Below are 115,343 nucleotides of genomic sequence, written 5' to 3'. Positions count from 1 at the left end.
TTTAAGACCGGCAACCCAGCCAGCCAGCCTGTTGGCTGATCCGAGCGATAAAATTGCAAACCGTCTATCTCTTCGAACGCTGCGGTGTTTCCCAGATGCTTGGCCGATGTGACGTGATAAGTGTCCCAGCCCAATTTACGTTGCTGCTCCAAAATGGCCCGGGTGCGGAAGGTATATCCGCTGTGCAATGGGATGGAATGGTCCAATATATGCAGAATTTTCATGTCAATTATTATTGTTTTGCAATTAGCTGCGACCCCCAGAGAGCATCACAAACTAATGTTTTTCTTTACCCATCAGCCTAAACCAAGCTTTTCTAGACAAATGCGGAAACAGCAAATACCAGGGCATTTTCAGCCAATGGGACCTTACATATAACAGCCATCGGGCTAACCCAGTCCATTGATCGCCGCAACTCGGGTGCGCCGGCATGAGCGCCCTGAGAAACAAGAAATCCATCATCTGTAATCCGAAGCGTCCCGGCGCCGCCTGTTGGCTTCGTTGCTGCACTTCCGCAGAAATGGGTGTTTGCAGAATGATATTCAGATACCGGAAAGCATAAAAAATACTCCGCTGCAGCCCCAACTCAAAAGCCCGCTCGACCACAAGCATAGCAATATCCTCAGAACTGTTTCTAAGCAAACTGTCCAGGTCGACCAAATCGCGCAATCCGTGATCCAATTCGCCATCGTAAAACAAATGTACCGCGCTGTGGACTACCATGTCCGGCATTTGCAACACACGAATTTGCGGATTGTCGCCTACATTGACTGCTGCTTCGATAAGCAAACTGGCATTAGGACAGGCTTTGGATGTAAGCGGCAGAATATTATGATGCAAATCGATAACGCTGCCGCGAAATACATGCCGCAACGGCGGTATTTCGTGCATCCATTTCCGGTAGTAATACTGATCGTACGTATTATGCAAACTACTGACCCAGCCATGGGCCATTAACTTTTTCTCGGCATCGGCGATGACCGGTCTCGGTACCAACAAGTCGATATCCGAAAAAAAACGGCCTCTAGCAGCCGGACAGGCAGAAGCGGCATAGGCGGCACCCTTAAGCAAGATTAAAGGCAAGCCCAACTCAGCAGCCACTTTCTTTAGATGATGAATTTCCCACAACAAATCGTTGACTTGCTTATCGGAATGAACCCGCGCCGATTGCAAATGACGTAACGCTCTAATCGGAATCGAGTCAGGATCGAACCGATAACATAAGACGCCCGCGAGCATTGACGCTTGAGCTTGGCGAATCAATAGTTCCCATTGTTTCAACGTCAGCTCTGGCGCCGACATCTCGCCGTTAAGAACTTTTACGATAAGAGGAAACTCGATCATTTTTTCGAGTGGGCCAAGTTCTCGAATGCCGCTATTGCATCGTCAAGCCGACTGTATCGAAAACGGTAACAATCGGCTTGGTCAACGATATCAGTAAGAACATTAAACCCGGTTGTGGCCAATATGCTGTAGTTGAACGAATTATCCGCCAGTTCCATAACGGTCTCGGCTTTACCAATGTTTAGAAGCTCGGCCTCAACTCCTTGCTGGTATTTAGGGAACACCACCCAACCAATAGGACTGGATTGGTGTTGCATTTCGACGCTGGCAGTAGGCGGTTGCACATGGCAAACGCTACCTTTGACCGTGTCAGAGCTTAATGGGCCGAATACCGCTTTGGGGTAGCGGCATCGGATTAGATCGATAGACTCATTCTTTAAACTAATGGGACGTGGGAAAGGAGTCGCGGAACCGGTCTGAAGATCCACCAAGGTTAATTCGTCGGACAGCAAGCGCCACCCTTCTTGTACCAAACTAGCCGTCAACGTACTTTTTCCCGAACCCGGCGGCGCCGGCATTACCACTGCGTAACCATGTTTCTCGACCACAGCGGCGTGAATAATCAAAAATGTATTGATTTGGCTGGAAACACACCAGTTCATACCCCACTCTATTAAAGCGGGGGCATGCTGATATGGCAGAGGGTCAAACGGTGCAAAGCCGTCCGATAGAAAAACAGCCTTCTTGCGAAAAAAAAGTCTGCTTACATCGTTTACGACATTTAAGTCGACATGAAAGTCAATGAAGGAGTCATCCGCTAATTCGTAATCTCCATAAAGAGAAGATATAGCTTCCGCCAGACACTTAATTCTTGACTTAATTGAAAATACGAAACAACCGATTTGAAGTATCAATCCGCTCCCGGATATCGCCTCGCGAACAGCAGGTAAACTTAACTCACGTACTCGCAACGAATTGTTTCGATAAGGTTAATTTTGGAAATTTCTGCGAGAGTCGATAGCATCAAATCGCGCGAATGACACACGTCGGTTTTATCGCCATTTGTTTGACCAGCCCACTCAAGCAAATCGTCTAGACTAAATATAGCCCCCGAACAGCAATATTCAAGGAAAGATTTTGAAACACCTGCCATAAGGTGGGTTTCGCCAGAGGGCTCATGGAAAACAAGCAATGCGTCATCATACTCATGGCATATCACATTTCCAACACTACGCCACAGCACGGTATCACCATTTAGCACGGCGGGATTACTTCCCCAAATACTAACAATTACCGATAAGGTGTTTGCAAAAACCGATAACCGTCGCCTCGTCATAATCTGTGTAACATCTTCTGACATCGGCCGGAGTAGTGCCTATAAAGTTTTTGCCATGGCAGGCATTTACAAACAACCAAGCGAAACAGTTGTCCAGAGTGTAACTTCCGGCACTCAAATCTCGAATGCAATCGTGCAACGATCTGTCGTCCGGCACTCCATTGCTTCGCGCGTATTCCAAGGTGATATAAGTTGAAGCATTTTCTAACGATTTGACATCAGCATGCTTGAACTGGCCCACAGTATTGTATTGGGATGCAGTACTTGTTCCAACAGTAGAGTCCCAAGTATCTCTGGCCCTCCACTTACCTTTATTCGTTGTAGAAGTCGATGGCGAACCGTCGCTTACCAATCTATCACGCAAACAATAGCCACCTTCCAAAGGCGCCCCACTTTCGTGAGTCTTGGTGAATGGTCTGCACTTGATTGTGGTGTTTGTCGGCCAATTTGTTGCCGTGCCTGCTCCACAGTAATGACTGGGCGGATTTGGAGTCGGCGGCACATAGGTTCCTGTGCCTGAGGGATCGACATTCCCAGCGCTGGCGTATGATTGAAAACCGGAAATCGTGCCACAACTCCGTTTCCCTCCGCCCCATGCCGAACGGTTGGCTAAAGTCATGACTATCGGAACAGCGACACCGGCCTTTGCGAACGTCCGCCGCGTTTTGTCTACGGCCGCACCGCCGGTTGATTGTTCGCCATGTTCGGGCAACGTATTATTTGCATCGCTCATTTCTGCTCACCCTGGATTTAACTTTGAATTACGTCACACTTTAGCAAAACACTTTTCCGGTGTCTATTGCACAGTTGTACAAGGGATATTTCTTAACTATCAGGTCAGATTATTCCGCGCAAAGGCCTCGAACATCAATAGAGACCAAATTGCGGCACTGTAGTCGCGCAAACCTGATTGGTGCTGACTAACGATATGCTGCAAATAACTATGATCGAACCAACCTGTGTTCGCCAGCGTACTACCCAACAAAGCGTCTTGCACCCGCTGTTTCAAAGGACCTCTAAACCAACTGCATAGCGGCACCGAAAAACCCATTTTAGGTCTATAGAGAACATCGTACGGCAAATATGGCTCCAAAGCTTTCTTGAAAACATATTTACCTTCCCGACCCTTTAACTTTAATTCAGGCGGCAAAGTCGCCATCCACTCCACCAGTTTATGATCTAGCAACGGCACACGCACTTCCAATGCGTGAGCCATACTGGCCCGATCGACTTTGGTCAAAATATCACCAGCCAAATAAGTCTTCAGATCTAAATACTGGACCATCGACAACGAATCCTGCGGAGCCCGATCCCGGTAACGATGGAACACCTCAACCGCCTGATAGCCTTGCAAATCACGCCGCAAACTTTCGCTGAACAATTCGGTACGCATAGCATTCGACAACACCGAAACGCTATGAAAATAACCGGCCATAGAATCTCGACCGATCGCCTCCAAAGTCGTTTTTGCGCGAAGTATTTTCGGCGCCCAATCCAACTTCGGATAGGCCCTACCGAGAGCGGAAAACAACGGCATGCGCAATGCGTCCGGTAATACGGATCGGACCCGTTCTTCATAGGTGTGCCAGCGGTAGCGGCGATATCCAGCCAGATTTTCGTCGCCGCCATCACCGGAAAGCGCCACGGTAACCTGCTTCTTGGCCAATTCGCACACCCGATACGTGGGCAACGCGGAACTGTCGGCGTAAGGTTCATCGTACAAGCCGGAAAGCTGATCGATCAAACTGAAATCATCAGGATCGACCTGCTCTACGCGGTGGGCGGTGTGGTAACGCTCGGCAACTCTAGCGGCAAATTCAGACTCGTTAAACTTAGGATCACCGAAAGAAATCGAACAGGTGTTCACCGGATCAGCGGACAAACCTGCCATCAGCGCCACCACGCCGCTGGAATCAACGCCGCCGGATAAAAATGCGCCTAAAGGCACATCGGCAACCATCCTAATTTTAACCGCTTCCCGCAAACGAGCAATTAGCTCCTCGCCGGCTTGGACGGGGTCAACCGAACCCACAGGCTGGAACGTTACATCCCAATATTGCTTCGGCCGAAAACCCGCATCGCCCCGCTTGATGGTCAAGCAATAACCGGGCTCCAACTTGTACACCCCCCGGTAGATGGTCTTCGGATCGGGAATGTAACCAAATCCGAAATAGTCCTCTATGGCCGTGACATCGACGTCCTTAGGCAACAACGGATGCTGCGTCAATGCCTTGAGTTCAGAACCAAAAATAAACTGTCCGTTTGACAGCTCCGCATAGAACAAGGGCTTAACCCCAAGACGGTCACGAGCCAGGAATAAGGTTTGCTTCAGTCTATCCCAAATCGCAAATGCAAACATGCCGCGCAAGCGTTCGACACAAGCCTCGCCCCACGCCTGCCAGGCGTACAAAATGACCTCGGTGTCACAGTGAGTTCTAAAGCCGTAGCCTAAAGCTTCGAGTTCCAAACGTAGTTCAGGAAAATTATAAACTTCGCCGTTGTACGTCAATACGACGTTTCCGTCCTGGCTGTGCATCGGTTGCTGCCCACTGGACAAATCAATAATCGATAAGCGGCGATGACCAAATCCCAATCCAGGTTCGGTGTGTAGCCCACCCTCATCCGGGCCGCGATGGAACTGGGACTGGTTCATGCGCGACAGCAGACTGCGGTCTATTTCGCTCAATCCCCGAATATCGAAAATACCCACTATCCCGCACATATAAAATCTCTCCGACGCAAATTATTGCCCGTCATACACTTGCTGGTAACGAGCCACCATACTATCGATTGAAAACTCAGCATGAATTCGCTTCAGGGAACCTTCTCCAAAGCGGCGGCGGCATTCGCCATCTAACGCCAATTCATTCAAAGCCATCGACAGACTTACGACATCCTGAGCCGGAACCAATCGACCTGTCTCCCCATCGGTCACGAGTTCCGGATTGCCGCCGACACGGGTTGCGATAACCGGCAAACCGCTAGCCATTGCTTCCAAAATCGTATTTGAGATCCCTTCTGCAATCGAGGGCAACACAAAAATGTCCATTGCACGCAATATCACCGGAATATCGGCTCTCTCTCCAGGCAACCAGACGCAATCCGCTAAATTCGCCGCGCTTAACAAATCGATAGCTTCTGCTTTCAACGGGCCATCACCAATTAAAAATAATCGGCAACGTTCGGCAAATTCGGCCGATTGCTGACAGCTTAGGATAAAAGCGCGGACTAGGGTAATTTGGTCCTTAACCCCATGCATACGGCCGACGGTACCAATCACAACTTTATCGCGCAATGCCAAACCGCAACCATCCGGAACGATAGCCTCATTCTCGCCAGGATAAAACACCGTTGTGTCGACTCCGTTACAAATACGAGTAATCTTGCTTCCCGATATTGCCACCCTATCCCGCAGGTAGCTTTCCAGATGGCGGGACAATGGAATAAATCGATGAATAATCGACCCCAGTATTCTGCGTAACAACTGATACTTGACGTTGCTCCCGTCGGGATCGAACACATCCCAGCCATGCTCGCCATGTATGCGGTAACCCACACCCGCCAACAAAGCGCAAACTTGGTATTCGATGGCCGCTAAATTGCGCGTGTGGACGATTGCCGGCCGCAATTGCTTCAATAACCGATAAACGCTACGAAAGGAGCTCCAATCCTGACCGGGCCGTTTGTGCAATTCAAAAATTTCGACGTCGGGCCGACAGATACGCTGACTGAAATCGGTGCTTTCAGTCAAACAAATGATGGCGTGACGATAACGAGTTGCCGGCAATTTATTGACAATATTAACCAGACCATTTTCGAGCCCACCAACTCCCAGTCGGTAAATGATATGTACAATCAACGGCGGCTTCGCTTCGGACACAGCCTCACTCCCCAGCCAGCATTTGGCGCAGCCGCCGGCCATTCTCAGCCCACCCGAAACGGTCTTGCACAAAACGGCGGTTTGAATCACCACACTCCGGCTGGTTCTCTAAAAACGCCAAAACCCGGTCGGCGTAATTTTCCGCGGTGTCGGCCACCGCCAACTGCAAATCCTGCGTGATCGGTATGCCTTCCATTCCGGCAGAAGAGACAACCACTGGCTTATTCATCGCCAAGGCTTCCAAAACCTTATTTTGAATACCGCGAGCAATCCGCAACGGCGCCACGATCAAATCGGCGTAGGCTATATATGGCCTGACATCGTCGACGCGACCGGTGACAATCACCGCAGCACTATTCTCGGCCAATTGCAGAACCTCTCGCGCCGGCTTGGAGCCGACGATGTAAAACCGCAATGCGGGACTTTTTGCCAAAATCAACGGCAACACTTGTTCCGCAAACCATTTAACCGCATCAACATTAGCCCAATAATCCATGGCTCCGGTAAAGACAATCGATTTCATATCGGCAGAGAACGGCCGTTGATAACTAAGCGCAGGATCAAAGCGCTCTATATCGACACCATTATTCACGTACGTAATTTTGTCCGCGGCCTCGGGCGCTAACGATCTGAATAGACGGGCTTCTTGTTCCGACACGAACAAAGTGGCGGCGGTGCGCGCCGCCATGACGCGCTCGAACTCCAACAACTTTTGGGCCTCGCGCCGATAAACCCAGCGAGCAGGCCACGCCTTGCTCTGGGCGTATTGCCGCCATTTGTCGGAATCGACATCAACAAAATCGGCAACGACCGTTAACGCAGCATGCTTACGCACGAACTGAGCCATTGGCGAAGAAAATATCAACGCCCGATCAATAGAATGCTCACGGATAGTCTGGTCTACCCAAGCTTGCAATTCGGCATTGCGATAATACGGTAGACTTAAGGCTTCATTCGTCAACAAACCGGACACGCTCTTGAGCTTTGCGAGCCGAGGATCGAGATCGACACAACAGACTTGTTTACACACATCAGCCAAGGCACCGACGTACTGGCGATCATCAGGGTCGTCTACAAACGTACCTAGAAAAATGTCGTAGTCTGCCAACAACGCCTGTAAAAAGTGAAAGGAGCGGATCTTATCGCCCTTGTTCGGCGGATAAGGTATCCGATGAACCAGATACAGCAAATTGGGCTTCATGCTCAACCCAAGTCTTTAGCTAACCAAGGACCGATCCACTGACTAACCGGGAGCGGCAGTTTTTTCCAAGCAGCTATAAACAGTTGGTATTTCGGATTCAGCGGATTGATTTCCGGAATTTGTTTTGCCGTTACTAAATCTATTTCATAAAACAAGGGCTCGGGCTCGAAACCCCAGTGTTTCTTGAAACGGAAGGATCCGGTACCGATTTTACTGCGGCCGTAATCGAAAATCTTGCACCCTCGCTCTACAGCACGGCGCATCACTTCCCAATACATGAAATCGTTACCTTTCAGATCCCTAGCTGCTTCAACACCGCCGCCGTAGTACGGTAAAACCTCATCCTTGAAATAGAAATTCATGACGCTGGCAATTAAGCGCCCTTCATGCTCTACAGTCAGCACTTCGCAACGGTTGCCGAAAACTTCCTTTAGGATGCGAAAATAGTTTTTCGAAAAAACAGGCGTGCCTAAATTTCTGACACTTTCCGAATAGGCGGCATAGAAGCGATCTACATTGTCGTCGATAATGCTAACCAAACCGCCCTTGATACCGGCACGTACCATCGCCCTTTGTTTTCTGGGTATCGCATTTAGATTTTTTTCGACGTCCGGATCCAGTTCTTTTCTGAAGGTCACGTAAAGTTCTTTATGAGGCCACTCTGGATGTGCCTGCACACGATTTCGCATTTCCAGACAATCGATCCTCAAATCCCTCGCTAATTGCTGCGCCTGAGTTTTTAAGGCCGTGAATGACTGATCGTCACTCGCCAGGATACCGCCGTATACGCAGAACGCATTCGAAACCAAAGTATTTCCGAACAACGGACTTTTAATGTGGGTTAAGGGCAATATCCCGGTGATTTGACCGTCTCGCTCGCAATAATAGTAATAAGTAGGATGCCCGAAAGCCTGTTTGATTACTTGCTGCCACCCCGCCAAATGAAAAAAACTGCCTCCGGAAGTTGCCAAAACAAACTTATCCCAACGCTCTGTTTGGGAGGGCTCAAGCAATTTAATCATGGTTGGTGGGGACGGTCTGATTGGGTTAGGAATACATTACGCATGGTGTCCCAGGCAAAATCGCTAAGCAGGTTATCCAGTCTATGGTGCATCTTGCCGAGATTTAGGTAATGCCTAAAGCGGGTTTTAAACGATAATCCCTCTCGCCGGGGCTGCTCCGGATCGATTTCCCACGGGTGAAAATAAAATATACCGGGCTGCTTTTCGTAATTATTAATATAGCGGTAAGCCCACTTAGAGAAAGAATAGGGATATAAGCGAAAAAATCCGCCGCCACCGCACGGAATATTACGCTGGAGCAGATTCAACGTGGTTATCGGAATCTCCAATAAGCCTGGGGCGTTGGCTGGCCGATAAGCGAAGCGCGGCGCATCTGGCATGCCGTATAAATCGTGCTTTACTGGATAAATGCTGGAACTATAAACAAACCCTTCTTCCTGCAAAATTTCCAAAGCCCAAAGGTTGTTTGCGCCTATCGAATAGCTAGCAGCTCGGTAGCCCATAACCGCCTGCCCCGAAGTATCTTCCAGAATATTTCTACTCAGGCGCAGGTCTTCTCGAAATTGGTCCGGCGTCTGTTCAGTAACGCGAGTATGCTGGTAGCCGTGGGACGCTAACTCGTGACCATCGGCAACGATTCTCCGTATCAGTTCAGGATAACGCTCGGCGACCCAACCCAACGTGAAAAACGTCGCTTTAACCTGCCTCTGCTCAAACAAATCAAGAATTCGGCTGGTATTTTGCTCTACCCGGTGCGGAATATTATCCCACTGGTCGCGCGCTATATGCCGCTCGAATGCCGACACCTGAAAGTAATCTTCGACATCCACTGTCATCGCGTTAACAGGCTTAATTGCTGCGTTCATCAGTTTGTTAGCCCGCTAATTGATAATGCTGCAAAATCTCCTCCACGATTCTAACTGCCGCCCGACCATCCCAATATTCAGGCACCCGACCTGATTTACCGCCGGTCGCCATAATATCGTCGACACACATCATGATTTTGCTAGGGTCACTACCCACAATGGTATTGGTACCTTCAGTTACGGTAATAGGCCGCTCGGTATTTTCGCGGAGAGTGACACAGGGCACACCCAATGCAGTGGTTTCTTCCTGTAGCCCGCCCGAATCAGTCAACACTAACTGAGCTGACTGCATCAATCCCAAAATCTCCAGATAGCCCACTGGTGGGAGCAATACGATATCTTGCTCTGCCAACTGCGATAACAAACCAGCCTCGCGCAGTTTTTGCTGGGTCCGAGGATGTACAGGGAACACCACAGGCAATTTTTTACTGATATCCACAATTACCGAAACCAAGCGCGATAGTGTTTCAACATCATCGACGTTAGACGGCCTGTGCATAGTTAACAATGCATACTTTTTTTCGGAGACAAGGCAATCGACGCCATATTTTTGCAAAATCTGAGACAAGGAATCGGCCTGTCTGCAATTCGCCAGCAGGGTATCTATCATGACATTGCCGCTGAATTTGATCCGCTCGAGCGCAATTCCCTCTTTAACCAGATTGGTTTCCGCGGCTCGTTCGGTCGTAAATAGCAAGTCCGAAATCTGATCGGTAAGAATACGGTTTATCTCTTCCGGCATCTCCCGATCAAAACTCCGCAATCCTGCTTCCACATGAATCAGCGGAATATTTTTTTTAACCGCTACCAATCCGCATGCAATCGTAGAATTAACGTCACCAACAACCAGAACGGCAATGGGTTTGACCTCGTCCAGAACCGGCTCGAAACGCAACATGACATTAGCGGTTTGGACCGCATGCGTCCCCGATCCAACCCCCAAATCGCAATCCGGCTCCGGAATACCCAATTGTTGGAAAAACGTATCCTTCATCGTTTGATCGTAATGTTGGCCCGTATGCACAAGATAAGGGACGATCCGATCTTTTACTTGTTGCATTTGCCGAATAATAGGCGCCATTTTCATAAAATTCGGCCGTGCGCCGACGACACAGACTATAGTTTTAGGCATTATTAACCCTATTCGGAATCCGTTGTTTCACCGTAAACGCTATCCATATCCAACTGTAGCAAGATCGCCTTTCTCAGCAGGGCTTTCTCCTTATTGGCGCTAACCCTTAAGCCGTCCACGATACTTTCCAAGCGATCCAATCTTTGCTCCAAGCTCGCATCGAGACCACCAACACGACTGGAAACCAGGGGCGGCATATGAAAGTCTTCATCTCCCGATTCGAGCAACATCTCCTCTTTGACTTCGACAATCACCTTTTGCACAGCTTCTTCGTTCAATAGTGCCAGTTCCTCCAGATAACCGAACAACAATAAACGATCGCACAACGAGTTAATACGCCGAGGTATACCGCCGGTAAATTCGTGAATCACATCGAAAACACCCGGAGCAAATTCCGGCGTTCCGCGCCAACCGGCAGTTTGCAGGCGAAACAAAATATATTCCTTTGTTTCTTCCAAATCCAAAGGATCGAGTTGGAATGTGGAAACTATGCGTTGTTTTAACTGTTCCATGTCAGCCGCATAAATAGTGCGCTTCAATTCCGTCTGTCCAACCAAAAACACCTGGAATACTGGGTTGCCGTTCACATCCAGATTCGTCAACATTCGCAACTCTTCCAGCGACTGTTTAGGCAAATTTTGCGCTTCGTCCACAATCAGCAATAACCGCCTTCCTTCTCTGGCTTTTTCGACGATGAATTTTTCAAAGCCCGATAGCAAACTAGCCTTGTCAGTCAAGGAAAATGTGAAACCGAACGTTGATGCAGCCATTCTCAGAGTATCTTCCGGCCCGACCTGAGACGTCATCATTACGCCGATCAACAATTTGTCTTTATTCAAATTTTTGATCAAACTTTTTACCAACATGGTCTTGCCGGTACCGGGCGAACCGATGACCAACACAAAGCCTTCACCCTGGGTCAGGCCATAATGCATATAAGCCAACGCCCGTTTATGGACTGAGCTTTGGAAAAAGAAATCAGGATCCGCGCTGAGCTGAAAAGGCTTTTGGGTGAGATTATAAAAACCGTCGTACATTCTTAAGATAATTCAGAAACGAACATTGAAGTTGGCTGTTGCACGGTTTTCAGTATAGTCGAAACGTGAAGTGTCAGAACTTTGGTTGATGTGGCGAAACTCTAATCTGGTATTCATCAGTAACGGTCTTCCGAGATTTATAGGTATTGCTCGCGTAAGGCCCAATGCGACATCGTACCGGGTGTTATCCGTAATTTGGCCCTCGTTATGCTGCCAAGATGGCCTTAGGTAAAAGTCCAACCTTGGCTCGATTTGCCACTGCCACCCGCCGGAAATGCCATAAGACATGTCCTCGCCAGCTCGAAGTTCGTACGAACGCCTCTCGTTATAAACCGAAGCGTTATAACTGCTTTTGCCGGATTGATAACTGACCGACAATGCTCCGCGTTTGCGAATAATGACATCATTGACCAAATCGAATGGATTTGCCACGAGCCGAGAGTTATTAAAATTGGGGCCGGGAATTAACCGAGTTCCGGTTGGGTCTGACGGATCCACCATCAAAAAACCCTGAGTAATTAAATCTTGAGTGTTAATCACTTGACTCAGATTCCCAGATGCATCCCTGAGGAAATAGCCCTGCTCGGTCAATAACTGCTGAGTTGTGGTAGTCTCTTGACTATAGTTGAAGCCGATATTAGCTCGCTGAAGCTGATACCTCAGACTCGCATCCCAAGAGTCTCCAGTGTTCAGCCCTACATCCTTGTTACGATAGGTAATGGTAGAACTAAAATTGTTCGACGGATTAAATTGTAGCGTGGCATGCTTGTTATTACCCAAACCTACTTCTAACCAATACCAGCGGCTGGGGCTCCAGCGTCCGCCAAGAGTATAGAAGAAGCCGTTTCGTATACTATTTTGCGTAGTCTGATAATCATTATTTTCGAACCCTGCCTGACCGAAAACGCTGAACTTTCGATTAAAAAAATAACGCATATCTCCTTGATACTGTTCAAAACGGACGTCCTGACCTGTTCCTCTAGTTTGTTCCGTCGACGAATAATTTAGAGCCCAATTCACGCTGCTAAAAAAAGATCCGCTCGATAAACGGGCTTGGCGCGTAAAAGTATCGGAATCAGTTACAAAATTATCCGGGACCACACCTGTTGTCCCTTCCGAAGTAGCGTTGTCAAAAGTAGACCGGCTATATCCAACCTTGACCAAACCACTCCCAAACGAACCGAACCGTGGCGTCCAATAAGGAGAGATACTAAAGTTCTTATTCTCGGTTCGCCCACCGGAACCAGAAATATTATCGGTGGTAACAAAGGCATTACTAATATTTTGTTGACTAATTGAACTTGTAGTCTGTATGTATAAAGTATTCCTGATCGCCTGATACAAAGACGACATATTCAGTTGGTGGTTAAAATCCAGATCATCACGCCCACCGGCATTGTGCAAACTCTGCAGCCGATAATTCAGATTAAAATTACTCCAAGGGGATGCACCGTTTAATGATAGCCCTGGGGTAACTTCGGTCACGAAGCCGCTTTTTTTATCAACGTTAGCGAGATTTATATTGTCAGTGAACGTTTCGGAAGCAGATAAACTAGGAGTCACGCGCCAATCAAATCCGTAACAGACTTCTGAAAAACCAAAATAAGCAAAAAGCCCTGCGGCAAGCAGACGCCGGCTGGCTTTATCAAACGAAACCCCACGACAATCAAAAATGGCCATATTTCCCGTAACTGTAGTTATGACCGTATATATCTATTTCTTTTCTCGTTTTATTTAGCAACGTCATTACCACGTCACAATTGCTCAGTTTCGAAACCGATTCATTTACAACACTCTGCGGAGTAACTTCAGCAGCAATAACAAGTACGACCTGCCCAACAAGCTCGGCAAGAATCTGAGCCTGGGTAGCAACCAAGAGCGGCGGGGAGTCAAAGATAACGATACGATCCTTATAGCGGCGACTAACTTCCTCGGCAAACAAATACATTCGCTGACTAGACAACAATTCGGTTGAATACTTATGCCGCTTACCCGCAGTAATAATGCTCAAATTCGGCAAATCGGTTTTTAATAAAATGTCTGAAAAAGTGACTCTGTCGTCCTCCAAGTATTCAATCAATCCGCGAGAGTTATCAATTCCAAGCTGTTTTGCTACGCCCGGTTTTTCTACATCGGCATCAATAAGCAGAACGCTTTTATCTCTTTCATTAGCGATGCTAAGTGCCAAATTAATCGAAACGAATGTTTTCCCTTCTCCAGGTAAACTGCTACATATTAAAATCAGGTTAGACCGGTTAATCCCGTTATTCTCAGCACCTTGGATATTGTTAACCAAAGGACGCTTTATCACCCGAAACTCTTCAGCAAGTTGAGACTTAGCATTGTTACTATCAATGAAACCATTTTCAGATAGTGCTTGCCAATCGATAACGACCTGCCTGTCCGCAACGACTTTGGTCCCAATACCTAAATTTGTGTTGTCGGACTCTACTAAATCGATATCCTGCAAACCCGGCTTTTTACCGACACCCAAACTGGCTGACTCGACAGCTTCGCTATTGGCAACCAAGCCTTGTTTAGCCGCTTTCTTTAGCGCATTTTCAATAATACTCATCATTAACGCCTTATTTAAGTATTTCTAGCGCCATAATTCCAAAATATCCAGCCACCAACAACAGCAACGTCGATACTAACACCCAGTCGACGTTACTAGATTTGGTTATGCCCTGGGAGGTTAAGGACACACTGCCCAAAGAAGGGAGCCCAGTTACGACGCGAACTTGGCGCGTAGACATAAAAACCGGACGAATAAAATAAATTAAAAAAGCGACGCAAAACCCTATTACAATACTTACGAGTAAAACCAACGAATAAAATAGCTTTCTGTTCGGAAAGCTCGGCTTATCAGGTTTACTCGGAGGATCAGCTATTTTAAACTTTAATCTTGAAGTTTGATCATCCACACGCTCGGTGATATGTGCCTGCTCTCTTCTTTCCAATAACTCAGAATATTTACGACTGATCGTTTCGTAATCGCGATTTAGATTTTTCATCTCCGTCTCGATAGTTAAACGCTCATTCAAACCCTCCTCCAGTTTGGCTATTCGTTTTCGAATCGAATCTACTAAAGCCTCATTGGAAGCCACCTCTGCTTGGGCATTATCAAAACCCATTTTCAGGGCTTGCACGTATGGGTTTGTCATTTTAGCGGGCGCGATCGAAGTCTGTTCATCGCTCTTAGCTTCTTTTTCCACTGAAACCTGTTTACCTGCCGCCTGCTGTTCTTCCTGAGTTTTCAGGGTATTTATCAACTTATCTATTTCGATTATAGACGGATGCTTTTCGGTGTATTTCAATAAAAGCTCAGTTCGCTTGTCTTTTAGCGACTCGATTCTGGCGTTATCGGCGGACGGCACATCTTGGGAGGTCGTAGGAATTCCCCAATCTTCATCTGAATCTCGGACTTCGGCTACCTGTTCCGCGAGAACGTCTCTTCTTGATATGGCTTGCTGAAGTGCAGTATTGGCGTCCTGGAACTGCTCCTTCATTTTCTGCAATGCTTGAAATTGATCGGTATCGTTCAATAAATCCAAATTGGTTCGTTTAAACTCTTCTTTGGCCTTCTCTGCATCCTGCAATCTAATTTCATAATCCCGTATCTGCTGCTCTATGAAACGCTGAGCATCACTGGCATCAGCCAGCGCTTTACCTTCGGTTTGTTCCGAAAACACTGTTAACACCGCTTGCACCACACTCCTTGCCACTTCGGGATCCTTAGAAGCAAAGGCGATGTCGAATATATCCCCCCTTCCGCCAGTGATGGTAATGTCTTTCTTGAGACGTTCGATTAAATCCGATTTGCCGCCGAAATCGTCCTGAACTCGGCTCAACTGAGACAATTCGATAATTTTTTCCAAATTAGGCCGGGTGAACATTAACTGCTGTATTATTCTTATCAAAGCAGATATATCTGGCTCAATAACCATCCCTCTCATGAGCGGTCTAATCACTGTGGCCGAATCTATATGCACCTTCGCCTTAGATTCAAACCTATCAGGCATTAAAAACACATAAGCCCAAGCACCAATACATACCACCAACGCGAATATAACGGCTACTCGTTTGTACTTAAGCGTACCTTTTAAATAAAAATACACTTCTGAAAGATCTTGCTGCATAATTAAAAGACCTTAAATTCATTCACCATTATTAAAAAAACACCCCGAAACAGTTTTAAAAATACGCATCAGGAATAATTAAAATATCCCCTGGCATCATTAAAACATTGGCCGTTAAATCCGCATTATCAATCAAATCATCGATTCGCACAGCATACGGCTTTAACTCTCCGTTAACGTTTCGTATAACGCTTGCCCTGTTTCCATCGGCAAATTGATCAAGCCCAATTTGGATAATAACATCCAGCAATGTCATGCCTCTCTCGTAAGGGATGGATTTCCCTTGATATCGACCGATCCCTCCGCCGCCGCCACCGCCACTGGCACCTCCGCCACCGCCGGCCCCACCGCCACCAATTCTTCCGATAATTCGAATTTGCTGATCTCGCACACCTTTAAAGCCTCCAACCATAACCACGACCTGAGGGCTTTTAACGTAAGTAGACAGCACCTTCTCGATATCTCTCGCCAACTCGAAGGGTGTCTTACCGCTTGCCAAAAGCTCTTCAACCAACGGCACAGTTATTTTTCCATCCGGCCTTACAGCTGCTGACGTCGACAATTCCGGATTACCCCATACGAATATGTTTACGCTATCTCCGGGGCCGATACGATAAGTGTAATCGGATGCCTGCTCTACGTCTTCAAGTAAAGGCTGAGCGCATCCAGAAAAAAATACGTAAGAAAATACCGCAAACCAAGCTGCGCAGAATATTTTATTGTTTATCAACATAGCCTACTAGGAAAGTCTCATTTATTTGGTTACAGAATGTTCGATCTCGAACAGCATCTTCTTCGCTATATCCACGCCAGCAAACCCCTTCTTCTGCTTATCAGAGAGAGCAATTGCCTGCTTTAATTCCGATACTGCAGTAGCTTTGTTGCCACTGCGGTAGTGCGCCACACCCAAATGGTACCTAAATTCAGGCAGTTTTGGCTCCTTGATGACGATTTCCTCCAATAATTTCATCCCATCGGGGATCTTACCGGATCTCACAAGCCCCCAAGCGTACGTATCTTGAAAATAAGGGTTTTCCGAATTTTTAAACTTCTCCGCCAACAGCACGCCTTTAGCCACATCATCGTCGCTATCAGATTCCACAAGCAAGGAAGATAAATTATTGATTGCCACGTCAACATCAGGATCTTTGGCAAGCAATTCCTGATAAATTTTTCTTGCCATTTGTTTTTCGTTAGCCTGTTCATACAGCCCTGCCAACGCCAGACTCAATTGTATGTCTCCAGGATTGGCCTGTAGACCCTTCGAATAGACTTGCTTTACGGTGTCGACATTTCCGCCAGATAACGCTTCCACTTTGGCCAAAGCCAAATAGGCAGAAGGGACTTTAGGAAACTGTTCGACCTGCACGGCAAGCAACTTTTTAGCTTTGCTGTAATCTTTACTGGTCAAATAAACGTCCGACAAAACCCCAACAATCACCTCATCGGCAGGATGTCGCTCATGGTGTTTTTCGAGATATGCCAGTGCCTTTTCTTTCTGGCCTAAAGCATCATAGCTACGAACCAGATTTATCATCGAATTGAGATGACCGGGAAACTCCTGAAGAATCTTTTCATACAACGCTACCGCGTCGGCGTACTTGCCTCTACCTTGCAACACGTTAGCCTGCAGATAAATAGGAACCGCTTTTTCTTTGGAAAACAAAGCTATTTTATGCACAACATCTTGAGCTTGATCCCAACGTTTTTCTAAGATATCAAGTTCCGCCTCGCCAATAAGAAAATTAATTTGATTTGGTTTTAATTTAAGCGCCTTTTCCACAATCTGTCTGGCCGCATCTCTCTGACCAGTCTGAAGATAAGCTCCAAAGCTATTTGTAAAGGCCACCATGTTAACCGGATTCACTTCCAAAGCCTGTTTAAAATATCTATCTGCTGTTTTGCGATCTTTCTTGACTTGATGGGCCTGCCCTAATAAAGAGTATACTTCGTCTAAATTCGACTTATCCCAGACTAGTTTATTAAGCAGAGCCACAGCTTCGTCAGGATTGCTATTTATCAGAAAAAGCCTAGCCTTTAATAACTTAGCCTGAACAAAATCCGAATTTGACGAAAGCACTTTATCAACGATTTGTGCTGCAGAATCGTATTTCTTGGCACCAACAGCGATATCCGCAATAAGTACTTGTGCAGTTAAGCCCAACTCGCTACTTCCTTCCGAGGCAACGACTTTCTTCAAACCAGTTTCAGCATTGCTTGTAAAGCCATTTGCCATCATCCATTTCGATAGTTCCACAATCGAAGCCGCCTGTTGCTGATGGCGATTCACCATAGCTTCATATTCCGTAGGCACTCGATCTTTGGATCTAGCATTGAAAAATTCGAGCAATGTAATTTCCGAATCGGGTTTATAACCTTCTTTTTCTACAACATCCCGAAGCAGGGATTCAGCCGAATCCAGCTTATTTGTCATGGAATAAATCGAAGCCAAACTCAATTTAAAATTGTTATTCTCCGGATATAGCTCGACAAGCTGCTTGTAGTCTTCTATTACCTTATCGACTGCATTATTCGCTGCGTTGATTTTTACCCTGAATAAACGCAATGCAATATTCTTACCATCAATACTCAAGCCCTTGTCAATTAGATTCAAAGACTCTGCCGTTTGGTTAGCTTTATAAGCCAGAGCGGCCGCCAATGAAAGCACATCGGCATTACTCTGGTTGTCTTTCAATAATTGTTGTACGATAGTATTAGCTTGATCGTTCTTTTCTTGCTTCACATAGACAGAGGCTTCGATAATCTGAGCTTCTAAGTTGGCCGGATCTACATTCAATACGGCTTTAGCCTGCTCCGATGCTTTATCTAACTCACCAAATAACACATGCAACTTACCCAACTTTAATCTAGCCTGAAGTAAATTAGCATCTAGCTCTAACGCCCTGATCAAGTTTTGTTTCATCGATTTATAATTATTGGATTTTTCATCCAACAACGCCAAATAGTAGTAAACCTCTCCTCTTTTATCATCACTCTGATTGGCGCTTTTTAGCTCAAGGAAAGCCTTATCAAACTCTCCTTTCTCGATAAAGTCTTTTCCTTTTTGCAGATGGCTATCGGCAGTTTCAACCGGAGAGTTACACCCAATCAACAGAAGAAAACAAAGTAATGCCAGGCCGTTATCGACATTATCTTTAATTATTTTTATAGCCACTTACTAGCACTCCCAAAAATACAGCTACAATTTAGCAAATGTTATTCAGCAATAGTTTGTTTGATCCAAGCGTATAGTTCCCGCAATTCGGAATGCATATTTTCCAATACAGACTGTGTAGTAATAAAGTAGGGCGCTCGAATACCGTGATAGTCAATGTCCCTACCGACACGCTGAAAATCTATACCTGACCGATGCATCATCCTCGGCAAAAACGGCTCCATCATCGCGAAGACATTAGTTCGATTATCGAGCTCGGTTAAAACAGTTGCCGCAAAAAAGCAGGCAACCGCAATGGATGAAAAAGTCCTTTGCTCCTGCTGCGAGAAATGCAAACCGTTTATCTCGCCGAACCGGGTCAAAGTTTCCCCAGTTCTTCTGCGAAAAGCGCCGTCGACCGCCAATCTTGATATCTCGCATACCGTATGCCGCTCAAGCTGAAGACTACCGATCACATCTCGATCCAGACTATTGCTGCAGTATTTCTCCAAAGGCAGTGGCGATTCGGATTCTGGACCCAACGCCGGAACCATCCTGACGCAACCAGCGGGCAAACCAGTTTGAATGTGGGTGATCAAGCAATGCCGAGAATGCGGATCGTACTCGTCGATCTCAAGTTGATCTATGAAATGCTCTTGCGATTCGTACTTAAACTCTTCGCAATACACTCGATATCTTATTCGAAATACTTGCTGTTTTTGCGCAACGGTCTCCGCCAAGGACACCCTAAAATAGCGACTAAAGCTTTCGACTAATGACAGCTTTTGTGCGACTTCCATTTTATGCGCTCTCTAAAATATTGGTTATCGACTATAAATACTTATCGATATCATGAGCTTTGATACCCCATGCCAGTAAATGCTCGATACGATCATTTGCCAACCCCAATCGCCTCGACATTGTTTGAAACAACTCTTTCAGAAACAAATACCCCTGAACCGGATGGTCATCCATGTAAACGCTTAACATGTCACTACGAATCTCCAGTAACTGGACATCTGTCAACGATATGACTGAGGCCGTGCGCTCCCTAGCCTCGTACAAACATACGTCGCCAAAAACGGCTCCGGCTTCGAGATCACATAGACCTGGACTGACCCGCTTATTGCCATCCAGTTCAGCCCCTCCTAAAACCCTGACCGAGCCTGCTTCCAAGTAAAACAAACTTTTTCCTTGATCACCCTTTTTGACGATAGTGGCACCTGCGTTCAGCTTATACCTCCGCCACGCACTACCCTCTTTGAACAACGGGTTTTTCAGAACGTCACTAAGTATCTCAATCATCAGGCGAAACCATATCAATAACACTGACTCGCTGGTTATAATGCCGCGGGAAGCATGCAGCCCCAACACCCATACATGGAAAACTATATTTACTACAGCTACTTCACTGCCAGCGTCGCGTACGGGCTTTTATTGATTTTCGTTGTAACCATTAAAACCCGATATTACCCTTTCATAATAGCAGTTCTCTGCTCCGTCGTATGGTCGACGAGCGTGACGCTCGCAACAAAAAATAGCCACTATTTCTTCGCCGACACCCTCGCCCACGAAACGATACGCAACGGAGCATGGTTTTTCCTACTGGGATCGTTACTTTCGAAACAGCGTTACAATAGCTACAAGCAATTGTTTAAAGGGCACACGAGCATCGTTATTTCAGCGTTTGCATTGCTAATTTTTTGCCTGGAGGCGTTTCCGCAAGCGTTGAGATGGACAACCAGCGTTCTCGACACCGATCCCAGATTTGCCGGTCATGTTGTATTTGCAGTTCTCGGTCTGATTCTGGTCGAGCAACTTTATCGCAGCACCCCCTTGAAACAGCGCTGGAATTTAAAATTCCTCTGTGTCAGCCTGGGCGCCATTTTTGCCGTAGATTTACTGGTTTACAGCAAATCTCTGTTGTTCAACCATCTGGACTTCGCACTCTGGCAATCGCGCGGCATCACCAATGCGATGGTAACCCCATTTTTGGCAATCACTTCTACCCGACTCAAGCTTAACAGTGAAAACCAGGAACTGACAACACCCCGCAAGACTATTTTTTACACCACAATCTTATTTGGCTGCGGTGCATATCTCATTTTAATGTCTTTCGCCGGGTTCTATATCAAACGCGCAAACACCGAGTGGGGTGAAACCGCTCAAACAGTATTCATATTTCTGGCACTACTGCTACTGATCATACCTTTCACGTCGGGCAAGATTAGAGCCCTAGCCAAGGTTTACTTTAGCAAACATTTTTTTCACTACAGTTACGACTACCGCGAGGAGTGGCTCAAAATCAGTAAGGCTCTAGCCAAACTTGAATCCTTGGAAGAACTGAAAGGCTTTATTATCAACACCCTGACCGATTTGGTGGAAAGCACTGGCGGCGGTTTATGGCTAAAAAATGACCAAGGCAAATTTTTTCTGGCCGCGGAGCAAAATTTGCGACTAACACCTCAGGAAATTGATTACCTACATAACGTAGGCGACCTGCCCCTTTATTTGGCAAACAAACAGTGGGTTATAGACTTCTTTGAATTATCCCATGCTCCCGAAGTATACGACGACATCGATTTGTCCCCCTGGTGCTACGAAGACAGTCAAGTCTGGTTGATAGTCCCGCTATTTCACTTAAACAAACTGGAAGCTTTCGTCGTCTTAACTCAGGCCAGAGTGCCGAGAAAACTCAACTGGGAAGACCATGACCTACTGAAAACGGTCGGCATGCAACTAGCGAACGCGTTAGCGCTGAATCGAGCCAGCGAAGAGTTGGCTAACAATCGCCAATTCGAAACCTACCATAGGCTCTCCGCTTTTTTAGTGCACGATTTAAAAAACTTAGTCGCACAAATCTCATTGATTGTCAGAAACGCCGAAAAACACAAACATAACCCCGATTTTTTCGACGACACTATCGACACGTTGAATAATGTTGTCAAAAAAATGCACCATATTGTCGAACAGCTAAAACAAGGAGAACCTCAAGCCACCGCAAACAGCATCGTCAATCTAGCGGCCATCGTCCGCTCAATAGCCCAACAACACCTCGGATCGCCGCCGATTGAGTTAACAACCAACCTAGACGAGTGCCCGGTTTCCGCAGACAAAATAAAACTAACCAATATCTTGACCAACTTGGTACAAAATGCCCAGGACGCCACGCGGGGCGACGGTGGCTGGGTTAAGCTTGAATTAACAAAAAACCAAGACTATGCTCAGGTCAAGATCGTGGATAACGGCACAGGCATGAATCAACAATTCATAGCCGAACGCTTATTCAAACCATTCGACACCACCAAAGGTAACGCCGGTATGGGAATAGGTGCTTACGAAGCCCGTGATTACATTACTAAGAACTCAGGCCAGATTCACGTCGACAGTGAACTTGGCTTCGGCACGACATTCACGATACAACTGCCGTTAGCAAAACGCCTTTCCGAAACCCCAAGAAATTAATGACCCAATCAAGACTACTGCTCGTTGTTGAAGACGACCCAGGTTTGCAAAAACAGTTGAAATGGAGCTTCGAACAATACGAAGTCGTTGTTGCCGGCAACCGGAGTGAAGCCATTGCCGCTTTTAGAAGACATACGCCCAGTGTTGTCACGTTGGATCTGGGCCTGCCTCCGGACCCGAGCAATGCCAGTGAAGGCTTAGCTACACTGCGAGAAATTCTGGCTCTTGCCCCCGCAACAAAAATCATCGTCGTCACCGGCAACGATGACCGTGCCAATGCAATTCACGCCGTAGCATTGGGAGCTTACGATTTTTACCAAAAGCCTGTCGACCCGGATATTCTCGGCCTGATTATCGAACGTGCCTTTCAGCTGGATACCTTAGAGCGCGACTATCAGAATCTGCAGCAGCAAAAGCCGCTGCACGGCGTAATAGCCACCAGTCCGCAGATGCAGTCGGTTATGCGCATGGTCGAGAAAATTGCGCCAACCCAGGCCACCGTTCTCTTACTCGGCGAAAGCGGCACCGGGAAAGAATTATTGGCAAAAGCCTTGCACAAGCTAAGTTCGCGCGCCGACCAGCCATTTGTCGCGGTGAACTGCGCAGCAATACCAGAAACACTGCTGGAAAGCGAACTGTTTGGCTACGAAAAAGGCGCATTTACCGGGGCGGTCGCCCAAACCAAAGGCAAGATCGAATATGCCCAAGGCGGTACTTTTTTCTTGGACGAGATCGGCGATTTGCCGTTCGCGTTACAGGCCAAATTACTCCGTTTTATTCAGGAACGCGTGATAGAGCGCTTGGGGGGCCGCAAGGAGATAGCTGTCGATGTCAGAATCATCTGCGCCACCCACCGCAAATTACCGGACCTGATCGAGCAAGGCGCTTTCCGCGGTGACCTGTATTATCGGTTGAGTGAAATCGTGGTCGATATTCCGCCATTGCGTGAACGGGAGGGCGACATAATTACTATCGCTAACGCCCTGCTACAGCGCTACTGCCGGGAAAACCATATGAAGGAAAAACATTTCTCCCACGACGCCGCCCAGGCTATGGAGGCCTACTACTGGCCTGGCAACATCCGGGAGATGGAGAATAAAATCAAACGGGCAACGATATTGTCGGACGGCAACGTCGTTACCGCAACCGATCTGGAGATCGGCCACTCGGCAGAACATACGATGCCGCTCAATCTGAAATCGGTACGGGAGGCCGCAGAAACGGTAGCCATCAAACGCGCCTTGAATTATGCGGACAACAATGTTTCCGAAGCGGCTAAATTACTGGGAGTAACTCGCCCTACACTTTACGGGCTGTTCGAAAAGTACGGCTTACAGGGCTTAATCAGAAACCATTCTGACGACCAGCCACCACCGTAGTTACCGTCACGCACGGGTTACGTAGGAAACTACCCCGATTTGGTGCAAATCCCTACCGCCGTAACGGACCGCACGCGTCTCGGCTAATTCCGAATACAAACGGTAATCCTGTTGGTAGTCCTGTAACCACAGCGGATTTTGCAAGATGTGTTTAACGTTCAAACGATAAGGGGTTCTTTGCCCGCGATGATCGCACGCATCGCCGATTTGGCGCATCGAGAAGCCTTCCTTGCTAACAAAGTACGCTAGTGCCGGCGTAACCAAAATAAACCAGTCGTCGATACCGCTCCGGGCCGAATAAACCGTTGCCGCCCGATAAAGCCCCCACATGATGCTTCGATTCAGATTACGGTAATCGTGCAAAAAGCTGATATTCGTCGATTTAGCATCGAAATGGACATTGCTTTTGCGCAGCGCAAAACGCCTAGCCTCTTTGACCACGCAGAGCCTGGAAATCTCTACAGCACGGCTGTAACAAGCCTTTGGGAGGCTTCGATACGGGGTACAATGTTCTTCGAATGGAAAGCCTTGCTTGCCGGGCCTGACCAATCTGAGCGCACCCAGCCACTCGCCGCTAAATTTATGCCGGACCAGAAAATGCACAGCGCGACTATCCCACTCGTCGCTCTCGATCCCGTCCGGATACAACTGCTTGTCCTCGAAGCCCAACTCGTCACAATAAACACGGTAGCGAATACGGTAATGGATATCTTTTGCTTCAGGCGTATCGGCTAAAAACACCTCGAAACAACTATCGAATGAATGCGGACTTTGGATCACGCGGCACCACACTTAATAAATTTGTTTAATAAGTTCAACTAACTATGAAAACTTTTTCACGCGCCATTTCAAAATGGTATCTCAATTCTGTTAATTTTGAAACCGCGTGACAAAAAAGTACAACCTCCACCGAGGCAACAAGTTAGCTAGTGGCATTCCAGCGTAAATCCAAAGTCAACGGATAATCCCTATTCAGCTGTTCGACAGGCACTTCCGCCGATCCGACACTCGGCGTGTAACCGTGCCGCAAAAACCGACTAACCCGCCGGCCTTCGGCTTCGTAGGCATTCACCGGCAAAGTGTCGTAATTCCGCCCGCCGGGATGACTGACATGGTAGGTGCACCCACCCACCGAACGGCCGTTCCAGGTATCGATCAAATCGAATACCAACGGCGCCTGTACGCCGATGGTGGGATGCAAGGCAGAAGGCGGATTCCAGGCCCGATAGCGAATCCCGGCTACCATCTCGCCTTGCTTTGCCGTCGGCCGCAACGGCACCCGCCGGCCATTACAACTCAACAGGTAACGCTCGCCCATCGCACCGTTCAGCGATACTTGCAGCCGTTCGACTGAAGAATCCACATACCGTGCAGTACCGCCGCTGGTGATTTCCTCGCCCAGCACATGCCATGGTTCGATCGCCTGATGTAAATCCAACTGCAAATTACCCACGCGCATGCTACCGATGTGTGGAAACCGGAATTCCAAAAACGGCGCAAACCACTCGCTCTTGAAATCGTAGCCGGCTGTCTGCAGATCCAGCACCACATCCTGGATATCGCTGGCGATAAAGTGCGGCAGCATGTATTTATCGTGCAATTGCGTCCCCCAGCGTACCAGCGGCTTCCGGTAAGGCTCACGCCAAAACCAAGCCACCAGGGTTCTGAGCAGCAACATTTGCATCAGACTCATCCGTGCATGCGGCGGCATCTCGAACGCGCGCAACTCCAGCAGCCCCAGTCGACCGGAGTCGCTACCCGGCGCGTAGAGCTTGTCGATGCAAAACTCGGCGCGGTGGGTATTGCCGGTCATATCGACCAACAAATTTCGCAACAACCGGTCCACCAGCCAGGGCGCCGGCACTTCGCCGTCCGGCATTTGCTGAAACGCAATTTCCAGTTCGTACAAACTATCGTTACGGGCCTCGTCGACCCGCGGCGCCTGGCTGGTTGGGCCGATAAACAAACCGGAAAACAAATAGGACAAGGCCGGATGGTGCTGCCAATAGGTGACCAAACTGCGCAGCAAGTCGGGACGGCGCAGAATCGGGCTGTCTACTGGCGTGATTCCGCCCAGAGTGACATGGTTGCCACCGCCAGTGCCGGTATGACGGCCGTCGAGCATGAACTTTTCGGTACTCAACCGGGTCAGCCGCGCATCTTCGTATAGCGTGGCCGTATTCTCGACCAGCTCGCGCCAACTGGCGGCGGGATGGATGTTGACCTCGATCACCCCCGGGTCCGGCGTCACCGGCAAGCGGTTCAGACGCAAATCGTGCGGCGGCTGGTAGCCTTCGATCACAACCGGAAGTTTCAATGCCGCCGCGGTGGCCTCCACCGAGGCGATCAGATCCAGATAGTGCTCCAGTTCATTGGTCGGCGGCAAAAACACATACAAGCCCCCCTCCCGGCTTTCTACCACCAGTGCGGTATGCGGTATCCACAGCGGGTCGTTCGAGTCGCGCTCGTCCACGGCCTCCATTTCGGGGGGATGCCATTCCTGTTTCGCGGTTTGGCTATAGCGCCGGCTGACTTCCGAGTCGATATCGCCCAGCGGTTCAACCGTATCGTACAAACTGCGCTCCACCGGCTGTTCCCGTTGTTCGAACGGCACCCACGGCAGGCTGTTCAACGGCAACCGTAAGCCCATCGCCGAATCGCCTGGCAACAAATACATCTCGCCGCGACGAAATGACCACACAGCGCTATTCCAGGAGCGAGCCCTATAACTCCAGTGTAACGGCAAGGCGTAGCCAGCCGCTTCACCCAAATTGCCGCTCAATATCCTGACCAGCCGCTGCCGTTCCAGATCGTCGGTTAAGTCGGCCTGCTGCGGATCGAAATTAGCTGGCAATAGGCTTTCCTGGTGTAAATAATGCACGGGATCTTCATAACCCGGCACGATGCAGGCCGCCTTCAAGCCCAGCCGCTTGGCCAGATCCCGCACAAATCCCTCTGCCTGTTCCCTACCGAATCCGTAATCCCGGCTTTCGTCGGCCAGCAATCCCGGATTTTTCCAGACCGGCACGCCGTCCTTGCGCCAGAAGCAAGCCAGCTGCCAGCGCGGTAAAGCCTCGCCCGGATACCATTTGCCCTGGCCGAAATACAGCAATCCGCCCGGAGCGAAACTATCGCGCAAGCGCCGAATCAGTTTCCCGGCCAATTTGCGCTTTTCTGCGCCGTCGGCCTCCGTGTTCCATTCCGGCGCATCCATGTTATCGATCGAGACGAACGTGGGCTCGCCACCCATTGTCAGCCTGACGTCGCCGGCCACCAATTCCGCGTCGACTTTCTCGCCCAACGCATCGATCTCGGCCCATTGCCGCTCGGTGTAAGGTTTGGTAACGCGCGGATCTTCATGAATCCGGGTGACGCGGTTGGCAAATTCGAAACGGGTCTGCGCCTCTCCGGTAAAGCCGCCGCTGACCGGCGCCGCGCTGACGTAATCGGCGGTACAGGCCAACGGTATATGGCCCTCCCCGGCAAACAAACCCGAGGTCGGATCCATACCGATCCAGCCCGCGCCCGGAATGTAGACTTCGGCCCAGGCATGCAGGTCGGTGAAATCGTGGTCGGTACCGGACGGCCCGTCCAACGCTTTCACGTCGGCCACCAGTTGCACCAGATAGCCGGATACGAAGCGTGCGGCCAAGCCCATGTGCCGCAGTACTTGCACCAACAGCCAACCGGAGTCGCGGCAGGAACCCAGTTTCTTCTGCAAAGTCTCCTCGCAACTTTGCACACCCGGCTCCATCCGGATCGAGTAAGCCACCGCCTGATTAACCGCCCGGTTCGCCGCCACCAGAAAATCGACCACAGCTTGTTCGTTACGCGGCAGGGATTTCAGAAAATCGGTCAGCAACGGCCCTTTCTCCCGAATTTCCAGATACGGGGTCAATTCCTTGGCCAGCTGCTCCGGATACTCGAACGGATACTTCTCGGCGTATTCCTCCAGGAAAAAATCGAACGGATTGATCACGGTCATTTCCGCGATCAAATCCACCTCAATCGACAGCTCCCGGGTTTTTTCCGGAAACACCAGCCGGGCCAAATAGTTGCCGAACGGGTCCTGCTGCCAATTAATAAAGTGCTTTTCCGGTTTGACCCGCAACGAATAGGCCGAAATCGGCGTCCGCGAATGTACGGCCGGCCGCAAGCGCAACACGTGCGGCGCCAGTTGCACCGGCTTGTCGTAGAAATAGCTGGTCTTGTGGTTTATCGCGACCCGGATACTCATGCATTCACCAATGGATTGGCGGCTTCGCTTTCAGCCTGTAATAGCCGCAAGTTTTCCTCAACGCCCGCGGCATGGGTCAACTCGGCAACGTTTTGCTTGGTAAAAAAGCCGTCGAAATCGCCGAAGCGCTGCACGTATTCGATAATCAACGACGAGTGCTCGGAGGCGCTGGAAAAAATCTGCTTCAAACCCTCTTCCCGCGAGCCGATCACATCCAGCAGGAAATCCTTACCCCTGGCCCGGATCGCATCGACCACATAATCGATATTGGCCTGGTTGCCGGTCTCGCCGTCCGCGACCGCCAGCGCCAAATGATGCAAACGCGGCCCGTAATTGCGGACAAAATTTTCGGTCGGCGACGGTAATCCGACCAAATGGTTGACGAAATACGGCTGGTTGGCCGCCGTGAATACTTTGGCCGGACTAATCCGTTCGTCGGCGTAATGGATGCTCTTGGTGACGTTGGTCGACGAATTCTGGTTGGCGATATCGTAGGACCCCCAGTAGTAATAGCTGGACAGGGTCAAATACTCCAGAATCGCCACTTCCCGGTTTTGGCTGTAAACCCGCGTCGCCAAATGGTCGATCGGCCTGATCAGTTTATCCAGCCCCAGTTCTTCCTGAATCGCCTTGGCAGCATGGTAACCGCGATTGACTTCGTCCAGGATCACGCTATTGCCCAATGCGTACACCCGGATGTCTTCCGGTGGCCGCTCCCAATAAGCGACGATGTTGTGGGTGTAAGGCGACGGCTTGACGATGGCCATATTGCCGGGCAATTCCAGTTTGCGGATCTGGTCCTGGTTGAAAAAGCGGATTTCCCGGCTTTTTTGCTGCTCCACCACTTCGTGCAGATTGCTGACCCGGAAAATCTCGCCCATATAGCGCGAGTTGGGTTTATGCGCTCCGATCGGATAGACCTCGTTCAAACTGCGGAAGATATCGCCGCGCCCCGGATCGCGCACTTCCCGCACCAGCAAATCCGGCGACTCCATATCGATGCGCAGGATATGGGTCCAATGCGACTCCGACTCCAATGTCACCAGATAGTGGTAAGGCGTCATCAGGGCCAATTCGCTGACATAAGCCGCCGAGCAGCCCGGCTCTACCGTGATCATCAACGCATCGATCTCGCGAATCATTTCGGTCAATCCGGTACGGTCGCGGTTTTCCAGCAACCGGACCAGAAACTCGTCGAACCAGGCCGAATTGGCCTTATCGCCCTGTTTGGGGTGTATCAATGAATTAACCATCCTGCTTCCTTTAACACTTGTTGTCCGTTCCGCATCTGTAGCGGACATCGTCCGCGGCCAGCCGCAATTCCCCGGCGGTTCAATCCGGGCTATTCAAAAACGCACGCTGAATCTCGATGCCGAGCGCATTGTTACGGGCGATAAAATCCTGCAAAAACTCGTGCAGTCCGCTATTGAAGATGTGGGTAATCCGGCCGAAATGCAGCCGGGCATGGTTCTCGCCGGCCAAACGCAAACATTCGCAGCCGGGCTGGCGGCAGAGCTGTTCCAGAATCGGCGCCAACTCGTCGTAGCAGGCATGCAGCGACCGCGGCATATCGTCGCGCAACACCAACAATTCGGCGACTTTGGTCGGTTCTATCGTATCTCGGTAAACTTTTTGATAGGCCTCGAACGCCGACACCGAGCGCAACAACGAACTCCATTCGTAGTAATCCACCTCGGCGGCCGGATCTTCGTTAGGCAGCAGCAACTGAAACTTGGCATCCAGCAACCGCGCGGTATTGTCGGCGCGTTCAACGAAACTGCCCAGCCGCACGAATTTATAGCCGTCGTCGCGCAACATGGTACCGAAGGTCACGCCGCGGAACAGGTGCGAGCGCGACTTGACCCAATCGCAAAATTCGCCGATATCGGCCTCGCGCAGGCCCAGCCGGATCCGTTGCCGCAATTCCAGCCACAGCGCGTTGACCGTTTCCCACATCTCCGACGACATCGCCACTCGCACCGCCCTGGCGTTCTCCCGTGCCGCCCCCAGCGCGCTGACGATGCTGGACGGATTGCGTTCGTCCAAGGCCATATAACGCATCACGTTCGCCGCCGTGTAACTGCCGTAATCGCGCTCGAACGCGGCAACGTCGTCAGCGATCAATACCGGCGGCTTCCAGCGCGCCGCCTCGTCATAGGCGCTGTTGGCGACCAGCGACATGCGGTCGGTCACATCCAGCACCCGAGCCATGTTTTCGGCACGCTCGATATAGCGGGCCATCCAATATAAATGATCGGCGGTACGGCTCAGCATGGTTTATCTCCGTTCAACACCCAGGTGTCCTTGGTACCGCCCCCTTGCGAGGAATTGACCACCAACGACCCCTCCCGCATCGCCACCCGGCACAATCCGCCCGGCACCAGCGTTACGGTCTTGCCGGACAACACGAATGGCCGCAGATCGACGTGGCGCGGCGCCACACCCTGCTCGACCAAAGTCGGACAGGTCGACAAGGCCAAAGTGGGCTGGGCGATGTAATTGTCCGGTTCGGCCAGAATCCGGGCCCGGAAATCTTCGATTTGCTGTTTGGAAGCAGTCGGGCCAACCAACATGCCGTAACCGCCGGAGCCCTGCACCTCTTTCACCACCAGTTCGGCCAGATGCTCTAATACATATTTCAAGTCGTCCGGGTTTTCCAGCTTGTAGGTCGGCACGTTGGATAATATCGGCTCTTCGCCCAGGTAAAAGCGAACCATGTCCGGTACGTAGGTATAGGTCGATTTGTCGTCGGCAACGCCGGCGCCGATCGCATTGGCCAAAGTCACGCCGCCGTTGCGGTAAACCGAAACCAGCCCTGGTACGCCGAGCATGGAATCCTCGCGGAACGCCAACGGGTCGAGAAAATCGTCGTCGATCCGGCGGTAAATCACATCCACCCGTTTCGGTCCTTCGGTAGTGCGCATGAACACGGCATTGTCTCTACAGAACAGGTCCTGGCCCTCCACCAATTCGATACCCATTTGTTGCGCCAAAAATGCGTGCTCGAAATAAGCACTGTTATAGGCGCCCGGCGTCAACAACACCACCACCGGATCGGGCACGCCCGGTTGCGCCACGGCGCGCAAATTGTTCAGCAACACTTGCGGATAATGCTCGACCGGCGCCACCGCATAACGACGGAATAGTTCCGGAAACAACCGCATCATCATCTTGCGGTTTTCCAGCATGTACGACACACCGGAAGGCGTGCGCAGATTGTCTTCCAATACGTAAAATTGGTTCTCTTCAGTCCGGACGATATCGATGCCGGCAATGTGGGCATAGATCCCGCCCGGCACGTCGACACCCTGCATTTCCGGCCGATACATTTCGTTTTCCAGAATGGTCGCCGGCACAATGCCGGCCTTGATGATTTCCTGATCGTGGTACAGATCGTTCAGAAAAGCGTTCAAGGCCGCGACGCGTTGAATCACGCCGGCCGAAAGCTGGCGCCATTCGTTGGCCGCCAGTATCCGCGGAATCACGTCGAACGGAATCAAGCGTTCGGCACCGGCTTCCTCGCCGTAAACGTTGAACGTGATACCAACCCGGCGGAACAGCATTTCCGCTTCACGGGATTTCTGCATCAGTTGAGCATGATCGACACCTTTCAGCCACTCCGAAAACGGTTGATACAGGCGTCGCACCTGGCCGTCTCCGGCCCGCATTTCATCGAAAATATTTTGTGTATTCATGACTTAACCCAGAGCAAACCACATGCCAAACAAATTAATGCTGATTTATCAGCCGGTTAAATAGGCGTCGACAGACAACCCGAAACCAGCGCACCAATCCGGTGCATAAGACGTCAGCTGCCGCCCTTAAAACGACCGTCGGCCCGTTTGCCAACCGCAACCGATTGCCATTTTTCGGCCGATTGGCTAAGGTTGCCGCCCCACACCTTTATTATGAGGCTGACACCATGCCGGCAGATTCGATCACCATTTTCGGCGAAGCGCTGTTCGATTGTTTTGCGGACGGCAGCCGGATTCTCGGCGGCGCACCGTTCAACGTTGCCTGGCATTTGCAAGGCTTGGGCGCCGAACCCTTATTCGTCAGCCGCATCGGCCGGGATTCGGCCGGGGCGGAATTGTTGGCGGCCATGCAAACCCAGGGCATGCGCCAAAATGGGGTGGAGATAGACGCCGCCCGCCCGACCGGTAGCGTGACAGTCAGTATCGACAACGGCCAGCCGAGTTACCATATTCTGGCGGAGCAAGCTTACGACTACATTGCCGCCCCGGAATTGCCCATCGGCCACGAGTCAGGCTTGCTCTACCACGGCAGTCTGGCGCTACGGCATGGCGTATCCCGCGCGACTTTCGAACAGATCAAACCCCAATGGCGCGGCCCGGTGTTTTTCGACGTCAATCTGCGCGCGCCCTGGTGGAATGCGGACGACATTCACACATGGATAGCCGATGCCGATTGGTTGAAGTTGAACGACGAAGAGCTGGCATTGTTGCTGCCGGAGCACCAAGCCATCGACAGCAAACTGCTGCTATTGCAACAACGTTACGATTTGCAGGGCGTGGTGGTGACTCGCGGCGAGCATGGCGCACTAGCGCTGACCGCGGGCGGCGAATTTGTCGAAGTGAAACCGGCCGGCAGCGTGACGGTGGTCGACACGGTCGGCGCCGGCGACGCCTTTGCCGCAGTGTTGCTGATGGGGATAGCCCGCGGTTGGCCGCTGGCGTCGGCGCTGGAACGCGCCCAAGATTTCGCCTCGGCCATCGTCGGACAACGCGGGGCCACGGTCAGCGACCCCGAATTTTACCGGCGTTTCAGAGAAGCCTGGCATTGACCGGCTAAGACTCCTGCCGCGCCGGCATACCGTCGGCCGAATTAGCGGCCCTGCCGATGAAAATCTGTTTGAATTGCGGCATGAAACTGGCCGTGATCGGAATCGAGTAAAAGCAATACATCGCCGCCGCTTCGCCAGTCGAAACGCCGAACAGCCACTGCGGCACGAACAAGGTCATCAATGCCCCAAAGCAATGGTAGGTGCCGATCCGCCAATTGTTTTTCCAGACAAAGCCGCTCAACGCCAGCGCAAACAACGAGCCGTGAGTGACCAGCAAGCCGAAGGCGCTGGAGATCGCATAGCCGATATGGTAAATCCCCATGAACAGGCACGACTGCATCCGGCCGATGAAGTTGGGATCGATACCGAACAACTGCCAATCGTTGGGCAAGCGGGTCAGAATCAAGAACAAGCCGCTCAGACTGGAACCGACGAAAAAGGCTTTGCGTAAGGCATTGGGATCGGTCGAATACGTCGCCAAAGCCGGCATGATCGCAAAAGCCTGCAAGCTGATGTGCACCGACGACAATTCGCTGAGCAATAAATTAGTGCCGTAGCCGCACTGGTCGGCGACCGGATAGGCGAAATACTGAATGAATTCCATCAGCGAAAAATGGAAAATCGCATAGGCCCGGGCCAGTCTGACCCAAAAGGTTTCGTCCTTATCCAGAAACGTGACGCTGGACGCGACCAAGCCGGCCACCCCCAATCCCAAAGACATATTGGCGCTAAAACACATGGTTGATCCGTGAGTTAAACAGTCGAGAAAGCCGCCCCTGTCGGGCTGGCGGTTAAACTTTTCGTTATGGTTATGTTAACCAATCCACAAAGATACACGGACAGGCCGTGAATTGCAGCAATTTTTACGGTTATTCCGACCGGCGGCAACGGCTCGGTCAGGACCGGTTAGCGGCGATAATCTGGCCGATTTTGTCCTCGACCCCATCCAGTTCGTGGTCGTAAATATCGGTGCGGTAGGCGGCTCCGGCCAAAGTCACCTCCGATGCCAACGCCGACGCACCACCACCGGCAATTTGCACCCGGGTCAAAGTCGATAATCCCGGCTGTAACGGCGCGGCGCGCAATTCGTCCGGCGCCAGCGCAATCCGTACCTGCACCCGCTCGGCAATGTGAATAAAATTGCCGGTGGCGTTATCGGTCGGCAACAGTGCGAAACTACTGCCGGAACCGGGATTCAAGCCCTGTACCCGGCCGTGGTACAAACGTTCGCTACCAAAGGCATCGACCCGAATCTCGGCGGCCTGCCCCGGACGAATATCGGCAATCTGGGTTTCCAGAAAATTGGCTTCGACCCAAAGCTCGTCCAGCGGCACCACCACCATCAAGGCCGCGCCGGCATGCAAATTGTCGCCGACCTGTACCTTGCGCTTGGCGACATAGCCCGCCACCGGCGCCCGCACCTCGCGCCGCTGGTAATCCAGATAAGCCCGGCGCAAGCGACTCTTGGCCTGTGCCACCGCCGGATAGTCCTCGACGCCGGAATCGCGCAACTGGGCAGCCACGCCGTCCTGCTCGGCGCTGGTCTCGCGTATCGCCGCCGCCAATTCGCGCAATTTGTCTTCGGCATTCTGTACTTGCTGGTCGGACACCGCACCGTCGCCGGCCGCGGCTTTAAAGCGTTGCAAATCATGTTCGACTTGAGCCACCGCAGCTTGCTTGGCCGCCAGGCGCTGCCCCAAACTCGCCAACCGGGCTTTCTGCATGTAAAACTCGCGCACGGTTTTCGCCAACTCGGCTTCGGCCTGTTGCATCGCCACCCGCGCGTAGCTGCCGTCCAGCCGCACCAGCACATCGCCTTTGCTAACCGCTTGGGTATTCTCGGCCAGGATCTCGACCACCGTGCCGTCGACCTGGGCCTTGACCCCGATCAAATGCCCGGCGATGAAGGCATCGTCGGTCTTTACCCAATCGCGTTGCGTGAGCCACCAATAGAGTCCGTAAGCAAGCGCTGCCAGCAGCAACATCATGGTGACAAAGCGCAGCCGGCGGCGACGCTGCTGGAGAATCTCGCGCGGGCGAATCGTTTTCTGCATAGGGGTTCAGGGTTGGTTTGCGGATTCGGCGGCTGCTTGGTAACCGCCGCCCAAGGCTTTGATCAGGCTGACCGCGTTTTTATGTTGTTCGGCCGCCAAGCCGGCCAGCAGCAGGCGCTCGCGCTTGGCTTCGAGCCGCGCCAGCACAGGCTTGCCGCGATCGTGCAAACCGTTGCGGGTCAGGCTGTCGCTGAGCCGGCTTTGCGCTTCGGCGGCCGCCAAAGCTTGCTGCTGTGCGGCGACTTTGACGGCCAGTTCGCGCCAACGGCTCAAAGCGTCGGCAACATCCTGCACCGCGCGCAACAAGCCGGCGTTATAGCGCTGTACCGCCAAGTCGTAGCTGGCTTCCCGGTAACCGAGTTGGGCGCGCAAGCGGCCGCCCTCGAAAATCGGCAACTCGACGGACGGGCCGACGGCATAGGCCAGACTCGAGCCTTGCAAGGCGATATCGGTCAGGCTGACGCTGTGAAAGCCGGTGAACGCCAGCAAATTGACATCCGGATAAAACGCGGTTTTGGCGACATGAATATCCTCGGCGGCGGCCTCGGCCTGCAAGCGCGCGGCATGCAGATCCGGCCGCCGCGCCAGCAATCGCAACGGCAGATCGGCCGGCAAGGCCAGCGCTTGCGGAACGACCTTGGCGTCGATACCGATCCGCGTTCCCCAATCGGCACCCTGCCCGGCCAACGCGGCCAATTGGTTACGGCGTAATTCCTGTTCGGCGTGCAAACCGGCCGCCACCTGTTGGGCCGCGCGCAGATTGCGTTCGGCTTGCCACAGCGGCGCTTCGGCGATCAAACCGGCGGCGCGGCGGCTCTGTTCCAACCGGTAAAGCGTGTCCTGATCGGCGACGATATGTTCCGCCAATTCTGCTTTTTCGGCGGCCGCCAGCAAATCGAAATAGGCTCCTGCCACGGCCACGGCCAGCAACAGCCGGGCGTCGGCCAGTTCGGCACTGGCGGCCAGTGAGCGGTCGACCGCACTTTGCAGACTGGCCTGGTCGCGCCCCCAAAAATCCAGGTGGTAGCGCAACACCAGCGGGTTCACCAACAAGTGGCGGAAGTGCTGGCCGGCGAATTTAGCCTGCACGCTGTCGGCGGAAAAGCGTTGCGCAGCAAAGCTGACGTTGGCGTCTACGGTCGGATACAGGTCGGCAGCTTCAAAGTCGGCCAAGGTTTCGGCCTGCTGCAGACGGGCCTCGGCGACTTTCAGATTGGAATTGCCGGCCAGCGCGGTTTCGATCAAGCCGTTTAACGTGGCGTTGCCGAAAGCCGTCCACCAGCGCTGCTCCGGCCAACGGTCTTGCGCGACCATCTCGGCGCTGGTAAGCGCCAAGGTTTGCTCGATGGCCGGCATCGGCGCCAGTTGGGCGCGAGGGCTGTCCTCGCCGAACAACGCGCAGCCGCCTGTAGCGATCGCCAACAATCCCAAGCTGAACCGGTGCGCCACGGCCATCAGGCATCCTCCTCCACCAAGGTTTCCTCCAGCGCGCGTTGCATGGCCGGCGCGGCACGAACCGGGGCGCGGGTCGGCTCGGCCAACCAAACCAAGGCCGCCAGCCCGACGAAGATGCAGCCGGCCAACCAGAAGGCATCGTTCAGGCCGCGAATGGCTTGGGCCTTGCCCGCCAGTTTGGCGAATTTAGCCAGCGCGGTATCGGCCTCGAAGCCGCCGGCCAGCAAAGTTTGCAGCGCGTCCGTACCGGCATCCGACCAAGCGCCGCGGTTTTCGGCGAAACGGGTCATGTGCAACGGCGTGCGCCGGTAAAAAATCACCCCTTGCAAGGCAATGCCGATTGCGCCGGCGGCGATACGCAACAGATTGGCCAATTCCAGCGCCCGCCAATGCCGCTCGGCCGGAATGCCGTGCAACAACAACGCGGTCAACGGCACGAAAAAACTGCCCAGACAGGCACCCTCCAGCAGTTTCGGCCAGAACAATTGGGCAAAGCTGTCCGGGTCGTCGAAGCGGCTCAACCAAAAATAAGTGGCGGCAAAACCCAATAGATTGGCGCTGGCCAACAGGCGGGCATCGACCCGCTTGACTACCTCATGAAAAATACCGGCCATCGGTTTGGCAAAAATCGCCATCGGCAAAAACACCAGGCCGGCCAGAAACGACGAGTAACCCAACGCCAGTTGCAATTGCACGATCAGCAACGACAACAAACCCTGAAAACACAGAAAACCGACGCACAAGCCGATCACGCCGATCGTAAAATTGCGTCGGGCGAACAAGCGAATATCTAGAAACGGCCGGCGGCAACCCCATTCCCAAATCAGCCAATACAGCAACAACACGACCACGCCGACACCCAGCGCCAGGAGGTAACCGGAATTGGCCCAATCCCAGTCATTGCCCTGGTTCAGAATGGCTTGCACGCAGAATAAAATCGCTGTCGCCATCAGGCAACCCGGAACATCCAAGCGTTGCCGCAGGCGCGGCCCGCCGCGCCCATGCAGCAAGGCGCCCAGCAGCCCAGCAATCGCCACCGCCAGCGGGATGTTGCCCCAAAACAGCCAGCGCCAACCCAGCGAATCGGCCACCCAGCCGCCCAGCGGCGGACCGAAGGTGAACGGCGTCAAAGTAAACAGGCTCCAAACGCCGATACCAAGCGACTTGCGCTGGTCCGGATATTCCTTGAGCAACAAGGCCTGGCCCAACGGCAGGGTCAGGCCGCCGCACAAGCCCAGCACCACTCGCGCCGCCAGATACAGATGAAAGTCTTCGGCGAGCGCGCACAGCCACGAGGCCAACGCAAAACCGGCGAACGCCCAGATCAGCGGCCGGTATTCGCCGAATCGGCGGCCCAGCCAGCCCCCGATCGGCAAGCCCAGGGCCAGCGCGATCATGTAGTCGGTCTGGGTCCAGGTGCCGAAGCTGGGCGGCACGCCCAAACCGGCCGCGACCCTGGGCAGCATGGCGATATAGGCGCCGGCGTTGAAAATCACCAAGGCATGACCGCCGCCGAGCAGCAGGTTGAATAAACTGAAGCGCCAACCGCGCAGCCGTTTCGGGTAATCGGCGCTCATCCTTCAATCTGCTTGCCCGTTCTCAGCTCTGATTGGCGTTCGACACATTACGCAGCCCCAAATCGCCGAGACTTTGCCGCAACAGCGGTACCGCCATCTCAGCAATCAGTTGTCGGAATGCCTTACCGTCGTGTTGAAGCGAAGCCAGCGCGCCATCGTCGACCCGAAAGCTCTCGGAATGGGTGCGGGCCAACACGCGGCCCGAGGCCGGATCGATCAGTTTCAGCATCAGTTGCAACGAGGTTTGGCCTTCGAAGATTCGGTAACGGCCCACGCCCAATTCGATTACGGCATCGTATTGACCACGGCTCGCATAGTTGGTCTGGCTGAGATCCTGCGCATACCAAGCTTGAATGGCTCGGCGCCATTGTGGCAGGCTGGCATCATCCGTCGCGGCCAATCGGTAGCCGTCGCGACTCAATTCGGCACCGCGGTTAGATTGGGCCAACAAGCCCTGCAAGGCTTCGGCCGCAGACTTTTCCGGCGTCCACGGGGTTTGAGCCGCGCGGCCACCGGCGGCGGTCGGCGGCAAAGCGTCGATCATTGCATCGACGTCGTCCGCCGCATTGCTCAGCATGCCGGCGACGACGATGCCGCCCGCAGTCTGATAATTTTGCCTATCCGGCGCCACGCCCATCGCCATATTCTGGGTGTGGCGATACGCTGCGTCGCGTTGCTCCAGCAGGTCGGGTATGACTTCCAGAGGCGGTGCCGCGACCGGCACAATCAACAAGGACTGGATTTGGCTGGTTTGAAAGGCGACCGGTTTTGTCGGCGACGCGGCACAAGCTGCCAATAGCAACGGCAGCGCCAAGCCCAGCAGCCATCTTGAATTGACACGAATGTATTTATCGGTGTGTGTTGTCGTTTTCATGCTGTACTCCTAGATCGGATATACGATCGAATCGATATATTTATTCACTATAAAAACCCAGCACGGATAAGACAAACGATATTTATTGGAGTTTAATATCGAGGAGACCGATACTAAACCGCATGGACATCGACCAAATCAGAACCTTTTTGAGCGTCGCCGCCAACGGCAGTTTTCTGGAAGCCGCCAACCGCCTGTACGTGACCCAATCGACGGTGAGCACCCGGATTCAGCGTCTGGAAGCCTATTTGGGCGTTACCTTGTTCCTACGCAACCGGGCCGGCGCCAGCCTGACCCAGCCCGGCCAGCGCTTTCTGCGCCACGCCAAGGCCTTATTGCTGACCCTGGAACAGGCCCGCCACGACATCGGCTTGCCCAGCCGCTTCCGCGACAGCGTCAGCATCGGCGCCCGCATCGCCTTGTGCGAAGGCTTGTTGCCGGAATGGATCGGTGCGATTCGGCGGCAAATGCCGGATGTTTCGATCCGCACCGATATCGGCTTCGAGGAAGATTTGATGCGCAGCCTGATTTCCGGCGCGCTGGACATCGGCCTAATGTACACGCCGCAACACAGCCCGGGCCTGCTGGTGGAGCACATCTTCGACGAAACCCTGTTACTACTGAGCACCGATCCGGACCGGCCCTGGCCCAACGACGACTACATCTACGTCGATTGGGCGCCGGGTTTTTACGCCCAGCACAGCAACGCCTTTCCGAACCTGGAACGCTCGGCGCAAGTGGTTAACATCGGCTGGATGGCGCTGCAATTGATCCTGGCGCAAAACAGCGGCTCCTGTTTTCTGCCGATCCGTCTGGCAGCACCGCTGCTACAATCCGGCCGCCTGCATCCGGTGGCGGATAGCCCGCGTTTCACGCTGCCGGCTTACATGGTGTCCGGCCGCGACAACGACTCGCCGGTGCTGCAACAAGTGCTGGCTGAACTGCGCGGCCTGGCCGCCGCCGAACGGCAGCGGGATTATTCGACGCTCGCCGCTTAGTCCAAGGTGGCCGACGCCACATGAAACGCGTCGGCATAAATGTCGTCGAATTTGGCGCCATTCAGGAAAGCCTGGCGTTTGCTCTGCTGCACCATGTCCGGGTGGCCGCACAAGTAGACCCGCCACCCCTTCAAATCAGGCAATTGCTTCATCGCCACATCATTAGCTCGTCCGCTGGCGACGCCATCCGGGGCATCGCCGCGCGATACGCAGGGCGTGTAATGGAAATTGGCGTGTTGCGCCGCCAGGCCGCGCATCTCCTCCACCCAATACAAACCGTCCATTTCCCGGCTACCGTGGTAGAGATGGATCTGGCCGGCGTGGTCGTGGTGCAAGGCCTCGCTGACGATACCCGCCAACGGCGCCAGGCCGCTGCCGGTGCCAATCAACAACAAATTGCCCGGCTGCCCGCTGGGCAAGTAGTAACACAGGCCCTGCGGATCGGATACTTCCAGTAGATCGCCGAGTTTCAGTTCGTCGTGAGCCCATGCGCTAAAGCGGCCGCCGGCCAACCGGCGGATATGAAAGGTCAAGTTGCGGGCGTGGACCCGGTTGTTGGCGATCGAATAACTGCGCTGCAAACCGTCGCCGCGCTTCAAATTGACGAACTGGCCGGCGCAGTAGTCCAGAGATTGGTCAGTATGCAGCGTCAGCAGCAAAGTCTCGGCGTTGAGCAACTGCTTGCCGGTCACGGTGGCTTGGCAGAAGCGTTGTTCCGGCGAACCGATGCCGATCGCCATATCGCGTTCCGGATAGCACAGGCAGGCCAGAAAGTGGTTCTGATGGCGCAGCACGTCCTTCAAGCCGGCCTGGGCCGCGGCCGGCGGCGCTCCGTCCAGGCTGCGGGCGATACAGCTCTGGCAAGCGCCCTGCCGGCAACCGTAAGCAATCTCGACCTGTTCCCGCAGCAAAGCGTCCAATACCGATTCACCCGGCCGGCAACCCAATTCGCGCTGGCCGACGCTAATCTTGCGTGTCTGCATGACCTGCATCTCCGCTTAGCGGCCCAGCACGTCGTTGCGTGTGGTTTCGGCAATCGCCGCGACTTGCTGGATCAAGGCCTGAGGCACATTCAATTCCTGCAAGGTCATCGCCAGATTTTCGACCACGGCGTCGAAATGGGAGTCGTCCAGGCCCAGTTTTTTCACCAGATGAGCATGGGCCTGGCGCATGTCGGCGCCGGAATAATTGTTGGGACCACCGAAAGCCATCGTCAAAAAGGCTTTTTGCTTGGCGGCCTGTTTGTCCATGTCGGTGTGGTCGAAGAAGCGGTTGATGCGATGGTCGCTCAGCACTTTGCGGTAGAAGATATCGACCGCAGCATTGACTGCGGCTTCGCCGCCTAGTTGTTCGTACAGAGTTGCAGTGGTTTCGCTCATATTGTTCTGCCTATATGGAATGGATGAATCGGTACGGCTTGTCGAAGCCGGGGGTCAGAATAAGCCAACCCGACCGCTTTTACAATATTTGTATTATAAAACTTATTTATATTAGCTATCGGCTTTTCCGATACTTTGCCGAGCACCGATTCCGGCATAGAATTGCGCCATCTCCAGCCTTTGACTTGCAGCATTGCCATGACCCAACCCAGCGGCTCCCGCCAAGAACAAATCCTGAATTTACTGCTCGCTGCATCGAACGGGCTAAGCATCGACGAACTGGCCGTCGAAATGCAGATTTCGCGCAATGCCGTGAAACAGCATTTAGTCGGATTGGAAAAAGAACAACTGGTCGCCGAAGCGGCCTTGAACAGCACCGGCGGCCGGCCGGCGCGCAGTTACAAATTGACGGAGCTGGGACGTAACCGCTTGCCGAAGCAATACGGCTGGTTCTGCACCTTGTTATTGGCGGAACTGAAATCAGAACTCGGCGAAGCCGCCCTGCGGCAAATGCTGGCGCGGATGGGCGTCAATCTGGCGCAGTCGTTGGCACCGCAGTTCAATGGCAAAGATCCGGCAGCGAAACGCCAGACTTTGGTCGAATTGATGCAGACGCTGGGCTACCGCGCCGAATTGGAAACCGAAAACGGCCAACTCAGCTTGAAAGCGGTGAACTGCGTCTACCACGACTTGGCTCAGCAATTCCCGGAATTGTGCGAATTCGACCGGGCGCTGATCGGCACCTTATTGGAGAGTCCGATCGAACAAACGGCGTGTATGGCGCAGCAGGATTGCGCCTGCCGATTCAGGATTTGCGCCGGCGAACGCTAGCCGTCGGACGCCGACCGGAACGCGCACCGCTTGCGTATTGCGGCCCCGGCGTTCGGGTTTTTCTAAGCGGGAGCCGGGGGTGATACAATAGCGGCTTCCCGAACGACATACGAATATCGCAATCATGAGACACCCTCTTCGCATGACATTCAGCCTGTTTGGCGGGCTGCTGTTACTGTTCACCAGCCTGTCTTTGTCAGCCGCCGGCCCGATTTTCACCCCGGCCGCCCCCAGCGTCGCCGCCTCCAGTTACTTTTTGTTGGATTTCGACAGCAGCCGGATTCTGGCCGAGAAAGATGCCGACAAGCGCGTCGCACCGGCCAGCTTGACCAAAATCATGACAGCCTACGTCGTGTTCCGCGAATTGAAAGCCGGACATTTAACCTTGGACGAGAAAGTCACGATCAGCCAGAACGCCTGGGAAACCGGCGGCTCAAAAATGTTTGTCGAAGTCAATAAACAAGTCCGGGTCGAAGACTTGCTGCAAGGCATGATCATCCAATCCGGTAACGACGCCAGCGTGGCCTTGGCCGAACACGTCGCCGGCAGCGAGCAAACGTTCGCAACGATGATGAACGAACAAGCCAGCCGCCTGGGCATGGCCAACAGCCATTTCGAAAACGCCACCGGCCTGCCCAGCCCCAATCATTACAGCTCGGCGCGGGATTTGGCGCTGCTGGCGCAGGCGGTGATCCGCGAATTTCCGGAATACTACCGCTGGGATTCGCAAAAGGAATTCACCTACAACGGCATCACCCAACAAAACCGCAATCTGCTGCTGTGGCGCGATCCGTCGGTCGACGGCCTGAAAACCGGCTTTACCGACGACGCCGGCTACTGCATGGTGGCTTCGGCCAAACGCGAAGACATGCGCCTGATCTCGGTGGTGATGGGTACCGCCAGCGCCAATGCCCGCTCTAACGAAAGCCAGTCGCTGCTGAATTACGGGTTCCGTTTCTTCGAAACCCACCGCTTGTACGAGGGCAGCAAGGCCTTGGCCGAAACCCGGATTCGCAAAGGCGTGACATCGAAATTGGCCGTCGGCTTGGCGGAAGACCTGTACGTGACCGCACCGCGTAAGCACTTCAACGAACTGAAAGCCGAGACCCAGATCGACAAAGGCGTATTCGCCCCGCTCAACAAAGGCGATGTAGTCGGCAGTTTGAACATTACCCTGGCCGGCGACCCGGTTGCCAGCAAGCCTCTGGTGGCGTTGGATAGCGTGGCCGAAGGCGGCCTGTTCCGTCGCCTGTACGATGCCGCGATCGGTTTGCTGGAGAAGGAATGACGCAACAAGTCTATCTAAACGGCGAATACCTGCCGCTGGCCGAGGCCAAGGTCTCGGTGCTGGACCGCGGCTTTTTGTTCGGCGACGGCGTCTACGAAGTAATTCCGGCCTACAAAGGCCGCCTGTTCCGGCTGGAAGACCACATCGCCCGCCTGAACAACAGCCTGGCCGGTATCCGTTTGCCGCTGGCGCATAGCGTGGCCGAATGGGAAGCGATATTCCGGCCGCTACTGGCCGACGACGGCCGCGACCAATACATTTACCTGCAAGTCACCCGCGGCTGGGCGCCGAAACGGGATCACGCGTTCCCGGCCCAGACCACGCCGACCGTGTTCGCAATGTCTGCCGACATCCTGCCCTTCCCCGGCCGTAGCGAAGGCATCAAAGCGATTACGTTGGACGACACCCGCTGGCAATTGTGCGACATCAAAGCCATCACGCTACTGGCCAACATCCTGCTACGCCAGGAAGCCGTCGACCGCGGCTGCACTGAAGCGATTCTGGTCAAAAACGGTTACGTCATTGAAGGCGCTGCCAGCAATCTGTTTGCCGTTATCGACGGCGAGTTGATTACGCCGCCGAAAGGCCACGAAATCCTGCCGGGCATCACCCGCGACGTGATTCTGGAATTGGCGGCAGCGCACCAAATCTCTTACCGGGAAGACATCATCGCCCTGGAAGCGCTGCAACAAGCCAGCGAAGTCTGGGTGGTCAGTTCCACCCGCGAAATCGTACCGGTGGTAAACCTGGACGGTGCCGCGATCGGCGACGGTAAACCCGGCCCGCTCTGGAAACGCATGGACGAATTGTTGCAAGCTTATAAGAACGCTTTGTCATGACCGAATCCGAATCCTTACTCGAATTTCCCTGCCAATTTCCGATCAAGGCCATGGGCAGAAGCCGCGACGACTTCGACGCGATCGTGGTCGAAATCATTCGCCGCCACGTCCCGGACATCCGTGAGGGCGCCGTCACCAGCCGCCCCAGCAAAGGCGGCAATTACACGGCGGTCACCGTCGTCATCGAAGCCACCAGCCGCGAACAATTGGATGCAATCTATCTGGGCCTGACCGCCTGCCCGGACGTCTTGATGGCGCTGTAAGTTCGCCCGTGAACGGCAACACCGAACTGCGCCAGTTGGGCCTGCGCGACTACGTCGAAGTCTGGCGCGCCATGCAACAGCACACGGCCGACCGACTGCCGGACAGTCCGGATCAAATCTGGATCGTCGAACATCCGCCAGTCTACACCCTGGGTCTGAACGGCAAACGCGAACATCTACTGGCTAACACCGACATCCCCGTCGTCGAATCCGACCGCGGCGGCCAAGTCACTTACCACGGCCCCGGCCAACTGGTGGTATATCTGTTGGCCGATTTACGCCGCTTGAACCAAGGGCCGCGGCAAATGGTCAGCCTGCTGGAAAACGCCGCCATCGCCACGCTGAGCCAATACGGTATATCGGCAGCGGCCAGACCCGATGCGCCGGGGGTATACGTCGCAGGCCGCAAGATCGCTTCGCTGGGCTTGCGCGTCAAACGCGGCTGCTGTTATCACGGTATCAGTATCAACAACGCGATGGATCTCGGCCCGTTTCGAGACATCAACCCCTGCGGCTACCCCGGACTGCAAGTGACCCAACTCGCGGATTTGGGGGTTAAGATATCGACTCAAGAACTGGCGGTGCCGCTGGTCCACCAATTGCTGAAGGCTATCGAACCATGACATTCAACGCCCCGTCCCGCACCACCCCGCAAACCCACCAACGCAAAGCCGACAAGCTGTCGCGGATACCGGTCAAAGTTGAACAGACCGGCGAACCGCCGTTGCGCAAGCCGGATTGGATTCGGGTCAAACTGCCGAGCGGCGACCAAGTCAACAAGATCAAGCAATCGCTGCGCGAACACCGTTTGCATAGCGTCTGCGAAGAAGCTGCCTGCCCCAATCTGGGCGAATGTTTCAGCCACGGTACCGCGACCTTCATGATCATGGGCGATTTATGCACCCGGCGCTGCCCGTTCTGCGACGTCGCCCACGGCAAACCGCAGCCGCTGGACCCGGAAGAACCGACCAATCTGGCCGAGACCATCGCCGCGATGGGCTTGAAATACGTCGTCATCACCTCGGTCAACCGCGACGATTTGCGCGACGGCGGTGCCGGCCATTTTGCCGCCTGCATAGCCCAAGTCCGGGCCAATTCGCCGCAAACCACGATCGAAGTATTGGTACCGGATTTCCGCGGCCGGATGGGCACAGCACTCGACATTTTGCAAAACCAACCTTGCGACGTATTCAACCACAACCTGGAAACGGTGCCGCGCCTGTACCTGCAAGCCCGCCCAGGCGCCGATTATTCAACCTCGCTGCAATTACTGGAACAGCACAAACAACGCTTGCCGCAGGTGCCGACCAAATCCGGCCTGATGCTGGGGATAGGCGAAACCGAAGCCGAAGTGGTGCAAGTCATGCGGGATTTGCTGGCCCACGGTTGCAGCATGCTGACGCTGGGCCAATATCTGCAGCCTAGCAAAGACCATCTGCCGGTGCGGGAATACATCCATCCGGACCAATTCGCCCGTTACGCCGAGATCGCCCGCGAATTGGGCTTCCGCCAGGTTGCCAGCGCGCCTTTGGTCAGGTCGTCTTACCATGCCGATATGCAGGCTGCCGGCTTGACGGAATAGGCGCATTACGGCCGGGCGTGCCGGCAACCGCCGACACCGGCGCGTAGCCCAAAATCCGCCCTTATCCAATGCCTGGCCGGCGACGGAACCCAAAATTCCTGAGCTGCTCGGCAAAATAAACATGTCAAGTGCAAGCGCAACGTTTTCCTGCCCAGAACCGGTTTTTTTTATAGTACACTCCCGCCATTGTTCGTTTACCCACCACGCTCACTTCGAATCGGAGGAACTCAATGCTGACTCATGATGAAAAACGCGATTACATCCGCATGGACGTCGACTGCGACATTACTTACCGGTTGGCCGACTCGGACCAAGTCAGCACTGGCAGATGCACCACGCTGAGCGGCGCCGGCGTCTCGTTTATCGCCGCCCGCCCGTTCGATATCGGCTTGGCTCTGGAAGTGAGCATTCTGCCGAAAACACCGATCACACCGCCGATGACCGCGTTCATCGAAGTCGTGCGCAGCGTCAAACAAAACGACGGCAATTACGAAATCGCCGCGTCGATCAAAAGCATCAAAGGCAATTAAGGACCCGATCCGCCGCTCCACAAGGAAGTCGCACGCTATGTATATCATCACCAAAGAAGTTTATTTTTGTTACGGTCACCGCCTGATGAATCATCCGGGCAAGTGCCGAAACCTGCACGGCCACAGCGTCAAAGCCAGCATTTCGATTCGGCAGGAACAACTCAACCAGCAAGGCATGGTCTGCGATTTTTCCGACGTCAAAGCCTGCGTCGAAAGCTTTATCGACGACGTCTTGGACCATAATTTTCTGTTGCACAAAGACGACCCGATCATTCCGGCACTGATCGCCAATAACGAACAATATTTGGCCATAGACGAACATCCCACGGCCGAAGTGCTCAGCAAAATGATTTACCAGTACGTCAAACAGCAGGGCTTCAACGTCGACCAAGTGGTGCTTTGGGAAACCGCCAGCGCCAACGCCTGCTATCGGGAAGATTGACGATGAGCCTGGTGCAGCCGGTCAACACCTCGTTTTGCCTGGAACAGCTGTGCGAATCCAACTATCAGAAATTGTTCAAGTTAATCCCTAATTTACGTTCCTTCGATAAATCCGCAATCGGGTTAACCCAGAACAGACCGGCTCTCTATCTGGACGTGCTGGAACGCAATCCGTACACCTTGACCATCGAACTAACCCACTGCTTCAATCAGCAACGCTCGGAACTGGTGGTACCGGCGGTCAAAATCCGAATCTATCTCGATGCCCAACTGGCAGAAGTCATCCGCGACAACGACCGACCGACGGTGGATAAGGTCTACCAGGATCCCGGCGACCTGATTGAAATTCGCGATTACAAGTGGCGTTTGAACTATTTTCTACAGAAATGGCTGGACCATTGCCTGAAAACCGACTACTGCTTCCAACTGGCAGAGGTCGCTCAAGTCTAGGCCGTCTGCCGCTGTAGCGCGGCCCGGACGCAGCGCAGTATGCCGTAACTGTAAGCTCCACCCAGCTGTTCGTATACCGGTTTCAATGCATTGCGTTGCTCGTCCGGCCGCGCCAGTAACGCGGCTTCGATTTCGCCGAGCTCTGCCGGCGACAGGGTCAGGACATCGCCCAACTCCACCAAACCCGACTCCAACGCTTTCGCCATGTGGTTGTAAACGGTATCCTCGCTCAAGCCCCGCTGCCGCGCCACCTGCTCCACGCTATAACCCAAGCGAAACAAATCCAGACTCTCGACGACGGTATCGGAGCTGGAACTCGGCTCTGCCGCGTTATCGAACTCGGCCAAGACGGCCAAAAACTCGTCGCCGTACAATTCCAGCTTGCGCTGGCCAATGCCTGAAATCAGCCCCAACTGCTGGTGGTTGTGCGGCCGGGCCTCCACCATCGCCATTAACGTCGCATCGTGAAAAATCACATACGGCGGCACGTCCTGCTCGTCGGCCAACTGTTTGCGCTTGGCCCTTAGCGCGTCCCACAAGGCCGTATCCGCCGCCCCGCCCGGCTGGCGTTTTTCGTATTTCTCCCGCCGGGTTTTGGCGGTTTGCACGTCCTTGCGCAGCATCAAGGTTTGCTCGCCGCGCAGTACCGGCCGGCAGGCGTCGGCCAGACGCAAACTGCCGTGGCCGTCGAAGTCGATCTCCACCAACGATTTGGCCACCAATTGCCGGAACACCGAGCGCCAGCGCTTTTCGTCGAGCGCTTTGCCGATGCCGAAAGTCGACTGCGAATCATGGCCGAATTGCTTGATGCGTTCGTCGTCCTTGCCGAGCAACACGTCGATCAGGTAGGTCACGCCGAAACGCTGGCCGGTGCGGTAGATACAGGACAAGGCCTGCTGCGCCGCCAGACTGCCGTCCCAGGTCGCGACCGGCTCCAGACAGGTATCGCAATTGCCGCAGGCCTGCTCCAGGACGTCACCGAAATAGCCGAGCAAAGCCTGGCGCCGGCAACTGACCGTTTCGCATAAGGCCAGCATCGCGTCCAGCTTGTGCAGTTCCACCCGTTTATGGGCCGGATCGGCGTTGGAGGCTCCCAGCATTTGGCGTAAGGTCAACACGTCCTGCAAACCGTAAGCCATCCAGGCGTTGGCCGGCAAACCGTCGCGGCCGGCACGACCGGTTTCCTGGTAGTAAGCCTCAATGCTCTTCGGCAAATCCAGATGGGCGACGAAGCGCACGTTCGGCTTGTCGATCCCCATACCGAAGGCGATGGTGGCGACGATGATCAGGCCGTCCTCCATCAAAAATTGGTGCTGGTTCTTCTGCCGCAGTTGGTGGTCCAGACCGGCGTGGTAAGGCAACGCCCGCAGGCCTTTTTGGTTGAGCCACTCCGCGGTTTCCTCGACTTTTTTACGCGACAGGCAATAGACGATGCCGGTATCGCCGGGATGCTCACTGCGGATAAAACTCAGCAATTGCTGGCGGGCATTGTCCTTCTGCACAATCCGGTAGCGAATGTTGGGCCGGTCGAAGCCGCTGACGAAAATTTGAGCTTGTTCCAGCGCCAAGCGGCTAATGATTTCCTGGCGGGTACGTTCGTCGGCGGTTGCAGTCAGCGCAATCCGCGGCACCGTCGGAAATTGCTGGTGCAATACCGACAATTGCAGGTAATCGGCGCGGAAATCGTGGCCCCATTGCGAGACACAATGCGCCTCGTCGATCGCGAACAAGGCAATCTTGCAACGGTTGAACAAGGCCTGGGTGCGCGGATTGGATAAGCGCTCCGGCGCGATATACAACAAATCCAACTCGCCGCTTTGCAAGCGCTGTTCGATGTCGCGCACCTGTTCCAGAGACAAGGTGGAATTCAAGTACGCCGCTCTGACGCCGAGCTGATGCAAGGCGCTGACTTGGTCTTGCATCAAGGCAATCAACGGCGAAATGACGATGCCGACGCCGTCCATCACCAAGGCCGGAATCTGGTAACACAACGATTTGCCGCCGCCGGTCGGCATCAACACCAATACGTCGCGGCCGGCAATCAGTTGTTCGATGATAGCGTGCTGCTGGCCGCGAAAACTGTCGTAGCCAAATACGCTACGCAGTTTGTCCAGCGCGGGGTTATGGGTCATCGGCAAAGTATCGGGGTTTCGAAGCGGCAATCGCCGGATGTGGTATCAAACGCGTATTACAACACAGATGACCTCTCGAGACAGCGACGCGGAACCCGACAAACGCTGTTGCGCGGGCGAACCTTGAAATGGCCGGCGCACCGCCTCATCTCTCCATTCGATGTCAGCCCGATTTCTATAAACCGGACACCAGCCTTTATAATGGCCCGCTAACTCCAGACGCCACAGGCGCCGACCTTTTCCTCTATGATAATTACCTATTGCTGCTTTCCCGACCGTCTCAAATACCTGATCGACCGCGATCAACAATACCTGCTAAAACAAGGTCTGAAAGGCATCGAGAAAGAAAGCCTCCGTATCACCGAACATGGCCTGATCGCGCAAACCCCTCACCCGCGTGCCCTAGGCTCGGCTTTGACTCACCCCCACATCACCACCGATTATTCGGAAGCGTTGCTGGAGTTCATCACGCCGCCGTTCGCCGATATCAAGCAAACGCTGCATTTCATGCATCAGATTCATCAGTTCGTTTACCCGCACCTGGGCGACGAAATGCTGCTGGCCACCAGCATGCCGTGCGGCATCGACGGCGATCTGAGCATCCCGATCGCCGAATACGGCAGCTCGAATATCGGCAAGATGAAACACATCTATCGCAAGGGCTTGTGGCATCGTTACGGCCGCACCATGCAGGCGATCGCCGGCATTCATTTCAATTATTCGGTACCGGAAGCGTTGTGGCCGGCACTGCACGGTTACGACGGCGGCGACTTGTCGCTGGAAGACTTTATTTCCAAGTCGTATTTCGGCTTGATTCGCAACTTCCATCGCCAAGGTTGGCTGATTTTGTACCTGTTCGGCGCATCACCGGCCATCTGCAAGACTTTTTTAAAAGCCGGCCGCAGCTGATGGAACAGTTCAAGGAATTCGACGACCATACTTTATTCCACCCTTACGCCACATCGCTGCGGATGAGCGACATCGGCTACAAAAGTAAAAACCAAGCCAGCCTGAAAATCGACTACAACTCGTTGGAAGGTTACGTGCAAAGCCTGAGTGCGGCGATCAACACACCGTATCCTGAATACCAGGCGATTGGCGTCAAAATCGACGGCGACTACCAGCAGCTGAATGCCAATATCCTGCAAATCGAGAACGAGTTTTACAGCACCATGCGGCCGAAACAAATCGCCAAATCCGGCGAGAAGCCGACTTTGGCCCTGAAGCGCCGCGGCGTGCTGTATGTGGAAATGCGCTCTTTGGACCTGAACCTGTTGAATCCGATCGGGATCGACGAGAGCACCGCCCGTTTCGTCGAGGCGTTCTTGCTGTACTGCTTGTTGCACGATAGCCCGCCACAGGGGCCGGACGAGTTTCAAGTCAACAACAGCAACCAGTTGCTGGTCGCCAACCAGGGCCGCCGCCCCGGATTGGAGCTAAACCGCAACGGCACTCCGGTTACCCTGCAAAATTGGGCGCACGACATCCTCTGCGCGATGCAACCGATCTGTGCGGTACTCGACCGCGGCAGCCTGGATCGACCTTACCAACTCGCCTTGCAGCAGCAGCTCGCCGTCGTCGACAACCCGGCGTTGACGCCGTCGGCACGGATTCTGGCCTGCATGCGCGAAAACGGCCAGGAATTCGGCTGCTTTGCCAGCAACACCTCGGCCTTGCACAAACATTATTTCAACGCCGAACCGCTGGATGCAGACAGCCAGCGCCAATTCGAAGAGCTGGCCGCCAGCTCGCTGCAGAAGCAAGCCGAAATCGAAGCCGGCGACGAGCTCGATTTCGACGAATTTTTATCTCGTTACTTTGCCCAGAGTTAATTTATGACCGCATTCGATCTGAACACTGCCCAAACCGAACTGCAAGGCAAAAATCCGCGCACCATTCTGAAAGCGGCGCTGGCCAATTTCGACAACATCGCCATTTCTTTCAGCGGCGCCGAGGATGTGGTGTTGATCGATATGGCATTGAACATCCGGAAAGACATTCAGGTGTTTTCTTTAGATACCGGCCGCCTGCATCCGGAAACCTACCGCTTCATCGAAAAAGTGCGCAAGCATTACGGCATCGCCATCGATATTTTGAGCCCCGACCGCGAACAGTTGGATATATTCGTCAAGGAAAAAGGCCTGTTCAGTTTTTACGAAGACGGCCACCAACAATGTTGCGGCATCCGCAAGGTCGAACCTTTAAAACGGATATTGGCGACCTTGGATGCCTGGATCACGGGCCAACGCAAAGACCAGAGCCTGGACACTCGTGGCGATATTCCGGAAGTGCAGCTCGACGCCGGCTTCTCCGGTCCGGGCAAACAGCTGGTCAAGTTCAATCCGTTGCTGAATTGGTCGTCCGCTCAGGTGTGGGATTACATTGAGGCATATCAGGTGCCGTACAACGACCTGCACCACCACGGTTATATCAGTATCGGCTGCGAACCTTGCACCCGGCCGGTGTTACCGAATCAACACGAACGCGCCGGACGCTGGTGGTGGGAGGACAGCGCGAAAAAAGAGTGCGGCCTGCATGGCGGAAACATCGGCAAATAAACCGGCGAAGCGGCGGCCGGATCGATTTATGAGCTTGCAAACACTGGTTCCCGGCCAAATCTGGTATGCGCAACAGCCACTTAAGCTCGGTCCGCTAAACTTGACTACCCGGGCAACGTTCGTCAGGCTCGCCAATGGCGAAGTCTGGTTGCATTCCCCGATATTGCCTGCACCGGAATTGATCGGCGCGATCGCCGAAATCGGCCCGGTTAAACAAGTGATCGCACCAAACAAAAGCCATCACTTATTCTTCTTAGCTTTTCTGCAGGTCTGCCGCGACGCTCAAGGTTATATGGCACCGGGGCTAGCAGAAAAACGGCCGGATTTAGCCGGTTTTCCGATTATTCCTTCAGCGGAAGGAGCGCCATGGGCCGCAGAATTGGACAGCCTGTTTATCGAAGGGCTGCCGGTTATCAATGAAACCGTGTGGTTACATAAACAAAGCGGCACGCTGATTTTGACGGACCTGCTGTTCTGTTTCGGTAACGACCATGCTTTATTGGCGCGACTCGCCGCCCGCTTGCTCGGCGTCTACGGCCGGCTGGGGATGTCGCGAAGCATGAAGTTATTGATAAAGGATCGAACCGGCCTATCTCGTTGTGCGGATCGGATTCTCGATTGGGATGTGCGGCGCATTGTCATTGCTCACGGCGAAATCATTGAAATGAACGCCAAACAGCGACTGATCGAGGCTTTCAAGGATTTGAATTAGAGACGTTCGGACCGACACAAGCCGATGCAAAACAGCTGCAGATAAATCACGGAAAGGAATCACGAGAATTGGCGTCCCCACGGGGGTTCGAACCCCGGTTACCGCCGTGAAAGGGCGGTGTCCTAGGCCACTAGACGATGGGGACTCAGGACTATTAGCAGAAGCGTCTGCTGATTTTTGATTTGCGGTTACCGGTCTTGACCGGTTTTAGCCAGATTGGCGTCCCCACGGGGGTTCGAACCCCGGTTACCGCCGTGAAAGGGCGGTGTCCTAGGCCACTAGACGATGGGGACTTAGGACTAAATCAACTAATTTGGTGGAGCCAAGGAGGATCGAACTCCTGACCTCTTGCATGCCATGCAAGCGCTCTCCCAGCTGAGCTATGGCCCCGTAGTTGAGTTCTCGTATTATACGGATATTTAGAGCCTTGTCCAGAGAATTTATAATTTTTTTATAAACTCGATCGCCCGATCCAAGCGATTCAAGGTTTTTTCGCGGCCCAGCAGTTTCAAGGTCAGGTCTATAGCCGGCGACACGCTGCCGCCGCACACCGCTACCCGCAACGGCTGCGCAACTTTACCCAAGTTTAGTTCCAACCGCTCGGCACTATCCAGCACGACCTGATGCAGCGCCTCGGCCTCCCAGCCTTCCAGCGCACTGAATTGATCGCGCAAGTGCTGCAAAACAGCATCGACACCGGCCTTGAAATTCTTCTTCACGGCCTTGTCGTCATACTCGTCAAACTCGCGGTAGAAATAGACGCTGTCATTGGCCATATCCACCAAAGTCTTGCAGCGTTCGCGCTGAGCTTTGACGACCTCGCTCAACGCCGGGCCGCAGGCCGGATCGATGCCGCGCTCGCCCATGTGCCAGGCCAAATGCCGGGCCACGTGCGCCGGATCGGAGTTCATCATGTATTGGTGATTTAACCAAACCAGCTTGTCGGTGTTGAAGGTAGAGGCCGACACGTTTACCTTTTCTAACTCGAACAACTCGATCATTTCCTCGATCGAAAACAACTCCTGATCGCCGTGCGACCAGCCCAATCGCACCAGATAATTCAACAATGCTTCCGGCAGATATCCGTCGTTGCGGTATTGCATAACACTGACCGCACCATGGCGTTTGGACAGGCGCGCGCCATCGGAGCCAAGAATCATCGGCACATGGGCATAAATCGGCAATTGCGCACCCAACGCTTGCAAGATATTGATCTGCCGGGGCGTATTGTTGACGTGATCGTCGCCGCGAATGACGTGCGTCACCCCCATATCCATATCGTCGACGACGACGGTCAAATTGTAGGTCGGGGTACCGTCGGAACGAGCGATGATCAAATCGTCCAATTCCTTATTGGCAACGACGATCCGACCTTTCACCAAATCGTCAATTACCACCTCGCCGCTTTCCGGATTTTTGAAGCGCACCACCGGCTCCCCGCGCGGGTCGGACACACCATGACGGCATTTACCGTTGTAACGCGGCTTTTCCTTATTGGCCATTTGCTGCTCGCGCAACGCATCGAGCTCTTCACGACTGCAGTAGCAGTGGTAGGCATCGCCTTGGTCGAGCAGTTGCTGAATCACTGCTTTATAACGATCGAAGCGCTGGGTTTGGTAAAACGGACCTTCGTCGTATTCCAAGCCCAACCAAGTCATGCCCTCCAGAATCGCGTTGACCGATTCCTGGCTCGAACGCTCCAGATCGGTATCCTCGATCCGCAATATAAAGCGGCCGCCGTGCTTTCTAGCATAAAGCCATGAAAACAATGCAGTTCTTGCACCACCAACATGAAGATAGCCAGTGGGACTCGGAGCAAATCGGGTTCTTATACTCATTATCGAATTATTTCGTGATTAAAAATTTCTTTGCGTATTCGCCGGGAATCGAGCGCGACGCATTCAGCCGCATCGCCTGATAATTGAATTGCACGCTGCCCTTGGCAGCATCGTTCTTACCGAGGATGGCCAGAGACGTCCCATGACCTTGGGCAGCGGCCTTTTCATACCAATAGGTGGCTTTATCACGGTCGGCGGTAAGCCCCAAACCGCGATCGTACATCGCTGCCAGCGCCACTTGGGCATCCACCAAGCCTTGGTTGGCCGCCTTTTCCATCCAATATGCCGCTCGTTCCTCGTCTTTCTGCTCACCATCGCGGCCCAACAACAAACGCGATGCCAGCTTAGCTTGGGCCAGAGCATTGCCTTGCTCGGCAGCATGCTTAATATCGTCGGCAAGGGCCGAATTGAACTGCACCAACAACAAACTGAGTAAAAGCCACTTTCGCATCACGCGTCTCCGGGTAAAAAATCAACGGCAAGGCCAAACCGCTATTATTTCACGGCACGCAGCCCAATTGAATGAACTATAAAAAAATAAGGGATTGATGTTAGACTTTATCCACCAAGGCAAACACTCCAGCCTTGCCCGCCCAAGAATAACAACCAGGAGACTTGATATATGAAAAAAAACCTAATGATCACGGCCGCTCTGGCTGGAGCAGTACTATCCGGCTGCGCCACTCAGTCGAGCAATAACTTCCCGCCGTTCCAGGCTGAAGATCTGAATGCGCTGGTCAAATCGGGCAAACTGGTACAAAAAGCCAACAGTTTCCTGGTTGTGAACGACTCTTCGTCGTCCATGAGCCGTATCTACCTCAATTCTCAGGATTATAGTGGCACCAAGCTGGATGTTGAAAAAGCCCTGCTGAACAAGTTCAACAAAACCATCCCCTCCATTCCGTTGATGTCCGGCTTGCGCAGCTTCGGCTACGGGCCTTGCCTGGATTGGAGCGCTACCAAGCTGAACCAGCCGGTGCAAAACTACACCCAAGCCGGCTTCGACAGCGCGCTCACCTCTTTGCAATGCTCCAGCGGCGGCACGCCTTTAGCCGACGCGCTGCAGGAAACCAGCCACGATTTGGCTAACGCCTCCGGCAACATCGCGATGATCGTATTGAGCGACGGTATCGAGGAAAGCTCTCCGGCTCCCACAGCCGAATCGCTGAAAGCACAATACGGCGACCGCTTGTGCATCTATACCGTGTGGGTAGGCAACGAGCAAGACGAAGCAGGTCAAGCCGTACTGCAAAGCATTGCCGACGCCTCCGGTTGCGGGTTCTCAACCACCGCAGAGGCGATCAGCACTCCGCACGGCATGAGCGAATTCGTCAAAAACGTCTTCTTCAAAGCCGGCACCCCAGTCGCCGACTGCTCGAAACTGGATGACGATAAAGACGGTGTCAACAACTGCGCCGATAAATGCGCCGACACGCCTAAAGGTGCCATTGTCGATAAAAACGGCTGCTGGGCATTCCGCGGTCTGCTGTTCGATTTCGACAAAGCCGACATCAAATCCAAATACAGCCCGTTGATCCAGAATGCGGTGGAAGTGATGAAATTGAATCCCGGTCTGACCGTTGAAATTCAAGGCCATACCGACAGCTACGGTACCGACGCTTACAATGAGAAATTGTCCGAGCGCCGCGCCAATGCCGTCAGAAACGAGCTGATTAAACAGGGCGTGGACGGCAAACGCTTAACTGCAGTCGGCTTCGGCGAATCAAAACCGGTCGAAAGTAACGATACCGACGAAGGCCGCGCCTACAACCGCCGCGTCGAATACAAGCGTACCGACCGCTAAGCGTTAAAACCGAGGACTTAATTCCGGAAGGGAGGCTGAGGCCTCCCTTTTTTATGCGCGTCAGCCCTGCTTACGAGCACGGCAAGTAAATCAATCCCAATCGGAAACCGAATTTTACCGATAGAATCGCCAACGAGATTCAACCCGCAATTCAATGCCGCGCCGTCAATCGGCCTCACCGGAGCAGCGTATGAAATACATTATCAAACAGATCGGCGACGACTTCATTTTCGACGAGCTGGAAGCCGCGCGCCTGCAGTTTATCGAGTCGCTAAATTACTCGATGGAAAGTGCGAAGCTTATTTTCGACAAAAATCCCAAGGAACCCCTGGATTTTTACATTGCCTACGATTTTCAACAAAAAAGCGGCGAACCGGTGGTGTACGGCTTCAATCTGCGCGATGAGTTGCTCAAATATTTCAAGCTCGACACCGATAAATACCACAACTCCAAATGGCTGCTGACCATCGGCCAAAACCTGAAAGCGTTAGCGGACGAACTGGCCGAGCGTTACGACCCTGAGCCGCCCAAAACCATCGCGAAAGAAAAAGACAAACAAGAAGCCGAATACGCCAAGAGCGTTAACCGCTCCTACCGCGACGTGCTGAGGGAGGCCAAAGCCAAAGACGAAGCGGACCGCCAAGCCGGCGGAAACGCCAATTTCGAGCGCAAGGATCGCCACCTTTGGCAAACGCTGATGCTAAAAGGCCGATTCAAATAGCCTAGCTTCGCGTCGCTCGTAAAAACCGGTTAAAAACCGGCTGCAGCGACCAAGGATTAATTGCCGAACCTGGTGACGCAATGGTTGCGTGAATCGCACTCCACCGATTTAGTTATCGGGTTGGGCGACACGTAATAGTCGGTTACCGGCTGGCCTTCGCCATGCGGACGCGCTTCTTCCAGCGCTGTCACCCGATCCTCCAGATGGTTCTGTTTGATCAATTGCTTATTCAACTGCAAGGTCAGCAGATCGCCGGATTGGGTCATTTTGAAAAACCTCAGGGTATTCATACCCAATAAAATCTCGGTCAGGTGCTGATTCAGAACCGCTTCGACATGTTTCAACTCGGTGTCACCGATCACCAGACTGTCGATAACCGTCTGTTTGTCGATTGTTCTGCCGCCGGCGGTAGCCATGTCCACTTGGCTGCCGAACGGTAAGCGCGCTTCCAGCGCGAACTTCATCGGAATCGCGATGACGGTCGCCCCAGTGTCGATTAAAAACGGCAGTTCTTTACCGTTAACCCATAACTTGCCGCGAAAGTGGCCGCTATGGTCGGCGCGAAGCACAATACCACTGGTTACTTCGACCTTGGCGGCTTGAGCTTTCTGATAACCCCCATCATCGGCGCCAACTGCGCCCGCACACACCAGCCACAAATAAGCGGCAACAAATCTACAGGAGATAAAACCAAGCGATCCGCGCATTCTTCCCCCATAAAAATCAGCCAAGTGTCGGCCTACCCATTCACATACAATCAGCCTAGCACCATCCAGGCAGAATCCAAAGCCTGGGCAACGGTTAGCATTACCAAATCAACACTGCTTAATATCTGACTTTAACGCTGCCTTCGTTTAACAGCCTGCGCAAACGGATCAACAATTCGTCCGCCGGTCGCACCCGCCATTCGTCGCCTAATTTCAGCGCCGCCTTATCGCTGGCCGTGCGATATTCCAGTTCCAGCGGACATTGCCCGCCGCGGAACGGTAACAGCGTATCCCGCAACCGCGCCAGCCAGTCGCTTGGCAGATCGGCGCTCGCGATATCGATTTCCAGCGTTATGCTGCGCGCAAAGATCTCGCGCGCCTCTTCCATGCCGTACAGTTTTTCGGCGGTCATACGCAGGCTATTACTGAAATCGTCCATGGCCAGCGAGCCTTCGGCAATCAAAATCGTATCTTTGCTCAACAGATTCCGATATTTATCGAAAATACCGCTAAACGCGGCGACTTCCAGACGACCGGTACGGTCGTCCAATGTGGCAAAACCCATCATCTTGCCCTGCTTGGTCTGGCGGGTGCGCATTTCCACGATCAGGCCGGCGACGCGGGCTTCCATCTTGCCGCGGGCCCGGCCGGCATCGACTTCCAGGCTACCCAGCGTACCGTGAGTGATGTGCTTCAACTCTGGCAGGTACTCGGCTATGGGATGACCGGACAGGAACAAACCCAGGGTCTGCTTCTCGGCTTCCAGCTTTTCTTTTTCGGTCCAGGGCTCGACCATAGTCGAATAGGCGTCAGCCTCGTTGTCGCTTGCCTCGACTTCGACGCCCAAGCCAAACAAGTCGTTCTGGCCGGCCAACGCCATTTTGCCGTGTTGCTCGGCGACCCGCAGCGCGGTGGTCAACTCGGCCATGTGCGCGGCGCGGTTCGGGTCGATCGAATCCAGCGCGCCGGCCTTGATCAAAGCTTCCAACACCCGACGATTGACTTTGCGCAGATCGACCCGCTTGCACAGGTCGTATAAGCCGGAATAAGGGCCGTTGGTGTTACGTTCTTTTAGCAAATCGTCGATCGCGTTTTCGCCGACGCCCTTGATCGCGCCAATGCCATACACGATCTCGCCCTTATCGTTGACCGTGAAACGGAAGTCGGACAGATTGATATCGGGCGGGCAGATTTGTAGTTTCATCTCCCGACATTCCTCGATCAACACCACCACCTTATCGGTGTTGTCCATGTCAGACGACATCACTGCCGCCATGAACGCGGCCGGGTAATGCGCTTTCAGCCAGGCGGTCTGATAGGCCACCAGCGCGTAGGCCGCCGAGTGCGACTTGTTGAAACCGTAGCCGGCGAACTTCTCCATCAAGTCGAAGATGTAGGTCGCGATGCTCTCGTCGATGTTGTTGGCGATCGCACCCTCGGTAAATTTGGCGCGCTCCTTGGCCATTTCTTCCGGCTTTTTCTTACCCATCGCCCGCCGCAGCATGTCGGCGCCACCCAGGGTATAGCTGGCCATTTCGCGGGCGATTTGCATCACCTGCTCCTGGTACAAAATAACGCCGTTGGTGGGCTTCAGAATCGGTTCCAGCAACGGATGGGCGTACTCGGCCTTGGCGCCGTGCTTGACGTTGATGTAGTCGTCGACCATGCCCGATTCCAGCGGACCGGGGCGGAACAAGGCCACCAGCGCGATGATGTCGTCGAAGCAGTCGGGCTTCAATTTTTTAATCAGCGCCTTCATGCCGCTCGATTCGAGTTGGAACACCGCCGTGGTCTGGGCGTTTTTCAGCAACTCGTAACTGGGCAAATCGTCGCGCGGAATTTGGGCAATGTCGATTGGCGGCTCGCCTTTCTCGGCGCGCTGGCGGTTAATAGTCTGTAGCGCCCAATCGATAATGGTCAGCGTGCGCAGGCCCAAGAAGTCGAATTTAACCAACCCGACCGCTTCGACGTCGTCCTTATCGAACTGTGTCACCAGGTTGCCGCCGCCCTGCTCGCAATACAGCGGCGAAAAATCGGTGAGTTTGGTCGGCGCGATCACTACGCCCCCAGCATGCTTGCCGGCGTTGCGGGAAATACCTTCCAGCGAGCGGGCCATGTCGACCAGTTGTTTGACCTCTTCTTCGGCTTCGTACAGGTCTTTCAGCTCCTGACTTTCCTGTAAGGCCTTGTCCAGCGTCATGCCGATTTCGAACGGAATCAGTTTCGCCAGCCGGTCGACGAAACCGTAGGCATGCCCCATCACCCTACCCACGTCGCGGATTACCGCCTTGGCCGCCATCGAACCGTAGGTAATGATCTGCGAGACGTGGTCGCGACCATAATGGCGGGCGACGTAATCGATCACCTCGTCGCGGCGTTCCATGCAGAAGTCGATGTCAAAGTCGGGCATCGATACCCGTTCCGGATTCAGAAAGCGTTCGAACAGTAGATCGAATTCGATCGGATCGAGGTCGGTGATCTTCAACGCATACGCCACCAGGGAGCCGGCGCCGGACCCCCGGCCCGGCCCGACCGGAATGTCGTTGTTCTTGGCCCATTGGATGAAATCGGCAACGATCATGAAGTAGCCGGGGAAACCCATCTGCACGATCACGTTCAGCTCGATTTCCAGCCGTTGGTCGTAGACCTTACGGTTTTCCTCGAAGCTGCCATTACCAACAGGCGCATGCTGTTGCAAGCGCTCCTCCAGACCTTCGCGCGAGGCTTGCTTGAAATAATCGGCCAGAGTCATGCCATCCGGCACTTCGAAATCCGGCAGAAAGTTTTCGCCCAGGCGCAATTCGACGGTGCAACGCCTGGCGATTTCGACGCTGTTTTGCAAAGCTTCCGGAATATCGGCGAACAACTCGGCCATTTCCTCGGGGCTACGCAAATACTGCTGATTGGTATAGTCTTTCGGCCGCCGGCTATCGTCCAGTACCCGGCCCTGGTGAATGCAGACCCGCACTTCATGGGCTTCGAAGTCGCTGGGGTTTAAAAAGCGCACGTCGTTAGTGGCAACGACCGGCAGGTCCATTTCGGCGGCTAACTCCACCGCCAGAGCGATGTAGCGTTCTTCGTCCGACTTGCCGACGCGTTGCAATTCCAGATAAAAACAATCGGGGAACAAACCGCTCCAAAATTCGGCGCAGGCGCGGGCCTGAGCCCGATTTTCCGCCAGCAGCGCGGCACCGATGTCGCCCTGCATCGCCGCGGACAACGCGATCAAGCCGTTGTGGTTTTCGGCAATCCAATCTTTCTGCAGCATCGGAATGCCCTGGTGCTGGCCCTCCTGATAACCGCGGGAAACCAACTCGGTCAGCGTCACGTAACCCGGCTGGTTGCGGGCCAGCAAGGTCAAGCGATGCGGCGCCGTCGGTTCTTCGGGGTTATAAATCCAGACATCGGCGCCGGCTATCGGTTTGATACCGGCGCCTTGCGCGGCCTTGTAGAATTTGACCAGCGAGAACAGATTGCTCTGTTCGGTGATAGCTGCGGCCGGCATTTGAAATTCACTGAGTTTTTTTACCAGCGGCTTGATCCGGACGATGCCGTCGACCAGCGAAAACTCGGTATGAATACGCAGATGAACGAAGCTCGGACTCATCGGCTTAGAGGAATTTTTTCACGGGCGCGTAGGAACGGCGGTGCTGCGGCGTAACGCCCAGTTGTGCCAACGCTGTCAGGTGGACTTGAGTGGGATAGCCTTTGTGGCCGGCAAAATGGTAGCCGGGATACAGCCGATCCAACACCGCCATTTCGCTGTCGCGGGCCACTTTAGCCAGGATCGAGGCCGCGGAGATTTCGGCGATCAGCGCGTCGCCGCCGACGACCGCTTCGCCGGGACACGTTATGCCGGGCAGGCAATTGCCATCGACCTTGATATAATCGGGCTTGATGGGTAATTGCGTATAGGCGCGCCGCATCGCGACAAAGGTGGCTTGCAGGATATTGATGGCGTCGATTTCGCTGGCTTCGGCCCGACCGACCGCCCAGGCCAAGGCTTTGGCCTTGATTTCCTCGGCCAGCGCAGTGCGACGTTTTTCGCTGAGTTTTTTCGAGTCGGCCAGCCCGGCGATGGGCCGGGCCGGATCCAGAATCACCGCTGCCGCGACCACCGGGCCGACGATGCAGCCGCGTCCGACTTCGTCGATGCCGGCGATCAGTAGCGGGGAATTAGCGGAGGATGCCGCGCGTGACATTACGCAAGAAACTGACCATATTGGAGAGTTCGTTGCTTTCGCCGGCCATGCCTTCCATTTCTTCGATCGCGTCTTCCAGGCGCAGATTGTTTTTGTACAGGATTTTGTAGGCCTGACGAATCTGGCGGATCACTTCCGGCGACTTGCCGTTGCGCTCCATACCGACCGAGTTGATGCCGTGCGGACGGGTCGGCCGCCCCCCCACCATCACGTAAGGCGGAATATCCTGGGTGATCGCGCTGCCCATTGCCGAAAAGCTGTACTCACCGATCTGGGTAAACTGATGGACCAAGGTAAAACCGCCGAGAATGGCATGGTCGCCCAAATGCACGTGGCCGGCAATCGACGCGCCATTGGCCATGATGACGTGGTCGCCGATCACGCAATCGTGGGCGACATGGGTGTAGGCCATGAACAAATTATCGCTGCCGATCAAGGTCAAGCCCTGATCCTGCTGCGTGCCCCGGTGCATGGTGCAGAATTCGCGGATCACGTTGCGGTCGCCGATTTCCAAGCGTGTGATTTCGTCGGCGTATTTTTTGTCTTGCGGGTCTTCGCCGATCGACGAAAACTGGTAAATTTTGTTATCGCGGCCAATCGCGGTCGGCCCCTTGATCACCACGTGCGGCCCGATCTCGGTACCGGCATCGATTTGCACGTCCGGCCCGATTACCGTGAATGGGCCGACGCTAACGTCTTCCGCCAAATCGGCGTGTGGATGGACAATCGCTCTGGGATCGATCATTTAAGCCACCGATACGGCGCACATGATTTGCGCGCTGGCTGCCAGTTCGCCGTCGACTTCGGCCCGGCAATCGAACGACCACAAATGGCGCTTGTGTTTCAGGTAAGTCACATGCAGGCACAGCTGGTCGCCCGGCACCACTTGCCGCTTGAAGCGGGCGTTGTCGATTCCGGCCAGATAATAGACGGCGCCCTCGCCCAGCTTGTCGTCGCTTTGCGAAGTCAACAAAGCCGTGGCTTGCGCGAGTGCTTCCATAATCAATACACCGGGCATGATCGGCTGGCTTGGGAAATGCCCCTGAAAGAAAGGCTCGTTGAAAGTGACGTTTTTCAAAGCCTTCAAGCTGATGCCGGGCTCGCAATCAACCACTTTATCCACCAACAAAAACGGGTAACGATGCGGGAGTAGTTTCTGAATCTGCAGAATATCGAGTGTTCCGGCCATAGCGCTTAGATGAAGACGGGGGGACTGGAAGGCGCGACAAACTCAAGCCTTCCGTAAACTGAGCGGCGGCTTTCCGATATTTGGATCAGGAAAGCCGCGAAGAATTTACTGCGACAGGGTTTCCAGCTTTTGTTGGACGCGACTGGTGACATCAATTTGGTCGTTGGCGTAAATCACGCCGTCGGTCAACAGCAAATCGAAAGATTCTTCTTTCGCCAAGGCTCTGACAGCTTCTACGATGCGTTTTTGCAAAGTACCCAACTCTTCATTGCGGCGCATCTGGAAATCTTCACTGAATTCCTGTTGCGCTCTAGTGAATTCGCGTTTTTTATCCAATACGTCTTTTTCCAGTCTGCGGCGCTCGTCGTCACTCATCACGGCACTATCGCGACCCAATTTCTCTTCCAGCGTTTTGATTTCTTTTTGTTGGGCAGCCAACGCTTTGTCCCGGGGTGAAAATTCGGTTTCCAGGCGGGTTTTTGCTTTTGCCGCTTGCGGCGCTTTCTCCAATACTTTGGCCACGTTAACAAAGCCGATTTTCAGCTCCGCGTGGCTTATGCCGGCAAAAATCATCAGCATTAAAAACAAAGAAATTCTATTTTTCATGGTTAAAACCATCTCCGGTCAATTATGAGTTAAGACAAAACGCAGCGGCGATTATAGGGCAAAACCGGCCTGAACTGAACTAAAATCCGGAACCGAAGGTAAACTGGAAAGCCTGGGTCCGGTCGGTATCTTCGGTATTCATCGGCTGGGCGACACTAACGGCCAAGGCCCCGAACGGCGACAACCATTCGCCGCTCAAACCGACCGAATAACGGAAGTATTTTTTCAGGTCCCCGGTATTGAGTCCCGGCGCCAACGTTCCGGCGTCGATAAACGAACCGATCCGGACCGACTTGACGTCGCTCAAAAACGGCACCGGGAAAAACAACTCGGCCTTGCCGATCATTTTGGTAGAACCACCGACCGGGCGCCGGAAAGTATTGGTCGGATTCAAGTCGTTGGTATCGATGATACCGAGCGTATTCTGCATGAAACCACGTACGTCGTTGGTACCGCCGGCGAAATAGTTTTCGAAGAACGGCAGACCGGAATCGCCGCCATAACTGTCGCCGTGAGCGACTTCGCCCAGCAAGCGGAAGGTAAAGTCGTTGGACAACGGAAAATAATGCTGATGCTTGTAACCGATCTTGAAATATTCCAAATCACTGCCCGGCACCGTGATCAAACCGGATACCCGCTGCTGACCGCCGCTGTGAGCGAAGGTGGCCCGGTCCAGCGTATCGTGGGTCCAGCCCATGGAGGTGGATAGCGTGTTGAAACTTTTGGATTTGGTTACCAGCGGATCGCCCTTGGCAAAACCCAAAAACTTCAAAATCGTATCCGACGACAAGGTCGTGTTTTCGATTTCGGTGCGCTTCAATTCGACGTCGAAACCGATCCGGTCGAATTCGTTCAACGGAATCCCGAAATTGACGCCGGCATTGGTAATGTTGGTGTTGTAGCTGGCCAGGTTGGCGGCGTAGGCGTTGCGCGAGGTATAGCCCAGGTTATAACCGAGCGCCACGCCATCCAAGGTGTAGTAAGGGTCGGTAAAGCCCAGGTTGTAGCGGGTCAGGATACTGCTGTTATTGAAGGCGAAATCGACGCGTTTGCCGGTACCGAAAATATTGTCCTGCGACACGTTGGCATTGAAGATGATGCCTTGCACCTGTGAATAACCGATACCGGCCTGCAAGTTACCGGAAGCTTTTTCCTTGATCGAATAATTCACGTCGATTTGGTCGGCCGCGCCAACCACCGGCGGAGTTTCGACGCCGACTTCTTCGAAATAACCCAAGCGGTCGAGACGGGTTTTGGTACGCTCGATCTTGCTGCTGGCAGCCCAGCTGGACTCCATCTGCCGAGCTTCGCGGCGGATAACTTCGTCGCGGGTCTTGGTGTTGCCCTTGATATTGATGCGCCGCACGTAAACCCGCTTGCCCGGGTCGACGAAGAACGTCATCGCTACGGTTTTGTTTTGTTCGTTGATTTCCGGCACCATGTTGACGTTGGCAAAAGTGTAACCTTCGTCGCCCAACCTGTCGGAAATGGCTTTCGATGTTTCGGTTGCGTTCTTGCGCGAGAAAATCTCGCCGGGACCGACCTTGACCAGTTTGATTAGGTCTTCCGGCTGCACGATCAAATCGCCCGACAATTTGACCTTGTCCAACATGTAAACGTCGCCTTCCTTGACGTTGATCGTTATGTAAATTTCCTTTTTATCGGCGGTGATGTCGACCTGGGTCGATTCGATCGAAAAATTGATATAGCCGCGGTCCAGGTAATACGAGCGCAGCTTTTCCAGGTCGGCGGACAGCTTCTGTTTCGAATATTGGTCGTCTTTCGAGTAAAACGACAGGAAGTTGGTAGTGCTTAATTCGAATTCCTTGCGCAATACATCGTTGGAAAACGACTTGCTACCGACGATATTGATCTGTTTGATCTTGGCAACCCGGCCTTCGGAAATATCGATGTGAATGCCGACCCGGTTACGGGTGAGTTCGGTAACTTCGGTCTTGATTTTGAGACCGTATTTACCGTGACTGAAATACTGGCGGCGCAGCTCTTGTTCGACCTTATCCAAAACCTGCTTGTTGTAGACCTTGCCCTCGGCCAAACCGATTTTCTTCAAAGCTTCGGTCAGATCTTCCTTCTTGATGTCTTTATTGCCCTCGATCACCACTTTGGCGACGGAGGGCCGCTCCACGACATTGACGACCAAAGTAGCGCCGTCGCGCTCCAGCGCAATATCCTTGAAAAATCCGGTATTGAACAATGCCCGAATCGCCTGGGCTTGCTTGTCTTCGGTAAAGGTTTCGCCGACGTTGACCGGTAAATAGTTATAGACGGTACCAGCCGAAATCCGTTGCAACCCCTTGACCTTGATGTCCTCGACTACAAAACTGCTTGCCTGGACAGCTTTGCCGGTCAGCATGCTCAACAACAGGATTTGCAAAAGCGGGCTTTTCTTCACGCAGTCAACCAGAATGGATAAATGCGGCGATTGTAACATGCTGTTTTGCCATTCCCGCGCCTTCCAAGGTAAATACTGGTTAATTTTGGCCAAAAAATTGCTTTCTTATTTCTTTTCAAAAGCAAAGCAAAACAATAGAAACAAATCCCCAAAAAACAATGCCCAACCTTTTGAAATTTATAATTTTTAATGAGAAAACCAAATCAACCGAAACTATCCGCCACCAAATTGCGGTAGACAATTTGCGCATATTCGGCTTCGGCCCGCTCGACTTCGGCATCTTTTCGGACGCTGACACCGCCCGCCCCGCTGACCGGACTGACCGTATTGCCGGTATCGGGCTTGTAAACTCCGGCCACCGAAATCCCGTGCTCCGGCGTGACCAAGCTATAACAGGTATTCAGCCAATGCGCCTCGGCTAACGGCTGTTCCCGCAACAGCGACACAACCGCGAAAGCACAGGCTTTCGCTTCGGAATTGGCGGCAAAGGCCGACTTCGGAATCGGCGCATAGTTGGCCGCATCGCCAATCACATGCACAAAGTCGTCGAATCTCGATTGTGCGCTGGCCGGCCGGACCGGACACCAGCCGCCGGCATCGGCCAAGCCGCTTTGCCGCGCAATCGAGCCGGCCGTTTGCGGCGGAATGATGTTCAGCACGTCGCCGGTAAAACGGTCGCCGAACTCGCTGACCAGAGTCTTGGCATCGGCGTGCAATTCCAGCACCGGGTTGTCGGCCAGACTATGCCATTCGATCAGACTGTTCGGCGTCCCGTAGCCGTAATGCTTGGCCCAGCCGGCTTCGAACAAGGCCTGCTTGGAGAAGCTACGCTTGGCGTCGAGAATCAGAATCTTGGCCCGCGGTTTGTGTTGCTTCAGCCAGAATGCCATCATGCTCGCCCGCTCGTAAGGCCCCGGCGGACAGCGGTACGGGTCCGCCGGCACTGCGATCAACACCACGCCACCGTCTGGCATGGCCTGCACTTGCCGCAACAGGACCAAGGTCTGCGGTCCGGCCTTCCAGGCGTGCGGGAAGCGTTCGGCGGCGACCGCGTCGTAACCGGCGATTGCATTCCAACGAAAATCGATCCCAGGCGCCAGGACCAGGCGGTCGTAAGCCTGAGCGCCACCGCTTTGCAACTGCACCCGTTTCCGGGACAAATCCAATGCCGCAGCGGTATCGGCCACTACTTCCACGCCATAGCGGCTGCGCAGCGCCTGATAATCCACTCGCAGTCGTTCCATGCCACCCAGTCCGGCAAACAGCCAATTACTGGCCGGACAGGTGGTATAACGGGATTGCGCTTCGACCAGCGTAACGCGAATCCCACCGTCCAATATTTTCAGATATTTGGCGACGGTAGCACCGGCGAAACCGCCGCCGACCACCACCACTCGCGGCTCGACCGCACCTAACGACGGCCACCGGCTGCAGCCGGCCAGCAAACTAGCGCTCAACCCGACACAGCCGCTCAGAAACCGACGCCGCGACAATACGGATCGCATCAGTGCCGGCCCAGATAGGCCGCCACAGCGACAAGCTCAGCATCGCTATAGGCCTTGACCAGCCGCGGCATCAAGGTTGCGGTCCGCCTGTCGTACTTAAACGCCAGCAAGGCCTGTTCCAGTTCGGCGGCGCTGAGACGGCCAAGCTCGGGCAAACGGCTCGCTGCCTGGCCGCTAGCGTGGCAATTCAGACAGTTCACGACGATGGCCTGGGCGGACAAATCGGCTTGTGCAGCCGGGACTGGAAAAAGCGCCAGAGCGCAAACGATGCCGCGCAGCCGCCGCATGCCGCTAGACCAGATGTTTTTGCCGAAAGATTTCGTACATCAACACCCCGGCTGCGACCGAAACATTCAGGCTTTCCACTTGGCCCAACATCGGAATCTTGACCAAAAAGTCACAGTGCTGCCGAGTCAGATGACGCATACCGCTGCCCTCAGCGCCCATCACCAAAGCCAGTGCCATATCCAGTTTCATGTCGTAGACGGTCTGCTCGGCTTCGCCGGCCGCGCCCATGATCCAGATATTTTGTTCCTTCAACCAGCGCAAAGTCCGCGCCAGATTGGTGACTTGGTACACCGGCACGGTTTCGGCTGCGCCGCTGGCGACCTTGCACACGGTCGGGGTAATGCCGGCCGCATTGTCCTTGGTAACGATCACACCGTGGGCGCCGACCGCGTCGGCCGTGCGCAGGCAGGCGCCGAGATTATGCGGATCCTGGACTTGATCCAAAATCAGGTAAAACGCCGGCTCGGTTAACGCCTCGACATCGCTCTTCAAACGGTCCTCGCTACGCATGGCCGGCAATTCGACGGCGACGACGATACCCTGGTGGTTCTTGCCGTCGGCCAGTTTATCCAACTTCTTGCGCTCGGTTTTTTCCAGACCGATGCCCAGTGCGGCCAGTTCGTCGAGCAGCGGTTTGAGGCGGGCGTCCTGCCGCTGGCTATCGACCCAGGCGCGGCGGATTTTTTGCGGCGAATATTCCAATGCGGCTTGCGCCGCGTGGATGCCGAACAGATGAGTCAAATTCATGAGCGGCGGCGCTTCCTGGATTTAGATTTGGCACTGGTCTTTGCCGGCTCGGCTTTGGACTTCTTGGCCTTTTTCTTGCCATTGTCCTTGGCGGGCGCGGCCTTGGCCTTGGCTTTTCTGCCGGTCTGCACCAATTCGAAATCGATTTTCTTGTCGTCCAGACTGACCCGCACCACCCGAATCCGTACGCTGTCGCCCAAGCGGTAGCGAATACCGCTGCGTTCGCCGTACAACTGGTGCTTGCTGGCATCGAAATTGAAATAATCGTCCTGCAACGAGGCGATATGCACCAAGCCTTCGACATAGATGGCCTGCAATTCGACAAAAAAGCCGAAGCCGGTCACGGCGGAAATTACGCCGGCGAATTCCTCGCCGATTTTGTCCATCATGTATTCGCACTTCAACCAGCTGACCACGTCGCGAGTGGCCTCGTCGGCCCGACGTTCGTTGGCCGAACAATGTTCGCCCAACAGTACCATATCGTCATGGCTGTAATGGAAGGTGTCCGGCTTATGGCCGGCCAGACAATGCCGGATCGCCCGATGCACCAACAGATCGGGATAACGCCGGATCGGCGAGGTGAAGTGGGCGTAAGCGTCCAGCGCCAAACCGAAATGGCCTTTGGTCTCCGGACTGTAGACCGCCTGCGACATCGAGCGCAGCAACAAGGTCTGGATCAAGTGGGCGTCCGGGCGCTGCTGTACCGATTCCAGCAAATGCATATAGTCCAACGGCGTCGGTTCGGCCTTGCCGCCCAGATGCAATCCCAATTCGTTCAGAAAGGTCTTCAACGCCAGCAGTTTTTCCGCGCCGGGACCGTCGTGGACCCGCAGCAGGCGCGGCATTTTCTTGCGATTCAGGAAGCGCGCCGCCGCGGTGTTGGCGGTGATCATGAATTCTTCGATCAATTTATGCGCATCGTTGCGCACCAGCGGTACGATTTCGGCGATCTTGCGCTCGGGCCCGAATACGATTTTGGTTTCCTGGGTATCGAAATCCATCGCTCCGCGCAATTCGCGCTGCTGGCGCATGACTTTGTACAGATCGTATAACGTCTGTAGATGCGGCATCAGGTCTTGATGCTTTTTAATCAGTTTTTGATCGCCGTCCACCAACATCTTGGCCACAGCACTGTAAGTCAAGCGAGCGTGGGAGCGCATCACCGCTTCGAAGAAGCGCGAGCGCAACACCAGGCCTTCGCTGCTGATCAACAACTCGCAGACCATGCACAAGCGGTCCACGGCCGGGTTCAACGAACACAAGCCGTTGGACAAGATTTCCGGCAGCATTGGAATCACTTTTTCCGGAAAATACACCGAAGTGCTGCGGTTCTTCGCTTCATCGTCCAACGCGGTGCCGACTTTGACGTAATGCGACACGTCGGCGATCGCCACCAGCAATTTCCAGCCTTTCGGCGTTTTTTGGGCGTAGACCGCATCGTCGAAATCGCGGGCATCCTCGCCGTCTATCGTCACCAACGGCAACTGGCGGATGTCTTCCCGGCCCTGTTTGGCCTGTTCCGGCACGTCCGGCGTCAACGGCTTGATTTCCTTGAGCAGCGCATCCGGCCATTGGTTCGGCAAATCGTAGGAACGAATCGCCATTTCGATTTCCATGCCCGGCGCCATGTGCAGGCCCAGCACTTCGCTGATGCGACCAATCGGCTGGCAGTGGGCGCTGGGTTGCTGCAGGATTTCGGCGACGACGATCTGGCCGTTCTTGGCGCCGCCGGTATCCTCCTTGGCGATCAACACTTCGTGGTTGACCTTCTTATTGTCCGGCACCACGTAGGCAACGCGGCCCTCGGTGAAAAAGCGGCCGACGATCTGATGGGTGTTACGTTCGGTAATCTCGATCACGGTAGCCTCGCGCCGGCCGCGACGGTCGATGCCGCTGACGCGGGCGATTACCCGGTCATTCGGCATCAGCGGTTTCATTTCCCGCGGCGACAGGAACAAGTCTTCGCTGCCGTCGTCCGGCTTCAGGAAACCGAAACCTTCCGGATGACCAAGGACTCGTCCGGCGATGGTGTTGTGGCCGGAACCGATGCAATACTTTTGCCGGCTGTTAAAGCTCAATTGACCGTCACGTTCCATGGCTCTGAGCCGGCGCCGCAGCGCTTCCTGAGCATCGGCCGATTCCAGCCCGAATTGCTGGGCGATTTGTTGGCGTCTTAACGGTTTGCCGGCTTGCTGGATCAGCTCCAGGATCAGCTCGCGGCTGGGGATGGGGTTCTCGTATTTTTCCGCTTCGCGTTCGGCGTGCGGATCGACGAAAGTCGAAAAATCAGCGGGTTGATCGCTATTGGTGGTCATTGAGTCCGTCGCTTGGCAGCCACGCCCCCCGCAATACGATGTATCGGGCGCTTGTGGCATGGGTTATATAAAGTCATAGCCTTTCTTCTTGGGTTGTTGCGGTATGGTGGATTCGTCCAGAATCCGCCGGCACTCGAATTGCCAATACCCCAGGCCGATATTGCGCCTGCCGTTGAGGATGATCGGAAAGTTCTCGTTCCCCATATACATCCTGAGCAGGTCGCCGTCTTTCAATCGAAAAGAATCCATAATGATATAACTCTTCTCGCCTTCGTGGTCTTTCGCGCCGTAAATCAAGGCCTTTTTGCGCTCGTCGCCGGGTGCTGCATCCAGTGCCTGATAGGTCACCGCGTAGGTCTGGGCGGCGATCACCATCAACTCGAAAATCAGCTTGCTGTCCTGTTTGGGCACCAGTATTTTGCACACCACGCCCAACGCTCGTTGCTGAGGCAAGGCGTCGATCTTTCTGAAGCTGACCAAACTGCCGATCGACAACACGCCTTCCTGGTCGAAATTGCAGGACAACGCGCGCTCCGAGTCGGTCTCGGCGCGTTTTTCCAAACCGGAACCGGTGCCGGCGCGCGAGGTATCGAGCAAGTCGAACGTGGCCTCCAGGCCGATCGCCACGTAGCGGTCGAGCCGGTCGCTGAAATAAACCGAGCCCTGCGGCTCCTTGCCCTGCCAGCGCTGCAGTAAATAATCGAACAACTCGGCCGGCAGACGTTGCTGCTGGCTTTTTTCCATTTCCAGCGAGCTGAAGCGGGCTTCGTCCTTGCTGGAAAATTTGTCGGGATGCTTGAAAACCTTGGCCAGCTTGCTCAGATTCAGATACAGCATCGCCGAATCCGAACGCCTATCGCTTTGCCCGCTGCTGGCCAGAAAGGCCGGCGGCAAATCCTCGTCCATCAGAATCGAGCATTGCACGGCTTGGCCGGCGACCGGCTTGGTTTCGATCTCCAGCAAATCGGCGATTTTTTCGATGAACTCGTAAACCAGCTGGAATTCTTTCTGCATCAAACCCGACGGATAGGCCAGACTGAGCAATAAAATTTGTTTGTAACTGTCCTCGATCGACGACTGCTTACTGAAAATGCCGCCCTGATCGGCCGCTTTGACATCGGCTTTATCCAACTTCACGGCCAGCTTGTACAAGGAATGCAGGTCGATCCAGATCCAATCCGGAATCGGATAACTCATCATGTAATGGGTAATGATGATTCGGCTCAAACCCTTGATCGTGCGCTGAATCGACAACACGGTCGGCTTGGCCTGCATCCAGCCAATCTCGCGCCGCGTCAGCTCGCGCGCCACGCTCCAGTAACCGATCGTAAACTGGCGTTCGATGCTACAGGTCAAGGCGAAAATTTTCTTTTCGCTATCGCCCTTGGGAAAACCCGACCGGGTCAGGCGGGAACGCAGGTAGTCGTCGATCAGAAAAAAACTGTCCCTCAGCATTTCCAGCGCGTGCAGCCGTTTGGCGGCCGGCATGTCTACCGATATCAACTCGCCCAGCAATTCGTAGAACAAGCGCGCAGCCAGACCTGGATTCGCCGTGGGAAGCTCGGTAATCCATTGTTTGAGCGCGTCGTCGCTGAACGAAGCCAGCAGCTGGGGATCGTTTCTTTGCTCGGGAATGACTAAAAAGAACGAGTTTTTCACAAACAGCTCAAATAATGTACGCGCTTAGCGCGCTTTCGTAACGCCGCGGCCAACGCTGCCGGGTGACGCGAACAACTATAGCCCCCATTTTCTAGAAAAGCGCCTCGTCATCGACCATCGGACTTTGCAATGCGTTGATATCGTTTCTGAGCTGTTTTCTGGCCAGCAATTTGGATTGCACCCGCTCGGGCAACTCGGTAAAGATCAATACCTGCTTGGCCACCAGCAAATCGACCAAATCGTCTATCACCCGCACCATCTCGCTATCGGTGTCGGACAACGCCTGACGGGCATCCTGCTCGTAGCGCGCTTTGGCGTAGGCCAACCACTCGGGGTGGTCTGCCGCCAACCATTCTCCGTTACCGTTGTCGCTTACCGTGACAATGGCGCCATCGGCGCCGCGTTGTACGAAAGGCATGCGCTTAGCTCCCTGTGGCTGCCTAACGACGAACACCGAACCCCAAGATGCGCGCTTGCATCAACGCGGCGAAATGGTCAGGGCACCCAAGGTTACGCCGATGTCTATCCCGCGTCCTTTACCCGACAATGCCAAGGATATTTCGCCGCGGGTCAACACTTGGCCGTCCACCGATTTGGTCGCGCCGGCATGGCCTTCCAAGGCGACGAAATTACCGTAAATCTCGTTTAAATTCTTCACATCGGAAAACACCCCGGTACCTTCGATCTCGGACTTGCCGATGGTAAAGCCGATGCTTTTCGACGCCAAGGCTACCTGGGCGCGCTGACCGTTGCTGCAACTGATATTGCCGATACCGTCGTATTGCTTGTAAACCAAAGACCAGCCGCTCATTTTGTAGGTCATCGTGCACGAAGTAAACGCTTCGGCGAGCGCCGGGGCCGACGAAAACGCACTGGCCGCAGTCAAGGCCAGCGTCAACATCGAACGAACAAGCTTATTTTTCATAGCTACTCCAATGGGTTAGTAACACTAAACGAATTTCGCCGCGACCCGGCTCAGCGTAAGCAGTGGGCCTATCTTACACCGCAACGCAGCAAAGTTGGGTGCCGGCAGTATCGCGAACCGCACGCACCGCCGATTAGCCCAATCTTATTTATCACGGGTTTACGGGCTGAGCGAGTCGCAGTCTGGCAGACCCTAAGGCCCTGCACTCAATGTTAACACCGACTTAATGCCGTCGGCTGCGTCTGCCTGGTTCAGCTCGGTCGCCAGGATGTAGACTCGGTCCCGACTGATTCCGCCCGGCTGGTCGGCGACATATTGGGCGATATGGTTAGCCCTGGCTACCGCCAAATCGTTGAGTTTTAGCGGATCGGGTTGAAAAATGCTTTCCAGCCGCTCGCGCGCCGAAGCGTAAAAATCCGCGTCGGGTTTGCTTTTAATACGGGGCGTACCGAGCAGACTGCGTTCGAAATCTTCCGGAAACACTTCCGCGAAAAACTTGGCCAACAAGCGCTTGTAATCGTCATCGGCAAGCTGAATATATTCATGACGAATCTTCTGGCCTTGATCGCGCAGTTCGCCGGATTTCATTTTTTTCAGTACATCCTGTAAGGCCTCGAACCGCATCGCCGGCCAATCCTGATTCTGATAGGCAATGCCTTTGATTTCCAAGGTCAATTCCGGTTTGCTCAACAAGGCCTTGCTTAATTCGCCCAGCTTGACCGTCTCATCCTTAGCCAATTCGGCACTACCCGGATTAAATTGCACCACACTGAAGTCCTTGTCGTCCCCCAATAGCGACGCAATGGCCTTGAACGGAGACATTGCCACCTTGGCGACCAAGTTGACCAACACATCGCGCACGAGGGCGCCGACGCTAAATTGCGGATCTTCCAGGCTGCCGGAAATCGGAAAATCCAGATTGATTTTGCCGTCGGCGTCTTTCAACAAGGCAATTGCCAAATGCAAAGGCACGGACGCTGCATTCGGATTTTCGACTTTATCACCCAAAGTCAATTGATCGATTAACAGTTTGTTTTGCACTTCGAGCTGGCCGCTCTTTATTTTGTAGTGCAAATCCAGAGCCATCTGACCCTTCTCTATCCGGTAACCGGCAAATTCCGCCATATAAGGGGTGATCAACGGTAACGGCATATGGGTAAAATTCAAGGCAATATCGGAGTCGCCGCTCTGGAATTGGTACTTGCCCTTGATGCCCACCGAGGCCATATCGTAAACCTTGCCTTTCAAAGCCATCGTCGCGACGGCATCCTTGGCAGAAGAAAAACCGCTCACTTCGCCGTTCAAACTGTTCATTTCGGCTACAAACGGCAATATCAACGAATAGTCGGCGAAATTCGAATTGCCGTTACGCATCTCGATCTTGCCTATGCTCAGACGGGGCTCATCCGCCTGGGCCGTCGCGGCTTCGGACTTGCCGCGAGCTTGAACCGGCTTTGTCGTCGGTACCGGTTCGGCTGCTTGTTCGACCAGGATATCGTCGATATTGGTACTACCGTCCTTTTTGATATTGAACCGCACATAAGGACGTTCCAATACCACGTTCGCCAGCTTGTAGTCTTGCGCGGCCAAATCGATATCGATGCCGTTCAGCGCCAGATTCGACCACTTCACGAAATCCTTGTTTTTCAGTTGGTCGCGAGTCAAAAGATTGTCGATGTCGGCATCGCCAGTGAATTTGAGTTGAAACGGCTCGGCGGCAGCCAGATGCAGTTTGCCGGCCGCATTGAGGTCGCCGTCCACCACTTCCAGCTTTATGAACGGTTCCAAGTAGGGTTGGAAGGGTTTTAACTGCAGGTCCTTGAGATGCAAATCCCAATCGGCGACGAAGGGTTCCAGCGTCATATCGCCTTTCAGCGCCAAGCTACCGGCTTGATTCAAACGGGTATCGAACTGCAACGGTAGTTTGCCGGCCAGATCGGAACTGAAATTCTGTAATGTGCAATTCAACTCGGTCAGTTTGAATTCGAACGGTTTGGCTTGGCTAAAATCCGTAAAATGGATTTGGTAGTCGTGCAACGCCAACTGGCCCAACCGAATCGACCAGGGTTTGCCGGCATCGGCAATCGGAGCGGAGCTACCGCTTGTTTGAGTGGCGCCGGCTGCCGAGCCGCCAGCGTCGTCGGCGAACAAGGCCTGATAATTGACCATTCCGTCAGCTTGCAGCCAAGCCTTTATCGCCGCATTGTTGCTGACAACCGAGGTAATAGTGACGGCTTGACTGCCTAAATCGACGCCGATGCCGCTGACGGCTAATTCAGGCAAATCGATCAAAGGCTTCCCGGTGGCTTTTTCCACGACCGCCAACTCTCGTAAGGCCAGTGTGCCGTTGTTCAGCACCGTGCCGGCACCGGTATCGCCAACCATTACTTGATATTCGATTTGCAGACCAGCCTGACCAGCCTCGATCCGCACCGGCAACTCCTGCAAAAACAACTGCCAAATTTTGTCCAACCGAATACCGTCGAGCGCTACTCGTCCCTTCGAGGCTAACGGCTGCAGACTTAAATCGCCGCTCCACTCGATGCTACCGCCTGACTCGAGGCCCAAAGTCAACTTGCCGTTACCGGTTTGATCAGCCAGAGTACTGATTTCCTGCAGGGCCAAATTAACCGGCAATAAAGTTTCCGCCAGAGTTTGACCGGAAGAGGCATCCAACCAGGCGACTTTGCCTTCGGCGATTGCCAAACGATGAATCGCCAGTTTGAACGGGCTGGCCGCGGCATCCGGCTCCGGCGTGTCTTCAGCTTCGGTTTGCTGCGGCTGCAGATCGGCAAAATTAAAGCTGCCGTCGGCCCGGCGGCTAATATTGAATTGCGGTTTGGTCAACTCGATGCTGTCGACCACGGCACCGCCCATTCCGACCGAACGCCAAAACGCCAGATCGATGCGCAGGCTTTCGAAACCGGCCAGCAGTTGTCCATCCCCGGCCGGCAACGAGAAATCCCGCAGCTCGATCACCAAGCTGAACGGGTTCAGACTGATCTGTTTCAACTGCGGCGTTTGCCCGGTTTGTTGCTTGATGATTTCCGGCAGCTTGCTCAAGGCAATTTTCGGCAGCAGGTAAAACCCGGCCAACGCATAGCTTGCTACGCCGGCGGAGACTGCCGCGGCGGCAATCAAGGCTTTTCTCCGGTTGATCGCGATCGGCATCGGCTTCAGATCAATGCAATCGGTTGATGAATTCGGCATCTATCCGGCAACCGCCCAAATCGGGATAGTCCGCCAAATTTTGTTCGAAATCGCGAAACGACGGGTGTTGAAACGCCAAACGGCTGATTTTGCCCTGCACCAATTCGAATTCCAGCGCACCGCCTTTCTCGCGCGGACTGCCCGGCTTGGTCGCGAACAACATGATGCCGATATTCACCAGCGGCTGGCCTTGTTCCTGCGCCGGCCGCGCGCAACTGAAACTCTCGACGTTGAGCGTGCCAAACACGCTGGCCAACTGCGCCGCATTGATCACCACACCGTCATCGGCAATATTCGGCAGTTGCAACAAGGCTTCCAAGCCGAAGTTGCTCAAATGATTCTGCAGCAATACCGAACCGTTGCCGGACTTTTCGGTATTCAACAACGGATACAGCTGCCGGGCCGCTTCATCCTGATTCGGATTTTGCAATGCCGACAAAAATTGGCGCGCCGCCGATTGAATCGGACTGATCACACCCTCTTTCTTCTGCCGGGAACTGGTCAGATTATCCCAGTCCTGTAGCGTGTTGACCGGTAAGCGCATGTTTTTCATGGCCGTATAGTCCTCGGCCGCCAGACAGGCGGAAAAATCCTTGGTCCGGTACTGCTCCAGCAGTTTGGGCCGAATTTCGTCGGTCATGGCCTTCTGCGCGGAGATATTGAAGTTTTTCCAATCGGTGGATTTGGCCAGGAAGTAGTACAACACGGCATCGCGGTCGAATTTATTGAAGCCCAAATCCTTCATCACCAATTTCAGCCGCCGGCATTGGCTTTCTACGTCGTCATAGTTACGCCAATCCGGTTGCAAATTGGGCTTGGCGGCCGGATCGACCTGGTTGATCAATTGTTGCAGGCTGATCTCGCCGTTAGCGGTTTGTACCGGCGCCCGCCACAACTCCTCCAGCGATAAATCATGCGCGTCCGGAATGGCGTCGCCGCCGGTTTTTAATAACAGCGAGGTGGCGACTTCCGGGTAAATCCTCAATTCGCCAAGCAGTCGGGTTTCCGAACTCCAGGCTTTCCAGCCGCCTTCAACCACTTCATAGACCGCCAACCGGCTCTGGTTGAAATTACCGCTATCGCCGGCCAACACCACGCTGGCAGGCAAGGAGTGGGTTTCGGAACTGTACTTACCGCTAGCGGCCGGTGTCTTCGCCACCACCTGCGGGCTGGTCTCGACCCAGTTACCAGCCAACTTTCCCATCACCGCCATGCCGGCACCTACCCCGGTCAACGCGAACAAACCGCTGGCGGCGTTGACGTCGCTGACCAATTGCGACAGGTTGGCTTCGTGGCTGTTGCTGGTTAAAAAGTTGTAATCAACCAGCGTATCTTTGCCGGTATCCAGCCTCAACCACGGCGTCAGGTTGGCTTTTTTGGTCTCCAACTTGAAGTTGCATTTGCCGGTGGTCGCTTGATAAAGAAAACCGCTCACCTCGCGTTTCAGCTTCAAGGTCTCGTTATGGACGCTGAATACCAAAGCCGCCGACAAATCGCCGTTCTCGTAATGGCCGCCCATTTCGTTACAACCGCCTTTCAGCGCGCTGTCGCCTTTGAACTCGAAATCCGACACCAATTGCACGTAATAATCGTCGCCGCCGACCGTCGCATGACCGCGTAAGGGTTTGATCGGTAAGGTTTCGGTTTTGGGATAATCCACCGCGATCTGCCGGGTCGTGGCGCAACCGGCGATCAGGCTACCGGCAATTAGCGTGACGGGTAGGGAAAATAATCGGCTGATCGGCATTAATGGTCCTAAACAAATTTGGCAAGGTTCGACGGCCGCTGTTGCCGCCGCTGTTTTTAAGCTAGCGGGGGCGGCTTAGGCTTTGCTTAACGGAATCGAACTGCGAGTGTATTACAAAATCGCCAAGCTCAATTCACTACATTCAGCGCGGAATAATAAATTGAAGCTTGCGAAGTGGCTACCGTTTTATCCGCTCGCCGTAAGACTTTACAACGAGTCCTGCTTGAAACGGTGGATTTGCCGGCGTTGTTTCTTGTTAGGTTTGTGTTCGCGTTCGGATGGGTGTTGTAACGCTTGTTGCTGCTTGCGCAATTCGATTTGCTGATGGCGTCTTTCCGAGCTGGTCTCGTCTTCGTGGTAAAGCCGAGCGGCTTCCTGAGCCGGACGCCGCTGCTGATTTAGATCGGTTACCCGCACTTCCCAGGTGTACTGATCTTTGGTCACCGTGACCAGATCGCCGATTTTGATGTCCTTACCCGGCTTGCAACGTTGACCGTTGACATGGACCTTACCGCCGTTGACGGCATCGGCCGCCAGACCGCGGGTTTTGAAAAAGCGCGCGGCCCACAGCCATTTGTCGATCCGGATCTGGCTTAACTCATTCAACCTTGAGTCCACTCTCCGCCCAAGCCTTGAAGCCGCCGGCCATGCTAACCGCGCCAGAATATCCCAACTGGTTCAGGACCCGGGTTGCCAACGCGGAGCGACCGCCGCTCTGGCAGTAGACCACGATACCGGCATCCTGCTTACCCTGAAACGCCGGGTGCCCGCCGATTTGAAACTCCAAGACGCCGCGCGGAATGTTGACCGCTCCCGGCAAATGGCCGGCAGCAAATTCGGCCGGCTCCCGCACATCGAGCAGCAACGCACCGGACAACCGGGCGTTGGCGGCGGCGACGTCGATTTCGGTGATCTGCTGCTTGGCGGCAGCAACCAGTTCCTGAGCTGTGATCGACATAAACGACTCCTAAAAATCAGGCTTCCATGGCTTTTTTCAATTCTTTCGGAATCGAAAACACCACTTTTTCTTCGATACCTTTGTTCTCACGCACGGCAGTGTCTTCACCGCCCCACTCCTTCAATTGGTTGATCACTTCCTGCACCAGCACTTCCGGGGCCGAGGCGCCGGCGGTCACACCGACCACTTCGATACCGTCCAGCCATTCTTGTTTCAAATCCTTATAGGTGTCGATCAGGTAGGCCGGTTTGCCCAGTTGTTCGGCAATCTCCCGCAAACGATTGGAATTGGAACTGTTAGGCGAACCGACCACCAGAATCAGATCGGAGATTTTCGCCAAGTCGTGTACGGCATCTTGGCGGTTTTGGGTGGCGTAGCAAATGTCGTCTTTCTTTTGTTCCTTGATCGACGGAAAGTGTTCGCGCAACGCGTCGACCATGACTTTAGTATCCGTCATCGACAGCGTGGTTTGCGTCACGTAAGCCAGATTGTCCGGATTGTTGACCTTCAGGTTTTTGACGTCTTCCGGCGTTTCGACCAGATAAATATCGCCGTGCTCGGTGCATTTATCATACTGGCCCATGGTACCCTCAACTTCGGGATGACCGGCGTGGCCGATCAAAATCACTTCCCGGTCCTGTTTGGCATGTTTGGCCACCTGCATATGCACCTTGGTCACCAGCGGACAAGTCGCATCGAACACCGTCAACTGGCGCTCCTCCGCTTCTTGCTGCACCGCCTTGGACACGCCATGAGCACTGAATATCAGATAAGAGCCGACCGGCACGTCACTGAGTTCTTCGATAAAAACGGCACCCTTTTCCTTTAAGCCATCGACTACGGTGCGGTTGTGCACCACTTCGTGTCGTACGTAAATCGGCGCACCAAACGTATCGATCGCTTGATCGACGATTTCAATGGCCCGATCGACGCCAGCACAGAATCCACGGGGGTTAGCGAGTACTATTTGCATATTCTTGAGTGTTTTACTGGGTTAAGACGGAAGAATTCTAATCCAATTTCGCATCCGAGACGATAATTCCGTCGCCATCGGCATATAAATAATGGTCTTTTTTGAAATTGACGCCGGCAAACGTGATCATCACGTCGCGGTCACCGTGGCCGTGCTTGTTGCTGCGTAACGGATTCGTGTTCAACGCCATCACGCCGATCGGCAGCTGCCGGATCAGTTCGGAGCCGCGGATACTGCCGTAGACCACGATCCCCTGCCAACCGTTCTCCAGCGCCAAGCCGGCCAGGGTATCGCCGATCAGCGCGCAACGCTTGGAACCGCCACCGTCGACCACCAATACGCGGCCGTCGACTTTCTCCGCCAACACGGCGCGGACCAGCGAATTGTCCTCGAACACTTTTAGCGTCGTGATTTGACCGCAGAACCGGCGGTTACCGCCGAAATGGCGCAGCACCGGTTCTGCCACCTGAAAACTGTCGGTTTGGGCAAAACGGTCACATAAATCCGCCGTATCGAAGCTCATACTCGCCTCCGCCAATCAGTAATAACGGGCCAACAAACCGTAATCGCACTCAGCGGTCGGCAACGGAATCTTCACTTCGTAGCCGCCGCCGGCCGCTTCCTGCATCGGCTGGCCGTATTTATCGACCATGTGTTCCACGACGATATCCCGATTGCCGCTCGGCAGAATCAGCTCCAATTTGTCGCCCAGCGCAAACTTGTTTTTGACACTGACATCGGCCATGCCGGTCGCGGCGTCGAAACCGGTAATTTCGCCGCAAAACTGCTGCTGGTGACTTTTCGAATAGCCGGACAGATAATTTTGGTGTTCGTGGGTGTGGTGGCGCTGGTAAAAGCCGTCGGTGTAGCCGCGGTTGGCCAGATTATCCAGAATACCGAGCAACTCCGGTTGGAACGGCCGTCCGGCTAGAGCATCGTCGATGGCTTGGCGGTAAGTCTGTGCGGTACGAGCGACGTAAAAATGGGATTTGGTGCGGCCCTCGATTTTCAAACTATCGATGCCGATTTCCACCAAGCGCTGCACGTGCTCAATCGCGCGCAGATCCTTGGAATTCATGATGTAGGTGCCGTTCTCGTCTTCCATCACCGGCAACAGCTCGCCCGGCCGCCCTTCTTCTTCCAGGAAATAAATATTGTCGGCGAGAGGATGCCGATCGGCGCCGCCGCAACTGGCAGTGTTTAGCCCCTGGTTCAAATCGGTCATGGAAATAACCGCGCTATCGGCCAACAAATAATCGCCCTCAGCGTTTTCCACCGCCGGTTTGGTATCGTATTTCCAGCGGCAGGAATTGGTACAAGTGCCTTGGTTAGGATCGCGATGATTGAAGTAGCCCGACAGCAAGCAGCGGCCGGAATAAGCGATGCACAGCGCGCCGTGCACAAACACTTCCAACTCCATATCCGGGCATTGCTGGCGAATCTCGGCGATCTCGTCCAGCGACAGTTCGCGCGACAAAATCACCCGTTCCACGCCCATGCTCTTCCAGAACCTAACACTGGCATAGTTGACGGTATTGGCTTGCACCGACAAATGAATCGGCATCTCCGGCCATTGTTCGCGGGTCATCATGATCAAACCCGGATCGGCCATGATCAGCGCGTCGGGCTGCATCGCGATGATCGGCGCCATGTCCTTCAAAAAGGTTTTGATTTTGGCGTTATGCGGAATCACATTAGCTGCCAGAAAGAATTTTTTCCCCAACTGATGGGCTTCGGCAATGCCTTTAGCCAGATTCTCGGATAGGAAATCGTTATTGCGCACCCGGAGACTGTAGCGCGGCTGCCCGGCATAAACCGCATCGGCACCGAAAGCAAACGCGTAACGCATATTGCGCAAGGTACCGGCCGGGGAAAGGAGTTCGATGTGTTTCATGTCAGCTCGAGAAAAGGAAATGGCGGCCATTTTAGCAAAATTTCGGGCAAAATCAGGCCACTACGAAAATCACCGTCGTCCGCTCGTTCAGTGCAGGAGGTAAAGCGGCACCGAATAATCAGACGTCGGCAGTTTCAGAGATTAATTCGCGGTAAATCGCCAGATGAGCGTCGACGATGGCTGCAACGGCATAGCGTCGCTCGGCCAGTTGCCGGCCCCGCCGCCCAATCTCCCGCCGCAAACCGCCATCGGCCAATAGACGCCGAATCGCATCTGCCAGCGCAACGGCGTCTCTCACCGGTACCAACAAACCGCTGACATCGGTTTCGATCGCATCGCGGCAACCCGGTACATCGGTTGTAATGACCGCCCGCCCGCAGGCGGCGGCCTCTTCCAACACTCTGGGCAAGCCCTCGCGGTAGGAGGGCAATACCACGATATTGGCAGCGGCCAACAGTTGCGGCATATCCTTTTGAAAACCGAGGAATTCGATATTCGGATCGGCACGCAACGCTTCGACTTCCTGACGGCTTAGACTGGAAGGATTGCCGTCATCGCGGTCGCCGACCAGCACAAAGCGCGCGTCGACACCCTGTTCACACAACAAGCGGGCGGCCTCGACGTATTCCCTGACGCCTTTATCGTACAGCAAGCGCGCCGCCATCAACACGACCGGCCGGCCTTCCGGCTCCGGGATAACGGCGAAGCGCTGCAAGTCGACCCCGGAACCGCGCACCAATACGGTGTTTTCCGGCAGGACGACGCCTAGCCCGACCATCAGATCGCGATCGGTCGGATTCTGAAAGATCACGCGGATATTCCGGTGCCCCAGCGCCAAACGGTATAGCCGGGAAACCAAAGTTCGGAGGATTCGGGTTTTAAGCCGGGTATCGGTAAACAGATAGCCCATACCGAATACCGCGGCAACCACGGCCTTGACCCCAGCCAAGCGCGCGGCGATGCCGCCGTAGAGGATAGGCTTGACCGTCATCAAGTAAACCAGATCGGGTTGCACCCGCTTGAATAGCGCATACATCGCCCGGAGCGCTGCCAGCTCCGCCATCGGGTTTTGGCCGCTCCGGGTCAGCACCAGCTCGTGATAGATAAAACCGAGATCGCGGACTTCCGCAACCCGCGCCCCAGGCGGGGTCGCAACGTGGACTTCGTAACCCTGTTTCAGCGCCCCGCTGGTTTCCGGCAGCCGGTGCAGCAGAAAAAAATCCAGGTCGTTGCAGACCACCAACAGTTTGTTACTCATTGCTGATCTAGCCAGGCATTGAACATCAAAACATCCCACAACAAAAATCGCCAATTCCGCCGACCGGACAAATGCTCGGCCCATTTGCGCCTGATCGGCTCCGGATCGAAATAACCGTCGCGGCTGAGCCGGGAACGGTCGAGCAAGGCCTCAGCCCAGTCGCGCAACGGCCCGCGCAGCCACTCTTCGAGCGGTACCGCGAAACCCATTTTCGGCCGTTCGATCAACTCGCGCGGCACATGCCGGTACAACACCCGGCGCAATAGCCATTTGGCTTCGCCGTCGCGCACCTTCATCTGCCGCGGCAATTTCCAGGCAAACTCGAACAAACGATGGTCGAGCAGCGGCACCCGGGTTTCCAGGCCGACATGCATTGCCGCCCGGTCGACCTTGACCAGAATGTCGTCCGGCAGATAACTGCAACTATCGAACAACATCATTTGTTCGAGCAACTCCGGCAATTCCGGCCAACTTTTCAGCAACGCAGTTCCAGAGTCGCCGTCGAGCACCACATCGGCCGGTTGCCAATGACTGATCAGGTTCAAGTACAACTCGGCAGGATTGGCGCTATGTAACAAGCCAGCCCCTTTATGAATCTTGTCCCCCGGGAAACCGATACGCATGCCGGCCGGCAACAAGGGCTGGACAACAGCGTACAGAGCGTCCCAGCCTTTGACCGGTACGCCTTGTAAAACGCTGGCTAGCGCATTCCGCAGCGGCAAAGGCACCGCTGCCAGCTTGGCCCATAGCCGCTGCGCCATCCGGTAGCGGCCGTAGCCGCCGAACAATTCGTCGCCGCCGTCGCCGGACAAGGCCACCGTAACCTGCTGTCGGGCCATGCGCGAAACCAGGCACGTCGGCAATTGCGACGAATCGGCAAACGGTTCGTCGTAAATCGCCGGCAACTCGGGAATGATGGCCAACGCGTCATTGGAGCTGACGTAAAGCTCGCTATGCTCGGTACCCAAATGCCGGGCCACCGCCTTTGCGTAGCGGGCCTCGTCGAACGCATCCTCGCCAAAGCCGATGGTAAAAGTCTTGACCGGCGGTGCACCCGCAGCCCGCGCCTCGGCCTGCATTAACGCGACAATCGTCGACGAATCCACGCCGCCCGACAAAAATGCACCCAATGGCACATCGGCCACCATCTGGCCGCGCAAGGCCTCGCGCAACTTTTGTTCCAGCGCGTCGGCCGCCTCGTCTGCGGAATTAAACGGGAACGGCGCGGCCAAGCCGTCTCTAGCCGCAGCGGCGGCGGACCAGAACAGATCGGGCTCCGGCGAATTGCCCGATGCAATCTGGCTGCGGTCGAAGGTCAACAGACTGCCCGGAACCAACTTGTTGATACCGGTGTAAATACTGAACGGGCCGGGAACGTAGTTATGCCGCATGTACAGCGCCAGAGCTTGGCGATCAATGTCGCCGACGAAACCCGGAATTGCCCGCAAGGCTTTCAGTTCCGAAGCAAAAGCCAAACCGGCGGCTACCCGACCGTAATACAGCGGCTTTTCGCCCAAGCGGTCCCGCGCCAACGACAGCTCACGCTTATCCCGATCCCATAAAGCCAGCGCAAACATACCCACCGCCGACTCCAGCGCTTTGCGCAAACCCCAGGCGGCGATGGCCGCCAATAAGGTTTCGGTGTCGGAATGCCCGCGCCAGATCGGCGCCTGCCCGGAGCGCTCGAGTTGTTCGCGCAACGCCGGATGGTTGTAAATTTCGCCGTTGAAAACGATGACATAGCGCCGACAGGACGACAGCATCGGTTGATGCCCAGCCGGCGACAGGTCGACGATGGACAGCCGGCGGTGCACCAAGCCGATCCCGTCCTCGGCACTTCGGAAAATCCCGCTATCGTCGGGGCCGCGACTGCGAATTGCATCGCCCATCGCTTGCAGAACCGCTTCCGGGTCGGACAGGCCAATGCCGAAAAAACCCGCTATGCCGCACATCGCTTAAGCATCCTCGGCCGCAGCCAAACTGCGGTATAGATCTTGATAACGCTGTGCCACCGCTTGAATCGAAAACTGCTCCAGCACCCGCTGCCGGGCCTGCATACCAATCGCCTGTCGCCGTTCCGGCGCCAAATCGAGCAGTTCGCCAATTGCGGCCGCCAACGTCTGCGAATCCTCGGCAACAACGACTCGGCCGCCGTCGCCCAAAACCGCCGCGGAATCGCCGACATCGGTCACCACGCACGGCACCGCGCAACTCATCGCTTCGCCGATCGCATTAGCAAAGCCTTCCGAAACCGAAGGCGTGACGGCGATATCCAGCGCGGCAGTGATGCTTGCAATATCCTGGCGTTCGCCCAAAAGATGCAAACGGCCTGGTAAAGCGGAGCTGCGTTCGGCGTCGACAAACACGCGGTTTTGCGAGTCGACCCCACGCCCGGCCAACACGAAATGCACATCGTTGCGCCGCTCGGCCAACAGTTGGGCGGCCTTTAGAAAATTGGCATGGCCTTTCATCGGATCGTAGCGGGCGACCATGCCGACCAACGCCGCTTGCGGCTGCAAGCCGAGCTCTTCCCGCAATGCAGTCCGCGCCGCCGGCTCCGGCCGGAATACGTTGGTGTCGAAACCGTTCGGCAGCCAATCGCCGCGCTCCGGCGCATAACCTATGTTTTCGTGGTGCTGTTTGGCGGTTTGCGAGTTGTACAGGATTTTAGTCGCCGCTCCGGACAGCCAGGCGCACAAGCGGATGATTTTCGCGGTACCCGGCTTTTCTTTATTGATGTCGTAAAGACTCTGCCGTACACCCCAGATCAACGGTACCCGCCGGCCGATCAGCAAACGGCCCGCCCAGGCCGCAAAATTACCGTGGTACATCCAGCCTTGCACAATATCCGGCCGTGCCGCGAGCAAATATTCGCGCAAACGGCCGACGGCTTTCAAGCCGCTCGCCGGCGACCGAGCCCCCAAACACAATACCGATATGCCCAAGGCGCGGATATCGTCGGCGACCGGCCCGTCGCCAATCAGGCACACCACCCGCATGTCGAACCGCTCCCGGTCGACATGGGCCAGCAATTTCCACAGCATGCGCTCGGCACCGCCGACGTTCAGGCCGGTGATGACGTGGACGACGACGATGCGATTGACGTTAGCGGTTGGCAAGGCGGAACACAAATTCGTTACAGCCCATGCGGCCGCCGCAAGTCGTCATTTCGGTCAACGTAAAACCGCGATCGCGGAAATAAGCGAAGACTTGTTCCGGCTTGGCCACTTCGAACGGATAACCGCCCAACCAATCGATCATGTCGTACCATATCGTCATGCCGCGCTCGATCGACAGCCGTCCGCTGGCAGCGCGCACCAGCCAACGCAGGCCCAGCAAGTAAGGGGCATGGCATGCGATCAATACCGGTTTGGCAATCCTGCTGCGGTTGTACAATCGTTTGACCCAGGTCCAATAGCGGCTAATCCAGCCCTGGTCGTTGTAAATCGCGATAAACAGCAAACCGCCCGGTTTGACGCAAGCGGAGATATTGGCAAATGCCGCAGCCATATCGCCGGTATGGTGTAACACGCCCCAGGAATAGACCACATCGAAATCACCTAATGCCGAGACATAGGCTCGATCCAGTACCGATCCGCTCTCGATCCGCCAGCGTTCGCAGTCCGGGAATTTAAGCTGCTTGATCCGTTCGGTACATTTAACCGAACTCGGGTCGAAATCGAAGGAATGCACCGTTGCCCCCAGGCGCGCCGCCGCCAGCGAAAACAAGCCACTGCCGGAGCCCGCATCGAGAAAGGTCTTGCCCTGCAAAGACTCAACGCCCAGCATCCGTTTCAGCGACGCCTCCGCCGCGGCGATTTTTTCATCCGACAGCTCGGCCAAGAAACGCGCCCAATTTTCGCCGAATTCAAAACGTTCTCCGGACTCGACCTCAGCCGCGTGCCCCATGCCAGTTCTCCCCTATTCTCAAAACGGTGCGGACAAGCCGCACCCCAAATTTGCCGTTTCCGGCCTCTGGCCGGATGCCTGAAGTGCCGTTACGCATAAGCAATCCAAACTATTTCCGCAACAGTTTTTTTAAACCGTTTACCAGGCAGCGGTAAGACCGGCCCAACAATTTAAAGCGCCAGGCCTGACTCATGTGCAGCCAGTAGTCGCGGCGCGGAAACGCCCGCGGCGCACCGGTTTGGCCGGGTTTTGCCAAAATCATGATCGAGCCTTTCAATCGGCGGCGGGCAATCACGACGAAACCTTCCTGCTCCAGCAGATAGACCAGCGCATCGGCGCTCGGATACCAGGTGTGCGCATAACCCGGACAACTGTCGCTCAACGACGACAACAAATCGCTGACGATAACGGCGAACAGGCCGTCGGGCTTCAGCATCGCCGCCACCTGCTGCACGAACTGCCGCGGCCGGCTGACGAAATAAATCGCATGCGCGATCGAAACCACATCGAAAGCAGCTCCCGGCTGCAAATTCTCCACCTGCCCTATCGTCACCGACACTCCGGCTTTTTCGTGGAATTGCCGCGTGTTCGGGTCGGCATCGACCCCTTCCGCCTGCCAGCCCTTATCGCGGAACAGGGCGACGGTTGCGCCCAGCCCGCAAGCGACATCGAGAAAATGTTGCATATCCGGCCGTAAAAACGGCGCGACAAAGTCGTAAGTCCGCTGCGCCCAAACTTGGCTGGCCTGCCAACGGCCTTGCCAGACAGCCTCGGCCTCGGCGGCAGGCGTATCATCGATTACCCGGTTGCGATCCCAATATTGCTGCAGTTCCGCCAACGACACCGTCTGCGTCGGGAAGGCATTGCCGCAAGTGCCGCATAAACGCCAATGGTAACCGGCGGTTTTCAACACCCGCAGCCCGGAATCGGGGTCGCGGAACGGTATCGGCCTGGACTGCTCGGCAGCGCAAATCGGGCAGACATGGGCTTGTTGCGGCACCGTATTCATTTGCCCACTCCGTCGATAGCACGGCAATGTTGGATGAAGCCCTCGGCAAACGCAGTTACATTGCCCTCGCGTAACACCGGTTCGCCGGCCATGCCCGGCGAACCGAACACGATGTCCTTGCGTACCGAAAACACGCGGGCCAGAAAATCGATAATCTCGGCGTCGTCGACTTTGCCATCCAATTTCTCGGCAATTTTGGCGCGTAAATCGCGGAGATTGCAGACGCCGCCCAAAGCCTCGGAAAAAAAGGCGTTGCCCAAGGCAATCGACGGCCGGCCCAGCAGATAGGCTTCGAAGGTGGCGGTGCCGGTCACCGAGATCGTGATCCGCGCCCGCTTTACAATTTCCGCCGACGGCATCGCGTAATGGGCCACCACCACGCCGGATTTATGCAGCAACTCGCGGACGAAACTGCCGCTTCGCAGCAGTATGCAGACCGGGTGTTCTTTGATCACTAAAACCACGTCGCTGGGCAACGCATGCCGAATCGCATCGATTGCCCGCATCTGATCGACGAAATACGGTGCCGGGGTATTGATCGAAGACTCGGGCGAATACTGCAACGGATAAAACACGAATTTTTCCGGGAGCTGTTCCAAACCGGTAATGTCGCATAGCCCTTGGTTTTTCCAGCGCCGCAAATTCCAAATAGCGTCCCGCAGCCAAGGCAGGTTATTCAAAAACGCCGCACGCAGGTAATCCCATTCGAAGCTTTCCCTGGCGTCGAACCGGCGTTGTAACGCCAAGCCAATGCGCTGCAACAATGGCTTTTGGAACATTGGCAGAATCTTGTCTTCCGCTACAGCCCGGCCGACAGCCGGCGCTTTTGGCGCTTCCCGGAACTCTCGGAGAAATCGTTCGCCGGACTGCCTGGCAGTCGAATCGCCCGCATTCGCATACGGCGGCAAGGATTCACTATCGTCCGGCGAAAAAAATATACCGCCCAAATTGCGGCAATGGGTCGGCACGACGACCGGTATGCCCATCTGTTTGGCGCACGCCAGAAACACCTTGCCGTCCAGACCTTCCACCTGCGAGACCAGCGCGTGGCTCGGCGCGAAGTGCGCCATGAACCGTCTGGCACCACGGTACAGGTTCATAGCCCGTTGCAGTTGGAGCTGCGAGCGGGCGAATTTGAAATTGCGTTTTTCGCTATCTATATCGCGGTGCAGGCTGCCCGGATACAGCCAATTTTTCTCTTCAGTAGTGCAAGTGGCGTCGTTGGCATTCAATACTAGGACATTGTCCCGGCCGAGCAGCGATACCATCAAGGCCTCGTGGTGCGGCGACGACAAGATAATCGCCCATTCCAGTTCCGGATAGCGGCGTCTGGCATATTCGACCACGTGGTAAAACAGAATCGGGAACGAGCCGAACCCGTGCAAAATCACCCTCATTTCAAGTATTCCTCGATTGGGCCGAAATTTTTCGCAGACAAGGCTTGCCAGCAGGCAAGATTGGCGCCATCGACCATTCGGCCGGCTGCTCCCTCTATCGTTTCGGCGATCACCCCTGTCCGCGCCTCGGAAAGCGAAAGGAACGGCATACCGGCATCCAGGCAAAAATCCGACAGCTTGCTGTCGCGGCCAATCCCGACAAACGGCAGGCCCAGCAAAGCCGCCATGACCAGACCGTGAAACCGCATCCCGACAACGATATCGAGTTCGGCGAATTGCCGACACAATGCATCCGGGTCCGACGAAACCCGGAGCAGTTCGACGCGCTCGCCGGCGATACCGACGGCCTGCAGCAATTTGGTATCGGACACGCCGGCCTGCGGATCGTCCAGCTCTTGAAACGACAACAGCCGGACCGACCAACCATTGTCGCGTAATTCCGCCAAATCCGCGGCAAGAGCGCTAAAAAACTGCGGATACGCGTCTGTCGCGGCGCCGATATCGCTGGCCGCCAGCGTGACGCCGACAGTTCTGCCGGCCGAGGTTGTCGGCACCGTCGGCAACTGCAATGAGAACACCAGATCCGCCGTACGCCTGACGCGATTGCCGCCGATCACCTGCCGGCAATGGCGCCACGACGAGGCGTCGCGCACGGCAAAATCATCGCTCAGCGCCAGGATCGCCGCCATTAACAATCTGGCCGAAATGCCGGGCATTTCGGCGACGCCGGCCCCCAGCACAAACACTCGGGCGCCTCTGAGCCGGGCTTGAACCACAGCCAGGAAAATCAACACCAGATTGGTCAACGCGCCGCCGCGGGCGTGAAACAGCGTACCGCCACCGAAAACCATGGCCCGGCAACCGGCCAGCGACCGCCAATTGACCGCCAGATAGTCGAGCAGACGCCGCCACTTCGGCAGATTCGGCTGCAACAGAATCCGCTCCTGGCAGCTGAATTCGACGTTTTCGCTTTGCAAGTCGGCTACCGGATGCAGGCTGCGCACGACAAAACTCGAATCCGGCGCCGCCGAGCGCAAGCGCCGCAAAATCGCCGCCAACAGCAAATCGTCGCCGACGTTGCCGAAGCCGTAATAGCCGTAGAGAAAAACCTTACCCATCCGCAGCGCTGCCGGCCAGTTCGCCGAGAATAGAACGGAACCGTTCCGCCACCGCATCGGCGCTGTAAGCCGCGCGCACTTGCGGATCACCCCAGGCCGACGTAATTCCCGCCGCTCTGCGCTCGCGAATAGTGTGCAAAACCTGCCGCAGAGACTCGGCGATTTCGGCCGGTCGGCGCGGATTGGCGACGGCACCGCCGATTTTGGAAATTAACTGCGCAGATGCGCCGGGCGGTACGATGCCGAAAATCGGCACGCCGGCTCCCAAATAATCGACCAGCTTCCCCGGCAGAAATACGCTTAGGTCGTCCGGGGCATCGATCACCAATAACAAATCGGCTTGCTTCATCAATGCCAGCGAGGCCGAATAATCGACGGTAGGCACCACGGTGACCAATCCGTCCGGCAAGGACCGGTAGGTCGCCGATGTCAGCATCCTGGGCGGCACTCCGCCGACCAATTCGATGCGGACGCCGCACAGTTCGTCCGGCCGCTCGCGCAGAATGGCCGCCAAAGCCTCGAACAACGGCTGCGGCGACCGGTGGCCGTAGAAATTCCCCAAATAACGGATCAACAGCGGCGCATCCGGATCGCGTGGCGAGTCGCCGTAAGCGCCGGGCTCGAAACCGTGCGGCAGGACCCGGGCCTTCTCCCGCCATGCCGCGGGATACTTGGCCATCACCAAATCCACGGTTTCCTGCGAGGTAAAAATGATGCGGTCGGCGGCGGCAACCACTTCGCGTTCCAATTGGCGGTTACGGATGTTCGCCAGGAAAAACCGGCGCCGGAACGGGTTGTCCGCCCAAGGGTCGCTGAAATGCGCCACCCACGGCAAACCGTAGCGGCGTTTCAAACGCAGGCCGAGCAGATGGTCCGACATCGGCTCGCCGAAGCTCAGCAAAGCGTCCGCCGCAAAATCGCCCTGCGCCAAACGCTCGACCACAGCCCTCTCGGCCAGCGGCACCCAGCCTAGGAATTCGTCGGGGGCCCGCGCGTACAAGGGCAGCAGATTCGCCGCAATTCGATGCCACAGGCCGGATAAGGGCGCACGGTACGCCACCGGCAATCTAAACAGTAAGCGGCTGTCGAAATCGGGATACGCATCCAGCCCGTTCGCCAAGGCCTCCACCTGCCCCGTGACGGCGGCGATCGGCAGCCGGGCGTGGTAAAGCAGACGGCCGATTTGGATGGCCTGCGAATAGAGATTGGGCGGCAGCACGTAGGATACGGCAAGTAGTTTCATAGTAAGGCGAGGTCAAACCGGGGAATGGGCGGCGATGGTATCGATAATCCGTTCCGACGCCAGTCCGTCGCCGTAAACATCGGCGCTATCCGCCAGCGGCCAACGGCCTTCCAAGGCGTCTATCGTAGAAGCGGTTATTTTATCGGGATCGGTTCCGGCCAAGCGAATCAGACCGGTGTCGAGGCCCTCGGTCCGCTCGGTCTCGTCTCGCAAAACCACGACGCGTTTACCCAGACTCGGCGCCTCTTCCTGCACGCCGCCGGAATCGGTCAAAATCAGTTCGGCGTCCGCCATCAGGCTGACGAACGGCAAATATTCCAAAGGCTCGATCAATTGAACGTTGGCGATACCGCTTCCCAGCAGCCTGTTTACCGTTTCCCTGACCCGTGGGTTCGGGTGCACCGGGTAAATAAAATCGTAAGCGGGAAAATGGCCGGCAAGCTGCAATATCGCCGAGCAGATCGCCTCCAGACCGGCGCCGAAACTCTCCCGCCGGTGGCAGGTGACCAGTACGTAAGGCCGGCGCTCAGACAAGTTCCCGGTTTTCAAACCGGCCGCGTTCAATGATTTCGCCGCCCTGTCCCGCAACATCGCGTCGTCCGTCAAGCGCTTAACCAGGCCCTTCAAAGCGTCGATGCCGGTATTTCCGGTCACCAACATTCTGTCCGGTGGAATCCCTTCGGCCAGCAGGTTTTCCGCGGCAGACGGGGTCGGCGGAAAATGCAGTGTCGCCAATTCGGATACCAACCGCCGATTCATCTCCTCCGGCCACGGCGCATAGATATTGCCGGTGCGTAAGCCGGCTTCGACATGGGCTACCGGTACCTTCCGGTAAAAAGCGGCGAGTGCCGCGGCAAAACTGGTCGTCGTATCGCCCTGCACCACGACCCAATCCGGCCGGCAGCGGTCCAGACAATCCTGCATCCGCGTCAGGATATCGACGGTGATACCGGTCAGGGTTTGTTCGGCACGCATGATGTCCAAATCGAAATCGGCATGCAAGCCGAACAACTCCAACACTTGATCCGACATCTGCCGATGCTGGCCGGTGTTGCAGACCAGAAAATCAAATTGGCTCCGGTTTTTGCCGGCCAAAACCAAAGGCGATAGCTTGATCGCCTCCGGCCGGGTACCCAAAACCACCAAAACCGTTTTTCCCGCTGCCATTACCGTGTCCAAACCCTGGAGAGCCGCCCCAGAAACCGTAGCTCATGGGTTTTGCAAAACCGTACCGCCGGCAACTCGACCAATATGTAGCTCAGATAAGCCACCCAGGTCGACAGCACTGCCGCGCCCACAATAGCTATCAGATTGCCGGCGAAGGTCTGCTGGCGGCCGATCCAATCGAGCAACGAGTATCCGATCAGCGTGTGGTACAAGTAATTGCTATAGGAGACCTTGCCGAAAAACGCCAGCAAAGCCATCGAGAATCCGGATTGCAACAGTCCGGCCATCGCCGCAGCGCCGCCGAGAATATAGGCCATCGACCAAAGCGGATAGATGCCGTCGAACAAGGCAACGTTAAGTCCGGCCAACAAGGCGATCAAAGCCAAACTTAACAGGCTTCCATCTGCCCAATCGGATTTCTCCGCCAAAAACACCTGAATACCGACAAAGAAAACCGGAAAATACGTCAACAACTGGCTGGCCTGGCCCCTAAGCAAAAACATCGCAGCATTAGCCAGAGTAAACAATACCGGTACCGCCAAAACGAAACGATTCTTTAAGAAATGGGAATACAAAGCGATAAACAGGTAAAACTTCACTTCGATCAACAGGGTCCAATATACGTTGCTGACATTGGGTAACCTGAACAGGTCGGACAGCATCGTAAAATTCGCCAGGTAGGTCGCATTGGAGTGACTTGCCAAACCGAAACCCAGTTGGCCGGCAACGAAAAACACCAGCAGGTTCAACCAATACGCCGGAAAAATTTTGAAAAACCTCCGGCATAGAAAGGGGCCGATATTGCAGTTCTGCAAGCTTTTGAATATCAAGTATCCGCTGAGCAAAAAAAACACAATCACGCCGCCCCTGCCCATGGTGGCAAACGATGCCGCCAAATCTCCGAAGACCAAGCGCTGCGGCAGAAAATGGCCGCAAATCACCATCAAAATAGCGATGCCGCGAAAAAAATCCAGCGTTGCAATACGTTCGCCGCGTTGCGCCACGGCAGCCGGAGCGCCGGCAAAACCGGCATTGGCGGCAACACCGTGGGCAATCGGCACAGAAAGACCAGGAAAACGGAGCATCGGCAAGGCCGGCGCTTAGCGTAGGCGTTTCAAAAAGCCGTCCGGGGCCACCGAAATCTGCAGTTTATGGTCCAGGCCTTTGTCGATCTCAAATTCGGGATGCGACTGCAAATATTGTCTGACCGCGGTTTTCGGATTGTCGCCCGGCCCCCAAGGACGATCAGGGAACAGATCGGCCGGCATGTCTTCGACCATGGTATCGAACACCACGCAGTAACTGCCTACCGTCGTCAGCGGCGCGTAGGCTTCCAGTTCGGCCAGCACGTGCTCGTGGGTGTGGTTGGAATCGAGGCACACCAGAATCCGCTGCGAACCCTCCGCGCGAGCTTTGACCTCGGCCACGGTTTCCGGCGCGATGCTGGAGCCCTGGATCATTTCGATCCGCGAGCTCATCGGGTGGGCTTCGATCGCCGCCCGGTTATGGGCGCGAATATCGATATCGATGCCGATCACTTTGCGGCGGAAATCGCGCAGATTCAGCGTCTGCTCGCCGGCTTCGATCGCTTCGGCCATGTCCAGCAACGCCAGCATCGATGCGCTGAAAATCAAGGATCCGCCGTGAGCGATACCGGTCTCGACGATCAGGTCGGGCTTGACCGACCAAATCAGCTCCTGCATCGCCACGATGTCCTGCGGGTATTGAATGATCGGCCGCCCCATCCAATCGAACTGGTAAGAGTATTTGCCGGCTTGAGCGAAATTCATCCAGGCGCGAGTCAGCTGTTCGCCCTCTTTGTTTGCCGCGAAAGCCTGGCGGATAGACTCTCTTTCATGCGCAAACTGTGTTACCGGATCCATCATTCACTCCCCTTCAATTCGTTAATTTTAATTCGGTAATCGGCAAGGCCGTCGCGGATCGATATTCGTGCGGCCCAACCGGTTGCAACCAGTTTATCCGCGCAGCCGACCAGCAGCAGCGGATCGTATTCGGCCACCGGCACGGCGCCGAATTCGACAACCGGCACGGCTTCGAACAAACCGGCGCAGACCGCCACGATGTCCGCCAGCCGCACTGGTTCGCCCGACGCGACGTTAAACACGCCGGCCGCCGAAGTATTTGCCGCCAAATGGGCGAAAGCCGATGCGACATCGCTGGCGTGCAGAAAATCGCGAAACTGCCGGCCGTGGCTGCACTTCAAAACTTCGCCCCGGGCCATGGCCGAGAGCACCGACGGCACAAATCGCACCGTCGGTTCGCCTGGACCGTACGGCGTAAAAATCCGCCCCCACACCCAATCAATGCCGTTGTCGCGGCAAAAACCTTCAGTAAATTGCCGGGTGGCATCCTTACACTTACCGTACAGCGTTACGGGCGCAGTTGGCGTTTTGCCTTCGACGCAATAGCCGTAATTCCAGTCGTACTCGGCGCAGGTCCCGGCAATCACCGCCCGCTTGCCGCCAAATTCTTTAAATGCTGCCAGCAAATTCGCCGTCGCATCGCACCAGTCAAAATTTTCGGCTGCGGTCCAGAACCGGCCGTGCTCGACGAACCAGGCCAAATGAATCAAGCACTCGGCTTCGGCTTGGGCCATCGCCTGCCTGGCTTGGCCGACATCCAACAAATCGGCCGCTAACCAGGTCAGGCCGGGCCGCGGCGCATGATCGGAACGCCTGGAAACGGCAGCCACCTGATGGCCCTGCGCCAGCAAGATCGGCAACAGATAACGGCCGAGGAAGCCGTCGGCCCCGGTAACCGCGATTCGCATTAGAGGACCGTTAACTCCGGCACGGCAATGGCGAAACGGCCGCCCCAATCCCGCACGTAATCGAGTTGCGCAACCACTTCGCGCTGCAAATTCCACGGCAATATCAGCACATAATCGGGCTTGTCGCGTTGCAAATGCTGCTCGTCGACAATCGGTATCCGACTGCCGGGCAGCCATTTGCCTTGCTTGGCCGGATTGCGGTCGACGACATAGGCAATCAGATCCGGGCGCACGCCGGCGTAATTGAGCAAGGTGTTGCCTTTGGCCGCTGCGCCGTAAGCCGCAACTTTCTTGCCATTGCGGGCCGCGTCCAACAAAAAGCTTAGCAGATCGTTCTTCAACGCATCGGCCCGCTTCTGGAATCCGGCGTAAAAAGCCACCCCGGCCATGCCGGCCTGAACCTCGCGCCGCAATAACTCGGCCACGGCTGGCTCGACCGGCTGTGCGCCGTCGGCGGTGCGCTGGGCAAACACCCGCAAGCTGCCGCCATGGGTCGGTAATTCCTCGACATCGAATACCGTCAAACCGTTTTCCGCGAATATGCGCTGCACGGCGGTCAGCGACAGGTAGGAAAAGTGCTCGTGGTAAATCGTATCGAACTGATTGCTTTCGATAAGATTCAGCAAGTGCGGAAACTCGAAGGTCGCAACCCCGGCCGGCTTCAGCAACACCGCGAAGCCGCGGACGAAATCGTTAATGTCGGGGACATGCGCCAGCACATTGTTCGCGGCCATCAAATCGGCCCGGACGCCTTCCGCAACCAGCCGCTCGGCCAATTGCGCGCCGAAAAACGCCTCTACTATTCGCAAGCCCTTATCGCGGGCAGCTTGCGCAGTGCTCGCAGTCGGCTCGATACCCAGGGCGCCAATGCCGCGTGCCTGAACATATTGCAACAAATAACCATCGTTCGAGGCCACTTCCACCACCAACGACCCGGCATACAGACCGAAACGCCGGACCATCGCCGCGACGTAATTTTCGGCGTGTTGCAGCCAGGTCGACGAGAACGAACTGAAATAGGCGTAATCGGCCGAAAAAAATTCGGCGCAATGGGCATAGTCCTCGGTCTGTACCAACCAGCACTGCTGGCAGACCAGTACCCGCAGCGGGTACCAGCGTTCTGGGGCATGCAAGGTTTCGGCGGTCAGATAGGAATTCGAAGGCGGCGCACTGCCCAGATCGATCAGCGGCAGAGAGAGTTCGGAACCGCAATGACGGCATTTCATAGCTCGATACCTTGAAAATCAGATGGTAGGTTTGAGTGTTGCCGGTCGCGCTCGGACATTTCGGTAATCGCCAACGGCCAGTCGATAGCCACTCTCGGCTCCAACGCATGCAACGCGCCTTCCGCACTCGGCGCATAGGCGGCGCTATGCAAATACAACAATTCGCAGTCGTCCTCCAAAGTCTGGAAACCGTGGGCGAAACCTTGCGGAATCAGCAGCGACTCGCGGTTATTAGCTGACAACTCCACGCCGTACCAGTGTAGAAAGGTCGGCGAACCGCTGCGCAAATCGACCGCAACATCGAATATCCGCCCGCGCAGGCAACTGACCAGTTTGGTCTCGGCGTGGGGCGAATACTGGAAATGCAGGCCCCTGACCGTACCGCGGCGGCGAGTCAGCGTCTGGTTGATCTGAGAGATCGGTTCGGAAAAGCCGGCAGCGTTTAATTCGTCCGCGCAGAAAAACCGGGAAAAATAACCTCGGCTATCTTCCGAACAGCGTCGCCGAATCAATTTCAATCCGGCCAAAGGCGTCGCGACGACTTCAAATTGCGCCAAGACCGTCTCCATGCGGCGCTTGCCGGTAGTCCCGAATTTGTCCGGCACTGAACTCGTCCATGTCCTCGCCGTTGCGCCAAGCTTGGTGCCAGGCGGCAGTTTTTTCGATGGCAATCTGCAAACGCCAGCGCGGTTGCCAAGCCAAACGCTGCCGGGCTTTGCTGCTGTCCAGGCTCAGAAAATGCGCTTCGTGGAGATCGCTGGGTTCTGAGCGCCAATTCAGAGTCGGGAAGCACCCCGCCAATTCGCCCAGCACCCAGGCCACCGGCTTGGCGTCCTGTTCGTGCGGTCCGAAATTCCAGCCCTCGGCGAACGCCTCGCCATGCTCGAATAAATGCTCGGCCAACGCCAAATAACCGGATAGCGGTTCCAACACATGTTGCCAGGGCCGCGTCGCATTCGGTGCCCGAATCACCAATTCTTCGCCGCGGTCCAATGCACGCAGCGCGTCCGGAAGCAAACGGTCTTCCGCCCAGTCGCCGCCGCCGATCACGTTGCCGGCACGGGCCGACGCCAAATGCACACCAGCCTGCGCCAGAAACGACGCCCGGTAAGCCGCCGTCACCAATTCCGCGCAGCCTTTGCTGGCCGAATAAGGATCGCGGCCGCCCATGGCTTCGTTCTCGCGGTAGGGCCACAGCCACTCGCGATTTTCGTAACACTTGTCGGTGGTCACGTTGACAACGGCGCGGACCGTGCTTTGCCGACGCACCGCCTCCAGTAAATTTACCGTTCCCAGCACGTTGACCTGAAAAGTCTCGACCGGCTCGCGGTAGGAATAGCGTACCAAGGGTTGGGCCGCCAGATGCAAGACGATATCGGGCCGGGCCTGGTCCAGCGCGGTCGCCAAAGCAGGTAAATCACGAATATCCCCCAATACATGCGCGGCGAGCAGCGATTCCACGCCGGCCTCGACAAACAGCGCCGGTGCAGTGGCCGGAGGCAAGGCATAGCCATAAACCGTCGCCCCCAACGAATGCAACAGCATCGTCAACCAGGAACCTTTGAAACCGGTATGGCCGGTGACGAACACCCGCTTGCCTTGCCAGAATTCAGGATTCATGCCAAACCTTCCACGGTGCGGCCCCGGATTGCCACAACTCCTCGAGCTGATTCTTGTCGCGTAGCGTATCCATCGGTTGCCAAAAGCCGGCGTGTTCGAAAGCCATCAGTTGGCTTTGCTGCGCCAAACGGGTCAATGGCTCGGCCTCCCAGTGGGTTGCATCGCCGTCGATGTATTGCACGCACTCGGGGGATAACACGAAGAAACCGCCGTTGATCCAGCCGCCGTCGCCTTTCGGTTTTTCCATGAAGCCTTTGACCCGGGTCCCGGCCAAATCCAAGGCGCCGTAGCGCCCGGCAGGCTGGACCGCGGTGACGGTGGCCAACTTGCCGTGCTCTTGATGAAAACGAATCGCAGCGGAAATATCGACATCGGCCACGCCGTCGCCGTCGCCGTAGGTGAAACAAAATGCCGTTTCGTTTTGCAGATAGGCGGCGACCCGTTTCAAGCGGCCGCCGGTCATGGTGTCGTCGCCGGTGTCGACCAGTGTCACCCGCCAAGGTTCGGCGTAGCGGTGGTGGACTTCCATTTGGTTTTTCTGCATGTCGAAGGTGACGTCCGACATATGCAGAAAATAATTGGCGAAATACTCCTTGATGACATATCCCTTGTAACCGCAGCACACGATAAACTCGTTAATGCCATGCGCGGAGTATATCTTCATGATGTGCCACAGAATCGGCTTGCCGCCGATTTCGATCATCGGTTTGGGGCGGGAAACGGTTTCTTCGCTGATGCGGGTACCGAGCCCGCCGGCCAGAATGACTGCTTTCATGAATCAACTTTAAAAAGGTCGGCAGCCAATCGGCGGGGCTGTAACGGACGCACCATTTTATTTTTCAACGCGAGCGAGCTAAAGAAAAAACGGTGGATGATACACGATAGGCCGCCGGCTTTCACCTGCGAAATTTGTGGATTCCCAGGTCGGTCAACCTTCGGCCGGCTCGCGCTTGCGCAGTTCCTCGACCAGCGGCGCCACCTCGGCATAGCTGCCGATCGCGGCCAAGCGGCCGGCGTCCATCAAGACAATCTTGTCGAACCCAGGCAGAACGTCCCAGTTATGAGTCACCGCGACTACCGTTTTCTGAAAATCGGTCGCGCACAATTTTTCGAACAGGCGGGCCGACAATACCGGGTCCAAGGCGCTGGACGGCTCGTCGAGCACAACGATTTGCGGGTCGTGGTACAAGGCGCGGGCGATCGATATACGCTGGGCTTCGCCGCCGGAAAGCGCCACGCCGTCTCCGCCCAGGACCGTAGCCATACCGCGCGGCAAATTGCCGACCACGTCGCCGGCTAATGCAAAATCGGCGACCTCGCGGCAGCGCCGTAGATCGATGGCATCGGCCGGAATGCCGAACGCGATATTCTCGGCAACCGAGGCACCCAAGATCAGCGGCGCTTGCGGCGCGTAGCCGACCAATTCGGTCGCCCATGACAATCGTTGATCGGCAAGTTCGATCCCGTCGATCGCAATCGTTCCGCTTGCAGCCGGCACCAAACCCAGGATCAAATCGAGCATGGTGGTTTTGCCGCTCCCGGAAACACCGACAATCGCCACCTTTTCGCCAACAGCGATTTGCAACGACACGCCGGCAAGCGCCGGGCTATCGCTGCCCGGATAGGTATAGGCCACATTTTCGAAGACGATGCTCCGGCCGAAGTGCTCTATCCTGGTGACACCCGCCGTCCGCGCCCTGGCTTCCGCCAGACATTGGCCGAGATATTCGACCGCAGCGGCATTGAATTTCAGAATACTCAGACTGGCGTAAACCTGCTGCAAATTCGGCAGCAGACGGTAGCCGGCGTAAGCGAACAAGGCGATGAACGGTACCAGCGAACGGTATTCGCCGCCGCTCCAGGAACGGTAGATCGGCAAGGACAGCAACATCGAAAATGCCAGCAGTTCTATCAGGTATTTGGGGACCATCGGATAAACCCTGGAAACCTGATCAGCATGATGGTACTCATCCAACCAACCGCAAACGCCGTCAACAAAGTAGTTCAGATTGCCGCGTACCAACACCTCCTTAGCGGAAGCGAACAGATCGGTGGCCGCGCGGGTGGCATTTCCGGTAGCGTGCAAAATCGCCTCGCCGGCTCCGGCCATTTTCTTTCGCAACACGCGAAAGAACAACGAGTACATGATGATGGCCGCTAACCCGAAAACCGCGGAAAACAACAGCGAGACCAAAGCCAGCAGCACAACGACCAAGGCAACCTGAAAGGTTTTACTTACGATCAGGCACAATTGCAGGATGCCGCCCGACACCGCTCTATCGATTTCTCTGACCACGTAATTGGCATGAATCGTCGGGTTCTGCGACCGCAAAAACGGCAAGCCCCTGGCGAAAAAGCTCAGCGATAATTCGCCGGCCAATCTGACACCCAACTGCGCCGAAAACCGGATCGACAACCACATCGACGCTAGGCCGAGCAGATTGCCGAACACGAACAAAAACAGTACGACCAGACCCACCACGTGTACCGGTATCTGCTCCAACGGTACGGGACTGACCAGCGCGAACAACTGGCCGGTCGAGGATTTGGTCAGTGCCGCAGGATCGGACAACAAGGCGACGAACGGCATGATCGAGGCTACGCCAAGCATCTCGAACACGCCCAACAACAGATACAACGCAACCAGGCCAAAAAACCGCCGATGCCAATCTTCCGGAATGATTCTGAAAACCAGCATCAAAAAGCGCATTTTTGCTCCTTAAAACGACAGCCCATCGGCTCGCTTCCGCGATCAGCGTTTAAAGATCAACGCTTGCCCGGTAGGCAACGGCAGCAGCGTGCCTTCCTTGCCTTTCAACCATTGCAGGATTAAATTGCGGGTGTCCTCGTAACCGGCCCATGCATAATCGTCGAACAACACCACCCCGCCCGAAACCATGCGCGGCCAAAAAAAGTCGAGCGCGGCAATGGTCGGCGTCGCGGAATTCAAATCGATATGTATCCACACAATCGCCTCGGGATTTTCCGATTGGGCAAACGATTCGGGGATATAACCCTTGTTGAAGCGAACCCTATCGCCAAACTTGGCCAGATTGGCCCGAGTCACATCGACATTCAGGTAGCCGTATTCCCCCTGATTGGCTTTCTCGCTATCCAACAGCAAATCCCCGCGCATCGCCTCCCAAGCATCGTACAAATAAGCGCCCCAATCGTTACCGCAGCCGGATGCGGCACTCAATGCAAAAAATGAAGTCAGACCGTCGCAAACTCCGCATTCGACAAAATTATGCGTCCCGCGCGGCGCGTATTTGGCGGCAAAAGTGGCGCTCCAGAAGACGATGTAATGCCGCCACATCAACGAATTCAACATGCTCAACCGTTCGGCCGGCTTGAATTGGGTCAGTTTGAATCCGTCGTTTTTAACCAGTTCGGTTAACTGGCCGCAGGTTTCGTTGAAAGCCTGTTCTATGTCGCCCAGATCGGTCGCACTGCCCCACGGCGTATGGGTAAAGGTCGACATACCCCAACCCTGAAAAGTCGGGGTAAAGCCGACGCGCAACAATCTCCGCAACAGTGGTGCATCGGCAAAAAAGTTTTCCACTTTTTGCTTCGACCCCGGATAGTTTGTATACAGCCAATCCTTGAATTTGGTTTTTACGCTCATTTCAGACCTTTCTCAGTGTGTTTAATCTTTGACTCAAAATCATGCCGAGCCGGCGGCAAAACAAATAACCCACCGCAACCGGCGAGAACATCACACCCGGCCAACTGGCGGCCGCATACGCGGCATAGGCAAACCGGCTCGCCATTTGCAGGTGAACCGAGACGTACATTAGAAACAGCAGCAGATGGCGCCAACCCAAACTTGGCGAATGCGGAAAAGGCGATCGGCCGCCGACGAAATGTACGGTATTTTCGCTACTGGCGTTGCAATATCCGCCCGAGCTCAACAGGCCGAAAATAAAGGCGTAACTGACGAAATTATATTCAAGAAACGGCCAAGCCACGGCCAGCTTCGGCGGTATCCGCCAAAAGCGCAACAACCCGGCCAATTTCCGGCCCAATGCGGTAGGAAACAGGCCGTAAAACACGGCGTCGGTGTCGAGACGAACGAAATTGGTCATCGCGGCCAGTCTGCCCAATGCCGTTTTCATTTCCTTCACCAGTCGGTCATCGCCAGCTAAGTCGACATCGACTATCTCGCAACGGCCATAGGTCAAAGCCGCCCCGCTTTGTTCGGCTGTGGCCACTATATGTTCCAAATACTCCGCGCACCAATAATCGTCGTCGGCCAGCCAGATGAAATAGCGGCCGGTGGCGGCATTCAAGGCCGCCCGGAAATTAAAAAACGCCCCTTGGTTGACCGGATGGAACAGGCACTTGATGCGTGGGTCGTTAGCGGCAAATTCTTCGATAATTTGCCTGACCAGCGGATCGGTGCTGCCATTGTCGCTAATGACAATTTCCACGTCGCGGTAGGTTTGCGAGGTCGCCGATTCGATGGCCCGTTTCAGCAACTCCGGCCGGTTATAAGAGACGATGCCAATGGAAACATTTGCCATCAACAAGCTCCTTGCCGGCTCGAAAATCTGCGGCCGCTGTTTTTGGCAGGGAATGGGCTGAATGTTATCGAGTGCATACGGAAAGACGATAGACGGCTGTTTGTTCGCAGGACAGGTTCCAGGACTCAGAAATCAATGGCATAGGCTGGCGGTCAAGCGAAAGCACGGAAAAATATGTGAAGCAAAACCCTGTTTGAATTCGGCAATCCGCAGCTCCTTGTCGCTGGGCGGCGGCTGATCGCCGGGATAGGGCCGGGCGCCGATTTTGTACCAACGGACGCCGCGGCTTTTCATTTCTTCTATGGCCCGGTATTGCACGGCATGCCCCAAAGGCTTGTCGAATAGCGCCCTATCGTAGGCAGCCACCGCGTATACGGCTTCGTCGCGGGTCACCTGAAAAAAACCGCCGCCGACCATGCGTTGCGCGCCGTCGCGCAGGTACACCAGAAACGCGTCGCCGGACGCGACGGCTGCGTGCTGCAAGCGCCAACTGTCGTCGCTGCGCGTCACCCTGCCGGCGACCTCGCGATGCAGATTTTTGAATTCGTCCCAGACCCGATCGTCGCGGCCGTCAAGAACCGCAATCTGCCACAGTTTGGCACCCAACGACACCAACGGCCGGTAACTCTTGCGAAAGCCGGACTTAATCTCGGCAACGGAACGATGTAAATCGATAAACAATTCGTAGCTGCAGGCAACGGTGGCACCGCGGCACAAAGCCAAGTGTTGCCATTCGCTGACACTGGACTGATTTTCGAATGCAGCCAGCGACTGCCATTGGCCGATATCAAATTTCCTCGCCAGCGTATCGACGAAATCCAGGCAACTTTGCAACAGCTTTTTTCTGACGTTTGGCGTCAGCCCGGCAACGAACAGCGGCGGCAACAGCGCATCGCCGTTGCTACCGAGACGCACGCCATCGGCGACGACAAAGCTCAACGGCCAGATACCGCAGGGATGCTTGTCCTGGTAAAGCACGAGGGATAGGTCGAATAGCGGTTGTCCGCCGCCGCGCCAATATGCCAACTGGTAGTCGATCATGGCCCTGCTATAGGCCACCGGCAGATATTCGGCACGCACGGCCGCGTTACACCAATTGCCTGGATTTTCTGAATACGGCCGGGCCGGCAAATTCGCCGCCGCCAAAACTTCATCGAGATCGAAAGGTAAACGATCCAACCAAGGTTGTTCGATTTCCGCCATTACTCAGCCGAGCAAATCCCAGGACATCGGCGTACCCATTTTCACATCGCGGTTGACCTTGCGCCCCAGCAAGGTTTCGTAGTACTTGGGCGGCAATCCCAGACCGGGCCTGACGCAGCGCAAATTCTCGCTGGTCAAAACTTCGCCGGCCACGACGTCGCGGGCGATGTAAATAGAACGCCGAAATTGCAGCGATTTTTTTTCGGCGTCGGTTACGCCGTAGCTGATTTCGCCCAAGGCTTGCCAGGCGCGCTCGGTTTCGACCACCAATGCCGCCATTTCTGCGGGCTCCAGCGAAAATGCACTATCGACGCCGCCGTCGGCGCGGCACAGGGTAAAGTGCTTTTCGATGACACTGGCTCCCAACGCCACGCTGGCCACGGCGACGCCGGTACCCATGGTATGGTCGGACAAACCCACTTCGCAGCCGAACAATTCACGCAGGTGCGGAATGGTGCGGATGTTGGTGTTCTTCGGCGTGGCGGGATAGGAACTGGTGCATTTCAACAACACGATGTCGTTGCAGCCGGCTGCGCGCGCGGCGCGCACCGTATCGTCCAGTTCGGCTACGCTGGCCATGCCGGTGGAAACGATCATCGGCTTGCCAGTGGCGGCCACTTTGCGTATCAACGGCAGATCGATATTTTCGAACGAGGCGATTTTGTAGCAAGGTACATCCAACGTCTCCAAAAAATCGACCGAGGTCGAATCGAATGGTGTCGAAAAACCGATCATACCCAATTCACGGCAACGGTCGAAGATGGGCTTATGCCATTCCCAAGGCGTGTGAGCTTGCTGATAAAGTTTATAGAGTGACGTACCCTGCCATAACGACTTGTCGTCCGAAATAAAAAACTCGCCCTGATCCAAATCCAACGTCATGGTATTGGCCGTGTAGGTTTGGATCTTCAGCGCGTGCGCACCGGAACGCGCCGCCGCTTCGACGATCTGCAATGCGCGCTCGAGCGACTGGTTATGGTTGCCGGACATTTCGGCAATAATGAACGGCTTGTGACTTTGTCCGATCTCGATGTCGGCTAGTTTAATACTCATGGTGTAATCCCTACCTAAATTAAGACGGAACGACCGCTGCGCCTTGCGTTCTGACCAAAACGGTGCCAACCGACTCCTTTGGTTGAATGATTGGCAGGCCTAGCGCTTCGTTTACCATCCATAACAAATCAGTAAACCCCACTAAATGCCGCATCAAGATAGTTGACGATAGCCGTGGATTGATTTCAAAAATTCTCGGCCCATCCGGGGTCATCCTCAGCTGTATGTTTATCGGTCCCAAAAGATCCAAGGCCTCCGCAATCGTTACGCATTGCTCAGTAACCGCCGAATGTTCGACTATTTCGGCCCATCCGGTAAAACCACCAACCAAACGGCGCCTCATCTGCAGCACTTGCGTAACGCCCGACTTGGAGCGGTATACCGCGCAGGTGATTTCCTGATCCGCATCAGGTAGGTATTCCTGAACCACAGCAGACGGATACCGTGCTCGGAAAAAATGGACCTCTTCAATGGTGTTGCAGATAAACACCGCTTTCGACCCGGCGCTATTGCGTAATTTGAATAGGCAGGGGAATGACAAAGGATTGACATCCGCAGAAGCCGGCAGAGTCCAGGGAACTGCAATCCCCAATGATCTCACAAATTGCGCTGTTTCCAATTTATCACAACAAACCTCGATCGCCTTTTTACCCGCCCAAAGCAATTGGGCGCGTCCGATGGACTCGATGCCATTTCTTGCCAAAACGCTCAGTTCCGCTTCGGACATAGGCAAACAGAAATCGATATTGTATCGTTCTACCAGTTCCTCTAGCCGGCGAATGAAACTATCGGAATTGGCTGGCGGCATAATCTCAAAATGATCGACGAATAGACGACCGCCGTGCCGGCTATCCATATCTACGCCAACCAATCGCCAATCAGGATGCGTTTGCTTGACAATCGACGCGGCAGCCTGGGCGATATCACCACCAATTCCAGTTATCAGTATGTTTGTCATCTCCGAACCAAAACCTCTTGCAGATATTTTTTATTGGGATCGTTGACTCGAGCCTGTTGTATCACTGTTGAAACATCATAAGATTCGGAGTAATGCTCACAGACCATCGTGTCGGTATCGAAAACAGCCCAAGCGGCGCCGGGTATCCGATCTCTAGGCTGACCTACCGACCCCGGGTTGACAATCAAACTACGGCCGATTTTCCGCTGAAATCTGTAGTGCGTATGCCCTAACACAACCAGATCGAAGTTTCCTTCGGCAGCTCTGGTCCAGTGAGGCTCCGGGGCATCCGGATAAAGGTAGCAATCGGTATCCCAGGGCGCACCATGAGCCAACAAAATACGCTGACCGGAAATATCAAGCTCCAGTTTGGCGGGCAGTTTCCGGAGCCATTCCAGTTGACTTGGCGACAGTCGGCATGCAGCGCTAATTAATCCGCTACCATACTTCGAAAGGTACTCATCGCGCCGCTCTGCACTTTCGAGCGACTCAAACAGCATGTGTTCGTGATTGCCCGCCACCGCAAACGTACTCCACTCCGTTAACATATCGAGTACGCGATCGGGGCTGTAATAGTAGCCAACGAAATCGCCGGTTAGACACAAAATCTCGACATTCTTCGCTTTGGCACTTGCCAACACAGCCTCAAGCGCCAACGAGTTGCCGTGTATATCGCCTAAAAGGCCGATTTTCACTTCGGCATCCCGGACAAAATCGACGCTACGATTTCAGCTGCGACTAGGGACGGCGGCTTTAACCGTCCATCCGATTTTAAGGCAATAAAATCTTGAACGGCTGGAAACCGCGCTGGAGGAGATTCACGAATTTGTCGTTGCATTGCGGTATCCAAAACGCCAGGGTCGATATGTCGAACGACCACGGTCTCCGGGTATTCCGACGCAAGAGTGTCAAAAAACATCCGAGCTCCTGCTTTGGCGGAGCAATATGCTGACCAGCCAGGTATCGGCTTATGTGCCGCACCCGACGAAATATTAAGTACTAGCAATTCCGCGCATAACGCTTTTGCAAGCCGGACACAGGTGCTGGCTAAAAGCATCGGTGCCAGCAAATTGACATTCAAGGACTTTTCCATTTCGTCTGCCGCATTTTCGCCGACCAGACCGATTGGATTGATATCTCCCGCATTGCTCAACAAGACGATTTGCCGAAATTCCTTTGTTTCAAGGCACATCTCCAAATTCCGCAGCCATTGCAGATCTGTCGATTTGGCTAAGTCTGCTTCAAGTGCTACCAGGTTTTGAATATCGGCACCGAATTGTTGGGCCAACCTGTCAATACGCCGACCAATTGCTATGGTCGGGATATGATTCGACAACAACGTTCTCAATAACTCGTTTCCCAAGCCGCTAGTGGCTCCGGAAATTACGACAACTGACTTCATTCGTACCCAGCGGCTAATAACGCCCTTTTTACTGAACAGCTTTTGAGCAAATTGCAATCACCTCGCGCCCCAGTCCCAAATCGGCCAAAGCCTGATAAAGCGTATTTGTCTTTTCCGGGGAAATTGCGTGCAACAAATTTTCGATCTCGACGCGAGCCTTATGACATGCCTTTCCGACTGAACGGTCTCTGACGTAATTGGTTAACGGATTCGCCAAGGCCAAATCGATTGGGAAATCGGTCATCAACATTTTGACATCCAACCCAGCCGACTTTACTAGCGAGGCCAAACTATCGGGGCCAAAATATGAAATATGGTCTGGCGAGACCACCCAGAATGGCTGATCGATGTGACCAAACTCCATGAGATGTGCTTGCAGAATCGAGAAATCGTTTGGCACCTCAATCATTAAAACGCCATTTGGCTCAAGTAAGTCACGCAGTTCTACCAGTAACGCCGAAGGTTCCAAAACATGTTCCAATACGTTATCGAGCAGAATTAGATCGAAACGTCGTTGATCTGAAATTAGACCGCGTAAACTTTGGTAAATATCTCCCGCTACCAGATACTCTAAAATCCCCGGATTGTGAGCCGCACAACCAAAATCGCTGTAATCCAAGCCGATACAATCCCAACCAGAATCCGCAAAAAACTTCAGTGCCCAACCTTCCCCGGCACCGACGTCCAGAAACTTTGCGGCTCTATTGACCGGAAATACCAGATGACTTTGAGCAGCGAGAAATTTCTGCGCGATTTTATTATTAAAGTAGGTAATTTCACTTTCAGAATAAGTCACCTCGTAACTACCTGCGGCTGCTTGGTAATACTTTTCCGCATAGTAAGCTTGAAGGTCTGCCTGAGTCGGCTTGTCTACTAATTCGTAATATCCGTGCTTGTTTTGCTTAACCTGCGCTGCCACAATCTTCACTCTATCTCAGTCTGCTTTCGATCCAATATTCGCGCAACATATTGCGCCCCTTTGTAACCATTCATTAAACCAAAACACTTTTCACCCATTTCCAGCAATTGTGTCGGGCATTGCGAAATCTGTGTCAGTGCTTCCGCAATTCTTTCCGGTCCAATTTCATCCGCTTTCCCAAGCAAGCGAATGTAACCGGCCGCCGCCAGCGCCTGCATAGTTTCGCACTGATTGTCGGCAGTCAATACAATCATTGTCGGCAAACCCAATTTAAAACGCTCCCAATTTGCACTCCCCCCTGCACCAATTGCAATATCAGCTGTCGCGCACAAATGGGCCATATCCGAGGTTTGGCAATGAAAATGAATATTCGCGTATTTATCGCAAAGTGCTTCAATCAGCGGGTTGCGCGGGTTGGTTTTACCCACGACGACATCGATCTCCGTCTCAGTCCAACCGAGCAAATCAAAGGCTTGTAGCGCTTTTACGGTTTCACCGGTCGGATCGCTGCCCCCGAAGAAAACCAATATGCGCCGAATTCGGCCATCGCGCGCTCGTGAGAAATTGGCTGCCACCAGAAATTCTGGACGCAACAAAGCATATTCCGGACCAAACAACAAATCGCAAGATTGAGGAACCCAACTGCGATAACGCTGCTCAGGACTGATATAAAAGTTTTGATCAAGCAACAGTTCACAATCGTGCCGCCGGTCCGCCAAATCGTCGATCACCATGATGCGCCCGACCATCGGCCGCAATATTGCCTCCCATTCCGCGTCGATCGCGTAATGGTCGACGATCAGCCAATCGGGATCGCCAAACTGCCGTAAAGCCGCAGCGGTTTGTTGGGCATCCTCGGTTTGCGTTGTTCCCAACCACGCGGCATGGGCAAGCCGGGTATCGGGAGCGGACGTCGATTCCGGCAACCGCAATAACAGATGGCCGGAAGCCTCGATCAGCGAAAACAGATTGCCCGGATGTTCGCGGCTGATGAATGCCACCTCGGCACCGCGCTCGCGCAATGCATCGGCCAGAGTCAGGCAACGCATCACATGGCCGCTGCCCATCTGCACCGAGGCGTCGGCGCGAATCGCGACTTTTAGGCTCATCTGACCTTGAACAGCGGTTCCAGCGCCTGACAACGCAGCATTTTCTCCAAGGAGCGCTCCTTGACCACCGCAACCAGCAGCGGAAGCACCGCATCGTAAGCGGCAAACAATTGATCCAGATCGCTGTCGTGATGGCTATAGCTCATATTGTGAGTGCCGAAGGCCAGAATGCCGCGTTCCAGCATCTCTTGCATGAACAGGGTTTTCAATTGCCAGGACGTGTACGGCTCGGCATCCTTGATCAACAAAAAGCTCCAGGCCGGATGGCCGGAGACGCTAAGAAAATGCTCGGCGCCATGTGCGGCTATCGCTGCATGCAGGCGCTGGATGATTTTTTCGCCTTGCAGCCGCATCGTCGCTACGACCGGTTCGCGCTGCAATTTCTGCATCGTCGCTAATGCGGCCGCCAAGGACAAGGTTTCGCCACCGAAGGTAAACGAGAAGAACACTTCTTCCATCAATTGCATCAAGTCCGCGCGCCCGGCGACGGCAGATACCGGATAACCGTTGGCCAAACCTTTGCCGAAGGTTGCCAAATCCGGCGTCACGCCGAAATATTCCTGCGCACCGCCATTGGCGTAACGAAAGCCGGTAATGGTTTCGTCGAAAACCAACACCGCGCCGTGTTTGTGGGTTAATTCTTTGACATTCTCCAGAAACCCGTCCTGCGGCTCGACCACATTCATCGGTTCCAGAATCACCGCAGCGATCCGGTCCGGCCACTGCTTGAACACACTGTCCAGCGAGGTGATGTCGTTATACGTGAAGGTATGCGTCAAATCGCGGGTGGCTTGTGGCACGCCCCGGTTGCGCAAGGTCGAACCGATATACCAATCCTGCCAGCCATGGTAGCCGCAAACCGCGACATGGTCGCGGCCGGTATGCGCGCGCGCCAAACGAATGGCACCGGCCGTAGCATCGGAACCGTTTTTGCCGAATCTGACTCGTTCCGCACACGGCACCAATTCGCAGATTTTTTCGGCGACCTGCATTTCGATCGGATGGGACAAGCTGAATATCACACCGTCTTCCAACTGCGCCTTGACGGCTTCGGTGACGTCAGGATCGTTGTAACCCAGCGTAACCGCGGCCAGGCTGTTAATGAAATCGACGTACTCGTTGCCGTCGACATCCCAAACGTGGCTGCCGCGCCCGCGCTGGATGAAATACGGCGACACCCCGTACGGGTATTGGGTTTTACTCTTGCTGAAAGTTTGGGAACCGAGCGGAATGGTTTTCAGCGCGCGTTCCAGTAGTGTTTCGGAGTTGCGGTAACGTTCTGACATAAGGGTTATTCACTCGCGGGGTTTGACGGTTGCGGCGCTTCGGCGGCAAGGGATTTAAGATAACCCTCGTTGCGTTGATGCTGCGTATTCCAGTTGGCCAGCTCCGGGCGCTCGGCCAATAAACGCAAGATGTCCGGCGTCGAGAAATCCGGATTGGCCGGGTACAAAGCGGCATAGATCTGCGACACCAATTCGAAATCTCGGGGCTCGTCGACAGTCCAGCGCAGATGCGACAAGTCTTCGCGATTGAAAAAATGGCCAAGATTGAAGCGTTCCGGCTGCTGGTGAATGAACGGCGTGACGTGTTCGCGTTGCGACGGCAGCACGGCCTCGCGCCAAGCCTGCTCCAGGCAGGCAAAGCGGCAGATTTCGACATCCAAGCCGTCCGGGAAGGTCGGCTGTATGGCGTTACTGGCATAGTCGTAACCGCCGGCCAGATAAAATTCGATGACTTGGTCGATCAAACCGGGATCGGCCAACGGGCAATCCGCGGTCAGCCTCACAACATGATCCGGGTGGTAACTCGCTGCCGCTTGATAAAACCGGTCCAGTACGTCGTGCAGATTGCCGCGAAAGCAGTCGACTGCATGTTGTTCGCACAGGCTTGCTATCGCATCGTCCGCCGTCTCGCTGCTGGTAGCGACCAGTAGCCGGTCGATATGACGGACTTTTTGCAGCCGTTCGATTTGCCTGAGCAACATCGGCTCTCCCAACAACGGCATCAACACCTTACCGGGCAAGCGGGACGACGACAGCCGAGCCTGTAATATCGCTAATATCATGATTTTCCTGGTTCCAGCCGCCACAAAGCCGGATTGACTATCGCTTCTGCGCCGATGGCGAACCCGGCAAACTCGCCGCAATCGAGCTCGACGTTGGCGGCGTCGCAGATATCGCGTAGTTGCTGCGCATTGTTCACGCCGCAAATGATTTGGTCGATTTCGGTCAAGCCGGACACGAACCCCACTGCGGCCTGTAGTGGCGTCAATCCGCGGGCGCGAACAAATGAGTGATAGGATTCGAGAACATGCCGCACCGGAGCGAAATACGCCGGAATTTCCGACACATCCATCAGCAACAGGCCCTGCAAAAATACCGAGCGGGCATGCACCTCGACTCCGGCCGATTTTAGTTTTTGCAAATGGCCGCTAACCAGCAAGCGCTGGTCCAAAACACTGATCGGCAGTTGCACCAAATCGATATCAAACCGCTGCAGAATTTGGTCTATCTGCGCCGAGTCGTACACCGAAACCCCAATCTTGGCGACCAAGCCTTGCTGCTTCAAGCCGGTTAACGCCGCCATCAAGCGTTCGCCGCCGGACACGAACAGATCGTCCGCCCGATGAATCAATAAGCCGTATACCGAATCGCAGTTCAGCTTTGTTAACGACTCGTGGAAGACTTGTTGCAATCGTTCGGCATCATCTGCATCCAAAACCGGTTTGGCAAATTGCGGGGTTTTGGTCACGATATCGAACCCGGCCGCCGCCGGCAAACAATTGCCCAAGACCTGTTCGCTATCGCCGTAAAGGCTCGCAGTATCTAGCACCCGAACCTTCAGCTCATCCGCCGCCGCCAGAATAGCGGCGACTTCGGCAGCTGGCGTTTTGCCGTCTTTATTCGAAACGCCGTAATCGACGCCGAATTGTACGGTACCCAAACCGATCTTCATTGCAATTGTCCGCGCAACGCTTCGATGACGCGGTCTTGGTTAGCTTCGGACAAGGTCGCATAGAGCGGCAGACTGATCGCGGCACGGTAATAACGTTCAGCTTCCGGAAAGTCTCCGGGTTGGAAACCCATCCGTCGGTAATACGGCTGCAAGTGCACCGGAATGTAATGCACGTTGACCCCGATACCGGCTGCGCGCAGGCCTTCGAACACACTCAGTCTGCTGTAGGCAGAGACAACTTCCGCAATTCTGATCGGGTACAAATGCAACGCGGAATAATTGTCCGGGTGCTGCCAAGGAATCTCAACCGGCAACGCCGACAACAAACTGTCGTAACGCGCTGCCAAGCACTGCCGGTTTGCCACGAATTCGTCCAACCGCGATAGCTGGCTCAAACCCAGAGCGGCCTGGATATCCGTCATGCGGTAGTTGTAACCGAGCGCAATCTGTTGGTAATACCAAGGGCCGTCGGCCTGGTGCGTCATTTGCGCCGGATCGCGGGTAATGCCGTGGCTGCGCAGCAGGGCCAGCTTATCGGCCAACTCGGCATCGTTGGTCAGCGCCATACCGCCCTCGGCGGTGGTGATGATTTTGACCGGATGGAAACTGAATACGGTGATATCGGCATAGCGGCAATTGCCGATCGGCTGGTTCCGGTATTTTCCGCCGATCGCGTGCGAGGCATCTTCGATGATTTTGAAGCCGTATTTTTCGCTCAAAGCATGGATCGCCGCCATCTCGCAGGATTGCCCGCACAGATGCACCGGGATCACCACTTTGGGTAGCTTCCCGTCCCGTTCGGCCCCCTGCAGTTTCTGTTCCAATGCCGCGACGCTGAGGTTGTATGTACGCGGATCGATATCGACGAAATCGACCTTGGCACCGCAGTACAAGGCGCAATTGGCGCTGGCGACGAAAGTAATCGGGCTGGTCCAGACCACGTCGCCGGGCCCGACGCCCAACGCCAGGCAGGCGATGTGCAGCGCCGACGTCGCACTATTCACGGCAATGGCATGGCGCGCGCCACAATATTCCGAAACCGCGGTTTCGAAAGCCGGAACTGCCGGCCCTTGCGTCAGAAAATCGGACTTTAAGACATCGATGACCGCCTGGATGTCGGCTTCGCTGATATCCTGGCGGCCGTAAGGAATGAATGCGGTCATATTTTGCCGACTTTGTCGCGGTTCTGTTCCAGCCAGGCCTGCAACTCGGCCACGCTCATCCATTCCGTGTTGTTATCCGAACAATAGACAAAATCCGGCGCAACCCGCACCCCCTGGTTGATGCGCTCGGGATCGGAACTCCAGTTGTGAATCGCCGGCAGAATTTTGTAGTAGTCGTCGTACTCGTAGGTATAAGGCGAGTCTTCCAGCCCTATCATTTGCTCGTGCAATTTTTCGCCGGGGCGAATGCCGACGATTTCGTGCTGCGCATCCGGAGCCACCGCACGGGCGATATCGACGATATTCATCGACGGGATTTTCTTGACGTAAATTTCGCCGCCGACCATGTCGTCGAAGGCGCGCCAGACCAGATCGACACCTTGTTCCAACGTGATCATGAAGCGCGTCATCCGGGCATCGGTGATCGGTAACACGCCTTTATGGGCGATGGATTGGAAAAACGGAATCACCGAACCGCGCGAGCCCATCACGTTGCCGTAACGCACCACGGCAAACCGGGTTTCGTTTTTGCCGGAGTACGAATTGCCGGCGACGAACAATTTGTCGGAAGCCAATTTGGTCGCTCCGTACAGATTAGCCGGGCTGCTGGCTTTATCGGTAGACAAAGCGACCACTCGCTTCACGCCCTGATCGATACAGGCGTCGATCAGATTCATCGCGCCGATGATATTGGTCTTGACGCATTCGAATGGGTTG

Annotated in this window: 104 protein-coding genes and 3 tRNA genes (2 of these 107 running past the window's edge); 19 read left to right on the top strand and 88 right to left on the bottom strand. The window is 54.8% G+C overall.

The window, feature by feature from the left end:
• The 18 genes from PL263_RS01570 to PL263_RS01485 all read right to left on the bottom strand — a co-directional run.
• A protein-coding gene (locus PL263_RS01570) for a TIGR04063 family PEP-CTERM/XrtA system glycosyltransferase (RefSeq protein WP_278211364.1) crosses the window boundary here: on the bottom strand, window positions 1-224 show its start. The gene continues 991 nt to the left of window position 1, outside the view; the window shows 224 of its 1,215 coding nt (coding positions 1-224); its start codon is at window positions 222-224; its stop codon lies off the left edge, out of view.
• A 52-nt stretch (window positions 225-276) separates the two neighbouring features.
• Entirely contained in the window at window positions 277-1,344 is a 1,068-nt protein-coding gene (locus PL263_RS01565) for a nucleotidyltransferase family protein (RefSeq protein ID WP_278211363.1), read from the bottom strand.
• Window positions 1,341-2,198, bottom strand: coding sequence for an HprK-related kinase A (locus PL263_RS01560; RefSeq protein ID WP_278211362.1), 858 nt, complete (start codon window positions 2,196-2,198; stop codon window positions 1,341-1,343). Before PL263_RS01560 ends, PL263_RS01565 begins: the two co-directional genes overlap by 4 nt.
• A gap of 369 nt (window positions 2,199-2,567) precedes the next feature.
• Window positions 2,568-3,353 (bottom strand): hypothetical protein, encoded by a 786-nt coding sequence (locus PL263_RS01555; RefSeq protein WP_278211361.1) that lies wholly within the window; start codon window positions 3,351-3,353, stop codon window positions 2,568-2,570.
• 99 nt (window positions 3,354-3,452) lie between these two features.
• Window positions 3,453-5,306 carry an XrtA/PEP-CTERM system amidotransferase gene (locus tag PL263_RS01550; protein WP_278211360.1) on the bottom strand — a complete coding sequence of 618 codons (1,854 nt, stop codon included), beginning with the start codon at window positions 5,304-5,306 and terminating at the stop codon, window positions 3,453-3,455.
• A 57-nt stretch (window positions 5,307-5,363) separates the two neighbouring features.
• On the bottom strand, window positions 5,364-6,500 hold the full coding sequence (locus PL263_RS01545) for a TIGR03088 family PEP-CTERM/XrtA system glycosyltransferase (RefSeq protein ID WP_278211359.1): 1,137 nt from the start codon (window positions 6,498-6,500) through the stop codon (window positions 5,364-5,366).
• A 4-nt stretch (window positions 6,501-6,504) separates the two neighbouring features.
• A complete protein-coding gene (locus PL263_RS01540) occupies window positions 6,505-7,701 on the bottom strand; it encodes a TIGR03087 family PEP-CTERM/XrtA system glycosyltransferase (protein ID WP_278211358.1) in 1,197 nt (398 codons plus the stop codon).
• A gap of 2 nt (window positions 7,702-7,703) precedes the next feature.
• The gene (locus PL263_RS01535; protein WP_278211357.1) at window positions 7,704-8,723 is read right to left on the bottom strand and encodes a FemAB family XrtA/PEP-CTERM system-associated protein; all 1,020 of its coding nucleotides are present in this window, start codon (window positions 8,721-8,723) and stop codon (window positions 7,704-7,706) included.
• On the bottom strand, window positions 8,720-9,589 hold the full coding sequence (locus PL263_RS01530) for an XrtA system polysaccharide deacetylase (protein ID WP_278211356.1): 870 nt from the start codon (window positions 9,587-9,589) through the stop codon (window positions 8,720-8,722). The genes PL263_RS01535 and PL263_RS01530 overlap by 4 nt, the downstream gene beginning before the upstream one ends.
• Window positions 9,590-9,596: 7 nt before the next feature.
• Window positions 9,597-10,676, bottom strand: a complete 1,080-nt coding sequence (wecB, locus tag PL263_RS01525) for a UDP-N-acetylglucosamine 2-epimerase (non-hydrolyzing) (protein WP_278211355.1) — start codon at window positions 10,674-10,676, stop codon at window positions 9,597-9,599.
• A 53-nt stretch (window positions 10,677-10,729) separates the two neighbouring features.
• The gene (locus tag PL263_RS01520) at window positions 10,730-11,758 is read right to left on the bottom strand and encodes an XrtA/PEP-CTERM system-associated ATPase (protein WP_278211354.1); all 1,029 of its coding nucleotides are present in this window, start codon (window positions 11,756-11,758) and stop codon (window positions 10,730-10,732) included.
• A 12-nt stretch (window positions 11,759-11,770) separates the two neighbouring features.
• Window positions 11,771-13,438: a TIGR03016 family PEP-CTERM system-associated outer membrane protein gene (locus tag PL263_RS01515; protein ID WP_278211353.1), complete on the bottom strand. Its 1,668-nt coding sequence runs from the start codon at window positions 13,436-13,438 to the stop codon at window positions 11,771-11,773.
• Window positions 13,425-14,336: an XrtA-associated tyrosine autokinase gene (locus PL263_RS01510; protein WP_278211352.1), complete on the bottom strand. Its 912-nt coding sequence runs from the start codon at window positions 14,334-14,336 to the stop codon at window positions 13,425-13,427. Before PL263_RS01510 ends, PL263_RS01515 begins: the two co-directional genes overlap by 14 nt.
• Before the next feature lie 7 nt (window positions 14,337-14,343).
• On the bottom strand, window positions 14,344-15,897 hold the full coding sequence (locus tag PL263_RS01505; protein ID WP_140910598.1) for an XrtA system polysaccharide chain length determinant: 1,554 nt from the start codon (window positions 15,895-15,897) through the stop codon (window positions 14,344-14,346).
• Window positions 15,898-15,952: 55 nt separating this feature from the next.
• Window positions 15,953-16,630, bottom strand: coding sequence for a polysaccharide biosynthesis/export family protein (locus PL263_RS01500; RefSeq protein ID WP_140910597.1), 678 nt, complete (start codon window positions 16,628-16,630; stop codon window positions 15,953-15,955).
• Window positions 16,631-16,651: 21 nt separating this feature from the next.
• Window positions 16,652-19,072: a tetratricopeptide repeat protein gene (locus PL263_RS01495; RefSeq protein ID WP_278211351.1), complete on the bottom strand. Its 2,421-nt coding sequence runs from the start codon at window positions 19,070-19,072 to the stop codon at window positions 16,652-16,654.
• A gap of 41 nt (window positions 19,073-19,113) precedes the next feature.
• A complete protein-coding gene (locus tag PL263_RS01490; protein ID WP_278211350.1) occupies window positions 19,114-19,851 on the bottom strand; it encodes a PEP-CTERM/exosortase system-associated acyltransferase in 738 nt (245 codons plus the stop codon).
• 31 nt (window positions 19,852-19,882) lie between these two features.
• A complete protein-coding gene (locus tag PL263_RS01485; RefSeq protein WP_278211349.1) occupies window positions 19,883-20,356 on the bottom strand; it encodes a cyclic nucleotide-binding domain-containing protein in 474 nt (157 codons plus the stop codon).
• Window positions 20,357-20,431: 75 nt separating this feature from the next.
• On the opposite strand from PL263_RS01485, the gene prsK reads away from it, so the two are divergent.
• Both prsK and prsR read left to right on the top strand, forming a co-directional pair.
• The gene (gene prsK / locus PL263_RS01480; RefSeq protein ID WP_278211348.1) at window positions 20,432-22,516 is read left to right on the top strand and encodes an XrtA/PEP-CTERM system histidine kinase PrsK; all 2,085 of its coding nucleotides are present in this window, start codon (window positions 20,432-20,434) and stop codon (window positions 22,514-22,516) included.
• Complete coding sequence (prsR, locus tag PL263_RS01475) at window positions 22,516-23,895, top strand: PEP-CTERM-box response regulator transcription factor (RefSeq protein WP_140910592.1); 1,380 nt, start codon at window positions 22,516-22,518, stop codon at window positions 23,893-23,895. The genes prsK and prsR overlap by 1 nt, the downstream gene beginning before the upstream one ends.
• A gap of 6 nt (window positions 23,896-23,901) precedes the next feature.
• Here the strand turns inward: prsR and PL263_RS01470 are convergent, their stop codons facing one another.
• From PL263_RS01470 to PL263_RS01450, 5 genes are all read right to left on the bottom strand, one after another.
• Window positions 23,902-24,675, bottom strand: a complete 774-nt coding sequence (locus tag PL263_RS01470; RefSeq protein ID WP_278211347.1) for a PEP-CTERM/exosortase system-associated acyltransferase — start codon at window positions 24,673-24,675, stop codon at window positions 23,902-23,904.
• A 142-nt stretch (window positions 24,676-24,817) separates the two neighbouring features.
• Window positions 24,818-28,132: a transglutaminase family protein gene (locus PL263_RS01465; RefSeq protein WP_278211346.1), complete on the bottom strand. Its 3,315-nt coding sequence runs from the start codon at window positions 28,130-28,132 to the stop codon at window positions 24,818-24,820.
• A complete protein-coding gene (locus tag PL263_RS01460; protein WP_278211345.1) occupies window positions 28,129-29,385 on the bottom strand; it encodes a hypothetical protein in 1,257 nt (418 codons plus the stop codon). The genes PL263_RS01465 and PL263_RS01460 overlap by 4 nt, the downstream gene beginning before the upstream one ends.
• A 79-nt stretch (window positions 29,386-29,464) precedes the next feature.
• Window positions 29,465-30,406: an alpha-E domain-containing protein gene (locus PL263_RS01455; RefSeq protein WP_278211344.1), complete on the bottom strand. Its 942-nt coding sequence runs from the start codon at window positions 30,404-30,406 to the stop codon at window positions 29,465-29,467.
• Complete coding sequence (locus PL263_RS01450) at window positions 30,400-31,827, bottom strand: circularly permuted type 2 ATP-grasp protein (protein WP_278211343.1); 1,428 nt, start codon at window positions 31,825-31,827, stop codon at window positions 30,400-30,402. The genes PL263_RS01455 and PL263_RS01450 overlap by 7 nt, the downstream gene beginning before the upstream one ends.
• Before the next feature lie 227 nt (window positions 31,828-32,054).
• On the opposite strand from PL263_RS01450, the gene PL263_RS01445 reads away from it, so the two are divergent.
• The gene (locus PL263_RS01445; protein WP_278211342.1) at window positions 32,055-32,936 is read left to right on the top strand and encodes a carbohydrate kinase; all 882 of its coding nucleotides are present in this window, start codon (window positions 32,055-32,057) and stop codon (window positions 32,934-32,936) included.
• 4 nt (window positions 32,937-32,940) lie between these two features.
• Here PL263_RS01445 and PL263_RS01440 read toward each other — a convergent pair whose 3' ends face one another.
• The 5 genes from PL263_RS01440 to PL263_RS01420 all read right to left on the bottom strand — a co-directional run bounded on the left by PL263_RS01440 (window position 32,941) and on the right by PL263_RS01420 (window position 38,896).
• Complete coding sequence (locus PL263_RS01440; protein WP_140910585.1) at window positions 32,941-33,675, bottom strand: DUF5765 domain-containing protein; 735 nt, start codon at window positions 33,673-33,675, stop codon at window positions 32,941-32,943.
• A gap of 157 nt (window positions 33,676-33,832) precedes the next feature.
• Complete coding sequence (locus PL263_RS01435) at window positions 33,833-34,990, bottom strand: HlyD family efflux transporter periplasmic adaptor subunit (RefSeq protein WP_278211341.1); 1,158 nt, start codon at window positions 34,988-34,990, stop codon at window positions 33,833-33,835.
• Between the two features lie 6 nt (window positions 34,991-34,996).
• Window positions 34,997-36,445: an efflux transporter outer membrane subunit gene (locus PL263_RS01430; RefSeq protein ID WP_278211340.1), complete on the bottom strand. Its 1,449-nt coding sequence runs from the start codon at window positions 36,443-36,445 to the stop codon at window positions 34,997-34,999.
• Window positions 36,445-38,022, bottom strand: a complete 1,578-nt coding sequence (locus PL263_RS01425; protein ID WP_278211339.1) for a DHA2 family efflux MFS transporter permease subunit — start codon at window positions 38,020-38,022, stop codon at window positions 36,445-36,447. Before PL263_RS01425 ends, PL263_RS01430 begins: the two co-directional genes overlap by 1 nt.
• A gap of 22 nt (window positions 38,023-38,044) precedes the next feature.
• Window positions 38,045-38,896: a hypothetical protein gene (locus PL263_RS01420; RefSeq protein ID WP_278211338.1), complete on the bottom strand. Its 852-nt coding sequence runs from the start codon at window positions 38,894-38,896 to the stop codon at window positions 38,045-38,047.
• Window positions 38,897-39,018: 122 nt separating this feature from the next.
• Here PL263_RS01420 and PL263_RS01415 point away from each other — a divergent pair, with 122 nt between their 5' ends.
• Window positions 39,019-39,894, top strand: a complete 876-nt coding sequence (locus tag PL263_RS01415; protein WP_278211337.1) for a LysR family transcriptional regulator — start codon at window positions 39,019-39,021, stop codon at window positions 39,892-39,894.
• Here PL263_RS01415 and PL263_RS01410 read toward each other — a convergent pair.
• Both PL263_RS01410 and PL263_RS01405 read right to left on the bottom strand, forming a co-directional pair.
• Window positions 39,891-40,877, bottom strand: a complete 987-nt coding sequence (locus tag PL263_RS01410; RefSeq protein ID WP_278211336.1) for a 2Fe-2S iron-sulfur cluster-binding protein — start codon at window positions 40,875-40,877, stop codon at window positions 39,891-39,893. The two genes, PL263_RS01415 and PL263_RS01410, sit on opposite strands and share 4 nt — an antisense overlap.
• A gap of 15 nt (window positions 40,878-40,892) precedes the next feature.
• Window positions 40,893-41,273 (bottom strand): group 1 truncated hemoglobin, encoded by a 381-nt coding sequence (locus PL263_RS01405; RefSeq protein WP_140910579.1) that lies wholly within the window; start codon window positions 41,271-41,273, stop codon window positions 40,893-40,895.
• 198 nt (window positions 41,274-41,471) lie between these two features.
• On the opposite strand from PL263_RS01405, the gene PL263_RS01400 reads away from it, so the two are divergent.
• From PL263_RS01400 to PL263_RS01360, 9 genes are all read left to right on the top strand, one after another.
• The gene (locus PL263_RS01400; protein WP_140910578.1) at window positions 41,472-42,104 is read left to right on the top strand and encodes an HTH domain-containing protein; all 633 of its coding nucleotides are present in this window, start codon (window positions 41,472-41,474) and stop codon (window positions 42,102-42,104) included.
• A 124-nt stretch (window positions 42,105-42,228) separates the two neighbouring features.
• Window positions 42,229-43,392 (top strand): D-alanyl-D-alanine carboxypeptidase family protein, encoded by a 1,164-nt coding sequence (locus PL263_RS01395; protein WP_278211335.1) that lies wholly within the window; start codon window positions 42,229-42,231, stop codon window positions 43,390-43,392.
• Complete coding sequence (locus PL263_RS01390) at window positions 43,389-44,231, top strand: D-amino acid aminotransferase (RefSeq protein WP_278211334.1); 843 nt, start codon at window positions 43,389-43,391, stop codon at window positions 44,229-44,231. Before PL263_RS01395 ends, PL263_RS01390 begins: the two co-directional genes overlap by 4 nt.
• A complete protein-coding gene (locus tag PL263_RS01385) occupies window positions 44,228-44,494 on the top strand; it encodes a DUF493 domain-containing protein (protein ID WP_140910575.1) in 267 nt (88 codons plus the stop codon). Before PL263_RS01390 ends, PL263_RS01385 begins: the two co-directional genes overlap by 4 nt.
• 71 nt (window positions 44,495-44,565) lie before the next feature.
• The gene (gene lipB / locus PL263_RS01380; protein ID WP_278212844.1) at window positions 44,566-45,117 is read left to right on the top strand and encodes a lipoyl(octanoyl) transferase LipB; all 552 of its coding nucleotides are present in this window, start codon (window positions 44,566-44,568) and stop codon (window positions 45,115-45,117) included.
• Window positions 45,114-46,076, top strand: a complete 963-nt coding sequence (gene lipA / locus PL263_RS01375) for a lipoyl synthase (RefSeq protein ID WP_278211333.1) — start codon at window positions 45,114-45,116, stop codon at window positions 46,074-46,076. The genes lipB and lipA overlap by 4 nt, the downstream gene beginning before the upstream one ends.
• A 230-nt stretch (window positions 46,077-46,306) precedes the next feature.
• Window positions 46,307-46,606 carry a PilZ domain-containing protein gene (locus PL263_RS01370; protein WP_140910572.1) on the top strand — a complete coding sequence of 100 codons (300 nt, stop codon included), beginning with the start codon at window positions 46,307-46,309 and terminating at the stop codon, window positions 46,604-46,606.
• A gap of 37 nt (window positions 46,607-46,643) precedes the next feature.
• Window positions 46,644-47,048 (top strand): 6-carboxytetrahydropterin synthase, encoded by a 405-nt coding sequence (locus PL263_RS01365; RefSeq protein ID WP_278211332.1) that lies wholly within the window; start codon window positions 46,644-46,646, stop codon window positions 47,046-47,048.
• A 2-nt stretch (window positions 47,049-47,050) separates the two neighbouring features.
• A complete protein-coding gene (locus tag PL263_RS01360) occupies window positions 47,051-47,497 on the top strand; it encodes a DUF1249 domain-containing protein (protein WP_140910570.1) in 447 nt (148 codons plus the stop codon).
• On the opposite strand, the gene recQ is transcribed toward PL263_RS01360, so the two are convergent.
• Entirely contained in the window at window positions 47,494-49,629 is a 2,136-nt protein-coding gene (gene recQ, locus PL263_RS01355) for a DNA helicase RecQ (RefSeq protein ID WP_278211331.1), read from the bottom strand. The genes PL263_RS01360 and recQ overlap by 4 nt on opposite strands.
• Window positions 49,630-49,875: 246 nt before the next feature.
• Between recQ and PL263_RS20340 the strand changes: the two genes are divergently transcribed.
• The 4 genes from PL263_RS20340 to PL263_RS01340 are packed head-to-tail and all read left to right on the top strand — an operon-like array spanning window position 49,876 to window position 52,899.
• Complete coding sequence (locus PL263_RS20340; protein ID WP_347568928.1) at window positions 49,876-50,538, top strand: hypothetical protein; 663 nt, start codon at window positions 49,876-49,878, stop codon at window positions 50,536-50,538.
• Complete coding sequence (locus PL263_RS20335) at window positions 50,538-51,461, top strand: hypothetical protein (protein ID WP_347568927.1); 924 nt, start codon at window positions 50,538-50,540, stop codon at window positions 51,459-51,461. The genes PL263_RS20340 and PL263_RS20335 overlap by 1 nt, the downstream gene beginning before the upstream one ends.
• A 3-nt stretch (window positions 51,462-51,464) precedes the next feature.
• Window positions 51,465-52,187: a phosphoadenylyl-sulfate reductase gene (locus tag PL263_RS01345; RefSeq protein WP_278211330.1), complete on the top strand. Its 723-nt coding sequence runs from the start codon at window positions 51,465-51,467 to the stop codon at window positions 52,185-52,187.
• Window positions 52,165-52,899, top strand: coding sequence for a DUF4336 domain-containing protein (locus tag PL263_RS01340; protein ID WP_347568948.1), 735 nt, complete (start codon window positions 52,165-52,167; stop codon window positions 52,897-52,899). Before PL263_RS01345 ends, PL263_RS01340 begins: the two co-directional genes overlap by 23 nt.
• A gap of 69 nt (window positions 52,900-52,968) precedes the next feature.
• Here the strand turns inward: PL263_RS01340 and PL263_RS01335 are convergent.
• The 5 genes from PL263_RS01335 to PL263_RS01315 form a co-directional block, all read right to left on the bottom strand.
• Window positions 52,969-53,044: transfer RNA gene (locus PL263_RS01335), tRNA-Glu, on the bottom strand.
• A gap of 72 nt (window positions 53,045-53,116) precedes the next feature.
• Window positions 53,117-53,192 (bottom strand) — tRNA-Glu (locus tag PL263_RS01330).
• A gap of 21 nt (window positions 53,193-53,213) precedes the next feature.
• Window positions 53,214-53,289, bottom strand: a tRNA-Ala gene (locus PL263_RS01325).
• A gap of 50 nt (window positions 53,290-53,339) precedes the next feature.
• Complete coding sequence (gene gltX / locus PL263_RS01320) at window positions 53,340-54,737, bottom strand: glutamate--tRNA ligase (RefSeq protein WP_278211328.1); 1,398 nt, start codon at window positions 54,735-54,737, stop codon at window positions 53,340-53,342.
• A gap of 7 nt (window positions 54,738-54,744) precedes the next feature.
• Complete coding sequence (locus PL263_RS01315) at window positions 54,745-55,188, bottom strand: sel1 repeat family protein (protein ID WP_278211327.1); 444 nt, start codon at window positions 55,186-55,188, stop codon at window positions 54,745-54,747.
• Window positions 55,189-55,359: 171 nt separating this feature from the next.
• On the opposite strand from PL263_RS01315, the gene PL263_RS01310 reads away from it, so the two are divergent.
• Window positions 55,360-56,541: an OmpA family protein gene (locus PL263_RS01310; protein WP_140911326.1), complete on the top strand. Its 1,182-nt coding sequence runs from the start codon at window positions 55,360-55,362 to the stop codon at window positions 56,539-56,541.
• A 190-nt stretch (window positions 56,542-56,731) separates the two neighbouring features.
• Entirely contained in the window at window positions 56,732-57,262 is a 531-nt protein-coding gene (locus PL263_RS01305; RefSeq protein ID WP_278211326.1) for a hypothetical protein, read from the top strand.
• Between the two features lie 56 nt (window positions 57,263-57,318).
• Here the strand turns inward: PL263_RS01305 and PL263_RS01300 are convergent, their stop codons facing one another.
• The 52 genes from PL263_RS01300 to pseB form a co-directional block, all read right to left on the bottom strand.
• Complete coding sequence (locus tag PL263_RS01300) at window positions 57,319-57,969, bottom strand: retropepsin-like aspartic protease (protein ID WP_278211325.1); 651 nt, start codon at window positions 57,967-57,969, stop codon at window positions 57,319-57,321.
• Window positions 57,970-58,087: 118 nt separating this feature from the next.
• Window positions 58,088-61,576 (bottom strand): DNA polymerase III subunit alpha, encoded by a 3,489-nt coding sequence (dnaE, locus tag PL263_RS01295; RefSeq protein WP_278211324.1) that lies wholly within the window; start codon window positions 61,574-61,576, stop codon window positions 58,088-58,090.
• A gap of 4 nt (window positions 61,577-61,580) precedes the next feature.
• The gene (rnhB, locus tag PL263_RS01290) at window positions 61,581-62,171 is read right to left on the bottom strand and encodes a ribonuclease HII (RefSeq protein ID WP_278211323.1); all 591 of its coding nucleotides are present in this window, start codon (window positions 62,169-62,171) and stop codon (window positions 61,581-61,583) included.
• Window positions 62,146-62,916: an acyl-ACP--UDP-N-acetylglucosamine O-acyltransferase gene (lpxA, locus tag PL263_RS01285; RefSeq protein WP_140911331.1), complete on the bottom strand. Its 771-nt coding sequence runs from the start codon at window positions 62,914-62,916 to the stop codon at window positions 62,146-62,148. Before lpxA ends, rnhB begins: the two co-directional genes overlap by 26 nt.
• The gene (fabZ, locus tag PL263_RS01280) at window positions 62,917-63,360 is read right to left on the bottom strand and encodes a 3-hydroxyacyl-ACP dehydratase FabZ (protein WP_140911332.1); all 444 of its coding nucleotides are present in this window, start codon (window positions 63,358-63,360) and stop codon (window positions 62,917-62,919) included.
• Between the two features lie 105 nt (window positions 63,361-63,465).
• Window positions 63,466-63,966, bottom strand: a complete 501-nt coding sequence (locus tag PL263_RS01275) for an OmpH family outer membrane protein (protein WP_140911333.1) — start codon at window positions 63,964-63,966, stop codon at window positions 63,466-63,468.
• A 79-nt stretch (window positions 63,967-64,045) separates the two neighbouring features.
• On the bottom strand, window positions 64,046-66,418 hold the full coding sequence (bamA, locus tag PL263_RS01270; protein WP_278211322.1) for an outer membrane protein assembly factor BamA: 2,373 nt from the start codon (window positions 66,416-66,418) through the stop codon (window positions 64,046-64,048).
• Window positions 66,419-66,582: 164 nt separating this feature from the next.
• A complete protein-coding gene (locus tag PL263_RS01265) occupies window positions 66,583-67,884 on the bottom strand; it encodes an NAD(P)/FAD-dependent oxidoreductase (RefSeq protein ID WP_278211321.1) in 1,302 nt (433 codons plus the stop codon).
• Window positions 67,884-68,171: a hypothetical protein gene (locus PL263_RS01260; protein WP_140911336.1), complete on the bottom strand. Its 288-nt coding sequence runs from the start codon at window positions 68,169-68,171 to the stop codon at window positions 67,884-67,886. The genes PL263_RS01265 and PL263_RS01260 overlap by 1 nt, the downstream gene beginning before the upstream one ends.
• A gap of 4 nt (window positions 68,172-68,175) precedes the next feature.
• Entirely contained in the window at window positions 68,176-68,919 is a 744-nt protein-coding gene (gene rlmB, locus PL263_RS01255) for a 23S rRNA (guanosine(2251)-2'-O)-methyltransferase RlmB (RefSeq protein WP_278211320.1), read from the bottom strand.
• Window positions 68,916-71,234 carry a ribonuclease R gene (gene rnr / locus PL263_RS01250; protein ID WP_278211319.1) on the bottom strand — a complete coding sequence of 773 codons (2,319 nt, stop codon included), beginning with the start codon at window positions 71,232-71,234 and terminating at the stop codon, window positions 68,916-68,918. The genes rlmB and rnr overlap by 4 nt, the downstream gene beginning before the upstream one ends.
• A 63-nt stretch (window positions 71,235-71,297) precedes the next feature.
• Window positions 71,298-72,893, bottom strand: coding sequence for a hypothetical protein (locus tag PL263_RS01245; protein ID WP_278211318.1), 1,596 nt, complete (start codon window positions 72,891-72,893; stop codon window positions 71,298-71,300).
• A gap of 91 nt (window positions 72,894-72,984) precedes the next feature.
• Window positions 72,985-73,311 carry a hypothetical protein gene (locus tag PL263_RS01240; protein WP_140911340.1) on the bottom strand — a complete coding sequence of 109 codons (327 nt, stop codon included), beginning with the start codon at window positions 73,309-73,311 and terminating at the stop codon, window positions 72,985-72,987.
• Between the two features lie 60 nt (window positions 73,312-73,371).
• On the bottom strand, window positions 73,372-73,818 hold the full coding sequence (locus PL263_RS01235; protein WP_278211317.1) for a hypothetical protein: 447 nt from the start codon (window positions 73,816-73,818) through the stop codon (window positions 73,372-73,374).
• 192 nt (window positions 73,819-74,010) lie between these two features.
• Window positions 74,011-77,028, bottom strand: a complete 3,018-nt coding sequence (locus PL263_RS01230; protein WP_278211316.1) for a DUF748 domain-containing protein — start codon at window positions 77,026-77,028, stop codon at window positions 74,011-74,013.
• Complete coding sequence (locus PL263_RS01225) at window positions 77,000-78,775, bottom strand: hypothetical protein (RefSeq protein WP_278211315.1); 1,776 nt, start codon at window positions 78,773-78,775, stop codon at window positions 77,000-77,002. The genes PL263_RS01230 and PL263_RS01225 overlap by 29 nt, the downstream gene beginning before the upstream one ends.
• 207 nt (window positions 78,776-78,982) lie before the next feature.
• Window positions 78,983-79,381 (bottom strand): RNA-binding S4 domain-containing protein, encoded by a 399-nt coding sequence (locus tag PL263_RS01220; RefSeq protein WP_186289495.1) that lies wholly within the window; start codon window positions 79,379-79,381, stop codon window positions 78,983-78,985.
• Window positions 79,374-79,733, bottom strand: a complete 360-nt coding sequence (locus PL263_RS01215) for a rhodanese-like domain-containing protein (protein ID WP_278211314.1) — start codon at window positions 79,731-79,733, stop codon at window positions 79,374-79,376. Before PL263_RS01215 ends, PL263_RS01220 begins: the two co-directional genes overlap by 8 nt.
• 16 nt (window positions 79,734-79,749) lie before the next feature.
• Entirely contained in the window at window positions 79,750-80,706 is a 957-nt protein-coding gene (gene ispH / locus PL263_RS01210; protein ID WP_140911345.1) for a 4-hydroxy-3-methylbut-2-enyl diphosphate reductase, read from the bottom strand.
• Window positions 80,707-80,743: 37 nt separating this feature from the next.
• Complete coding sequence (gene rraA / locus PL263_RS01205) at window positions 80,744-81,229, bottom strand: ribonuclease E activity regulator RraA (protein ID WP_278211313.1); 486 nt, start codon at window positions 81,227-81,229, stop codon at window positions 80,744-80,746.
• A gap of 15 nt (window positions 81,230-81,244) precedes the next feature.
• Entirely contained in the window at window positions 81,245-82,600 is a 1,356-nt protein-coding gene (yegQ, locus tag PL263_RS01200; RefSeq protein ID WP_140911347.1) for a tRNA 5-hydroxyuridine modification protein YegQ, read from the bottom strand.
• 118 nt (window positions 82,601-82,718) lie between these two features.
• A complete protein-coding gene (locus tag PL263_RS01195; protein ID WP_278211312.1) occupies window positions 82,719-83,858 on the bottom strand; it encodes a glycosyltransferase family 4 protein in 1,140 nt (379 codons plus the stop codon).
• Complete coding sequence (gene asnB, locus PL263_RS01190; RefSeq protein WP_278211311.1) at window positions 83,855-85,810, bottom strand: asparagine synthase (glutamine-hydrolyzing); 1,956 nt, start codon at window positions 85,808-85,810, stop codon at window positions 83,855-83,857. The genes PL263_RS01195 and asnB overlap by 4 nt, the downstream gene beginning before the upstream one ends.
• Window positions 85,811-85,813: 3 nt before the next feature.
• The gene (locus PL263_RS01185; RefSeq protein ID WP_278211310.1) at window positions 85,814-86,977 is read right to left on the bottom strand and encodes a glycosyltransferase; all 1,164 of its coding nucleotides are present in this window, start codon (window positions 86,975-86,977) and stop codon (window positions 85,814-85,816) included.
• On the bottom strand, window positions 86,964-87,767 hold the full coding sequence (locus PL263_RS01180; RefSeq protein ID WP_140911351.1) for a class I SAM-dependent methyltransferase: 804 nt from the start codon (window positions 87,765-87,767) through the stop codon (window positions 86,964-86,966). The genes PL263_RS01185 and PL263_RS01180 overlap by 14 nt, the downstream gene beginning before the upstream one ends.
• Before the next feature lie 109 nt (window positions 87,768-87,876).
• Entirely contained in the window at window positions 87,877-88,776 is a 900-nt protein-coding gene (locus PL263_RS01175) for a class I SAM-dependent methyltransferase (RefSeq protein ID WP_278211309.1), read from the bottom strand.
• Window positions 88,773-90,173, bottom strand: coding sequence for a hypothetical protein (locus PL263_RS01170; RefSeq protein ID WP_278211308.1), 1,401 nt, complete (start codon window positions 90,171-90,173; stop codon window positions 88,773-88,775). Before PL263_RS01170 ends, PL263_RS01175 begins: the two co-directional genes overlap by 4 nt.
• Window positions 90,170-91,291, bottom strand: coding sequence for a polysaccharide pyruvyl transferase family protein (locus tag PL263_RS01165; RefSeq protein ID WP_278211307.1), 1,122 nt, complete (start codon window positions 91,289-91,291; stop codon window positions 90,170-90,172). Before PL263_RS01165 ends, PL263_RS01170 begins: the two co-directional genes overlap by 4 nt.
• A complete protein-coding gene (locus tag PL263_RS01160; RefSeq protein ID WP_278211306.1) occupies window positions 91,284-92,534 on the bottom strand; it encodes a glycosyltransferase in 1,251 nt (416 codons plus the stop codon). Before PL263_RS01160 ends, PL263_RS01165 begins: the two co-directional genes overlap by 8 nt.
• Before the next feature lie 12 nt (window positions 92,535-92,546).
• On the bottom strand, window positions 92,547-93,701 hold the full coding sequence (wecB, locus tag PL263_RS01155) for a UDP-N-acetylglucosamine 2-epimerase (non-hydrolyzing) (protein ID WP_278211305.1): 1,155 nt from the start codon (window positions 93,699-93,701) through the stop codon (window positions 92,547-92,549).
• Complete coding sequence (locus tag PL263_RS01150; RefSeq protein ID WP_278211304.1) at window positions 93,701-94,786, bottom strand: acyltransferase; 1,086 nt, start codon at window positions 94,784-94,786, stop codon at window positions 93,701-93,703. Before PL263_RS01150 ends, wecB (PL263_RS01155) begins: the two co-directional genes overlap by 1 nt.
• A gap of 15 nt (window positions 94,787-94,801) precedes the next feature.
• Complete coding sequence (locus PL263_RS01145) at window positions 94,802-95,587, bottom strand: cephalosporin hydroxylase family protein (protein ID WP_278211303.1); 786 nt, start codon at window positions 95,585-95,587, stop codon at window positions 94,802-94,804.
• Entirely contained in the window at window positions 95,584-96,492 is a 909-nt protein-coding gene (locus PL263_RS01140; protein WP_278211302.1) for an NAD(P)-dependent oxidoreductase, read from the bottom strand. Before PL263_RS01140 ends, PL263_RS01145 begins: the two co-directional genes overlap by 4 nt.
• Window positions 96,492-97,718, bottom strand: coding sequence for a class I SAM-dependent methyltransferase (locus tag PL263_RS01135; protein ID WP_278211301.1), 1,227 nt, complete (start codon window positions 97,716-97,718; stop codon window positions 96,492-96,494). Before PL263_RS01135 ends, PL263_RS01140 begins: the two co-directional genes overlap by 1 nt.
• Window positions 97,715-98,275, bottom strand: coding sequence for a dTDP-4-dehydrorhamnose 3,5-epimerase (gene rfbC, locus PL263_RS01130; protein ID WP_278211300.1), 561 nt, complete (start codon window positions 98,273-98,275; stop codon window positions 97,715-97,717). Before rfbC ends, PL263_RS01135 begins: the two co-directional genes overlap by 4 nt.
• Window positions 98,262-99,338: a CDP-glucose 4,6-dehydratase gene (rfbG, locus tag PL263_RS01125; RefSeq protein WP_278211299.1), complete on the bottom strand. Its 1,077-nt coding sequence runs from the start codon at window positions 99,336-99,338 to the stop codon at window positions 98,262-98,264. Before rfbG ends, rfbC begins: the two co-directional genes overlap by 14 nt.
• Window positions 99,328-100,113, bottom strand: coding sequence for a glucose-1-phosphate cytidylyltransferase (gene rfbF, locus PL263_RS01120; protein ID WP_278211298.1), 786 nt, complete (start codon window positions 100,111-100,113; stop codon window positions 99,328-99,330). Before rfbF ends, rfbG begins: the two co-directional genes overlap by 11 nt.
• A gap of 153 nt (window positions 100,114-100,266) precedes the next feature.
• Complete coding sequence (locus tag PL263_RS01115) at window positions 100,267-102,048, bottom strand: ABC transporter ATP-binding protein (RefSeq protein ID WP_278211297.1); 1,782 nt, start codon at window positions 102,046-102,048, stop codon at window positions 100,267-100,269.
• A 42-nt stretch (window positions 102,049-102,090) separates the two neighbouring features.
• A complete protein-coding gene (locus PL263_RS01110; RefSeq protein ID WP_140911364.1) occupies window positions 102,091-102,963 on the bottom strand; it encodes a class I SAM-dependent methyltransferase in 873 nt (290 codons plus the stop codon).
• A gap of 1 nt (window position 102,964) precedes the next feature.
• Window positions 102,965-103,861 (bottom strand): glycosyltransferase family 2 protein, encoded by an 897-nt coding sequence (locus tag PL263_RS01105; RefSeq protein ID WP_278211296.1) that lies wholly within the window; start codon window positions 103,859-103,861, stop codon window positions 102,965-102,967.
• Window positions 103,862-103,993: 132 nt separating this feature from the next.
• Window positions 103,994-105,064 (bottom strand): FemAB family protein, encoded by a 1,071-nt coding sequence (locus PL263_RS01100; RefSeq protein ID WP_278211295.1) that lies wholly within the window; start codon window positions 105,062-105,064, stop codon window positions 103,994-103,996.
• A gap of 3 nt (window positions 105,065-105,067) precedes the next feature.
• Window positions 105,068-106,117 (bottom strand): pseudaminic acid synthase, encoded by a 1,050-nt coding sequence (pseI, locus tag PL263_RS01095; protein WP_278211294.1) that lies wholly within the window; start codon window positions 106,115-106,117, stop codon window positions 105,068-105,070.
• Between the two features lie 19 nt (window positions 106,118-106,136).
• On the bottom strand, window positions 106,137-107,075 hold the full coding sequence (locus tag PL263_RS01090) for an ATP-grasp domain-containing protein (RefSeq protein ID WP_278211293.1): 939 nt from the start codon (window positions 107,073-107,075) through the stop codon (window positions 106,137-106,139).
• Window positions 107,072-107,770, bottom strand: coding sequence for a metallophosphoesterase family protein (locus tag PL263_RS01085; RefSeq protein ID WP_278211292.1), 699 nt, complete (start codon window positions 107,768-107,770; stop codon window positions 107,072-107,074). The genes PL263_RS01090 and PL263_RS01085 overlap by 4 nt, the downstream gene beginning before the upstream one ends.
• Window positions 107,767-108,534 carry an SDR family NAD(P)-dependent oxidoreductase gene (locus tag PL263_RS01080; RefSeq protein WP_278211291.1) on the bottom strand — a complete coding sequence of 256 codons (768 nt, stop codon included), beginning with the start codon at window positions 108,532-108,534 and terminating at the stop codon, window positions 107,767-107,769. Before PL263_RS01080 ends, PL263_RS01085 begins: the two co-directional genes overlap by 4 nt.
• A complete protein-coding gene (locus PL263_RS01075) occupies window positions 108,506-109,405 on the bottom strand; it encodes a class I SAM-dependent methyltransferase (RefSeq protein ID WP_278211290.1) in 900 nt (299 codons plus the stop codon). The genes PL263_RS01080 and PL263_RS01075 overlap by 29 nt, the downstream gene beginning before the upstream one ends.
• Complete coding sequence (gene pseG, locus PL263_RS01070; protein ID WP_278211289.1) at window positions 109,402-110,538, bottom strand: UDP-2,4-diacetamido-2,4,6-trideoxy-beta-L-altropyranose hydrolase; 1,137 nt, start codon at window positions 110,536-110,538, stop codon at window positions 109,402-109,404. The genes PL263_RS01075 and pseG overlap by 4 nt, the downstream gene beginning before the upstream one ends.
• Complete coding sequence (locus tag PL263_RS01065) at window positions 110,502-111,791, bottom strand: aminotransferase class III-fold pyridoxal phosphate-dependent enzyme (RefSeq protein WP_278211288.1); 1,290 nt, start codon at window positions 111,789-111,791, stop codon at window positions 110,502-110,504. Before PL263_RS01065 ends, pseG begins: the two co-directional genes overlap by 37 nt.
• A 5-nt stretch (window positions 111,792-111,796) precedes the next feature.
• Window positions 111,797-112,573: a glycosyltransferase family protein gene (locus tag PL263_RS01060; protein ID WP_278211287.1), complete on the bottom strand. Its 777-nt coding sequence runs from the start codon at window positions 112,571-112,573 to the stop codon at window positions 111,797-111,799.
• Window positions 112,570-113,463 (bottom strand): aldo/keto reductase, encoded by an 894-nt coding sequence (locus PL263_RS01055; RefSeq protein WP_278211286.1) that lies wholly within the window; start codon window positions 113,461-113,463, stop codon window positions 112,570-112,572. The genes PL263_RS01060 and PL263_RS01055 overlap by 4 nt, the downstream gene beginning before the upstream one ends.
• Window positions 113,460-114,626 (bottom strand): UDP-4-amino-4,6-dideoxy-N-acetyl-beta-L-altrosamine transaminase, encoded by a 1,167-nt coding sequence (gene pseC / locus PL263_RS01050; RefSeq protein WP_278211285.1) that lies wholly within the window; start codon window positions 114,624-114,626, stop codon window positions 113,460-113,462. Before pseC ends, PL263_RS01055 begins: the two co-directional genes overlap by 4 nt.
• Window positions 114,623-115,343: the 3' portion of a UDP-N-acetylglucosamine 4,6-dehydratase (inverting) gene (gene pseB / locus PL263_RS01045; RefSeq protein WP_278211284.1), read on the bottom strand. It continues 278 nt past the right edge of the window; the window shows 721 of its 999 coding nt (coding positions 279-999); the start codon falls outside the window, past its right edge — the gene reads right to left on this strand; its stop codon occupies window positions 114,623-114,625. Before pseB ends, pseC begins: the two co-directional genes overlap by 4 nt.

Origin of the sequence: Methylomonas sp. EFPC3, assembly GCF_029643245.1 — a bacterium.
In the GTDB taxonomy this organism is placed as follows: domain Bacteria; phylum Pseudomonadota; class Gammaproteobacteria; order Methylococcales; family Methylomonadaceae; genus Methylomonas; species Methylomonas koyamae_B.
This window is presented reverse-complemented; position numbering and strand designations above follow the sequence as displayed.

Bases quoted from the DNA above. Each gene is read 5' to 3' on its own strand.
- PL263_RS01565 (WP_278211363.1), bottom strand. From the start codon at position 1,344: ATGATCGAGTTTCCTCTTATCGTAAAAGTTCTTAACGGCGAGATGTCG.
- PL263_RS01555 (WP_278211361.1), bottom strand. From the start codon at position 3,353: ATGAGCGATGCAAATAATACGTTGCCCGAACATGGCGAACAATCAACC.
- PL263_RS01540 (WP_278211358.1), bottom strand. From the start codon at position 7,701: ATGAAGCCCAATTTGCTGTATCTGGTTCATCGGATACCTTATCCGCCG.
- PL263_RS01535 (WP_278211357.1), bottom strand. From the start codon at position 8,723: ATGATTAAATTGCTTGAGCCCTCCCAAACAGAGCGTTGGGATAAGTTT.
- PL263_RS01530 (WP_278211356.1), bottom strand. From the start codon at position 9,589: ATGAACGCAGCAATTAAGCCTGTTAACGCGATGACAGTGGATGTCGAA.
- wecB (WP_278211355.1), bottom strand. From the start codon at position 10,676: ATGAAAATGGCGCCTATTATTCGGCAAATGCAACAAGTAAAAGATCGG.
- PL263_RS01520 (WP_278211354.1), bottom strand. From the start codon at position 11,758: ATGTACGACGGTTTTTATAATCTCACCCAAAAGCCTTTTCAGCTCAGC.
- PL263_RS01515 (WP_278211353.1), bottom strand. From the start codon at position 13,438: ATGGCCATTTTTGATTGTCGTGGGGTTTCGTTTGATAAAGCCAGCCGG.
- PL263_RS01510 (WP_278211352.1), bottom strand. From the start codon at position 14,336: ATGATGAGTATTATTGAAAATGCGCTAAAGAAAGCGGCTAAACAAGGC.
- PL263_RS01505 (WP_140910598.1), bottom strand. From the start codon at position 15,897: ATGCAGCAAGATCTTTCAGAAGTGTATTTTTATTTAAAAGGTACGCTT.
- PL263_RS01500 (WP_140910597.1), bottom strand. From the start codon at position 16,630: ATGTTGATAAACAATAAAATATTCTGCGCAGCTTGGTTTGCGGTATTT.
- PL263_RS01490 (WP_278211350.1), bottom strand. From the start codon at position 19,851: ATGGAAGTCGCACAAAAGCTGTCATTAGTCGAAAGCTTTAGTCGCTAT.
- PL263_RS01485 (WP_278211349.1), bottom strand. From the start codon at position 20,356: ATGATTGAGATACTTAGTGACGTTCTGAAAAACCCGTTGTTCAAAGAG.
- prsK (WP_278211348.1), top strand. From the start codon at position 20,432: ATGGAAAACTATATTTACTACAGCTACTTCACTGCCAGCGTCGCGTAC.
- prsR (WP_140910592.1), top strand. From the start codon at position 22,516: ATGACCCAATCAAGACTACTGCTCGTTGTTGAAGACGACCCAGGTTTG.
- PL263_RS01465 (WP_278211346.1), bottom strand. From the start codon at position 28,132: ATGAGTATCCGGGTCGCGATAAACCACAAGACCAGCTATTTCTACGAC.
- PL263_RS01460 (WP_278211345.1), bottom strand. From the start codon at position 29,385: ATGGTTAATTCATTGATACACCCCAAACAGGGCGATAAGGCCAATTCG.
- PL263_RS01455 (WP_278211344.1), bottom strand. From the start codon at position 30,406: ATGCTGAGCCGTACCGCCGATCATTTATATTGGATGGCCCGCTATATC.
- PL263_RS01450 (WP_278211343.1), bottom strand. From the start codon at position 31,827: ATGAATACACAAAATATTTTCGATGAAATGCGGGCCGGAGACGGCCAG.
- PL263_RS01445 (WP_278211342.1), top strand. From the start codon at position 32,055: ATGCCGGCAGATTCGATCACCATTTTCGGCGAAGCGCTGTTCGATTGT.
- PL263_RS01440 (WP_140910585.1), bottom strand. From the start codon at position 33,675: ATGTGTTTTAGCGCCAATATGTCTTTGGGATTGGGGGTGGCCGGCTTG.
- PL263_RS01435 (WP_278211341.1), bottom strand. From the start codon at position 34,990: ATGCAGAAAACGATTCGCCCGCGCGAGATTCTCCAGCAGCGTCGCCGC.
- PL263_RS01430 (WP_278211340.1), bottom strand. From the start codon at position 36,445: ATGGCCGTGGCGCACCGGTTCAGCTTGGGATTGTTGGCGATCGCTACA.
- PL263_RS01425 (WP_278211339.1), bottom strand. From the start codon at position 38,022: ATGAGCGCCGATTACCCGAAACGGCTGCGCGGTTGGCGCTTCAGTTTA.
- PL263_RS01420 (WP_278211338.1), bottom strand. From the start codon at position 38,896: ATGAAAACGACAACACACACCGATAAATACATTCGTGTCAATTCAAGA.
- PL263_RS01415 (WP_278211337.1), top strand. From the start codon at position 39,019: ATGGACATCGACCAAATCAGAACCTTTTTGAGCGTCGCCGCCAACGGC.
- PL263_RS01410 (WP_278211336.1), bottom strand. From the start codon at position 40,877: ATGCAGACACGCAAGATTAGCGTCGGCCAGCGCGAATTGGGTTGCCGG.
- PL263_RS01405 (WP_140910579.1), bottom strand. From the start codon at position 41,273: ATGAGCGAAACCACTGCAACTCTGTACGAACAACTAGGCGGCGAAGCC.
- PL263_RS01400 (WP_140910578.1), top strand. From the start codon at position 41,472: ATGACCCAACCCAGCGGCTCCCGCCAAGAACAAATCCTGAATTTACTG.
- PL263_RS01395 (WP_278211335.1), top strand. From the start codon at position 42,229: ATGAGACACCCTCTTCGCATGACATTCAGCCTGTTTGGCGGGCTGCTG.
- PL263_RS01390 (WP_278211334.1), top strand. From the start codon at position 43,389: ATGACGCAACAAGTCTATCTAAACGGCGAATACCTGCCGCTGGCCGAG.
- PL263_RS01385 (WP_140910575.1), top strand. From the start codon at position 44,228: ATGACCGAATCCGAATCCTTACTCGAATTTCCCTGCCAATTTCCGATC.
- lipB (WP_278212844.1), top strand. From the start codon at position 44,566: ATGCAACAGCACACGGCCGACCGACTGCCGGACAGTCCGGATCAAATC.
- lipA (WP_278211333.1), top strand. From the start codon at position 45,114: ATGACATTCAACGCCCCGTCCCGCACCACCCCGCAAACCCACCAACGC.
- PL263_RS01370 (WP_140910572.1), top strand. From the start codon at position 46,307: ATGCTGACTCATGATGAAAAACGCGATTACATCCGCATGGACGTCGAC.
- PL263_RS01365 (WP_278211332.1), top strand. From the start codon at position 46,644: ATGTATATCATCACCAAAGAAGTTTATTTTTGTTACGGTCACCGCCTG.
- PL263_RS01360 (WP_140910570.1), top strand. From the start codon at position 47,051: ATGAGCCTGGTGCAGCCGGTCAACACCTCGTTTTGCCTGGAACAGCTG.
- recQ (WP_278211331.1), bottom strand. From the start codon at position 49,629: ATGACCCATAACCCCGCGCTGGACAAACTGCGTAGCGTATTTGGCTAC.
- PL263_RS20340 (WP_347568928.1), top strand. From the start codon at position 49,876: ATGATAATTACCTATTGCTGCTTTCCCGACCGTCTCAAATACCTGATC.
- PL263_RS20335 (WP_347568927.1), top strand. From the start codon at position 50,538: ATGGAACAGTTCAAGGAATTCGACGACCATACTTTATTCCACCCTTAC.
- PL263_RS01345 (WP_278211330.1), top strand. From the start codon at position 51,465: ATGACCGCATTCGATCTGAACACTGCCCAAACCGAACTGCAAGGCAAA.
- PL263_RS01340 (WP_347568948.1), top strand. From the start codon at position 52,165: ATGGCGGAAACATCGGCAAATAAACCGGCGAAGCGGCGGCCGGATCGA.
- gltX (WP_278211328.1), bottom strand. From the start codon at position 54,737: ATGAGTATAAGAACCCGATTTGCTCCGAGTCCCACTGGCTATCTTCAT.
- PL263_RS01315 (WP_278211327.1), bottom strand. From the start codon at position 55,188: ATGCGAAAGTGGCTTTTACTCAGTTTGTTGTTGGTGCAGTTCAATTCG.
- PL263_RS01310 (WP_140911326.1), top strand. From the start codon at position 55,360: ATGAAAAAAAACCTAATGATCACGGCCGCTCTGGCTGGAGCAGTACTA.
- PL263_RS01305 (WP_278211326.1), top strand. From the start codon at position 56,732: ATGAAATACATTATCAAACAGATCGGCGACGACTTCATTTTCGACGAG.
- PL263_RS01300 (WP_278211325.1), bottom strand. From the start codon at position 57,969: ATGCGCGGATCGCTTGGTTTTATCTCCTGTAGATTTGTTGCCGCTTAT.
- dnaE (WP_278211324.1), bottom strand. From the start codon at position 61,576: ATGAGTCCGAGCTTCGTTCATCTGCGTATTCATACCGAGTTTTCGCTG.
- rnhB (WP_278211323.1), bottom strand. From the start codon at position 62,171: ATGTCACGCGCGGCATCCTCCGCTAATTCCCCGCTACTGATCGCCGGC.
- lpxA (WP_140911331.1), bottom strand. From the start codon at position 62,916: ATGATCGATCCCAGAGCGATTGTCCATCCACACGCCGATTTGGCGGAA.
- fabZ (WP_140911332.1), bottom strand. From the start codon at position 63,360: ATGGCCGGAACACTCGATATTCTGCAGATTCAGAAACTACTCCCGCAT.
- PL263_RS01275 (WP_140911333.1), bottom strand. From the start codon at position 63,966: ATGAAAAATAGAATTTCTTTGTTTTTAATGCTGATGATTTTTGCCGGC.
- bamA (WP_278211322.1), bottom strand. From the start codon at position 66,418: ATGTTACAATCGCCGCATTTATCCATTCTGGTTGACTGCGTGAAGAAA.
- PL263_RS01265 (WP_278211321.1), bottom strand. From the start codon at position 67,884: ATGCGATCCGTATTGTCGCGGCGTCGGTTTCTGAGCGGCTGTGTCGGG.
- PL263_RS01260 (WP_140911336.1), bottom strand. From the start codon at position 68,171: ATGCGGCGGCTGCGCGGCATCGTTTGCGCTCTGGCGCTTTTTCCAGTC.
- rlmB (WP_278211320.1), bottom strand. From the start codon at position 68,919: ATGAATTTGACTCATCTGTTCGGCATCCACGCGGCGCAAGCCGCATTG.
- rnr (WP_278211319.1), bottom strand. From the start codon at position 71,234: ATGACCACCAATAGCGATCAACCCGCTGATTTTTCGACTTTCGTCGAT.
- PL263_RS01240 (WP_140911340.1), bottom strand. From the start codon at position 73,311: ATGCCTTTCGTACAACGCGGCGCCGATGGCGCCATTGTCACGGTAAGC.
- PL263_RS01235 (WP_278211317.1), bottom strand. From the start codon at position 73,818: ATGAAAAATAAGCTTGTTCGTTCGATGTTGACGCTGGCCTTGACTGCG.
- PL263_RS01230 (WP_278211316.1), bottom strand. From the start codon at position 77,028: ATGCCGAATTCATCAACCGATTGCATTGATCTGAAGCCGATGCCGATC.
- PL263_RS01225 (WP_278211315.1), bottom strand. From the start codon at position 78,775: ATGCCGATCAGCCGATTATTTTCCCTACCCGTCACGCTAATTGCCGGT.
- PL263_RS01215 (WP_278211314.1), bottom strand. From the start codon at position 79,733: ATGTCGATCACAGCTCAGGAACTGGTTGCTGCCGCCAAGCAGCAGATC.
- ispH (WP_140911345.1), bottom strand. From the start codon at position 80,706: ATGCAAATAGTACTCGCTAACCCCCGTGGATTCTGTGCTGGCGTCGAT.
- rraA (WP_278211313.1), bottom strand. From the start codon at position 81,229: ATGAGCTTCGATACGGCGGATTTATGTGACCGTTTTGCCCAAACCGAC.
- yegQ (WP_140911347.1), bottom strand. From the start codon at position 82,600: ATGAAACACATCGAACTCCTTTCCCCGGCCGGTACCTTGCGCAATATG.
- PL263_RS01195 (WP_278211312.1), bottom strand. From the start codon at position 83,858: ATGAGTAACAAACTGTTGGTGGTCTGCAACGACCTGGATTTTTTTCTG.
- asnB (WP_278211311.1), bottom strand. From the start codon at position 85,810: ATGTGCGGCATAGCGGGTTTTTTCGGCATTGGCCTGTCCGACCCGGAA.
- PL263_RS01180 (WP_140911351.1), bottom strand. From the start codon at position 87,767: ATGGGGCACGCGGCTGAGGTCGAGTCCGGAGAACGTTTTGAATTCGGC.
- PL263_RS01175 (WP_278211309.1), bottom strand. From the start codon at position 88,776: ATGAATACGGTGCCGCAACAAGCCCATGTCTGCCCGATTTGCGCTGCC.
- PL263_RS01170 (WP_278211308.1), bottom strand. From the start codon at position 90,173: ATGAGGGTGATTTTGCACGGGTTCGGCTCGTTCCCGATTCTGTTTTAC.
- PL263_RS01165 (WP_278211307.1), bottom strand. From the start codon at position 91,291: ATGGGTAAGGTTTTTCTCTACGGCTATTACGGCTTCGGCAACGTCGGC.
- PL263_RS01160 (WP_278211306.1), bottom strand. From the start codon at position 92,534: ATGAAACTACTTGCCGTATCCTACGTGCTGCCGCCCAATCTCTATTCG.
- wecB (WP_278211305.1), bottom strand. From the start codon at position 93,701: ATGGCAGCGGGAAAAACGGTTTTGGTGGTTTTGGGTACCCGGCCGGAG.
- PL263_RS01150 (WP_278211304.1), bottom strand. From the start codon at position 94,786: ATGCTCCGTTTTCCTGGTCTTTCTGTGCCGATTGCCCACGGTGTTGCC.
- PL263_RS01145 (WP_278211303.1), bottom strand. From the start codon at position 95,587: ATGATGGATCCGGTAACACAGTTTGCGCATGAAAGAGAGTCTATCCGC.
- PL263_RS01140 (WP_278211302.1), bottom strand. From the start codon at position 96,492: ATGCGAATCGCGGTTACCGGGGCCGACGGCTTCCTCGGCCGTTATCTG.
- PL263_RS01135 (WP_278211301.1), bottom strand. From the start codon at position 97,718: ATGAAATGCCGTCATTGCGGTTCCGAACTCTCTCTGCCGCTGATCGAT.
- rfbG (WP_278211299.1), bottom strand. From the start codon at position 99,338: ATGAATCCTGAATTCTGGCAAGGCAAGCGGGTGTTCGTCACCGGCCAT.
- rfbF (WP_278211298.1), bottom strand. From the start codon at position 100,113: ATGAAAGCAGTCATTCTGGCCGGCGGGCTCGGTACCCGCATCAGCGAA.
- PL263_RS01115 (WP_278211297.1), bottom strand. From the start codon at position 102,048: ATGCGCTTTTTGATGCTGGTTTTCAGAATCATTCCGGAAGATTGGCAT.
- PL263_RS01110 (WP_140911364.1), bottom strand. From the start codon at position 102,963: ATGAGCGTAAAAACCAAATTCAAGGATTGGCTGTATACAAACTATCCG.
- PL263_RS01105 (WP_278211296.1), bottom strand. From the start codon at position 103,861: ATGGCAAATGTTTCCATTGGCATCGTCTCTTATAACCGGCCGGAGTTG.
- PL263_RS01100 (WP_278211295.1), bottom strand. From the start codon at position 105,064: ATGGCGGAAATCGAACAACCTTGGTTGGATCGTTTACCTTTCGATCTC.
- pseI (WP_278211294.1), bottom strand. From the start codon at position 106,117: ATGAGTATTAAACTAGCCGACATCGAGATCGGACAAAGTCACAAGCCG.
- PL263_RS01090 (WP_278211293.1), bottom strand. From the start codon at position 107,075: ATGACAAACATACTGATAACTGGAATTGGTGGTGATATCGCCCAGGCT.
- PL263_RS01065 (WP_278211288.1), bottom strand. From the start codon at position 111,791: ATGTCAGAACGTTACCGCAACTCCGAAACACTACTGGAACGCGCGCTG.
- PL263_RS01060 (WP_278211287.1), bottom strand. From the start codon at position 112,573: ATGATATTAGCGATATTACAGGCTCGGCTGTCGTCGTCCCGCTTGCCC.
- PL263_RS01055 (WP_278211286.1), bottom strand. From the start codon at position 113,463: ATGAAGATCGGTTTGGGTACCGTACAATTCGGCGTCGATTACGGCGTT.
- pseC (WP_278211285.1), bottom strand. From the start codon at position 114,626: ATGACCGCATTCATTCCTTACGGCCGCCAGGATATCAGCGAAGCCGAC.